Origin of the sequence: Sorangium sp. So ce834, assembly GCF_051521425.1 — a bacterium.
Classification (GTDB): Bacteria; Myxococcota_A; Polyangia; order Polyangiales; family Polyangiaceae; genus Sorangium; species Sorangium cellulosum_D.
In genome coordinates this window covers 5,752,086-5,867,428 of sequence record NZ_CP150351.1, presented here as the reverse complement: position 1 = coordinate 5,867,428, position 115,343 = coordinate 5,752,086, and the positions used below count along the sequence as shown (strand labels likewise).

General features: G+C 74.1%; 77 protein-coding genes and 3 tRNA genes (1 of these 80 only partly in view). 41 read left to right on the top strand and 39 right to left on the bottom strand.

What is annotated here, in order from left to right; genetic code table 11:
• The first annotated feature begins 159 nt into the window (after positions 1–159).
• The gene (locus tag WMF20_RS21095) at positions 160–3,120 is read left to right on the top strand and encodes a response regulator (protein WP_437616257.1); all 2,961 of its coding nucleotides are present in this window, start codon (positions 160–162) and stop codon (positions 3,118–3,120) included.
• 15 nt (positions 3,121–3,135) lie between these two features.
• On the opposite strand, the gene WMF20_RS21090 is transcribed toward WMF20_RS21095, so the two are convergent.
• From WMF20_RS21090 to WMF20_RS21080, 3 genes are read right to left on the bottom strand one after another with little or no spacing between them, the layout of a single operon-like run.
• Positions 3,136–4,239, bottom strand: coding sequence for an ABC transporter permease (locus tag WMF20_RS21090; protein ID WP_437616255.1), 1,104 nt, complete (start codon positions 4,237–4,239; stop codon positions 3,136–3,138).
• Positions 4,236–6,926, bottom strand: a complete 2,691-nt coding sequence (locus tag WMF20_RS21085) for an ABC transporter substrate-binding protein (protein ID WP_437616253.1) — start codon at positions 6,924–6,926, stop codon at positions 4,236–4,238. The genes WMF20_RS21090 and WMF20_RS21085 overlap by 4 nt, the downstream gene beginning before the upstream one ends.
• Positions 6,926–7,819, bottom strand: a complete 894-nt coding sequence (locus WMF20_RS21080; protein ID WP_129576059.1) for an alpha/beta fold hydrolase — start codon at positions 7,817–7,819, stop codon at positions 6,926–6,928. Before WMF20_RS21080 ends, WMF20_RS21085 begins: the two co-directional genes overlap by 1 nt.
• A gap of 374 nt (positions 7,820–8,193) precedes the next feature.
• Here WMF20_RS21080 and WMF20_RS21075 point away from each other — a divergent pair, with 374 nt between their 5' ends.
• Together WMF20_RS21075 and WMF20_RS21070 are read left to right on the top strand one after the other, a co-directional pair.
• A complete protein-coding gene (locus tag WMF20_RS21075) occupies positions 8,194–8,691 on the top strand; it encodes a MerR family transcriptional regulator (RefSeq protein WP_236644707.1) in 498 nt (165 codons plus the stop codon).
• A 236-nt stretch (positions 8,692–8,927) separates the two neighbouring features.
• Positions 8,928–9,689, top strand: a complete 762-nt coding sequence (locus WMF20_RS21070; RefSeq protein WP_437616250.1) for a sigma factor-like helix-turn-helix DNA-binding protein — start codon at positions 8,928–8,930, stop codon at positions 9,687–9,689.
• On the opposite strand, the gene WMF20_RS21065 is transcribed toward WMF20_RS21070, so the two are convergent.
• The 3 genes from WMF20_RS21065 to WMF20_RS21055 form a co-directional block, all read right to left on the bottom strand.
• Complete coding sequence (locus WMF20_RS21065) at positions 9,690–12,197, bottom strand: hypothetical protein (RefSeq protein ID WP_437616248.1); 2,508 nt, start codon at positions 12,195–12,197, stop codon at positions 9,690–9,692.
• The gene (locus WMF20_RS21060; RefSeq protein WP_437616246.1) at positions 12,185–13,063 is read right to left on the bottom strand and encodes a hypothetical protein; all 879 of its coding nucleotides are present in this window, start codon (positions 13,061–13,063) and stop codon (positions 12,185–12,187) included. The genes WMF20_RS21065 and WMF20_RS21060 overlap by 13 nt, the downstream gene beginning before the upstream one ends.
• Before the next feature lie 61 nt (positions 13,064–13,124).
• Positions 13,125–13,790: an RNA polymerase sigma factor gene (locus WMF20_RS21055; RefSeq protein WP_237245532.1), complete on the bottom strand. Its 666-nt coding sequence runs from the start codon at positions 13,788–13,790 to the stop codon at positions 13,125–13,127.
• A gap of 213 nt (positions 13,791–14,003) precedes the next feature.
• On the opposite strand from WMF20_RS21055, the gene WMF20_RS21050 reads away from it, so the two are divergent.
• Together WMF20_RS21050 and WMF20_RS21045 are read left to right on the top strand one after the other, a co-directional pair.
• Entirely contained in the window at positions 14,004–14,543 is a 540-nt protein-coding gene (locus WMF20_RS21050; RefSeq protein ID WP_437616244.1) for a hypothetical protein, read from the top strand.
• Positions 14,544–14,806: 263 nt separating this feature from the next.
• Positions 14,807–15,112 (top strand): septal ring lytic transglycosylase RlpA family protein, encoded by a 306-nt coding sequence (locus WMF20_RS21045; RefSeq protein ID WP_408022435.1) that lies wholly within the window; start codon positions 14,807–14,809, stop codon positions 15,110–15,112.
• A 46-nt stretch (positions 15,113–15,158) separates the two neighbouring features.
• Here the strand turns inward: WMF20_RS21045 and WMF20_RS21040 are convergent, their stop codons facing one another.
• Positions 15,159–17,582 carry a PQQ-binding-like beta-propeller repeat protein gene (locus WMF20_RS21040; RefSeq protein WP_437616242.1) on the bottom strand — a complete coding sequence of 808 codons (2,424 nt, stop codon included), beginning with the start codon at positions 17,580–17,582 and terminating at the stop codon, positions 15,159–15,161.
• A gap of 250 nt (positions 17,583–17,832) precedes the next feature.
• Here WMF20_RS21040 and WMF20_RS21035 point away from each other — a divergent pair, with 250 nt between their 5' ends.
• From WMF20_RS21035 to WMF20_RS21020, 4 genes are all read left to right on the top strand, one after another.
• Positions 17,833–18,459, top strand: a complete 627-nt coding sequence (locus WMF20_RS21035) for a CDP-alcohol phosphatidyltransferase family protein (RefSeq protein WP_129576052.1) — start codon at positions 17,833–17,835, stop codon at positions 18,457–18,459.
• Between the two features lie 196 nt (positions 18,460–18,655).
• Positions 18,656–19,246, top strand: a complete 591-nt coding sequence (locus tag WMF20_RS21030) for a Uma2 family endonuclease (protein ID WP_437616239.1) — start codon at positions 18,656–18,658, stop codon at positions 19,244–19,246.
• 58 nt (positions 19,247–19,304) lie between these two features.
• Positions 19,305–19,895, top strand: a complete 591-nt coding sequence (locus tag WMF20_RS21025; protein ID WP_437616237.1) for a Uma2 family endonuclease — start codon at positions 19,305–19,307, stop codon at positions 19,893–19,895.
• A 197-nt stretch (positions 19,896–20,092) separates the two neighbouring features.
• Positions 20,093–21,130, top strand: a complete 1,038-nt coding sequence (locus tag WMF20_RS21020) for an outer membrane protein assembly factor BamB family protein (protein WP_437616235.1) — start codon at positions 20,093–20,095, stop codon at positions 21,128–21,130.
• A gap of 118 nt (positions 21,131–21,248) precedes the next feature.
• On the opposite strand, the gene WMF20_RS21015 is transcribed toward WMF20_RS21020, so the two are convergent.
• The gene (locus WMF20_RS21015; RefSeq protein ID WP_437616233.1) at positions 21,249–21,983 is read right to left on the bottom strand and encodes a hypothetical protein; all 735 of its coding nucleotides are present in this window, start codon (positions 21,981–21,983) and stop codon (positions 21,249–21,251) included.
• Between the two features lie 382 nt (positions 21,984–22,365).
• Here WMF20_RS21015 and WMF20_RS21010 point away from each other — a divergent pair, with 382 nt between their 5' ends.
• The 4 genes from WMF20_RS21010 to WMF20_RS20995 all read left to right on the top strand — a co-directional run bounded on the left by WMF20_RS21010 (position 22,366) and on the right by WMF20_RS20995 (position 30,164).
• On the top strand, positions 22,366–23,874 hold the full coding sequence (locus tag WMF20_RS21010; RefSeq protein ID WP_437616231.1) for a hypothetical protein: 1,509 nt from the start codon (positions 22,366–22,368) through the stop codon (positions 23,872–23,874).
• A 293-nt stretch (positions 23,875–24,167) separates the two neighbouring features.
• Positions 24,168–27,095, top strand: a complete 2,928-nt coding sequence (locus WMF20_RS21005) for a serine/threonine-protein kinase (RefSeq protein ID WP_437616229.1) — start codon at positions 24,168–24,170, stop codon at positions 27,093–27,095.
• 212 nt (positions 27,096–27,307) lie between these two features.
• A complete protein-coding gene (locus WMF20_RS21000; RefSeq protein ID WP_437616227.1) occupies positions 27,308–28,333 on the top strand; it encodes a hypothetical protein in 1,026 nt (341 codons plus the stop codon).
• Positions 28,334–28,409: 76 nt separating this feature from the next.
• A complete protein-coding gene (locus tag WMF20_RS20995) occupies positions 28,410–30,164 on the top strand; it encodes a hypothetical protein (protein ID WP_437616225.1) in 1,755 nt (584 codons plus the stop codon).
• A gap of 567 nt (positions 30,165–30,731) precedes the next feature.
• On the opposite strand, the gene WMF20_RS20990 is transcribed toward WMF20_RS20995, so the two are convergent.
• The 8 genes from WMF20_RS20990 to WMF20_RS20955 all read right to left on the bottom strand — a co-directional run bounded on the left by WMF20_RS20990 (position 30,732) and on the right by WMF20_RS20955 (position 42,578).
• Complete coding sequence (locus tag WMF20_RS20990; RefSeq protein ID WP_437616223.1) at positions 30,732–31,607, bottom strand: TIR domain-containing protein; 876 nt, start codon at positions 31,605–31,607, stop codon at positions 30,732–30,734.
• A gap of 13 nt (positions 31,608–31,620) precedes the next feature.
• Positions 31,621–32,043 carry a hypothetical protein gene (locus WMF20_RS20985; protein WP_437616221.1) on the bottom strand — a complete coding sequence of 141 codons (423 nt, stop codon included), beginning with the start codon at positions 32,041–32,043 and terminating at the stop codon, positions 31,621–31,623.
• Positions 31,971–32,774 carry an ATP-binding protein gene (locus tag WMF20_RS20980; RefSeq protein ID WP_437616219.1) on the bottom strand — a complete coding sequence of 268 codons (804 nt, stop codon included), beginning with the start codon at positions 32,772–32,774 and terminating at the stop codon, positions 31,971–31,973. The genes WMF20_RS20985 and WMF20_RS20980 overlap by 73 nt, the downstream gene beginning before the upstream one ends.
• 102 nt (positions 32,775–32,876) lie before the next feature.
• Positions 32,877–33,959 (bottom strand): hypothetical protein, encoded by a 1,083-nt coding sequence (locus WMF20_RS20975; RefSeq protein ID WP_437616217.1) that lies wholly within the window; start codon positions 33,957–33,959, stop codon positions 32,877–32,879.
• Positions 33,960–34,477: 518 nt separating this feature from the next.
• Positions 34,478–35,065: a Uma2 family endonuclease gene (locus WMF20_RS20970; RefSeq protein WP_437616215.1), complete on the bottom strand. Its 588-nt coding sequence runs from the start codon at positions 35,063–35,065 to the stop codon at positions 34,478–34,480.
• Between the two features lie 172 nt (positions 35,066–35,237).
• A complete protein-coding gene (locus WMF20_RS20965) occupies positions 35,238–40,427 on the bottom strand; it encodes a pentapeptide repeat-containing protein (protein ID WP_437616213.1) in 5,190 nt (1,729 codons plus the stop codon).
• 148 nt (positions 40,428–40,575) lie between these two features.
• Positions 40,576–41,169 (bottom strand): hypothetical protein, encoded by a 594-nt coding sequence (locus WMF20_RS20960; RefSeq protein WP_437616211.1) that lies wholly within the window; start codon positions 41,167–41,169, stop codon positions 40,576–40,578.
• Positions 41,166–42,578: an AAA family ATPase gene (locus tag WMF20_RS20955; RefSeq protein WP_437616209.1), complete on the bottom strand. Its 1,413-nt coding sequence runs from the start codon at positions 42,576–42,578 to the stop codon at positions 41,166–41,168. Before WMF20_RS20955 ends, WMF20_RS20960 begins: the two co-directional genes overlap by 4 nt.
• 157 nt (positions 42,579–42,735) lie before the next feature.
• On the opposite strand from WMF20_RS20955, the gene WMF20_RS20950 reads away from it, so the two are divergent.
• A complete protein-coding gene (locus WMF20_RS20950; protein WP_437616207.1) occupies positions 42,736–45,393 on the top strand; it encodes a dynamin family protein in 2,658 nt (885 codons plus the stop codon).
• A 90-nt stretch (positions 45,394–45,483) separates the two neighbouring features.
• Here WMF20_RS20950 and WMF20_RS20945 read toward each other — a convergent pair whose 3' ends face one another.
• The 3 genes from WMF20_RS20945 to WMF20_RS20935 form a co-directional block, all read right to left on the bottom strand.
• Entirely contained in the window at positions 45,484–47,040 is a 1,557-nt protein-coding gene (locus WMF20_RS20945; protein ID WP_437616205.1) for a protein kinase domain-containing protein, read from the bottom strand.
• Positions 47,041–47,103: 63 nt separating this feature from the next.
• A complete protein-coding gene (locus tag WMF20_RS20940) occupies positions 47,104–48,699 on the bottom strand; it encodes a 3,4-dehydroadipyl-CoA semialdehyde dehydrogenase (protein ID WP_437616203.1) in 1,596 nt (531 codons plus the stop codon).
• Positions 48,700–48,725: 26 nt separating this feature from the next.
• Positions 48,726–50,222, bottom strand: a complete 1,497-nt coding sequence (locus WMF20_RS20935; protein ID WP_437616201.1) for a TolC family protein — start codon at positions 50,220–50,222, stop codon at positions 48,726–48,728.
• A 265-nt stretch (positions 50,223–50,487) separates the two neighbouring features.
• On the opposite strand from WMF20_RS20935, the gene WMF20_RS20930 reads away from it, so the two are divergent.
• On the top strand, positions 50,488–51,426 hold the full coding sequence (locus WMF20_RS20930; protein ID WP_437616199.1) for a hypothetical protein: 939 nt from the start codon (positions 50,488–50,490) through the stop codon (positions 51,424–51,426).
• Between the two features lie 10 nt (positions 51,427–51,436).
• Here the strand turns inward: WMF20_RS20930 and WMF20_RS20925 are convergent, their stop codons facing one another.
• Complete coding sequence (locus WMF20_RS20925) at positions 51,437–52,921, bottom strand: hypothetical protein (protein ID WP_437616197.1); 1,485 nt, start codon at positions 52,919–52,921, stop codon at positions 51,437–51,439.
• Between the two features lie 225 nt (positions 52,922–53,146).
• On the opposite strand from WMF20_RS20925, the gene WMF20_RS20920 reads away from it, so the two are divergent.
• The 8 genes from WMF20_RS20920 to WMF20_RS20885 all read left to right on the top strand — a co-directional run bounded on the left by WMF20_RS20920 (position 53,147) and on the right by WMF20_RS20885 (position 61,183).
• Positions 53,147–53,680 (top strand): hypothetical protein, encoded by a 534-nt coding sequence (locus WMF20_RS20920; protein WP_020736304.1) that lies wholly within the window; start codon positions 53,147–53,149, stop codon positions 53,678–53,680.
• A gap of 39 nt (positions 53,681–53,719) precedes the next feature.
• A complete protein-coding gene (locus WMF20_RS20915; RefSeq protein WP_437616195.1) occupies positions 53,720–56,158 on the top strand; it encodes a DEAD/DEAH box helicase in 2,439 nt (812 codons plus the stop codon).
• 195 nt (positions 56,159–56,353) lie between these two features.
• Positions 56,354–57,043 (top strand): tetratricopeptide repeat protein, encoded by a 690-nt coding sequence (locus WMF20_RS20910; protein ID WP_129576036.1) that lies wholly within the window; start codon positions 56,354–56,356, stop codon positions 57,041–57,043.
• A 548-nt stretch (positions 57,044–57,591) separates the two neighbouring features.
• A complete protein-coding gene (locus WMF20_RS20905) occupies positions 57,592–58,941 on the top strand; it encodes an STAS domain-containing protein (protein ID WP_437616192.1) in 1,350 nt (449 codons plus the stop codon).
• Between the two features lie 23 nt (positions 58,942–58,964).
• The gene (locus tag WMF20_RS20900) at positions 58,965–59,360 is read left to right on the top strand and encodes an STAS domain-containing protein (RefSeq protein ID WP_020736301.1); all 396 of its coding nucleotides are present in this window, start codon (positions 58,965–58,967) and stop codon (positions 59,358–59,360) included.
• A complete protein-coding gene (locus WMF20_RS20895) occupies positions 59,341–60,126 on the top strand; it encodes an anti-sigma regulatory factor (protein ID WP_049949574.1) in 786 nt (261 codons plus the stop codon). Before WMF20_RS20900 ends, WMF20_RS20895 begins: the two co-directional genes overlap by 20 nt.
• Positions 60,123–60,707 carry a SpoIIE family protein phosphatase gene (locus WMF20_RS20890; RefSeq protein WP_437616190.1) on the top strand — a complete coding sequence of 195 codons (585 nt, stop codon included), beginning with the start codon at positions 60,123–60,125 and terminating at the stop codon, positions 60,705–60,707. The genes WMF20_RS20895 and WMF20_RS20890 overlap by 4 nt, the downstream gene beginning before the upstream one ends.
• On the top strand, positions 60,704–61,183 hold the full coding sequence (locus WMF20_RS20885; protein ID WP_129576032.1) for an ATP-binding protein: 480 nt from the start codon (positions 60,704–60,706) through the stop codon (positions 61,181–61,183). The genes WMF20_RS20890 and WMF20_RS20885 overlap by 4 nt, the downstream gene beginning before the upstream one ends.
• A gap of 137 nt (positions 61,184–61,320) precedes the next feature.
• Here WMF20_RS20885 and WMF20_RS20880 read toward each other — a convergent pair whose 3' ends face one another.
• Positions 61,321–62,346, bottom strand: coding sequence for a tetratricopeptide repeat protein (locus WMF20_RS20880; protein WP_129576031.1), 1,026 nt, complete (start codon positions 62,344–62,346; stop codon positions 61,321–61,323).
• 184 nt (positions 62,347–62,530) lie between these two features.
• The gene (locus tag WMF20_RS20875) at positions 62,531–64,453 is read right to left on the bottom strand and encodes a L,D-transpeptidase (protein ID WP_437616187.1); all 1,923 of its coding nucleotides are present in this window, start codon (positions 64,451–64,453) and stop codon (positions 62,531–62,533) included.
• 295 nt (positions 64,454–64,748) lie between these two features.
• On the opposite strand from WMF20_RS20875, the gene WMF20_RS20870 reads away from it, so the two are divergent.
• The 3 genes from WMF20_RS20870 (at position 64,749) to WMF20_RS20860 (ending at position 67,832) form a co-directional block, all read left to right on the top strand.
• Positions 64,749–66,116 carry a hypothetical protein gene (locus tag WMF20_RS20870; protein WP_437616185.1) on the top strand — a complete coding sequence of 456 codons (1,368 nt, stop codon included), beginning with the start codon at positions 64,749–64,751 and terminating at the stop codon, positions 66,114–66,116.
• Between the two features lie 139 nt (positions 66,117–66,255).
• Positions 66,256–67,536: a hypothetical protein gene (locus WMF20_RS20865; RefSeq protein WP_437616183.1), complete on the top strand. Its 1,281-nt coding sequence runs from the start codon at positions 66,256–66,258 to the stop codon at positions 67,534–67,536.
• Between the two features lie 53 nt (positions 67,537–67,589).
• Positions 67,590–67,832, top strand: coding sequence for a hypothetical protein (locus WMF20_RS20860; protein ID WP_237245524.1), 243 nt, complete (start codon positions 67,590–67,592; stop codon positions 67,830–67,832).
• 147 nt (positions 67,833–67,979) lie between these two features.
• On the opposite strand, the gene WMF20_RS20855 is transcribed toward WMF20_RS20860, so the two are convergent.
• The 5 genes from WMF20_RS20855 to WMF20_RS20835 all read right to left on the bottom strand — a co-directional run bounded on the left by WMF20_RS20855 (position 67,980) and on the right by WMF20_RS20835 (position 77,539).
• On the bottom strand, positions 67,980–69,695 hold the full coding sequence (locus WMF20_RS20855; RefSeq protein WP_437616181.1) for a hypothetical protein: 1,716 nt from the start codon (positions 69,693–69,695) through the stop codon (positions 67,980–67,982).
• 198 nt (positions 69,696–69,893) lie between these two features.
• Positions 69,894–73,967 (bottom strand): hypothetical protein, encoded by a 4,074-nt coding sequence (locus WMF20_RS20850; protein ID WP_437616179.1) that lies wholly within the window; start codon positions 73,965–73,967, stop codon positions 69,894–69,896.
• Positions 73,968–74,164: 197 nt separating this feature from the next.
• Positions 74,165–75,139 (bottom strand): hypothetical protein, encoded by a 975-nt coding sequence (locus WMF20_RS20845; protein ID WP_437616177.1) that lies wholly within the window; start codon positions 75,137–75,139, stop codon positions 74,165–74,167.
• Between the two features lie 183 nt (positions 75,140–75,322).
• Positions 75,323–76,849, bottom strand: a complete 1,527-nt coding sequence (locus tag WMF20_RS20840; RefSeq protein WP_437616175.1) for a methyltransferase domain-containing protein — start codon at positions 76,847–76,849, stop codon at positions 75,323–75,325.
• Positions 76,850–76,888: 39 nt separating this feature from the next.
• Positions 76,889–77,539 (bottom strand): transaldolase family protein, encoded by a 651-nt coding sequence (locus tag WMF20_RS20835; RefSeq protein WP_437616173.1) that lies wholly within the window; start codon positions 77,537–77,539, stop codon positions 76,889–76,891.
• Between the two features lie 224 nt (positions 77,540–77,763).
• Here WMF20_RS20835 and WMF20_RS20830 point away from each other — a divergent pair, with 224 nt between their 5' ends.
• A complete protein-coding gene (locus WMF20_RS20830) occupies positions 77,764–79,314 on the top strand; it encodes an ATP-binding protein (protein ID WP_437616171.1) in 1,551 nt (516 codons plus the stop codon).
• A 19-nt stretch (positions 79,315–79,333) separates the two neighbouring features.
• Here the strand turns inward: WMF20_RS20830 and WMF20_RS20825 are convergent, their stop codons facing one another.
• Positions 79,334–80,854 (bottom strand): sigma-54-dependent transcriptional regulator, encoded by a 1,521-nt coding sequence (locus tag WMF20_RS20825; protein WP_437616169.1) that lies wholly within the window; start codon positions 80,852–80,854, stop codon positions 79,334–79,336.
• 117 nt (positions 80,855–80,971) lie between these two features.
• Here WMF20_RS20825 and WMF20_RS20820 point away from each other — a divergent pair, with 117 nt between their 5' ends.
• The 6 genes from WMF20_RS20820 (at position 80,972) to WMF20_RS20795 (ending at position 88,848) form a co-directional block, all read left to right on the top strand.
• Positions 80,972–81,832: an outer membrane protein assembly factor BamD gene (locus tag WMF20_RS20820; RefSeq protein WP_437616167.1), complete on the top strand. Its 861-nt coding sequence runs from the start codon at positions 80,972–80,974 to the stop codon at positions 81,830–81,832.
• Positions 81,829–82,143 (top strand): hypothetical protein, encoded by a 315-nt coding sequence (locus tag WMF20_RS20815; protein ID WP_129576022.1) that lies wholly within the window; start codon positions 81,829–81,831, stop codon positions 82,141–82,143. Before WMF20_RS20820 ends, WMF20_RS20815 begins: the two co-directional genes overlap by 4 nt.
• Positions 82,144–82,256: 113 nt before the next feature.
• On the top strand, positions 82,257–82,733 hold the full coding sequence (gene greA / locus WMF20_RS20810) for a transcription elongation factor GreA (protein WP_129576021.1): 477 nt from the start codon (positions 82,257–82,259) through the stop codon (positions 82,731–82,733).
• A gap of 71 nt (positions 82,734–82,804) precedes the next feature.
• Complete coding sequence (locus WMF20_RS20805) at positions 82,805–86,263, top strand: sulfatase-like hydrolase/transferase (protein WP_437616164.1); 3,459 nt, start codon at positions 82,805–82,807, stop codon at positions 86,261–86,263.
• Positions 86,232–87,590 carry a tetratricopeptide repeat protein gene (locus tag WMF20_RS20800; RefSeq protein WP_437616162.1) on the top strand — a complete coding sequence of 453 codons (1,359 nt, stop codon included), beginning with the start codon at positions 86,232–86,234 and terminating at the stop codon, positions 87,588–87,590. The genes WMF20_RS20805 and WMF20_RS20800 overlap by 32 nt, the downstream gene beginning before the upstream one ends.
• Positions 87,577–88,848, top strand: coding sequence for an outer membrane protein assembly factor BamB family protein (locus tag WMF20_RS20795; RefSeq protein ID WP_129576018.1), 1,272 nt, complete (start codon positions 87,577–87,579; stop codon positions 88,846–88,848). Before WMF20_RS20800 ends, WMF20_RS20795 begins: the two co-directional genes overlap by 14 nt.
• An 821-nt stretch (positions 88,849–89,669) precedes the next feature.
• Here WMF20_RS20795 and WMF20_RS20790 read toward each other — a convergent pair.
• Both WMF20_RS20790 and WMF20_RS20785 read right to left on the bottom strand, forming a co-directional pair.
• Entirely contained in the window at positions 89,670–90,221 is a 552-nt protein-coding gene (locus WMF20_RS20790; RefSeq protein ID WP_437616160.1) for a GNAT family N-acetyltransferase, read from the bottom strand.
• A gap of 121 nt (positions 90,222–90,342) precedes the next feature.
• The gene (locus tag WMF20_RS20785; RefSeq protein ID WP_437616158.1) at positions 90,343–91,986 is read right to left on the bottom strand and encodes a hypothetical protein; all 1,644 of its coding nucleotides are present in this window, start codon (positions 91,984–91,986) and stop codon (positions 90,343–90,345) included.
• 511 nt (positions 91,987–92,497) lie between these two features.
• Between WMF20_RS20785 and WMF20_RS20780 the strand changes: the two genes are divergently transcribed.
• On the top strand, positions 92,498–93,922 hold the full coding sequence (locus tag WMF20_RS20780; protein WP_437616156.1) for a serine/threonine protein kinase: 1,425 nt from the start codon (positions 92,498–92,500) through the stop codon (positions 93,920–93,922).
• 76 nt (positions 93,923–93,998) lie between these two features.
• Here WMF20_RS20780 and WMF20_RS20775 read toward each other — a convergent pair whose 3' ends face one another.
• The 3 genes from WMF20_RS20775 to WMF20_RS20765 all read right to left on the bottom strand — a co-directional run bounded on the left by WMF20_RS20775 (position 93,999) and on the right by WMF20_RS20765 (position 97,209).
• A complete protein-coding gene (locus tag WMF20_RS20775; RefSeq protein ID WP_129576014.1) occupies positions 93,999–94,763 on the bottom strand; it encodes a hypothetical protein in 765 nt (254 codons plus the stop codon).
• Between the two features lie 338 nt (positions 94,764–95,101).
• Entirely contained in the window at positions 95,102–96,229 is a 1,128-nt protein-coding gene (locus WMF20_RS20770; RefSeq protein WP_129576013.1) for a carboxylate-amine ligase, read from the bottom strand.
• On the bottom strand, positions 96,226–97,209 hold the full coding sequence (locus WMF20_RS20765) for an ATP-grasp domain-containing protein (RefSeq protein ID WP_129576012.1): 984 nt from the start codon (positions 97,207–97,209) through the stop codon (positions 96,226–96,228). The genes WMF20_RS20770 and WMF20_RS20765 overlap by 4 nt, the downstream gene beginning before the upstream one ends.
• A gap of 374 nt (positions 97,210–97,583) precedes the next feature.
• Here WMF20_RS20765 and WMF20_RS20760 point away from each other — a divergent pair.
• From WMF20_RS20760 to WMF20_RS20750, 3 genes are all read left to right on the top strand, one after another.
• Positions 97,584–97,655, top strand: a tRNA-Val gene (locus WMF20_RS20760).
• Between the two features lie 43 nt (positions 97,656–97,698).
• Positions 97,699–97,775: transfer RNA gene (locus tag WMF20_RS20755), tRNA-Asp, on the top strand.
• A gap of 138 nt (positions 97,776–97,913) precedes the next feature.
• Positions 97,914–97,990: transfer RNA gene (locus WMF20_RS20750), tRNA-Asp, on the top strand.
• Positions 97,991–98,249: 259 nt separating this feature from the next.
• Here the strand turns inward: WMF20_RS20750 and WMF20_RS20745 are convergent.
• Positions 98,250–102,599 (bottom strand): CheR family methyltransferase, encoded by a 4,350-nt coding sequence (locus tag WMF20_RS20745; RefSeq protein ID WP_437616153.1) that lies wholly within the window; start codon positions 102,597–102,599, stop codon positions 98,250–98,252.
• Positions 102,600–102,915: 316 nt separating this feature from the next.
• On the opposite strand from WMF20_RS20745, the gene WMF20_RS20740 reads away from it, so the two are divergent.
• Positions 102,916–103,626 (top strand): PA14 domain-containing protein, encoded by a 711-nt coding sequence (locus WMF20_RS20740; RefSeq protein ID WP_129576010.1) that lies wholly within the window; start codon positions 102,916–102,918, stop codon positions 103,624–103,626.
• A 27-nt stretch (positions 103,627–103,653) separates the two neighbouring features.
• Here WMF20_RS20740 and WMF20_RS20735 read toward each other — a convergent pair whose 3' ends face one another.
• The 3 genes from WMF20_RS20735 to WMF20_RS20725 form a co-directional block, all read right to left on the bottom strand.
• Positions 103,654–105,192 carry a hypothetical protein gene (locus tag WMF20_RS20735; RefSeq protein WP_437616151.1) on the bottom strand — a complete coding sequence of 513 codons (1,539 nt, stop codon included), beginning with the start codon at positions 105,190–105,192 and terminating at the stop codon, positions 103,654–103,656.
• A 117-nt stretch (positions 105,193–105,309) separates the two neighbouring features.
• On the bottom strand, positions 105,310–106,671 hold the full coding sequence (locus WMF20_RS20730) for a TIGR03013 family XrtA/PEP-CTERM system glycosyltransferase (RefSeq protein ID WP_129576008.1): 1,362 nt from the start codon (positions 106,669–106,671) through the stop codon (positions 105,310–105,312).
• A gap of 403 nt (positions 106,672–107,074) precedes the next feature.
• Complete coding sequence (locus tag WMF20_RS20725; protein ID WP_437616149.1) at positions 107,075–108,556, bottom strand: hypothetical protein; 1,482 nt, start codon at positions 108,554–108,556, stop codon at positions 107,075–107,077.
• Positions 108,557–108,862: 306 nt separating this feature from the next.
• On the opposite strand from WMF20_RS20725, the gene WMF20_RS20720 reads away from it, so the two are divergent.
• Positions 108,863–110,161, top strand: a complete 1,299-nt coding sequence (locus WMF20_RS20720; RefSeq protein WP_437616147.1) for a glycosyltransferase family 4 protein — start codon at positions 108,863–108,865, stop codon at positions 110,159–110,161.
• Positions 110,162–110,430: 269 nt separating this feature from the next.
• Here the strand turns inward: WMF20_RS20720 and WMF20_RS20715 are convergent, their stop codons facing one another.
• Positions 110,431–111,042: a hypothetical protein gene (locus WMF20_RS20715; protein ID WP_437616145.1), complete on the bottom strand. Its 612-nt coding sequence runs from the start codon at positions 111,040–111,042 to the stop codon at positions 110,431–110,433.
• 446 nt (positions 111,043–111,488) lie between these two features.
• Between WMF20_RS20715 and WMF20_RS20710 the strand changes: the two genes are divergently transcribed.
• Complete coding sequence (locus tag WMF20_RS20710) at positions 111,489–114,005, top strand: hypothetical protein (protein ID WP_437616143.1); 2,517 nt, start codon at positions 111,489–111,491, stop codon at positions 114,003–114,005.
• Between the two features lie 39 nt (positions 114,006–114,044).
• On the opposite strand, the gene WMF20_RS20705 is transcribed toward WMF20_RS20710, so the two are convergent.
• Positions 114,045–114,353 (bottom strand): YciI family protein, encoded by a 309-nt coding sequence (locus WMF20_RS20705; protein WP_437616141.1) that lies wholly within the window; start codon positions 114,351–114,353, stop codon positions 114,045–114,047.
• Between the two features lie 352 nt (positions 114,354–114,705).
• Between WMF20_RS20705 and WMF20_RS20700 the strand changes: the two genes are divergently transcribed.
• Positions 114,706–115,343: the 5' portion of a hypothetical protein gene (locus WMF20_RS20700; protein WP_129576002.1), read on the top strand. It continues 280 nt past the right edge of the window; the window shows 638 of its 918 coding nt (coding positions 1–638); the start codon lies at positions 114,706–114,708; its stop codon lies off the right edge, out of view.

The following is a 115,343-nucleotide window of genomic DNA, read 5'->3' as shown; positions in this document are numbered from 1 at the left end:
AACCTGGCCTTCCCCGGCGTCCTGTGCTCACGATGGGCGCCGGCGATCACCGGGCCCACGGCGGCGGGACGAGCGATCGACGGCAGCGGCGACGCTCGGGGCAGAGCGCTTGACAGCGTCCGCTCGGGCTCGCCATCCTTCGCGAGGCGGAAACCTCTAGTGGCCAAGCAACAGCTCCTCCTGGTCGACGCGGATCCACGCAGCGTTCGGGTCCTCGAGGTCAGCCTGAAGAAGGCCGGTTACAGCGTGACCACCGCGACGGACGGAGCGGACGCCCTCGCGAAGCTCGAGGTCTCCACGCCGGACCTCGTCCTCAGCGACACCCGCCTGCCCCACGTGGACGGCTACGCGCTCGTCCGCAAGATGAAGGAGCACGCCGACTGGGCGTCGATCCCGGTCGTCTTCCTCACGAGCCAGCGGTCGATCGAGGACAAGATCCGCGGTCTCGAGCTCGGGGTCGAGGACTACCTGACCAAGCCGATCTTCGTGCGGGAGCTCATCGCGCGGGTGACGCTGCTGCTCGCGCGGCGGACGCGCGAGGGGATCACGACGCGGCATTTCGCGACCACCGGGCGGACGAGGTTCTCCGGGTCGATCCTCGACATGAACGTCGTCGATCTCCTGCAGACGTTCGAGGTGAGCCGGAAGAGCGGGATCGTCCACCTGTCGCACGCGGACAACGAGGCGCAGGTCTATTTCCGCGAGGGCAAGGTCGTCGACGCGACGCTCGGCCGGCTCTGCGGGGAGGAGGCCGTCTACCGCGCGCTCCTGTGGAACGAGGGGACGTTCGAGGTCGAGTTCTGCAAGGTCGACAACCCCGACGTGATCGAGACGTCGACCCAGGGGCTGCTCATGGAGGGCATGCGCCGGGTCGACGAGTGGGGCCGGCTCCTCGAGGCGCTGCCGTCGCTCGCCACCGTCTTCGAGGTCGACAGCGAGGAGCTCCTGGAGCGGCTGAACGAGATCCCCGACGAGCTGAACGGCATCCTGCGCCTGTTCGACGGCAAGCGGACGCTGATGCAGGTGGTCGACGCGTCGCCGTTCGAGGATCTGTCGACGCTCTCCACCATCTCGAAGCTCTACTTCGAGGGGCTCTTGGTCCCCGCCGCGGCGCTCCCGCCCGACGACGTTGTGCCGAGCGAGCCCGAGGCGGCGTTCCACGACGAGTTCTCGCCGCTCTCGTCGCCGTCGGGGCTGCGGCGCTCCAACTACCCGGACGGCGGCGGGAACGCCGGCGCCGACGATCTCGAGGACGCCGCGGTGGTCCCCGCGCCGCTCTCGAACCGCCTCTCGCCGGCGATGCTCCCGCGTTCGCGGCCCGGGCACGAGCTGCCCGCGCCGGCCGCGGATCCCGACGCGGAGTCCGCCGGGCGCCCGGTGACGGCCCGCAGCGCGGTCCACGGGGCCGTGGCGGTCGGCCGGCCGGCCGGCGCGGGCGCGGCGGGGCGGGCGCCGTCGGAGCCGCCGAAGAGCGCCGCGGCGACGGGCGCGGGGCGCGCGGGCGCGCCGGGGCGGGTGCCGTCGGAGCCGCCGAAGAGCGTCGCGGCGACGGGCGCGGGGCGCGCGGGCGCGCCGGGGCGGGCGCCGTCGGAGCCGCCGCGCGCGGGGCGGGTGCCGTCGGAGCCGCCGAAGAGCGTCGCGGCGACGGGCGCGGGGCGCGCGGGCGCGGCGGGGCGGCCGTCGTCGGAGCCGCCGCGCGCGGGGCGGCCGTCGTCGGAGCCGCCGCGGAGCGCTGCAGCGGCCGTCGAGGCCCGAGCTGCGCGCGCGCACGCAGAGATCGACATCGACAAGGACACCACGCTCGCCAGCAGCGATGAGGCCCCGCTCACGCGACCGCTGGTGACGCCGCGCAGCTTCGCGCAGAAGCACCGCGCGTCGAGGAGCGACCGTCCCGCGGCCGCGGGCCCTCCCGCCGAGCAGCGCGCCCGATCCGAGGCGCCGGCGCCCGAGCCCGCGCCGCCGCTCCCGCCCGCGCCGCCGCCCGACCCTGCGCCGACGGCAGAGCCGGCCGCCGCGCCGCCGCCCGCCGGTGACGAGCGCGCCGCCGCGGTGCCCGCGTCGACGGTCCCCACGCTGCGGCCCCGCCCGCCGAGCGACGCGCCGCCGGCCATCGCCGGCCCGCGCGAGGCGCAGCAGGCGCAGGCGTCGCTGCGCGGCGAGGCGGGGGGCGGGGAGGCGCGCCCGCTCGAGGCGGCCGCTCCGCCGCCGGCCGGCGCAGCCGCGGCCCCGGGGGCGAGCCTTTCGGCGGCGCCGGACGACGGGCCGCCGAGCGATCCCGAGCCCATCACCGAGAGCGAGCGCTTCTTCCTCGGCGGCGGGGTGAACGCGCCGGCGCGGCTCGCGGCGCAGGGGCGCTCCTCCGCCGACGACACCGATACGACCGCTGGCGCCGTCGAGGCCACGCTCTTTCGCCCCCGCCAGGAGGAGCGCAGGGCGCGCGTCGCGCGGCTCGCGGTCGGTCTGGTCACGGCGCTCGCGATCGGGGGCGCCGGCGTATGGCTGATCGGCCAGGCGCGGCACCCCGTGCCCCCGGCGCCGATCGACGACGCGCCCCGGCAGGCGGAGGAGCAGAGCTCCGGCGCCGCGATCGAGGCGGCTCCGGCCGCGCCGGAAGGCGAGCCGACCGCCGCCGCCGGGCTCTCCACGGCGACCCCCTCCGACGCCCCGGCCGACCCGCCGTCCGATCGCGCGGCGGCCGCCACCACGGCCTCGGCGAGCCCCGCCACGACCACCGCCCACCACGGCTCGCCCGCGCCTGCGGCCCCCGCGGCGCCGCCGGGCGCTCCGACGCACGCGGGTCAGGCCGCCGCGCCGACGCGGGCGCCCGCGCCGCCGCCGAGCGCCCCGGCGACCGCGCCCGCCGCGCCGGACGAGGAGGGCGGGTCCCTGTCGGCCCGCGTGATGCGCGCCCTGGAGTCGGGGCAGACCGGCAAGGCGGTGCAGCTCGCGCAGCAGCTCACGGCCGCCTCGCCGGGGAGCGCCGCGGCGTGGCACCTGCGCGGCGCCGCGGAGCAGGCCGCGGGGCGCGGCGGTCGGGCCTCGTTCCGCAAGTGCGCCGAGCTCTCCTCGCCCGACTCCTCGCTCGGCGCCGAGTGCCGAGCGCTCGCCGGCGTGCCCTGAACGCGCGCGACGCGCTCAACGCGACCGCGACCTGAGCCGCGGATCGAGCGCCAGCGCCGCGAGGTCGAGCGCCACGGTGGCGAGCACGATCGCGGCCGCGGCGAAGAGCACCGTCCCGACGAGGAGCGGGCCGTCGCGGTTCTGCAGCGCCTCGACGGCCATGCTCCCGACGCCGGGCCAGCGGAAGAGCCGCTCCGTGACGATCGCGCCGCCCGCCAGCGCGCCGAGGTCGAGCGCGGCCAGCGTGGCGAGCGGCAGCAGCGCGTTGCGCAGCGCGTGGACGACGAACGCGCGCAGGCGGGAGGCGCCCTTCGCCCGCGCGGTCCGGATGAAGTCCTGGCGGAGCAGCGCCCGGAGCTCCTCGCGCACGACGCGCGCGTAGAGCGCGCTGCCGAAGAGGCCGAGGGTCAGCGCCGGCAGGACGAGCGAGCGCAGGTGCTCGGCCGCGGTGACCCCGTACCCGTCGTAGGGCAGGAGGCGGAGCTTGTAGGCGAGCACGTACTGCAGCGCGGGGCCGATCACGATGGTCGGCGCGCTGGCGACGAGCAGGGTGACGCCGAGCGCCGCGTGGTCCCAGGCCGTCCCGCGGCGGGCCGCCGCGACGAGCCCGAGCGCGAGCCCGAGCAGGAGCTGCACCGAGAGGGCGGCCACCGCGAGCTCCAGCGAGCGCGGCGCCTTCGCCTCCAGCAGATCCACGACCGGCTTTCGGTAGTGGAAGCTGTAGCCGAGATCGAGGTGCAGGCCGAAGGGCCCGGCCGCGCAGCTCCGGTGCTCCGGGTCGCCGCGCGCGCCCGCGTGCGGCGACCCGGGATAGGGGCCGATGTGGACGAGCCGGCGCACGAACCGCGCGAACTGCACCGGGACCGGCCGATCCAGCGCGTAGACCGTCCGGACGCGGTCGACGTCGGCGGCGGACGCCTGCGGCCCGACGAGCATCCGCGCCGGGTCCCCCGGCAGGAGGTGCGCGATCGCGAACGAGACGGCGGTGACCCCGGCGATCACGATCGCCGCCCACCCGAGGCGCCGGAGCAGGTGCGCGATCGCGGCGCCCGCCGCGGCGGCGCGGCCCGCGCGAGCGGCGCTCGTCGCGGCGGTGCGGCGTGAGGGCGCGGCGCTCATCGCGGGGGCACGGCGCGCGCGGGCAGCGCGCGGAGCGGCGAGGCGCGCGGCGGCGCGGCCGCGCGGGCCCGGGCGGCGGGCGCGCCTCGCGCGGCCGGGTCGAGCCAGACGCCGTCGAAGCGCGACGGCACCGCGGCGGAGCCCTCGTAGCCGCGCAGGTACGGCTGCCAGAGCTCGAGCATGCCCATCGTGTACGTGGGCACCCAGGGCGCGCGATCGCGGACGATCCGCTCGGCGCGGGCGTAGAGATCGAGGCGCCGCGCGCGGTCCTGCTCCGCGTGGGCGGCGTCGAGCGTGCGATCGAGCTCCTCGTCGCTGAAGAAGGCGAAGTTCAGCGAGCCCTCGTCGCGGATGGCGCGCGTCGAGAGCGTCGGCTCGAAGAAGCTCGCGGGATCGGGGAAATCGGCCTGCCACCCGGCCCAGCCCATCTGGACCGCGCGGCGCCGCGACGCCTCGGCGAGGTAGGTCGCCCAGCTGACGAGCCGCAGGCGGACGCGGAGGCCCACCTTCGCGAGCTGCTGCTGGAGGATCTCGCCGACCGCCTGCTCGAAGGTGTCCGGGATCGCGATGTACTCGACGACCCCCGGGTAGCCGCCTCTCCCGGTCGCCGGGTCGAACGCGTACCCGGCCGCGGCCATCTGCGCGAGCGCGCGCGGGAGATCGTGCTCTCGCATCGGCTCGTCGCGCGGAGGGCCCGGGATCGACGGCGGCAGCACCCGGTCGAGGGCGAACAGATCGGGGCGCACCTTCTCGAGCACGGAGGGGTCGACGGCGAAGGAGACCGCGCGCCGCACGGCGAGCTGGTCGAACGGCGCGAGCTCGGTGTTGAGGAAGACGGCGTTGGTCCTGCTCCGCGTCACCCAGCGCGTATACCCCTTCCACGCGGGGTCGGCGCGGTAGGTCGCCGCGTCGACCCCCGTCAGATCGCGCAGGTAGTCGAGCTCGCCCTCCTCGAACTTGTAGCGCTGGGTCGTCGCGCGCACCCCGGTCTGCCACTCGATCGCGTCGAGGTACGGCCGGCCCGGCCGGAAGTACCCCTCGTGCCGCGCGAGCCGGACGCCGGCGTCCTGGTCCCACCGCTCGACGCGGAACGGGCCGGCGCCGCACGGCGGGGGAGGGCTCGCCGCGTCGACCACGGCGCCGGACGAGGGGCACACCGGCGCCATGAAGCCGAGCGTCATCCGCGCAAGGAAGGTCGCGTCCGGCGCGCTCAGATCGATCGCGACGGCGTGGTCGCCGAGCACCCGCACGCCGGCGAGGTGCGGCGCCGCGCCCGCGCGGTACTCGGCGAACCCCTCGATCATCTCGTACTGGCTGGCCCCCGGGCTCGGCGTCCGCGGGTGCAGCGTCCGCTCGATCGAGCGCTTCACGTCCGCGGCGCGGAGCTCCGCGCCGTCGTGGAAGCGCGCGCCCTCGCGGAGCGTGAACACGTACGTCCGCCCGCCCCGCTCGACCGCGACCTCGCGCGCGAGCTCGGGCGCGACGTGGCCGCCCTGGTCCCACGCGACGAGGCGGGCGAAGACGAGCTCCGTGACCATGCCCGAGACCTCGTCGTAGGCGATCGCGGGATCGAGCGTGCGGATGTGGCCCGTGGTCGCGAGGCGCAGGGTCCCGCCGCGCACGGGCGCGCCGGGCGGCGCCTCGCCGCCGCCGAGCGGCGGCCGCGCGCGGCTCGGCGAGACGCCCGAGAGGAGGAGGAGCACCGCGCCGGCGAGGAGCAGATCGACCGGCAGGCGCCGCCCGCGCGGGAGCTCGTCGCCGGCGGGATCGAGCGCGTCGCGGAGCCCCTCGCTCGCGCGGTGGAAGCCGAGCACGGCGAGCACGATGAGGAAGCCCGGCGCCGCGAGGAGCATCGGCTTCACGCCGAGGTAGGGCTCCGCCTCGTGCAGCATCCGGCCCCAGGTCGCGGTCGGCGGCTGCACGCCGACGCCCAGGTAGCTGAGCGTGCCCTCGGCGAGGATCATCTGGCCGGCGAGGATCGTCGCGAGCGCGAGCAGCGTCCCGCCGACGTTCGGCAGGACGTGCCGCCGGACGACGTGCAGCGTCCCGGCGCCGAGCGCGCGCGCCGAGGCCACGAACTCGCGCTGGGTGAGCTCCAGCGTCTTGGCCCGGACGACGCGCGCCACCCAGGTCCACCCGGTGAGGCCGAGCACGAGCAGGATCGTCCCCACGTCCGCCCGCCCCACGGCGACGCCGATCGCGGTCACGAGCAGGAGGTACGGCAGGGCGAGGATCACGTCGATGAGCCGCATGAGCGCGCCGTCGAGCGCGCCGGCCCGCGTGCCGCTGGCCATGCCGGCGGCGACGCCGACGACCGCGCCGAGCGCCGTGGCGAGCGCCGTGGACGCGAGCGCGATGCCGAGCGAGAGCCGCGCGCCGTGCGCGAGGCGCGCGAGGAGGTCGCGGAAGAGCGGGTCCGTCCCGAGCCAGTGGGCGGCCGACGGCCCCGGCGGCGCGCCGAAGGCGTCGCGGGACAGGCTGAAGTCGCTCGCGTTCGGGTCGTGGCCGACGACGGCCGGCCCCAGGGCGGCGAACAGCGCGAGCAGCGCCACGATCGCGAGGCCGAGCAGCGCCGACCGGTCCGCGAGCAGGCGCGCCGCCGCGTCGTCGCCGAGGAGGGCCCGCGCCGCGCGCCGGCCCGCCCGCGCCGCCCAGCGCGCGGGCGCGAGCCGGGCAGGGCGCGTCATCACCGCTTCCCTTCGAGGAACTGCGTCACGAGCGCGACGAACTCCTCCGGCCGCTCCTCGTGGGGCGAGTGCCCGGCGTCCATGATCTCGAGCATCGCGCCGGAGATCTCGCGGGCGAGCCGCTGCGCGCCCGCGGCCGGGAAGATGCGGTCGTCGCGCCCCCACACGACGAGCGTCGGCGCCGTGATCCGCGTGAGGCGCGCGACGACGGGGCGCGCGTCGAGCACCGCGCGCATGATCGCGTGGGCGCTCTCGCGCGCCGAGGGGGCGTTGAAGAGGTCGTAGTGTCGGTCGATACGCGACAGCGGCACCGCCGCGTCCGCCCGGAACACGTCGTCGCGGAAGTACGACCGGAACATCCTGCGGCCGTGGAGCTGCTTGAAGACGATGCCGCCCACGACCGGCAGGAGCGGGAGCTTCATCCGGAAGCTCATCGGGAACGGGTAACAGAGCGCGTCCTCCAGGACGAGGCGCTGCACGAGCTCCGGGTGCTCGGCCGCGAGCGTGATCGCGACGGCGGCGCCCATGGCGTGGCCGACGAGGTGCGCCCGGCCCACGCCGAAGGCGGCGATGAGGTCGGCCACCGCCTCGGCGAACGTCTCGATCCCGTAGGCGTACCGCGCCGGGCTCGGCTTCTCGCTCTCCCCGAACCCCGGGAGGTCCGGGGCGATGACGTGGAAGCGCTGGGCCAGCGCGTCGATCACGTCGTCGAACTCCAGGTGGCTGACGAGGAAGTTGTGGATGAGGAGGAGCGCCGGGCCGTTGCCCGCCCCGGCGACCAGGACCCGCATCCTGACACCCCGGGCGGTGACGTCCCTGATGACGCGCTCGACGGGTCGGGGGGCGGCGGGCGAGGCCGCGCCTCGACCCTCGCTGGCAGGGGCCTTGGCCATGGTGGCGACGAGACTATCAGCCCTTTTGTCTGAAAGGACCGATGTGTGTCAGGGTACGGACCATGTCGCTCCCCGAGCCCCGCCGCCCGACGGGCGCCCCCCCGCTCCCACCCATTGCGCCCGGCATCCAGCTTTTCCCTCCTCGACCCAGGGACCCCGACGTGCGGAGCGGATCGAGGCTCGGCTTCGACGGACGAAAAATGTCCGAGGTGTGTCAAGAACCCCTGGAAAGCACCGCGTCTCGCGACAGCCACACAATAATCGTAGTCGGGTCAATTGACTGTATTCCATTCAGTGGAATAGAGTCGCCCGCGTCGGTTGGGTAGGGCCTCCGGCAATCGATGGGAGGACCGGTGCAGAGGATCCCCGAGGACGTGCTTGAGCGCATCGAGCGGGAGCACGCCCAGGGGATTACCTCGAGCGATATTCTCGAGTTGTTCGCAGCGCATGGCATCAAGTTCAGCGAGGCGACGCTCCGGAAGTACGTGCAGCTCGGCCTGCTCCCGCGAAGCGTGCGGGTGGGGCGCAAGGGCAAGCATCAGGGCTCGCAGGGGATGTATCCGGCCACGGTAGTCCGCCAGGTTCAGCGCATCAAAGAGATGATGGCCCAGGACTACACCATCGAAGAGATCCAGCGTGAATTCCTGTTCGTGAGAGGTGATATCGAGGAGCTCGAGCGCACGATGACCAAGGTCTTCAATGCGCTCAGGGACGCCGCCAAGGAGAGGCGGAGCGAGACGAGCGGCAGGGCGATCGCCCAGGACCTCGCGAGCGCGGAGACGCTCGCGCGGGAGCTCGTCGCGAAGCTGTCGTTGATAGAAGAACGCCTGATGGCGCAGGCGCGGCTCACGAAGCAGGCGGCATCCTCTTGAGGTGCCGAGTCGCAGGGTCTTCGATTCCGTGAAGCGAAGGGGCCGCATCGCGGCCCCGCCTGGTTTGACGCGATCGACGGGACGGGCATCGGCTCGTTTCGTCGCGATTTTTTAGGGACGGCATCCGGCGTTACGTCGGGCAAGGAGCGGGATCTCTTTGCGCTCGAGCTGGGACTCGGGCGCGTGGGGAAACGCGCGCGCTTGAGAGCGGAGACGCTACCAAACGGAGGCAGCGCATGGCGACGGTGTCTGAGAGCGAGCTCGAGATCTTCGGCCTAGACGGAGCGGATTCGGCGGGGAGTGACTGCGAATCGGCGGGCTCCAGCGAGCCGGTCGTGGAGGGCGCGCTCGCGCTCCAGGCAGACCCCGCGGCGTCGGGGAACGCCATCACGCGCGAGCAGCGCAGGTCACGGAGGAAGCGCGAGATCCGGGCGCGGACGATCAGCGTCAAGCGCATGACCAAGCGCGAGCTCGAGATCGGCCGGATGCTCTATCCGGAGACCGATTATTACAAGCCGCGGACCCGCGCCGAGTGCGTCGACGGCCCGAGGCCGTGCCCGTACGTCTCGTGCCAGCACCACCTCTATCTCGACGTGTCGGCCAGGACGGGCGCCATCAAGCTGAACTTCCCCGATCTCGAGGTCTGGGACATGAACGAGACGTGCGCGCTCGACGTCGCCGATCGCGGCGGCACCACGCTCGAGGACGTGGGGGCGATCATGAACCTGACGCGCGAGCGGATCCGCCAGGTCGAGGTCAAGGCGCTCGCCAAGCTCGAGGCGCTGAAGGACATGATGGCGCTGCGCGACTACGTCGACGAGGGTCCGGTCGGCAAGCGCCGGCTCCCGGTGCTGACCCAGCCCGAGGACGACGAGGACGAGGACGAGGTCGCGCTCGACGAGGACGAGAGCGACGCGGAGGACGAGGGCCTCGAGGCGACGCCCGCCGGGCGGACCTCGGAGATCGAGGACGCGGGCGACTTCGACAGCGGGGAGTGATCAGTCGGGCCGGGCCTCGACGGTCACGATCGCGTCCGCGCCGAGCGCGCTCGCCAGGAAGGCGCGCCACGCCGCCAGCGTGGCCTTCGCCGGCGGCGTGCGGGGGGCGCGGCCGCTCCACAGGTGGATGAGCCGGCGCCGGGGCTCCGCGAGCGCGTCGCGCTCGCGCCGGGCGACGTGCGCCTCGGCGCGGTCGAGGTCGGCGTCGGTCACCCGCTGCGCGAGGCCGGCGAGGAGCTCCTTCACGCGGGCCGTGGCCTCGTCGAGCTCCGCGCTCGGCGCCCGGATCTCGACCGCGAGCGCGGCCGCGCGCGCCCCGCCGAGGACGCGGGCGCTCGCGCGGGCCGCGAGCTTTCGCCGCGCGGGCGCGGCGTCCGCCGCGGGAGGGGCCGCCGCGCCGAGGGCGGCCGCGAGCAGGCCGCCTTCGCCGCTCAGGCCTTCGCCGTTGAGGGCGGCGACCGTGAGCTCCGCCAGCTCGCGCGTCGCGCTCGCGGCCTCGCGCGCGGCCGGGAGCCGCGCGCCGACGACCGCCTGCGAGAGCGGCGTCCCGGCCGGGAGGCGGGCGTCGTGGTGACCGACCCGGGGCACCACCGCGCCGTCGGGTGAGGCGCACCCGCGCGGCGCGAGCCGCGGCGCGAGCCAGCGCTCGGCGGCCTCCGCCGCGGCGGCCGCCTGCGAGGCGTCGGCGTTCGCGAGGACGGCGAGCCGGAGCGGGCCGGTCGCGAGCGCCTGCCAGCGGAGCTGCACGGTCTCCAGCGCGCCGCTCGCCACCCGGTCCCAGACGCCGAACGGCTCGATCCAGGACGGGTGGTCGGGCGCGAGCGCCGAGGCGAAGGCCTCGAGCGCCGCGGCCCGCCCGCCGGAGAGGCGCTCCAGGTGCTCGAGCGCCGCGGCGCGCGCCAGCGTGAGCGCCTCGGGGCCCAGCGTCGTCGCCGCGACCGTGCGCGCGGCGGCGCTCGCGACGCGGCGCCCGAGCTCGGCCGGGGTCTCGCGATCGTCGCGGAACGGCGCGTGCGCGATGACCCCGACGGCGTCCGCCGTGACCCACGGCTCGATCGTCACGTCGAGCTCGCGCCGCCGGGTCTGCACGGCGGCGAGCGCGGCGAGCGCCGTCGCGCCCGCGTCGTACACCCCCTCCTCCGCGACGCCGCACGGGCTCGCGAGCAGGACCCAGATCTCGCCCTGCCCGCGCTCGATCAGGGTGCGCCGCTCCAGCGCGGGCTGGGCCCCCGCCGCGAGCGCGCGGCCGAGCTCCGCCTCGAAGAGCCGCTCGCCGGCCTCTCCCGGCGCGACGGGCCGCGGCGGATCGGCGCTCGGGGGGAGGCCGAGGGCCGTCGCCCAGCGCTCGGGCGGCGCGTTCGGGGCGCTGCCCGAGAGCGCCCACCAGGCGGCGCGCGCGCCGGCGTCGCGCGGGTCCTGCGCGGTGAGGACCTGCCGCGTGGCGGTGGCGGGGCTCGCGGGGGCCGCGAGGCCGCGGCGGATCTCCTGCCGCGCCACCGCGGCGGCGAGCGCCGCCGAGGCCTCGACGGGCGGGGCCGCGGGCAGGTCGGAGGCCTCGATGGTCACGCTGACGCAGCCGCCGCGCGGGCGGGCGACCCCGAGCACCTCGACGGTGCGGAACGGCGACGGGAGCGCCGAGAGCCGCCCGCGGAGCGGCGACCCCGGCGCGCCGAGCCGCTCGGCCGCGGCGACCGCCGCCTGCGGGCTCGCGACGCGCACGGCCACGGTGACGCGGGCGGCCCGCCGCTCGAGCTGGTTCGTCGCGTACACGCCGACCGTGTCCGCCGCCGGCCACGGGTCCGCGGGCGGGCTGCCCGCGGGCCAGCCGCCTTGGCCCTCCGCGGCGCGCGCCGCCTCCGCGCAGAACGCGGCCGGGCCGACCGCGGCGATCGAGGTGCGCCCGGCGTGCAGCGCCGCGGTCCGCCACCCCTCGAGCTCCCGCACGCCCGCGGGCGTCGTCAGGTCGACCACGGGCTCGGCGCCCGCGAGGCCCAGCCGGCCGGTGCACGCCGCGATCGGCGAGAGCTCCGGCGCGTCGAGCGGGCTCGCCCTGAGCGCCTGCACCCGCTCGATGGCGCGGGCGACCTCGGGGCTGCCGGCCGCGATGGGCTGCGCGAACGCCGCCGAGAGCGCGCGCAGGAACGGCGCGACGCGCGCCGCGTCCCGCACGAGCAGGCGCACGCGGAAGGAGCCGCGGTCGATGCGCGCGTCCACGTCGAAGCCGGCGGCGACGAGCCGCGCCTCGACCACGCTGGCGAGCGCCGTCGTGGCGACCGAGCCGAGATCGGTGGCGACCGAGGCGACGAGCGCGGGCGCGGGGTCGCCGTCGCGGGAGACGAGCGTGAGCCGCGGGCGGGCCTCGAGGTTGCGCACCTCGATGCGCCCGACGCTGCCCTCGGGCGTCGAGACGAGCGCGTGCCCCGGCGCGGTCGGGCCGCCGGGCGCGGCGCCGCTGCAGGCCGCGATCAGGACGAGCGGCAGCGGGAGCGCGGGCGTCAGGGAGCGCATGCGTCGTCGGCCGGCAGGGGGGCGCCTTCCGGCTGGAAGTCGGCCGGGCATCGCGGGGCGATCTTGAAGCCGTAGAAGTAGGTGAGCACGCCCGTGACCGAGGCGAACGCCGCGCCGTCCGCGAGGCGCGGCCCCTCGGCTTCGAGGTCGTAGAGCTCGTTCGAGAGGCTCGGCACGTCGTCGGCGGGCACGCCGGCGCCGACGTTGATCCGCGCCGTGTACCGGCCGCCGCTCCTCGCGGGGCCGCCGACGGTCGTCACCCCCTCGACCCGCACGAGCATGCCGAGGTAGCTGCGCGCGGTCGCGTAGCGCGTCAGCTCGCGGAGCGGCACGCGGATCGGCTTCGCGGGGCGGTCCTCGAAGCGGAAGCTCATGGTCCCGCCGATCTCGGGCAGGGTGCGGCAGCCGCGGAACCGGCCGGACGAGGGGCCGCGGAACTCGGTGAGCACGCCGAGCAGATCGACCACGTCGCCGGGGAAGAGCCGCAGGTCCGGGGGGCTGAACGCCGGCTGGAAGACCGTCATGCCGGAGTACGGGACCGGCTCGTCGGCGCTGTCTTGCACGTAGTGGTTGCCGTGCGCCCCCTCGCCGGTCTCGTCGAACCGGTCGATCGCGACGAGCGTCGCGCCGGTGACGTGGACGCGGCGATCGACGGGCACGCCGTCGCAGTCCTCGCTGTCCTGCGCCGCGGGATCGGCGTTGAACCACGCGGCCTCGCCGACGAGATCCGCGATGCGGGCGCCGCTGCCGCGCTCGTCGGCGAGGGGGATCGAGGGGGCGTCTCCGTTGCCGCCGCCGCACGCGGCGAGCGGCGGGGCGGCGGCGACGGCGAGGAGGGTGGTCGTGATGCGGAGCGGGGCGGCCATCCTCTCCGGCTCATACCACAGGGCCGACGGACGCCGAGCCCCCTTCGGGGGGCGGGGCGGCTCAGGCCGCGAGGCTCGCGCCGGACAGCATCGCCTCGAGGCGGCTCTGGATCTTGTGCCGCTTCGAGTAGACCGTCTTCACGCTGATGCGCATCCGCTCCGCGATCTGCTCCGGGGGCAGGCCCTCGCCGAAGTAGAGCGCGACGAACTCGCGGTCCTTGTCGGAGAAATCGTGCAGCACCTGCCCCACGATCGCGGCGCGCTCGCGGCGCTCGGCGTGGTCCTGCGGGGAGGGGCGCTCGCAGGGGAGCTCGACCGCCGCGTCGTCGAGCGGGGCGCAGCGCGGCGCGCGGCGGGCGCCGCGCAGGTGGTCGTAGGCGCAGTGGACGGCCAGCGTGCCGATCCAGGAGCCGAGCCGCGTGCCGCGCTCGGCGTCGAAGCTCCTCAGCTTGCGCATGTCGTTCGAGATCAGCTGCATCAGCAGCGTCGCGTGGATGTCGCGGATGTCGTCCTGCGCCACCACGGCGGAGAAGCGGGCGATCACGCCGCTGATACACCGGTGGACCAGCCGATCGTACCGGGCGTGGAAGGCGCGCCAGGCGCGCTCGTTCCCCGCGATCATCTCCTTCACCAGCACCCCTTCGGCGACGTCGCCGAGGTCTTCCGAGCATCCCTTACCGCAGAGAGCCAAGCCGTTGGACATGCCGGGGGCCAGTGCACCCGACATGCCAGCGTCTCCAGGGCCGGATCGACGGGCGGCGCGGCGGCGGCGTGCCGCGGTGGGCCAGCGGCCGTACCTCGGGAGCTGTTAACGAGGGTTCACTGCGCGCGACCGCCATCGAGGTGGAAAGATCCAGCCACGCGCCCCGGCCCGGGCCGCGCCGGCGGCGCCGGGCGCATCGGGTCTGCGCGCGGCCCTGTTTCGGGTTATGGACCGAGGGTGCTTTCCGGCCGTGCTCTAGCCCTTGCGGTCCTCGCGTGGTCGCTCCTCAAGGTCGTGGTGCGCCGTCTGTTCGACGGGCCGAGCGGGCTTGCGCTCTTCCACGAGAACTACGACGCCGACGGCCTGCCGCCGCTCTCGCCCGCCGAGCGCGCGGCGCTGCCCGGCTTCTCCCGCTGCATCGCGTGCGGGCGCTGCGATCTCGGCGAGGCCGAGCGCATCGCCGCCTCGAGGGGGGCTTACCCCGGGCTCATGACCGTGGTGCTCGCGTCCTCGCGGAGCATGCCGGACTTCGACGCCGCGGCGCTCGCGCTCTCGCACGTGCCCGAGGCGGTGCTCGCCGAGAAGGAGCAGACCTGCCCGACCGGCGTGCCGTTCCGCGAGCTGGCCAGGTTCGTGCGGTCCAAGGCCAGCGCGGCGCTGGCCTTGGACGGGGAGGGGAGCGCGCCGGCCGACCTGGCCCTCGCCGCCGCGGCGGCCCCGCCCGTGGCCGCCCTCGACCCCTCGTCGGCCGAGCGCGCCGCGCCCGAGGCGACGTGATGACGCCGGCGGGACGCCGCGGCGCGGCGAGGGCGCTCGCGTTCCTCTTCCTCCTCGGTACCCCGGCCTGCGCCGCGCACCAGCCGATCCCGGCCCGCAGGGGCGGCGCCGCGCCCCTGTCCGCCGAGGTCTCCCGCCCGCCGGGCCCCCGCGCGGCGCTCCCGCCGGGCCGGGCCGGGGACGACGACGCGGGCGAGGACGACGGCCGCATCTCCACGCCCGTCGCGCCCGCGAGCGCCCGGGGCGCGGCGAAGGGGGTCCCGATCCAGCGCGGGCGCGCCACCTACTACGCCGACAAGTTCAAGGGCCGCGCCACCGCGAGCGGCGAGCCCTACAACCCCCGCGCGCTCACGGCGGCGCACCGGACGCTCCCCTTCGGCGCGCTCGTCGACGTCGTCCGCCGGGACGGCCGCCGCGTGCGCGTGCGCATCAACGACCGCGGCCCGTTCAAGCGCGGCCGGATCATCGACGTGTCGCGCCGGGCCGCCGAGCGGCTCGGGCTCATCCAGGACGGCGTGATCGACGTGACGCTCGAGCTCATCTGGAAGCCCGCCCGGCGGGGGCGCTGATCGCGCCGCGGCGCCGGGCGGCCGGGGGCCGCCGATCCGCGGGCTGCTACTGGACCAGGCTGAGCCGCGGCGCCGCGGCGAAGGCGGCCAGGTGGCCGCTCTCCTCGGCGACGTAGACGTCGCACCGCTCGTCGACCCGGAGGAGATCCGGGATGAGGTCGGTCGGCACCTTGCCGAGCAGCGCGCCGTCGCGCGGCCGCACCACGTGCACCTCGCTCTGCGGCACGAACAGCGCCCCCGAGCGGAGCACCGGCTCGAGGCGCCGCGGCCGGTCCCCCTCGACGCCGCCCGCGAGCACGTGCCGGTACCGGATCGCGCCGTCGTGCGCGCCGACCCCGACGATCTCGCCCGCCTCGCTGTTCACCACGACCACGTCGTCGACCATGAGGCACGAGGCCGTCGCCGCGCACGCGGTGAGGTCGAAGCGCGTCGCCCCGGTGCGGCGATCGAGCCCCACGAGCCCGGTGCCGCGCCGCCCGTGGGTCACCACGCACACGGTCTCGGGCCCGAGCAGCGGCGCGCCGACCGGCGCCACGTGCTTCGGCAGGTCGACGGTCCACCGCGCCTCGCCCGACCACGGGTCGAGGTGGTGCAGCCGCGCCCCGCCGCGGCCGACGAACGCCCCGTCGCCGGCGAGGGCGAAGAGCGCGTCGTGATCGACCGCCACCGGCGACGCGAACGGCAGCCGGTCGCAGAAGCGCCAGACCACCTCGCCGCTCAGCACGTCGAGCGCCGCGAGCGCCGGCTCGCCGCTGCCGACCACGACGAGCTTGCCCGCGCGGCGCAGCCGGAAGTTCTCGCCGCGCCGCGCGGCGTAGCGCCAGCGCACCTCGCCGGAGTAGAGGTCGACGGCCGCGAGGTGGCGCGTCCCCTCGCTCACGATGAGCATCCGGGGCAGCCCGGGGGCGCTCACCACCGCGCCCGAGGCGTTCGCGCCGACGCGCGGCGACAGCCGCGTCGACCAGGCCACCTCGCCGGTCGAAAGCTCGTGCAGCTGCAGCGTGCCGTCGGGCAGGAGCCGCCCGAGGCCGACCGGCGTCATCACCGAGACCGCGCGCGGCGCCTGCTTGCGCCACAGGCACTCGCCGGTGCGCCGATCGATGCAGGTGAGCTCGCGCGTCGAGCCCACGACGAGCACGTCGCCGCAGAGGAAGGTGGCGCGGAGGTCGAGCGAGGGGATCGCCGCGACCCACCGGGCGGTGAAGCGCAGCCGCGTCCGCCCGAACGTGTCCTCGGCCGCGGCCTGCGGGCGCGCCGCCGCGGCGAAGGCGCGGTACGTCTCCGGGGCCACGTTGATCTTCGCGTCGTTGCGCGTGAGCTCGCGGAGCCGCTCGGCGAGCTCGCGCACGCGCGCCCGGAACTCGAACAGGCGCAGGTTCGAGGTCTGCGCGCGGTCGCGGCGCACGAGGCTGCGCGCGAGCGCGCGCCCGAACGCGACGACGCCCTGGGCGAGCGCGGCCACGTCGACGGCCGGGAAGGTCCAGGTCTGCGCCCGCTCCTCGGCGGCCGCGAACGGCGAGCCGCGGCCCGGGCCGAGCGCGCGCGGATCGCCGGGCGGGACGCGGCCCACGCGGGGCACGCCGAGCGTGAGCGAGAGCGCCCCCTCGCTGTGCAGCCGCACGCCGAGGATCGCGCCGCCGACGGTCAGCCGCCGGTGGTAGGGCTGCCGCCGCGCCCACGCGTCGAGCGACTCGAGCGACAGCGACGTGAGCTGCTCGGCGAACGGGAAGATGAAGACGTCGGGCAGCTCCCGCGCCTCCTCGCCCACGAGCACGCGGATCTTGCCCCGGAAGAGGAGCGAGAAGAGGTCGGCGCGGAGCACGGCCGGCTGCGCGAGCGCGGCGCCCTGGGACGTGCGCAGGAGCGCCTCGGCCGCGATGGCGATCGGGATCTCGCCGGTCGGCTCGACGCCCACGATGGCGGGCTCGCCGCCCGGATCGTCGGGCGAGAACGGCAGGGCGGCGGCGAGGCACCGCCGCGCGGCCGGGAGGCGGTGCTCGCCGAGGCCGCCGCCTGCGTCGTTGTCGGAGAAGGCGGCGTCGCGGCGGGCGCTCGGGCTCCGGTGCGTGGCGAACCGATCGATGGCCGCGAGCACGCGCGCGCAGAGCGCTTCGCCATCGAAGCGCCGCTCGTGCAGGGCGACCTCGGGCACGTCGCCGCCGTGGAAGACGGTGACGAGCAGATCGCGGCCCACGCGCTCGAGGCCGAGCTCCCAGGGATCGGGCTCGAGGCACAGCCGCACGACGGCGCGCGCGCGGCGTCCGGAGGCGAGCTCCGCCGCGGCCTCGGCGAGATCGCAGAGGAGCGGCAGCGCCTCGGCCTCGGCGCGCAGCGGCAGCGCCGCCTCATCGAGCGGAGGAGGCGCGTTGCGCACCCCCTCCAGGACGAAGTCGAGCACCTCGTGCAGCGACGTGCGCTCGGGCTCCGGTGAGCATCGGGTGTTGTCGGCGACAAGAGACAGTCCGGGCATCCGTCGAGGGATGCTAGGCAGCGTGGGGCCGGGTCCTAAGTTTTGTGCGCGGATAGCCGCGGAGTGGACAAGCCCGTGCCACCTGACTAGACAGCGCCGGGCGCGCGTCGCGGCTGCCGCCGCCGCTGCCGCCGCGGGGCGGGCCCTCTGGCGCGAGGACGGCGCGAGGTCGGCGACGCGCGCGGCGCGCGCCACGTAGAATGGTTGGCAATCCAACCGGACGTGCAACACACTCCGCACCCCGAGCGCCATGCCTTCCGAAAGACCGCCCCACTTCTCGATGCTCCGGTCGTTCGCGCTGGCGGATTTCGTCACGCTGGCGAACGCGGCGAGCGGCACCTTGAGCATCTTGCTCTGCCTGAACTACGTGGCCGAGCGCGAGCGCGTCTACATCTGGGTGGTCTTCGGGCTCTTGCCGTTCGCGCTCGCGTGCGACGTCCTCGACGGCACGATCGCGCGGTGGCGTCGCCGGCACTCGCCGCTCGGGGCCGATCTCGATTCGCTGGCCGACGTGGTCTCGTTCGGCGTCGCGCCCGCGGTGCTCGGCTACGCGCTCGGCCTGCGCGGCCCGTGGGACGCCGCCGCGCTCGTCTACTTCGTCGCCTGCGGGATCAGCCGCCTCGCGCGGTACAACGTGACCGCGGCCGAGCTGTCGGACGAGCGCGGGAAGGTGCGTTACTACGAGGGCACGCCGATTCCCACGAGCCTGCTCATCGTGCTGCTCTTCGGGGTGCTCTTCGCGCAGGAGCGCGTGCACGAGCAGATCTGGCTCGGGTCGATCGCGCTCGGCCCCTGGGCGTTCCACCCGCTCAGCCTGGTCTACGTCGTGAGCGGCAGCGCGATGGTGAGCGGCACGCTGCGGATCCCGAAGCCGTAGCGGCGAGGGGGCGGGCGGCGCGGGCGCCGAACAGCAACTTCCGTTGAAGTTACAGTGACTTGCGGTCCGAACGGGCAGGCGGCGCAGAGGGGGCTCCGCGGCGCTTCCGCCTTTGCTCCGCCCTTTCGGGCGCCGGCCGCGGGCGCTTGCTCCGCACCGCATTGCCTGCCATCGGGGCACCGGGCAGGCTTCGTCCATGGGCCAGCCCGCCGAGAAGCAGCGCCGCGCCACGTACGCCGACCTCGAAGCCGTCCCGCCGAACAAGGTGGCGGAGCTCATCGCAGGTGTGCTCCACGTCATGCCCCGGCCGGCACCACCTCACGCACGGGCATCGTCCAGGCTCGGGATCAAGCTGGGCGGACCGTTCGACCTGGGCGACGGAGGGCCCGGCGGCTGGCACATCATCGACGAGCCCGAGCTGCACTTCCCCGACCCACACGCGCCTGGCGAGATCGACGCGCTCGTGCCCGACCTCGCCGGCTGGCGCCGTGAGCGTATGCCCGAGCTCCCGGAGACGGCCTTCTTCCCGCTCGCCCCGGATTGGGTCTGCGAGGTCCTGAGCCCGTCGACCGCGGAAGTTGACCGCACTGTGAAGATGCCGGTGTACGCGCGCGAGGGCGTGCGACACGCGTTGCTGGTTGACCCGCTCGCCCGCACGCTCGAGGTCTACGTGCTCGGCCAGGATCGCCGCTGGGATTCCGCGGTAGTCCACCGCGATGCCGCGCGCGTCCGGGTCGAGCCCTTCGACGCCATCGAGCTCGACCTCTCGGTGCTCTGGCTGAAGTAGGTTGGTGCCGCGCGGGTCGCCCTTGTGCGGCCGCACGCCTCCGGGCAGGCTCCGAATCATGGGTAAGCCCGCCGAGACGCAGCGGCGTGCCACGTACGCCGACCTCGAGGTCGTCCCACCGCACAAGGTCGCCGAGCTTGTCCGCGGCACCCTGCACGTGTTTCCCCGGCCGGCGCCTCGGCACACGCGCGCGAGCTCGGGCCTGGGTGCCGAGCTCACCGGTCCATTTGACCACGGCAAGGGCGGTCCGGGCGGCTGGTGGATCCTGGACGAGCCAGAGATCCATTTCCCCGATCCAGAGGCGCCCGGCGAGATCGACGCCCTCGTGTCCGACCTGGCCGGCTGGCGTCGTGAGCGAATGCCCGAGCTGCCCAAGACGGCCTATTTCCCGCTCGCCCCGGACTGGATCTGCGAGGTGCTGAGCCCGTCGACCGCCGCCTTCGACCGCGACGAGAAGATGCCCGTCTACGCGCGCGAGGGCGTGCGGCACGCGTGGCTGGTCGATCCGATCGCGCGCACGCTCGAGGCCTTCTCGCCCGCGTCCGTGCGCACATGGACCCCCGTCGCGACCCACCGCGACGCCGCGCGGGTCCGCGTCGAGCCGTTCGACGCCATCGAGCTCGATCTCTCCCTCCTGTGGGCAAAATAGAAGCGGCGGGTCAGGGCCCCGGCCGAGGACGCTGCCCGGCCCCGCGCTCGCCGGCGCGCCGCGCGCCGTCGCCCTCGATCGCGGGCGCCCCGCGGCGATAGACTGGCGCGATGCGGCCCTGCAGGAGCTGTGGTGCCTCGCTGGAGGCAAGCCGTCATGGGATCACGTGTCCGCGCTGCGGCGCCGAGAACCCCGGCGTGGCGGGCGCGGCGGCCGCACTGCCGGACACCCCCGCCCCCGCGTCGGCGTCGGGGCCGCCCCGGGCGGTGAAGGCGCTCCTCGCCGTGGCGATGGCGGCGGTGGGGGTCGGCTTCGCGGTGATGTTCTTCGCGCGCGTCGAGCCGCCGCGGGAGCCCGCCCCGCGCGCGCGCCAGCTCACGACGCAGCTCGACGCGCTCTGCTTCGTGGACGCGAACGGCGACGACGCGCCCGACCCGGTGCTGTGGCAGGACGGCAAGACGCGCGGGCGGGTGGTCGCCGTCGACGGACGCAGCGGGCAGGGGATCTGGTCCTCGTCGGAGCTCGACCGGCCCGACGCGCTCGCCTGCCCCGATCAGAACACCGTGCTCGCCGGCGGGGAGAGCGCCACGCTGCACGCGCTCGACGCCCGCACGGGCAAGCCGCGCTGGGCGGCGAGCCTGCCCGGGGCCCCCGACGAGGTCGCGGCCGGCGAGGGCTGCGCGACGGTCGTGTTGAAGGACGGTACCGCGACCGGGATCAAGCTCGGCGGGGGCGAGGTGGCCGACTGCCCGACCGCACCCCCGCCGTCGGCGATCACGGGGCAGTTCTGGGAGCGCAAGAAGAACCCCCAGGTGGTCCACGTCGGCGACGTGGAGGTCGCGCTCACGGCGCCGACCGAGGGGCCGCCGCGGCTCTCGGCCGAGGGGCGCCGCGGCGGCGCGTCGCTCTGGAAGAACGATCTCCCGGTGCGCGCGCCGCTGTCCGGCGGGCGGCCGGACCTCTTCCTCGTCGCGAGCGGCGGCGCCGCCATCGTCGTCGGCGTCGATGTCGTCGGGGGCATGGAGCTGCGGATCATCGCCCTCGATCCCGCGACCGGGGCCAGCCGGTACGAGCGCGCGGCGGGCTACCTCGGCGACCGGATCGTGGCGGCGAAGGCCGCGGGCCCCTACGTGTACGTCGTGAGCGGCGCCGCGGTGAGCGGCGCCGCGCTGCGCGCGATCGACCCGGCGACCGGCGGCACCGTGTGGCGCGCGACCGCGCCGCTGTCCCCGTGACCGGGCCAGGCGGCCGCGCCGCTGTCCCCGTGACCGGGCCAGGCGGCCGCGCCGCTGTCCCCGTGACCGGGCCAGGCGGCCGCGCCGCTGTCCCCGTGACCGGGCCAGGCGGCCGCGCTCAGCAGAGGCAGCCGACAAAGGTGCCCGAGAACAGCGGCCGCTCCATGACCGCGGCGCCGCACGTCGGGCACGTGTCGCCGAGCTTGAGCTCGCGGGGCGGAGGCGCCGGCTTCGCCGGTTGCGCGCCCGCGGCGACGCCGACCGCGGCGAGCGGCTGGAACTCCACGATCGACACGCGCGAGAACCCCTGCCTCGGCGTGGCGCTGCGCTGCGGGGAGGCCAGGAGATCCTGCTTGCTGCGGACCGGCAGGATGGGCCGCGACATGTTGATGTAGGCGAGCTCGGTCGTGTAGAGCGCCGGGTCGAGCATGCGCGGGTCCTCGGGCTGGACGATGCCGTGCTGGAACGCCTCGATCAGCATGTCGACGTCGGTCCGCGCGTTGCGGTTGCGCGCGGCGTCGACGAGGAAGAGCCCGTTGCCGTAGTAGGCGGCGTTGAGCCAGAAGCCGGTGCCCGCGGTGTGGTAACCGCCCGTCGCCCACTTGTACCCGCGCAGCGAGCGGACGTGGGCCGTCAGCGCGTTCGCCAGCGCGTACGACGTCATGCCGAGCGGCAGGAGGCTCACGAGCGCCGCCGGGTGGAAGTTCAGGCAATCGCTGCAACAGACAGGCACCGTCGGCACGAGCGCCTGCGCCGGATCGATGCAGACCTGGACTTCCGATTCGCTGCGATAGCAGCCGGTGAAACAGGAATGCCGCTCGACGGCGGCCAGGAGCGCGGCGGGAAGTGCCATGCGAGCAACTATACCGTCCACGAGGGCGCATGGCTGCCATGAGGCGCAGCGTCACCGCCGCTGTCCGCGGCGCGAGACGCGCGGCGCGCACGGGCGTTCTCGACGTCCGCGCATGCACGCGCCCGTACGTCCGCGCGTGCATGCGCCCGTACGTCCGCGCTCTCGCATGCGCGTTTGCGCGGCTGCGGACAGGCGAGCGCAATTGCGTCCTTCGTGCGCCTGTCCCAGGATCGCCGGCCGTGATGACGGCCGCGCAACCCGAGCATCAGCGCCTCCGGCGATGCGTCCTCGATGGAGCGCGCGCGGCCGAGCTCGAACGCCGATCCAGGACGGGCGCGCGGTCCTCCTGCCCGCTCCAGCGCGGCGCGGACGCGCGGGCCGCGTGACCGGGCGGAGGCGTTCGCTGCTCGTCGCGCTCGCCGGTTCCCTCGCGGCGCTGCTCCCGGCGCTCGCGCTCTCGGGGTTCACGGTCGACGACGCGCTGATCACGGCGCGCTACGCGCACCACCTCGCGCGCGGGCTGGGCTACCGCTTCAACGCGGCCGGGCCGGTGACCGACGGGGTGACGCCGCTCGGGTGGGCGTTCGCGCTCTCGCCGTTCGCGGCCGGAGGCCCGCTCGCCGCGCTCGCGGCCGCGAAGGCGATCGGCGTCGCCGCGTGGACGCTCGCCGCCGGAGCGCTGGCGCTCGCGGTCGATCGCGCGTCCGGCAGGCCGGCGCGGTTCGCGGCGCTCGCGCTCGTGCCGGCGTCGGCGCCGCTCGGGGCCTGGGCCGCGGCGGGCATGGAGACGGGCGTCGTGGCCGCGCTCGGCGCCCTCGCGGTCGCGCTGCCGGCGCTCGGCTGGGCGCTCGCCGGCGCGGCGTGCGCCGGGGCGGCGGCGGCGCTCCGGCCGGAGCTCCTGCCGTTCGCGCTCGTCGTCTCGCTCGCGGCCCTGGCGGCCCCGCGCTCCGGCGGCGCAGGCGGCGCAGGCGCCGCGCCGCCTGCGCCGCCTGCGCCGCCTGCGCCCGCGGAGCGGCCCGCGTGGGCCCGCGCGCTCGCCGCGCTCGCGCTCGCGGGCCTGCCCTTCGTCGCGGTGGCCGCGGCGCGGCTCGCGATCTTCGGCCGCGCGGCGCCGCTCGCCGCGCTCGCCAAGGCGCCGGACGCGGCGCTCGGGGCCCGGTACGCGCTCGCGTGCTTCCTCCTGACCGGGCCGGTGGCGCTGGTCGCGCCGGTCGCGTGGCGCGCCCTCCCGGCGTGGCCGCGCGGGCTGCTCGCGGCGGTCGCCGTGCACTTCCTCGCGGTCGCGGCGGCGGGCGGCGACTGGATGCCGCTGTCGCGGCTCGTCGTGCCGGCGCTGCCCGCGGCCGTGCTCGCGGCCGCCCACGTCGCCTCGGCCGCGGGCGCGCGCGCCACGGCGCTCCGGATCGCGCTCGCGCTCGCGGGGCAGCTCTTCGTGATGATCCGCGTCGGGCCGACCGCCGCGCGCGTCGGCGGCGACCGGCTGCGCGTGATCGAGGAGCTCCGCGGCGCGCTCGCCGGGGCCGAGGTCGTCGCGGCGCTCGACATCGGCTGGCTCGGCGCCGCGACGGGCGCGACGCTCGTGGATCTCGCGGGCGTCACGGATCCGGCCATCGCGGCGCTGCCCGGCGGGCACACCACGAAGCGGATCCCCGGCGCGCTGCTCGACGCGCGCGGGGTGGACGCGCTCGTGCTGCTGCTCGCCGAGGGCCAGGCGCTCGCCTCGCCGTGGACCGCCTCGCGGTTCGCGCGCGGGGTGGAGCAGCACCTCGCGCGCCTGCCCGGCGCCGGCGAGGCGTTCGCGCCCGCGGCGGTGAGCGGCGTGCCGCACCTCCGGTACGTGGTGCTGCGGCGCCGCGCCGGGGGCGAGGCCGCGGCCGTCGCGCCGCGCTGACGCGGTCGCCGCGGGGGCGCCGGCGCGCGTGCGGCGCCCTCGCGTTCGCGCCGCGGGGGTGCGCCGGCTCGCATGCGGCGCCGCGCCGCGCGGCCGCCGCGGAGGTGCGCCATCGTGCACGCGGCACCGACGCGGGCGCCGCCCCCCACGTGACGTATGCCGCGATGGTGTGCCGGCACGCGCGCCGCGCCGCGCCGCGCGGCGTCGCGGCAGGTGACAGTGGACGCCGGACGCGCGCAGCTGGCACGCTGCATGGAAGCGCGCCGTGCGCCCGAGAGGAGCGCGTCAGCTCGATGCGGTCAGGTGAGGTCGTCGACGACCGGTTCGAGGTCGAGGAGCACGCCGCCTCGGGCGCGACGGCGCGCGTGTACCGCGCGCGCGACCTCCGGTCCGGCGCGAAGGTGGCGCTCAAGCTCCTGCTGACGGCCGCGACCCCGGCGCTCGGCGCCCTCGCGCGGGAGGCGCTCGCCCTCGCGACGCTCGCGATCCCCGGCGTCGCCCGCTACGTCGCGCACGGCGCGACCGCGGGCGGTCGGCTCTACCTCGCGGTGGAGTGGATCGAGGGCGAGACCCTCTCGGAGCGGCTCGATCGCGCGCCGCTCACGATCGCCGAGGTCCTGACGCTCGCCGCGCGCGTCGCCGAGACGCTCGCCGCCGTCCACCGCCTCGGCTTCGTGCACTGCGACGTGAAGCCGGGCAACCTCCTCCTCGAGGGCGGCGACCTCGAGCGCGCCCGGCTCATCGACTTCGGCGCCGCGCGCTTCTCCGGGGACGAGGAGGAGTTCCCGACGCTCGGCGAGATCCGCGGCACGCCGCAGTACATGGCCCCGGAGCAGGCCCGCGGCGAGCCCCAGATCGACGCGCGCGCCGACGTCTTCGCGCTCGGCAGCGTGCTCTTCGAGTGCCTGACCGGGCGCGCCGCCTTCGCCGGCGGCGACCCGCTCTCGGTGCTCATGAAGGTCCTCCTCGAGGAGCCGCCGCGGCTCAGGGAGCTCCGCGCCGACGTCCCGGCCGGCCTCGACCGGCTCGTCGCGCGGATGCTCTCCAAGGCCCGCGAGGCCCGCCCGCGCGACGGCGGCGCGGTCGCGGCGGCGCTCGCCTCGGAGGCGCTCGACAGGCGCCCTGGCGGCGGCCCGCCGCCGTGGTCGCACCCCTCGTCGTCCCACCCGCCGCCCCGCGCCCGCGAGATCACGGCCAGCGAGCGGCGGGTCATGTGCCTCATCCTCGCCCGCGAGGACGAGGACGAGGCCGACGCCGAGGCGACCCTCTCGGAGACCGCGGACGAGGGCCGGTCGCGCGCCATCCGGGAGATCGTCGAGCGCCACCGCGGCCGGATCGAGCTCCTGGAGGCGCGGTGGCTGCTCGTCACGCTCTCGGGGCCCGCCGCGCCCGCCGACCTCGCGGCCCAGGCGGCGTGCTGCGCGCTCGCGCTCCGGGAGCTGCTCGGCGGCGCGCGGCTCTCGCTCGTCACCGGCCGGGCCGAGGTCGCGGCGCGGCTGCCGGTCGGCGCGGTGATCGATCGCCTGGTGCAGCTCGTCCAGGGCTCTCGCGATCCGCACCGCCCGGCGGCCATCCGCATCGACGACATGACCGCGGGCCTGCTCGGCGCGCGGTTCGGCGCGACCCGGGACGCGTCGGGGTGCTGGCTGTACGGCGCCCGCGAGGAGGCGCTCGACGCGCCGCCCGCGCTCCTCGGCCGGCCGACGCCGTACGTCGGCCGCGAGCGCGAGCTCGGGCTGGTCGAGGCCGAGATCGACGCCTGCCTTCGCGGCAAGGCCCCGGGCGCGGTGCTCGTGACGGGTGCGGCCGGGGCGGGCAAATCGCGGCTCGCCTACGAGCTCGTCCGCGCGCTCCGGGCGCGCGGCGAGCCCCTCGAGGTGTGGATCGGCCAGGCTGACCCGATGAGCGCGGGCTCCGCCTTCGGCCTGCTCCAGCGCGCGCTCCGCAGCGGGCTCGGCCTTCGGGACGGCGAGCCGATCGCCGCCAGGCGGCGCAAGCTCCGCGCGCGCGCCGCGCGCCGCGGCGGCGCCGGCGCGCGCATCTCGCCCTTGCTCGGCGAGCTCGCGGGCGCCCCGCTGCCGGACGGCGGCGACGCGCGGCTCGATCCGGCGCGGCGCCCGCTCTTCTCGAGCGACGAGCTCCGCCTCGCCTGGGAGGGCTTCCTCGACGCCGAGTGCGCCGCGCGCCCGGTGCTCCTCGTGCTCGACGACCTGCACTGGGCCGATCCGCCGACCGTGGCGCTGGTCGACGCGGCGCTGCGCCGCCTGCGGGGCCGGCCGTTCGCGGTGCTCGCGCTCGCGCGGCCCGGCGTGCGCGAGATCTTCCCGGGGCTCTGGCACCCGCACCTGCGCACGGAGGTCTGTCTCCCGCCGCTCGCGCCGGTGGGCGGCGAGCGGCTCGTGCGGGAGGCGCTCGGCGCCCGTGCGAGCGCGGACCTCGTGCGGGCGATCGTCGAGCGCGCCGACGGCAACGCGTTCTGCCTGGAGGAGCAGATCCGCGCCGCTGCCCGCGGGAGGATCTCGGCGCCGCCGGAGACGGTGCTCGCGATGGCGCAGGCGGATCTCGACGCGCTCGATCCGGAGGCTCGCCGGGCGCTCCGTGCCGCGAGCGTCTTCGGCGAGGCGTTCTCCGAGGCGGCGGTCGCCGCGCTCGTGGGCGGCGCCGACGTTCCGCGCGCGCTCGACGAGCTCGTGCGGCGCGGGGTGATCGTGCGGCTCGGCGCGGGCGGCGCGGGAGGCGCGGGCGGCGCGGGAGGCGCGGGAGGCGCGGGCGGCGCGGGAGGCGCGGGCGGCGCGGGAGGCGCGGGAGGCGGCGCCGCGTACCGCTTCCGCCACGCGCTCCTCCGGGAGGCCGCGTACGCCATGTTGACCGAGGGCGACCGGCGGCTCGGCCACGCGCTCGCGGGCGGCTTCCTCGCGGAGCGCGGCGAGGCCGATCCCATGGCGCTGGCCGAGCACTTCGAGCGCGGCGGCGAGCCTGCGCGCGCGGCCGCGGCGCACCTCGAGGCGGCGCGGCAGGCGCTCTCGGTCGGCGACCCCGGCGCGGCGCTCGCGCGGGCGGCGCGCGGCGTCGCCTGCGACCCGCCGCCCGCCCTCGCGGACGAGCTCCGCCGCGTCGAGGGCGAGGCGCGCTTCCGCGAGCGCTCGGCTGGCGCCCGTGCAGAGGGCGACGCCCACGCGCTCGAGCTCGCGCCGGAGCGGCTGAGCGAGGCGGCCGAGTAGGAGAGCTCACGCGCCTCTCTCGGCGAGGCGCGGCGCGCTGCTGACGAGGCGCGCCGCGCCCTTCGCGGAGCGCCGCTGTCGCGCCGAGAGGGGCCGCTCGATATCTCTCGATATCTGCTGTCGCTTGGTAAACGGACTCCTGTCGACGCAATGCCATCGGCCTTGCGTCGCTCGAGGTAGGGTCGGGTGCCTGCGCGGAGCCCGATCTCGAGATGCGACAGCTCTCTCTCTTCGAAGGCCGCACGCTCCCGGCGGAGCCTGGCCTGCTCGACGGCGCCGCCGGCCCGCCGCCTGGCGACGGCGCGCCCGCGGGGCAGCTCGACCTGTTCGCGCAGCGCACGCTGCGGCTCTCGCGCGCGGCCGGGGCGGTCGCCGCGGGGGAGCTCGGCGAGGCGCGGCGGACGCTCGCGGAGCTCGCGGCGCTCCGCCCGGCCGACGCCGACGTCCGCCGCCAGTCCGACCGGATCGCCGCGCTCGAGCGGGAGCTCGCGCGGGCCGCGGCCTCCGCCGCGCCGGCGGCCGCGCTGCTCGAGATCGCGCGCGGCCTCGATCTCGAGAGCGGCGCCTTTGCGTCGCTGCGCCGCGTGCTCCTCGGCCGCGTGGCGGCGGCGCTCCGCGCGGCGGAGGGCGACGACGGGCGGCTCGAGGGGCAGCCTCCCGGGTACTACTGGCTCGCGGCGGGCGAGGTGGCCGAGGCGCACGCCTCGCTGCTGCGCGCGGTGGAGGCCCGGCGGAGCGCGCGCGCGCTGTTCCTGCTCGGCGACGCCGCCACGTCGCTCGGCGAGCCCGCGGCGCGGCGGTTCTACCTGGAGGCGCTCCTCTGCGATCCGTTCGACGCGGCGCTCGCGTCGGCGCGCGACGAGGCGGTGCGCGGCCTGCCCGACGTCGCGCGCTACGAGCTCGAGATCGAGGATGAGCCTGCGGCTTGGTCGGCGCCCGTCGGGATCGTGACCGGCGTGCTGCCACCGCCCTTGGGGATCGCGATCGCGCTCGGCGACGCGGGCTCCGGGGGCGCTGCCGCGTCCGGAGGAGCGCCGGATCGGCCGTGGTCGCCTGCGCAAGATGAGGCGCTCTCGATGGCGCGGCGCTTCGTCGCGGCGCTCGCGGCGGCGTCGTCGCGGGAGGCGCGGCGGTCCGGCGAGGCGGTGATCGAGGCGCGGCGCGCGATGAAGCGGCTCGCGCCGGCGCTGTTCGCGGCGTACATGGCGCGGGGCGGGGGGGCGCTGCAGGGCGGGTAGGGCCCGCCGCGTCGCCGCCTGTCGGACGGAGGGGGGCGCCCCGCCGGGTCGCGGTCGTTTACGCTCGAAGGCGGCCATGAGGAGTCGCCCTGTCATCACGCTCCGCGTGCCCAGGGTCGTGCACGCGGGCGACACGTTCGACGTCGGGATCTCGCTCGACTGCGCCGCGGCGACGCCGATCGACTTCGTGCGCGTGACGCTGGAGTTCACGCTGGCCGTGCAGAGCAACACCGACGAGGACCGGAATTTCTCCGGGTCTCGCGATCTGCTCGCCCTCAGCGTGGATGTGGCCGGGAAGGGGCGGCTCGGCGCGGGGATTCATCGCTACCGGGTCTCGTTCACGCTGCCGGGCGACGTACCGCCGTCGCACGCCGGCGCCATCGCATCCCTCTGCTGCAAGGTCGGCGCGCTCGTCTCCATCCCGTGGTGGATCGACGCCGCGGAGAGCAAGGAGATCCTCGTCCGGCCTTCGATCGCGGAGGCGCCGAGGGACGAGCCGTTCACCGGCGCGAGCGGGCCGGAGAGCGGCGCATTCCTCGAAGTGTCGCTGCCGGGCCGGACGTTCGCCCCGGGCGAGATCCTGGCCGGGGCCGTCGCCTTCCGCGGTCTCGCCGGGAGTCGTCCGATCGCGCTCGACGTCGCGCTGGTCAGCGTCGAGCGCCATCGGGCGAGGGACCGGTCGAGCCAGCGCCGCCGGCTCTCGTTCATCCAGGATCTCACGACGATCGCCGAGGGGCAGGAGGTGCCCTTCCACATCGCGCTGCCGCGCGGTCTCGCGCCGTCCTTCAGCTTCGGCGACGTCTCCCTGGAGTACGTGCTGGAGATGGCGCTCAAGCACATGGAGGGCCGGCTGCTGCACCGCGTGCCGGTGTTCGTCGACATGTTCGAGCCGCGCGCCGGGCTCGAGGGGCAGCGGCCGCGCATCGGCGCGGATCGCTGGCGCGCGCTCTGGTCGCGGGTGGGGCAGCGGATCGATCTGTCGCTCGCGGAGCGGGAGCTGGCGCTCCGCGGGGTGTGCGCGGGGTGCGCCGTGGAGGTGGTCCCGGCCGAGAGGGAGTCGTGGGGCGGCCTGGGCGCGACGGTGCGGTTCGCGGAGCCGTGGGGGCTGCGTCTCGACGTGCGGCCGCGTGCCTTGCTGGAGCTCGGCGGGGTGGCGACCGGGGACAGCGGCTTCGATCGGCGTTTCCGGGTGCGGGGGCGGGAGGAGGCGCAGGTGCTGGCGGCGCTCACGCCCGCGCTGCGGCGCGCGCTGAGCGCGTTCGGCCGGGCCGAGGTCGACGACGCGGAGGCGCGGGTGTGGAGCGCCGCCGGGGCGTTGGACGAGCCCGAGCTCGCGGCGTTCCTGGCGCCGGTCGACGCGCTCGCGCGGGCGCTCGCGGAGGCCGGCGCGGCGCTTCCGCCGCCGGCGGCGATGGCCGCGTGGCTGCCCGCGTGGCGCCGCTTCGCGGAGGAGAGGGACGGGGTGCTCCGGGTCGGATCGATGCGGCTTTCGGGGACGTTCGAGGGGGCGGGGTTCGAGGTGGAGACGCTGTTCAAGGGGGCTGCGCCGACGGGGGCGCGGCTCGCGCTGCGGCTGGATCCGCCGATCGCGGGCGCGGGCAGGCCCAGGAGGGCGGCGGAGCAGCGGATCGCGGGGGCGATCCTGGAGCAGGCGGCGCGCCTCGGGGGCGTTGCGGGCGCGGAGGAGGGGGTCGCGGTGGCGCCGGGGGAGATCGCGGTGGTGATGGCGGGGCCGCTCGCGGATCCGGCGGCGGCGCGGGAGGTGCTGCGGCCGATGCTGGCGCTGGCGCGCGAGATGCGGGGGGAGCGGCGGGGAGGGCCGTACCGGTGAGGGGCGGCGAGGGGCGGGGCGGGCGGGGGGATGGGAGATGGGGGAGGGCTGGTCGGCGGGGTGGGCGGGCAGGTCGCGATATGACTATCTACCTGGATACGCTCGTCTGCGATCCGTTCGACGCGTCGCTCGCGTCGGCGCGCGACGAGGCGGTGCGCGGCATGCCCTACGTCGCGAGTCGCCGCGCCTGTCTCCGCTTTGTACCGTTAACAACAGATATTGGTTTCAGTGCGATAGCAGAATGGGTCTTGGCCGGCGAAGCATTCGTATCGTACGCCGCGCCCATAGCCTCCGCAGCTCGTTCCCTCGCACGCCCAGTACGTCGTGCTCGCTGGCTGCACATCTGGCGTCTCCAAGATCTCGACTTCGCTCGTCTCTCCGAGCTCGTCGTCCCCTTCATCCGGACTCGCGGCCACACAGCCAGCGGTCGACGATCCAACGATCATTCCGGCGAACAAGTTGGCGAACAGCCTCTTCATAAGCACCTCCGACGCGTTGTAGGCTCACACACAGGGTCACCGAACGCAAGCGGGACGACGGACGCCGAGCCGAAGACCTGGCCGGGAGCTACCCGGAGCTCCTCCGGAGCGACTCGACCGCGCGCCGGTTGCCCTTCGCCACGTCGGTCCAAGCTGCGTCGCGGTCCGGCCAGAGCGTGATCGGTCTGGCATCCTTCGGCAGCGCCTGGAGCCTGGCGAACGGCGCGCTTTGCCAGTCGGTCTCCCGTAGAAAGATCGGGATGACGCGGGCCTGGCCGGCGTCGTGGCGCGCCATGGCGCGCTTCATCTCCTTGTCGAAGCAGTAGTCGGATGCGAGGAAGTCGGCGCTGACGAGGAGGAGGATCACCTCGGCCTCGTCGAGATTCCTGTCGATCTGGCCTGCCCATCCATCGCCGGCGGCGATGCGGCGGTCATGCCAGCTCTGGAGGAGGCCCTCGCGTTCGAGGAGGGAGAGATGGGTCTCCAGCTCGTCACGGAGCGCCTCGTCCTTGTGGGAGTAGCTGAAAAAGAGACGGACGGGCCTGGGCGCTGCGACGGCGCTCTCGACCGGCGCGGGCTCGGCGAGATCGAGCAGCCAGAGGTTGCCGTTCGCATCTCCGGCGCAGAGGAGCTGGTGCGACACGGCCACGCAATGAAAAGGGCTGATCCCGTGGGCCGTGTCCAGGCATTCGCCTGTCGTCGTGTCCCAGATTTTGAGCGTCCTGTCCAACGAAGCACAGACGATGCGGCGGCTGTCCGATCGGATCGCGCACGCCCGAAACCCATCGGCGTGGCCCCCAAGGGTGGAGAGGAGCTTGCCCGTCGCGAGGTCCCATACCTTGATCGCCCTGTCCAGCGAGGTGGAGACGACACGCTGGCCATCAGGGCTTATGGCGCAAGAGCTGACCCAGCCGGACTCGCCCTCCATCGTGGAGAGGAGCTTCCCGGTGGCGAGGTCCCACACCCTGAGCGTCCTGTCATCGGAGGCAGAGACGACGCGCTACCGGCCACCGCGCCGTCGTCTCCAAGAGCCGCCGGTGCAGCTCGGCCATGCGCTTCGGCCCGAGCTTCTCCGCGAGGAACGCGAGGAACGCCTCGTGGTAAGGCCGGTAGGCCCGCGCGCCGCGCCACGAAGCCGGCTCCTCGAGGAGCAGCGCCCGCGCTGCGCGAAGGAGATCCTCCCCGACCTCCACGTCGTTCCACCCCCACGCCGCCTCGATCTCCTCGAGCGGCAGCGCCTCGCGCGCCGCGCAGACCAGCCCGAGGCCGTTAGCGACCAGCCCGAACTGCTCCCGCGGCAGGCTCCGGAGCTGCTGCCAGATCTGCTTCAGGAACCCGCTCTCAGCCCTCGGGGCAGGCGCTCCACGCGCCGCTGCTCGACCGGCTGCTCCTCGAGCCATTCCCGCAGCTTCACCGCATAGAGCAGGTTCCCCTCCGCCCGCGCGACCGCCTCCTCGACGAGCTTCGGGTCGAGCCGCGGCGTGAACCGCGGCGCCTGATCGGCCCAGAACGCGCGGCAGGCCTGCGCGTTCGAGCCCGTCCATTCGGCCGCATCGAGATCGATGCGCCGCACGTTCCCGCGGCTCTCCAGCCACCCGAGGTGCGGGTACTGCGGGCGCGAGGCGCAGAGCGCATGCACACCCGGCGGCAGCGCGTACGGCAGGAACCCCGGCAGCGGGTTCTGCCCGGCGCCATCGCTCCGCGCCTCGTCGAGGCCGTCCACGACGAGCACCAGGCGCTCTCCGCGCGGAACGAGCTCGCGCTTCGACACCCTGGCGAGGAGCTCGATCAGCCGGCTCTCCGGCCGCGCCTCCGGGTCCTTCTGCGCCGGGTAGAGCGCCTCGATCTGCGCCGACAGGGAGCGCGCGACCGCCTCGGGGCGATCCCAGTCCATGACGTCGCGCCGGAGAAAGTGGTGCGGCGCCCTGTGGCCGCGCTGCTCTTCCACGTCGAGCCATCGCGAGAGGATCGCGCTCTTGCCCATGCCGGGCCCGCCCGTGACGAGGACCCAGCGGCCCGACGACCCCGCGCCGTCGAGGTGGCGATCGATGGCGGCGAGCACGTCCTCTCGACCGAAGAAGTGCTCGTGGCGGCTGCGCTCGATGCCGAAGTCGATGAGGTCTGCCGCCACGGCGCCAGTCTAACAGACGACCTTCTCGGGTCGCCGCAGGGCTTGCTGAAGACGGGGAGGGGGCGCAGCGCAGCGCGCGGCGCGCCCCCATCGTTCACACGGTCATCCGTCCGTCATCTCGGCCGACGCGCCTCCCGGCGCCTCCGCCGTCGCGCCCTCCGGCGCATCCTCCGGCGCCGCGGCCGCCCCGTTGCTGCCGAGCGCGACCGCGGCGCGGAGCGCCGGCAGCAGCTCGTCGGCCTTGCGTTTGCCGAGCGCGACGGCCGCGAGCACCTGGAGGTGGTCGTAGCGTTCGGCGACGAGCGCCGCGAGCTGGTCGCGCAGGATCGACTCTCCGGTGCGCTTCGGCACCGCGGCGAGGGCGTTGCCTGGGCGCACCTGCTGCACCAGCGCGCCGCCCAGCGTCGCGAGCAGGTCGAGCTTGTCGGCAGGGAACGGGTGCTTTCCGGCGAGCGCGCCGGCGAACTCGGCGAAGAGCCCCGGGAGGGCGACGAAGTCGCGCGCCTTGTCGAGCTTGCCCGCGCCCGCGCGCACGGCCGCGACCCGCTCGCGCGGCAAGAGGCCGAGCAGCGGGTGCGACGCCACCTCGAGGTAGGTCAGCATCAGCTCGCGCCACGGCGCGCCTTCGGCCAGCATCCTGTCGATCTCGCCCGCGCTGAGCGTCGCGACCGGCACGCGCGCCGCGCTGAAATCGAGCGCCATGACCAGGGCCGGCAGCTCGAAGACCTCCTTGAGCCTTGGCTCGCGCAGCGCGCTCACGGCGGCGGGCAGGTGCGGCTCGAGCGCGTCGAGCGCGGCCCTGACGTTCGCGCGCATGAGCAGCGGCTGGCCGGTGAAGACGGGCAGATCCGCCGCCGGCACGCGCTCCGCGAGCGGCCGGAAGTGCGCGAATGCGCGCTCGGGGGCCTCGTCGGTGAACGCGTCCGCCCGCGCCTCCGCGATGAGCGCCGCCGGATCGACGCCGGCCCGATCCCTCTTGCGCGCGCTCCGAGCCTCCTTCTTGCCGGCCTTCGCGGCCTTCGCGCCGTCTCGCTTGCCGGCCTTCGCGTCCTTCGCGCCGTCTCGCTTGCCGGCTTTGGCGGCCTTCGCGCCATCCCTCTTGCCGGCCTTCGTGTCGTTCGCACCATCCCGCTTGCCGGCCTTCGCGTCCTTCGCGCCAGACTTCCTGTCCTTGTTTCCGCCCATGGGTCTCCCTCCGTGTGAGCGCGGTTCGTTCAGCCGGCGACCGTGCCACAGCGCCGGCGGCCTGTTCAATCCGACCGCACTGACGGCGCACCGCGAGCGGCGGCGAAATCGTGCCCGCGCCGCGGCCCGGTGCCGGAGGCGCGACCTGCGTCCTCCCGCCGCAGCGACCCGGGCAGCGCTGCTGCGCTCTCAGCGCTGCGTCCCGTTCAACGGTGGAAGAGTAATCTGGCTTACAAATCTGTGTCCTGGGCGACGGGTAACCCGTGGTTTGGCTTGGAGGGCCGTGTCCCATCCGGCGGGCAGGCCGTTCCTGAAGCGACGCGACGCGCTCCTACGTCCGCTTCCGCGCATGGCCGCCGATCGCCACGGCGACCGTCGCGGCGAGGAACACGATCTGGATCAGCGTCCGCGGCACGAGCGGCGCCTCGAGATTACCTCGGCGGGCGGCGATCCACGCGCGACCACGGCGCGCGAGACAACGGGCGCTCGCGGCCCAGCGGTCGATCGGCCGTGGTGCGTCAATCGCCTTCGAGATCGAGATCCTCCCACCAGATGGCGAGATCGATCTCCACCTCTTCGAACGGCTCGGCGCGCACCCGCTCCGTCGGACCGTGAACGCCGAGCTCGAGCCAGCGGCCGTCGACGAGGCGGCTGACCGCGAGCGATCTCGCCTCGGGATCCACGTACCAGAGGTGGCCCACGCCGATCTCGGCGTAGAAGCGTCGCTTGACGATGAGATCGTAAGCGCGCGTCCGGGGAGACAGGACCTCGCAGACCCAGTCCGGCACGACGCGGATGGGCTCCTTCACGGGCAGGCGAGGCAGCCGCTCGCGCCGCCACCCGGCGACGTCCGGCGAGATCTCCGGGGCCCGGGGGAGCTCGACGCCGGGCTCGATGAGGAGCCAAAAGCCGCCGGGGCCGTTGCGCCGCTTCTGGAAGGGGCCGTGGAGGTCGGCGGCGATGCTGGTCTCGAGGCTCCCATACGGGGCGCGCGGGCGGGGAAAGGCGTAGAGGTCGCCGTCGATGATCTCGCCGCGCATCGTATCGGACAGCGCTTCGAGGTCCGCCCTCGTCGCGGGGCGATCCAGCTTCCGGGCAAGGCTCATCGGGGGGCTCCCAGCTCCCACGGAGCTTACCTCACCCGGGGCGCGCCGCGCGAACGCGACCGCGGCGGCGGGCAGCCAAGAGGCGACGCCCCTGGTCGCCGAGCAAGCCGGGCGGCGTACGCGGCTCGATCGGAATGGGTCGAGAGCGGCTGATCTCTCGACCCCTCTGCGCTCAATCCGCGCGACGCGAAGGCCGCTCGGGGAGCAGCGCCTGGTCGTCCGGAATGCGCAGGCCGGGGATGAGCGCGTCGAGCTCGCCTGGCTCGAAGCGGCAGAGGTTGGCGGCGTGCCAGAAGCCGCCAGCGACGTCGCGGCCGAGCTTGTAGCGGCCGTCGGGGCGGAAGGCGACCCAGCCCTCGCCGAGCTTGAGGAGCACGGCGAGGCACGCGCCGGTATGCACGTCCCAGAGACGAACCGTGCTGTCGGTGGAGCTGGAGATGAGCGTGGCGCCGTCAGGGGTGAAGGCCACGCTCAGGACCGCACCAGCATGCCCTCGCAGGACACGCTCGAGCTCACCGTTCACCTCCCAGATGTGGATGGTGCTGTCGTTCGACCCCGAGGCGATGAGAGCGCCCCCGGGGCCAAAGCACACGCTGTTCACTGGACCCGAGTGAGCGTTCAGCCTGTATATCGACTCGCCGGCAGCGATGTCCCAGACGCGAACACTGCTGTCTTGCGAGCCCGACGCGAGCAGAGCCCCGTCGGGGCTGAACGCCACGCTCGCGATCGTATGCTCGTGGCCTTGGAGCACGCGCGCCGCGTCCCCTCTCTCCAGGTGCCACAGCCAGATGGTCCGGTCTTGTGAAGCGGAGGCCAGCGTCGCGCCATCAGGGCTGAAAGCCACGCCCGTCACGCCGCGGTCGTGGCCCTGGAGCACCCGCAACGCAGCGCCGGTCGCCGTATGCCAGAGCCGTACGGTCCCGTCGAACGAGCTGGACGCCAGTCGCTGACCATCAGGGCTGAACGCGACGCCCACCACGTAGCTGGAGTGACCATCGAGCCTCCGCACCAGGCGACCCGTCGCGACATGCCAGAGCTCGACGGACAGATCCCGCGCACCTACGGCCAGGATCGAGCCGTCAGGGCTCAGCGCGAGCTTCGAGAAGACGGCCACGGCATTTCGAAGCGTGGGCAGCATCTCTCCCGTGAAGAGCTGCCAGAATTGAATGCCAAACTCGTCGGACTTGAAGGCGACCGTCGTGCCGTCGCGGCTGAGGGCGAACTGTGAAATGGGGCTCCTCGGTTGCCCAAGCGCGCGTTGCATGCTGCCGGTCGGCACGTGCCATAGCCGTACGGTCTCGTCGAGAGAGCCCGAGGCGAGCGTCGCGCCGTCGGGCGCGAACGCCACGCTCATCACGGCGAACAGGTGGCCCTGGAGCACGTGCAGGGTATCCCCGGTAGAGAGGCGCCACAGCCGTACCGTCTTGTCGAAAGAACCCGAGGCGAGCGTCGCGCCGTCGGGCGCGAACGCCACGCTCATCACGGCGTAGGAGTGGCCCTGCAGCATCTGCAAGACTTCTCCGGTCGACGTCTGCCAGAGGCCGACGCTGCGGTCCATGGATCCGGAAGCGAGGATCGCGCCGTCGGGGCTGAACGCCACGCTCAGCACGCTGCCCTGGTGCCCGCTGAATACGCGGATCGTATGCCCTGTCGATACGTCCCATAGCCGGACCGTGGTATCGTACGAGCCGGAGGCGATTGTCCTGCCTGTGGCGCCAAACGTCAACGTCGTCACCGTTTGCGAGTGACCCTGGAGCAGGCGAACCTCTCTGCAGGTGGACACCTGCCACAGCCGGATGGAGCAGTCGCGCGATCCGGAGGCCAGCAGCTCTCCGGCAGGGCAGAACGCCACGCTCGTCACGTGATCGGAGTGCCCCTTGAACGCGCAGATCGCGCTGGCCGTCGACACGTCCCACAGCCGGACGGTGCAATCCTCGGAGCCAGAAGCGAGCGTGTATCCGTCAGGGCTGAAGGCGAGGCTGGTGACCGTGCCGGAGTGGCTATCCAGCACGCGCAGCGCGCTGCCGGTCTGCACATCCCACAGCGTGATCCTCCCAGAATGTCCGGTGGCGAGCAGCGCGCCGTCCGAGCTGAAGGCTACCGCGGTGCATTTCCCACCGTCGTGCCAGGTCGGCTCGAACATGGCCGCCTCCGGCATCGCCGCGCCGAACGTGTCGCACCCGTCGAACCGCGCCCCCCGCGCGCCCACCAGCTTCGCCCCGCGCAGCTTGACCGCGGCGAGCCTCGCCCCCGTCAGGTCCGCGCCCACGAGCCGCGCCCGCACGGCCGTCGCCGCCGTCAGATCCGCCGCGCAGAGCGCCGCCCTCGAGAGGTCCGCCCCGTCGAGCAGCGCCCCCGCCATCAGCGCCCCGCGGAGGTCGGCCCCCACGAGCTTCGCCTCCCGCAGATCCGCCCCCCGCAGGTCGCACCCGCGCAGGTCCTTGCCCGAGAGATCCTGCCCCCGCAGGTCCGCCCCCGCGAGGTTCATCCGCTCGGGCACCCCGAGCCCCATCCGCCCGTCGATCCGCAGCGCGTTCGCCGCGGCCACCGCCCCCCACGCCCCGCCGAGCGCCGCCCGCACCCACGCCGCCGCCGCGTCGCGCCCGGCGAGCGCCCCGAAGAAATCGGCCATCAGGTCGCTCACCTCGCGCTGCGCGAGCGCCGGCGCCTCCCCGGCGCGCTGCACCTCCTCGGCCGCCTCCCGCGCCACGAGCCACTCGAGCACCGACTGGTGGATGAAGCGGAAGTTCTCCTGGTCGTCCCACACGAGCAGCGTGCCCGACCCGATCTCGTGCGTCGCTACCGCCACGTCGAGCTCGTGCCGCCCCAGCGCCTGCAGCGCCGCGATGAGCTCCGCCGGCAGCTCGCGGATGTTCACGCTCTGCTCCGTGCGCTGCCACAGCCGCGTCGCGAGCTCCGTCACCGCGCGCCACCGCTGCGCCACCGACAGCCCCGGCTGCGCGCCCTTCGGGTGCGCGCGCTCGTACTCCCAGACGAGCCACCGGTCGAGCAACAGCCGGTACAGCCCCGCCGACGTGATCTCCCCGTCGCCCGCCTTCGCCTGCCGGAGCTGCGCCTCCTCGATCTCCGCGATGAACCCCAGCATCCGCGGGTTCGCCGACAGGCCGAGCAGATCCTTCACGTCCGCGAGCAGCCGCACGCGCGCGTCGGCCGCCTCGTCGCTGCCGAGCCGGTTCACGAGGAACCTGCCGATCTGCGCCCCGGTGAACGGCATGAGGCGCGCGAGCCGGTAGCCGGGCAGCAAGGCGGCCCGCTCCGCGAGCGCCGACCTCACCTGCTGCTCCGAGATGAAGTGCTGGCTCCGGCTCGTGACCACCACCTTCGCCGCCTTGCCCTGCGCCGCCTGGATCAGCGTGTCGAAATGCTCGACCGCGCGGTCGTACGTCACGCGGAACGCGAGCTCGTCGAAGCCGTCGAACAGGAGCGCGATCCGCCCCTCGGCGAGCATGTGCCGGAACGCGGGCAGGTCGATCTTGCCGAGCCCCGCGAGCGCGAGGTGCTGCGCGATGAGCGCGTTCAGGTCGCGCGCCTTCTCGATCGCCCGCATCTCGATGAGCACCGGCGTCAGCGGGCCGCCCGCCTTGCCCATCCGCCGCGCGAGCTCGTGCAGGAGGAACGTCTTGCCCGTGCCGAAATCGCCGAGCACCAGCACGAACCGGCTGTGCTCCGCGTCGAGCAGCTCGGCGAACGCGTCGAGCGCGCGCTCGTGCAGCACCTCCTCCTGGCCCACCGTGAGCGCGATGCGCTGGTCGACGTAGAGCGCCGGCGGATAGGTGGGGTCCCGCTCGAGCTTCGCGTTCTGCCACGCGAGGTAGCCGCGGAAGTCGATGAGCCCCTGGTACTCGAGGAACCGCACGAGGCGCACGCGCCGCGCGCTCGCGTAACGGACGAGCTCCTCCGGGGCGGGCTCGCCGCCGTAGACGAGCGTGGACACGAGGCCGGGATCCTCGCGCCGGTACGAGGCGTCGATGCTCTCCAGGAACGCGGAGACCGCCTCGGTCGAGATGCCGGTCTCGAGCGCCGCGAGCGGCGCGATGCGGACGATGCCGCCCTCGTTGACCGAGACGCGCAGGTAGACGCCGAAGGGGAGGGGCGCGTCGAACCACTCGATCTTCACGCCCTCGGGCTCGCGGAGCCTGCACACGCGCTCGACCCGCGAGAGGAAGTCGTCGCTGCGCCCCTCGCCCGGCAAGAGGATGTCGTCGTGGTGCTCGGCGTGGCCGCTCCCCGCGCGCGCCGAGAAGCGGCGCAGCCGGCGGCCTCGCCCGGTGTCCTCGGCGCGCTCGGCGCGCGCGGGCTCCAGGGTGCGCCGCAGGAACGCGAGGAGGAACTCCGCCGACGCGCGGCACGCGAACGCGCGGAAGCTGTCGTCCTTGTCGTGGTCGCCGTGATCCGAGACCGCCTTCGCGATGATCGACCGCCGCCCGAGGCGCTCCGCGACGTAGCCGATCGCCGCGGCCTCCATCTCGACGCCGAGCACCTTCCGGCCGATCGACTTCAGGCGCTCGAACAGCCCGGCGTCCTCCTGCACCGCCTTGCCCGTGGCGATCGGGCCGATGTGCACGCGGAACGGCCGGGCCTCGGGCGGGCCGTCCGGGTAGATGAGGCGCTCCCGGCGGACCTGCGCCAGGCCCGCCTCGGTGAGCTCGAGGCCGCCGTCGCCGATGCGGAGCGCACCCGCCGCCTCCAGCTCGCCGATGCGCTCGGCCCAGCCCGGGCACCGCTCGGCGCGATCCGGCCGCGCGACGGGCGACGGCCCCGCCTCGACCTGGCTCGCGTAGAGCGCGTGCCGGAGCCACCACGCCTGCGACGCCCTCGACGGCGGGCGCGCGGCCGCGAGCGGCGTCTGCCGCTCGAACTCGCGCGCGAAGAGCGCGGCGTCCATGTTCCACGTCCGCTCGAGGTTGTACGTCTCGATGTCGTGGAAGAACGCGCCGCCCCCGCCGGGCGCGGCGACGCGCTTGCCCTCGTCGTAGCTGTAGACCCGATCCGCGACGATGACGTCGCCGAGCGCCACCTCGCCGCGCCTGCCGGCGCAGATGCCGCACATCGCGAGGCACCCCGGATCGAGCTCGTCGATGAGCCCCTGCGCCCGCGCCGCCGCGGCGCTCTCGCCCATCCGCCCGGACCACGCGGCGGCGACGCGGAGCGGCGCTCCGCGGTCGTTCGGGACCTCGCGGACGTAGTACGGAAAGCCGGCCGGATCCCGCGCCTCCCGCCAGCCGTCCCGGCCGCCCTCGCCGAGCGCGAGCACCGCCTCGAGCTCGTCCTGCAGCGCGGTCACGACCAGCGCGTCGACGCGCGCTGGGTCGACGCGCCGTGTGGGGATGTCCAGCGACACTTAGTCAGTCTAACAAACAAGCGCGCGCGCCATCGCGCAAGCTGTCGGCGTCCGAGGCGCCAGCCGGGGCCCTCGCGGGCGGCGCGGCATGCAGCGCGCGCACGCGCCCCGCGTGCCCTGCTGATCCTTCGACAGCTCCGGCCCGCGCTCAGACGCTGCCGTCGCCTGCGCGCACGAGCGTGACGAGCGCCTTCACGATCTCGAGGATCGCCTCCACGCGCTGTCGGATGCAGTCGCGCACGGCGCGGTCCGATTGCCACGAGATCCTGTTGAAGATCGCGTCCCGGGCGTTGACGTCCTTCTGGAGCGCCTGCGTCACGAGCGATCGCGCGAGGTCTTTGTCGCAATGCTCGGCGGCCTCGATGACCGTCTCCGTGTTCTCCTTCAGCAGGAACACGTGAAGCCTCTCCGGAGCGTCGCACTTGTCCTTGATCGCGCGTACCACGGCGGCGTCGTCCGCGCTCTCCGTGATGCCCTCGTGCTTGAGCTGGTGACGTATGGCGTCATCATCGACGAGCGCAAAGACCTGCTGACCCTTCGAGCTCAACCGGCGGATGTCTCTGCGGCAGCTCCGGAGCAGGTTCTGCACGCCCTTCATCGGCCGGCCGTCGAGCTTTCTTCGGAGCGCGAATCGGTCTTCTCCGGCATCGTCGGCGACGCATGCGACAAGGAGGTTGTGGAGGCCGAACTCCTTCTCCGGACCTCGCTGATCTTCGTACAGGATCACGGCGAGCGGGGTCACTCGCCCTCCCGCCGCGTCAGGATGGAGGCGGCGTGGCCGGCCCCGCGCACGTCGCCGAGCCCACGGTACTCCGTGAGCCAGTCCCGCAGGGCGTCCGGGTCGGGACGGGCGAGCGTCGTCGCGCGGCGCTCGTCGAGCTCGCAGAGGACGACCGAGCGGGCAGGGTCGGACAGGCCGTCGAGCAGCCGATCGGAGTGCGTCGCGAGCAGCACGGGCCGCTCCTTCGCCATGGCCTCGAAGAACCCGAGCACGCGCTGGAGCAGCTCGGGGTGGAGGTGGGTCTCGGGCTCGTCGAAGGCGATGAGGCTCTTCTTGGTGTTGAGCCGGTAGAGGGCCACGAACGCGAGGTACGCGAGCGTGCCGTCAGAGATCGCGAACGAGGGGATCTGCTCGTCGAGGCCGGCGTACTTGAGCCGCAGGGCGATCGAGCCGCCGCCCGGATCGGCGCGCACGTTGACGGACTCGACATCGGGCCCGAGTCCCAGACGGACGTAGTCCATCGTCTCCCGCCAGTGTGCGTCGGAGAAATCGTTCTTGAGAGCGCTCCAGGCGTTGGGGAGGTTGGCTCCGAAGCGCGAGAGCGCCTCCGCCGGCTCGATCGTCGCTGCGCCGCGCAGGGGTGAGGGTTGGCCACGCGAGCGCTGCACCCAGCGCGCCGTGGTGTCGAACGGCAGGTGGACGTCGATGGCGCGGAGCGCGGCCAGCGCCTCACGGATGAGCCAATGCGGTGGGAACTCCCCGAACGAAGAGAGCGCCAGCCGCTTCGGATCGATGGTCCTTTCTACGGGTGGAACGTCCTTCTCATCTATCAGAAACCTGAACGAGCTACTCCTGTAGAGCCCTCCCTCTCGCGAGATGATGCCGACACGTTGTTCCATGACGGCGTCGCCGTCATCGAGCTCACCGCGGACCCAATCGAGGAGCTCGCGCAGGATGACGCCGCTCCTGTCGAGCGCGAAGGAGTACTCGAACCTTTCATGGAAGCCGCCTTCCAGCGCGATGACCAGGCCGAGCTCCAGGTGCTCGGCGCCGGCGCGGAGCAAGCTCCCGACGCCGCCGTGAATCCTGATCATGTCCTCGGCGAAGCTCTCGCTAGCCGCGCGCTGCAGCAGCTCGCATGCCTCGATCAGGCTGCTCTTGCCGCTGCCGTTGTCGCCGATGAGGACGGTGAGCCCGTCAAGCCGGAGCCGCACATCGGCGAGGGAGCGCAGCCCCTTCACGTGAATCTCAGTGATCCGGTTGCTTGGCATGACGGTCGCTACCGAGCTCCGCGGTGCGATCCGCGGCACCTTCGTAGTACCCCAGGCGTGTGGGGTCGGCGTACCTTTTGTCGCGGCTCGCCCGCCCGTCGTCGCCGTGCATCGGACGCAGAGCGCCCGGCCGGGGCCAACGCGCAGCGCCGCCGTCACCCGAGCAGCTCCGCTGCGGGGTTGTCCAGAGCGCACCTCGCTCCCTCCGGCACACCGGGTACCCCTCCTCCGGCTTGATCCCTCGCCGATCGCCGGCCGCCCCCCGCCTTCGTTTTTTCTTGGACGACCGCCCTCCCGCAAGGCTTTCATCCCGCCCATGGCGAGGCTCGTCGAGGCGCTGAATCGATTCTTCGGGCGGGTCGAGATCCTCGCGCTCGGCCTCGAGAACGAGCGCAGCGCCGCCGAGGCCGCGCTCGCGAAGGGCATGCCCCTCGAGGCCCGCGAGCACGCCCGCACCATCCTCTCCGTCCTGCCCGACTCGGCCGTCGGGCTCGCGCTCTGGGCCGACGCCGCGGAGGACGCGTGGCTCGATCAGGAGGTCGTCACCGCGCTCGCCGACCTCGCGAAGCGCGTGCCCTGGCGCGCCGACGTGTGGCTCCGCCTCGGGCGCGCGGGGCAGCGCGTCGGCTGGGACGGCGCGCGCGACGCGCTCGAGCGCGCCACCGCGGCGCCCGAGGAGCGCGACGCGGCGCGGCTCGCGCTCCTCGACCTCTGCGACCTCGACCTCGCCGCCGGCGACCCGGCCCGCGCGCAGCGCTGGCTCGACCGCATCCCGGCGCCGCTCTCGACCGTGCCCGACCGCGACGTCGCCCTCCGCCGCGCCGAGTGCGCGCTCGCCCACGGCGACCTCGACGGCGCGCGCGCCGCCGCGGCGATCCTGGGCGAGCCCACCGCCATCGAGGGGCGCGCCGCCCTCGTGCTCGCCCGGCTCGCGCTCGCCGAGGCGGGCGCCGCGGCGGGCGCCTCGGCCGCGGCGCTGCCGCCGGCCGACGTGGGGCGGGCGCTCGACCTCGGGCTGCGGGCGCTCGTGCTCGACGTCCCCGGCGCGGCGGAGCTCTGCGCGTCGCTCGTCGCCGCCTCCCGCGACGTGCTCGTCGTCGACCGCGTGCGCCGCGTGGTCCGCGCCGCGGGCGCGCTCGACGAGCCGACCTGGGCCGCCGCGTTCGCCTTCGCCGAGGGGCGGCGCGACGACGCGCGGCAGGCGCTCGCGCGCGGGCTCTCCGCCGGCGATCGCGCGGCCGCGGCGGCGCTGCTCCGCATGGCCGTCGAGACCCGCGACCTCGGCGCGCTCGACGCGCTCGCGGCACGGGCGGCGGGCGCGGACCCGCGCGGCGACGCGGCGCCGCCGCTCACGCCCGACCTCGCCCGGCTGCGCGACGCCGCCAGGATGGCGTCCGAGGGGCAGGGGAGCGAGGCGCTCGACGCGCTCGACGCGGTGACCGGCGAGGGCGCGGCGTGGGCCGACGACATGCGCCGCGCGATCGCGCGCGCGTGGATCCCCGCCGCGCCGCGGGCGGCCGCGTGGGGCGACGCGCTGCGCGAGCTCGCGCGCACGGCCAAGCTCCTCGACCGGCTCGACCTGCTGGCGGCGACCGAGGCCCTCGCGGTGGAGCGGGAGCGCCCGCTGCGCGCCGCCGTGGTCGGCGAGTTCAACGCGGGCAAGAGCACGTTCCTGAACGCGCTGCTCGGCGAGGACGTGGCGCCGACCGGCGTCCTGCCGACGACCGCGACGCTCCACTGGGTCGCCTGGGCGCCCGATCCGTTCGCGCGCATCGTCGTGCGCGGCGGCCAGGACCGCGTCGTGCCGCACGCGGCGCTCAAGGACACGCTGCGCGCGCTCGCCGCGGCCGGGGCGAAGGTCGCGCGGGTCTTCATCTACGCGCCGATCGAGCGGCTCAAGCGCGTCGAGATCCTCGACACGCCCGGCTTCAACGCGCCGGACCCGGACCACATCGCGGAGGCGCGGCGCGCGTTCGACGAGGCCCACGTCGCCATCTGGCTGCTCGACGCGCCCCAGGCGATGAAGGAGTCGGAGCGGCGGGTGCTCTCCGAGATCAGCGCGCTCGGCGTGCCCGTGCAGATCCTCGCGAACAAGGCCGACCGGCTCAAGCCCGACGCGCTGGAGACGGTGCTCGCGCACGTGCGCGACAGCCTCGCGGCGAGCGCCATCACCTCGCTCACGCCGCCGATCGCCTTCTCGGCGCGGCTCTCGCTGAAGGGGCGGCTCGGCGACGAGGCGGCGCTCGCGGCCTCGGGGTGGGCCGAGGTCGAGGCGCTCTTCGCCGAGCAGATCGTCGACGCGAGCGACGCGCTCCGCGAGCGCGCGCTCCGGCGCAAGGCGGGCCGCATCGCGGCCGAGCTCGCGCAGGCGGCCGCGGCGCGCGCGGCGGAGGACCGCGAGGCCGGGCGGAGGGCGCGCGCCGAGGCCGACCGGCTCCGCGCGAGCGCGGCGTACCTGCGCCGCGAGCGGCGCACGATCGCCGCGGCGATCGACAAGGCGCTCGAGCCCGCGCGGCGGGAGCTCGCGGCCGACCTGCGGCCGATCGCGGCGCTGCCCGAGGAGCGCAAGCGCGCGGACGCCGGCGTCCGCGCCTACGTGCAGGAGCGGCTCGTCACGCGGCTGAGCTGGCCGCTGTCGGCGGAGATCGCGCGGGCGGCCCGCGCGGGCGCGGAGCCGGGGGCGCGCGCCGCGAGCGGCGTCGAGGAAGCAAGCGCCGCCGCGCCGTCGCCGCGGGCGGCGGCCCACGTGCGCGCGGTCCTGATGGGCATGGTGGCGGTGCACGACGCCCCCGACGAGCTCGCGGCGCGCTCGATCGAGGGCGTGGTCGAGGCCGCGATCGACGCCTTCGCCATGGCGCTGTCGGCCGAGGCGGAGGCGCCCGTGCCGCCGGCGGCCTCGGCGGCGATCGAGCTGCGCGCGCAGGCGCTCCGGGCGGCGTTCGAGGCGCCCGAGGCGCCGCCGGCCGGCGCCTGAGCGCGGCCGGGCTCGCGGTGGCGGTGCGTCGGCGGGCACGCAGCGCCAGCGGTTCGGTGGCGTCGCGTCGGCGACTCGGTCTGCGCCGCGTCAGCGGCTCAGGAAGAACGCGAGCACCCCGAGCGCCAGCCCGATCACGAGCGCCAGCGGCACCACGAGCCGGACCATCCACAGATCGGTCGGGCGCTGGGGCGGCCGGCGATCCCGATGGACCGGGGGCGGCGTGATCTCGATGACCTGCTCGGCCGCGGGCCGCGCCGGATGCCGCGGCAGCGCCGCGGCGCCGGCCGGCCCGGCGCCTCGCGGCGCCTCGTGCCGGGGGGACGGCGCGCGGGCGCCCGCGGCGGAGAAGAGCGGCGCGAAGTCCTTGCGATCGTGGATCACGAGGTCGCTCGACGGCGGATCGCTCGAGGGGCTGCTGAGCCGCGCCTGCGGGAGCGTGCGCGAGAAATCCTCGGACGTCGGCCCGGCGAGCGGGTCGTGCCGCAGGGCGACGGCGGCCGGCAGCGCCGCGGCGCGCGACGAGATCGCGCTCGACGCCGGCCCCTCCGTGAGCGCGCCCTCGCGGAACATCGCCTTCGCCAGCATCTCGCCCCGCTGCGCCGGCGGCGGCGGGTCGACGTCGCGCAGCGGCGGCGCGGCCGTCATCGTGCTCCGGATCGACACCGGCACCGCCGACTCCACGGTCGGCGCGTCCTCGAGCGCGCTCGCCGTGGCGGCCGGGAGCAGCGCGTCGGACAGGTGGGGCAGGAGCCGCTCGAGCTCCTCGCGCAGCTCGCGCGCGCTCTGCTGGCGCTGGCCCGGCATCTTCGCGAGCGCCGTGAGGATGATCGCCTCCAGCGCGGGGTGGATCTGCGGCAGGAACAGGCTCGGCGGGGGCGGCCGCTTGCGGATGTGATCCATGGCCACCTCCCACACGACCGCCGTGGGCGGGAAGGGGAGGCGGCCCGTGACGAGCAGGAACAGCAGGACCCCGCACGCGTACACGTCGCTGCGCCCGTCGATGACGTCGCCCCGGCACTGCTCCGGGGACATGTACGCCGGCGTGCCGACGACCACGCCGACCGTGGTGACCGAGCCCCAGACGCTGATCGGCGCGCTGTTCGGCCCGTCGTCGCCGGCGCGGGTGCCGCCCTCGACCATCTTCGCGATCCCGAAGTCGAGCACCTTCACGCGCTCGACCGACGGGTCCGCCGGATCCCGCAGGATCATCACGTTCTCGGGCTTGAGGTCGCGGTGCACGATGCCCCGCGCGTGCGCGGCGTCGAGGGCGTCGGCGATGCCGATCAGGATCCGCGCGGCGCGGGCCTCCGAGAGGCGGCGCTCGGCGAGCAGGAGCTCGAAGAGGTCCTGCCCCGAGACGAGCTCCATCACGATGTACGGCAGGTGCCCTTCGACCCCGGAGTCGAGGATCTGCACCGTGTTCGGGTGGTGGAGGCGCGACGCGGCCTTCGCCTCGCGGTAGAAGCGGGTCACGAAGGTCTCGTCGCCGAGGAGCTGCGGGTGCATGATCTTGATGGCGACGTCGCGCGGCTCCGCGTCCTGGACGCCGCGGTAGACCGCCGCCATCGCGCCCTCGCCGATGAACCCGGTGACGAGGAAGCGCCCCGCGATCGTTCGGCCGATGAGTTCCGGGCCCGCGCTCATGAGCGAGACTTCACCATAGGGTCCTCTGCGTCCTTCTAGAAGGGCTACCCCGGCGGTTGCGCGCTACGGCTTCGCGGGCGCGGGCGCGGGCCGGGGCTCGCCCTTCGTCCCGAGGATCGCCTCGAGGATCGGCCGCGACCCCTGCACCGCGGTGCGCTGCGAGTAGAGGTGGAGCCCGCGCAGGCCGCCGAGCTCCTCGCCGCCGCCGGCGCGCCCCGGGCCGCCGTGGATCGTCTGCGGGAGGACGGTGCCGGGGCCCGGCGCCTGGTCGGCGATCCGCTCGCTGCCGAGCAGGACGCGGCCGTGGTACGGCGCGACGCCGAGCAGCACCTCCGCCGCGAAGCCGCGGTCGTCGCTGTAGATCGAGCAGACGAGGCTCCCGCGGCCCCGGCGCAGGAGGGCGACGGCGTGCGCCGCGCCGCCGTCGTAAGGGAAGAGCGTCGCCACCGGGCCGAAGACCTCGTGCTCGTGCGCGGCGGGCGCGCCGTCCGGGCCGCTCGCGACGAGCAGCGTCGGCGGCACGAAGTACCCCTTTCCCTCGGGCACGCCGATCTTCTCGAACGGCCCGTCGCCGCCGAGCGCCACCTCCGCCCCCGCCGCGAGCCGCTCGATGCCGGCGCGCACGCCGCGGAGCTGATCGGCCGTGGTGAGCGGACCCACGGTGACCCCGTCCTGCGCGGGGTCGCCGACGCGCGCGTCGCGGAGGCGGTCGACGAGGTCGGCGCGCACCGTGGCGATGACGGAGGCGGGCGCGAAGATGCGCCGGATCGCCGTGCACTTCTGGCCGGCCTTCTGGGTCATGTCGCGCACGACGTCGCGGAGGAACATCGCGTAGGTCTCGGAGCCGGGCTCGACGTCGGGGCCGAGGACCGCGCCGTTCAGGCTGTCGGCCTCCACGTTCACGCGGACGCTCTCCCGCGCGAGGCCCGGCAGGAGCCGGAGCGCCGCGCCGGTGGCGCTCGATCCGGTGAACGCGAGGACGTCCTCGCCGCCGAGGTGCGCGAGGAGGTCGCCCGGCGGGCCCGCGACGAAGGAGAGGGCGCCGCGTGGCAGCGGGGCGCGCTCGGTGAAGATCTTCATCAGCCGGAACGCGACGAGGGCCGTGCTCGTCGCGGGCTTCGTGATGACGGGCATGCCGGCGAGGAGGGCGCAGGCGGCCTTCTCCGCGAGCCCCCACGCGGGGAAGTTGAAGGCGTTGATGTGCACCGCGACGCCGGGGCGCGGCACGAGGATGTGCTGCCCGAAGAACCGCGGCGAGCGCCCGAGCTGCGCGCCCTCGCCGTCCGCGAGCAGCCGCGCGTCGCCGAGCTGGGCGCCGAGGTCGGCGTAGTAGGCGAGCGTCCCGATCGCGCCGTCGATGTCGAACTTGGCGTCGCCGCGGGTGTTGCCGCCGTTCTGGATGGCGATGTCGATGAGCGCGTCGCGGTGCGCGTGCGCGGCGCGCGACATGGCGCGGAGCAGCTCGCCGCGCTCCGCGAACGTCAGCGCGCGCAGGGAGGGCCCGCCCACCGCCCGGGCGAACGCCACCGCGGCCGCGAGGTCGAGCCCGTCCGTGCTCGTCTCGGCGAGCGGCTCCTCGGTCGCGGGGTTGACGAGCGGGTACGGCGCCCCCTGACCGGCGATCCACTGACCTTCGACGTAGCTATCGAGCCGCTCCATGGGGCGCGTAGCCTACTCGCTCCACGTCACTTGCACGAGGCGGACGCGAGCAGCGCCGAGATCTTCGCCTTCACCACCTCGAACTCCCGCACCGCGAGGTCGATCTCGGCCTGGCGCTGCCTGCGGCCGGACTCGACGAGATCGAAGCTCGTCACGGTGCCGGCCTCGTACGCGACCTGCGTGAGGCGCGCGGTCTCGCGCGCGAGGTCGCGCGACTGCTCGGCGACCGCGCGCGCCTGCTCGGCGACCTCGACGCTCCGGACCGCCTGCGTCGACTCGAGCTCGGCCGAGCGCTCCGCCGCGCCGAGGCGGGCCCGCTGCTGCTCCACGGCCGCCCGGTTGATCCGGAGATCGCCGTAGCGCGCCCCGCCGTCCCAGATGGGGACGGTGAGCACCGCGCGGATCGACCACGACCAGCCGGGCCGCGCGGCGCCGCCGGCGTCCCCAACGCCGCCGCCGCCGACGCCGCTGGTGGTGCCGCCGAAGTAGGTCTCGGTCCCCAGCGTGCTCGACACCTCGGCATACGGAGCGAACGCGAGCTTCGCGTCGGTGAGGCCGCGCTCGGCGAGCTCCAGCTCGGCGCGCGCCGCGCGGACGTCGGCGCGCTGATCCGTCCGCGTCTGGGTGCACTGGGACCCGAGCTCCGCCGCGATCCCGTTCAGCGAGAACTCCTGCGGCACGCCGACCTCGCCCTTCAGGCCGAGCGCGGCCCCGAGCGCCTCGCGCGCCCTGCGCAGCGACTCGTCGCCGGACACGAGCGTCGCGCGGGCGAGCGCGACGTCCTGCTCCGCGCGGACGACGTCGAGCTTGGTGCCGGTGCCGAGGCGCTCCCGCCGCCGCGTGAGCTCGAGCAGCTCGAGCGCGCTGCGCAGCCCGACGCGGTTGACCTCGCTGAGCCGCTCGGTCGTGACGATGGACACGACGGCGTCGGCGACCGCGACGAGCGTGAAGCGGCGCCGGTCCTCGAGGCTCAGCTTGGCGACCTCGACCGCGAGGTCGGCGGTGCCGATGCCGTACCAGGCGCGCGGCGCGAGGATGGGCTGCCGGAGCGTGATCGACGCCCCCGCCCGCGTCGGCGCGTCCGCGCCCCCGGGCGCCAGGAGGCGGCTCAGCTCGCCGCTCGCGTCGAGGTTCGGCAGCGCCTGGGCGAGCGCCCGCCGCGCGCTCCCCTCGGCGCGGGCGACCTCCTGCACGGCGACGACGAGATCGACCGACCGCTGCTCGATGATCGCGCGCGCCTCGTTCCAGCTCGCGAGCGTGCGCGCCGCCGGTGGGACGGGCGCGAGCGCGGGGTCGTTCACCTCGATGCGCTGCGGCGTCACCGCGGGCGCCCCCGCCGGCGCCGGCGCCGCGGCCGGGGGGGGCGCGGCGGCGCCCGCGGGCGCCTGCTGGCCCGGCCGACCCTGAGGCAGCTGGCCCGGCCGCGCCGGCGGAGGCGCCGGCTGCGCGAGGGCGACGCCTTGATGCAGGGCGAGGGAGGCGAGGGTGAGGACAGCGACCATGCGGAGCCGGCGACGGGGCATGCGCGACTCGATGCGCTGTCCGGCGCGCGACGACAAGCCCGAAGCGGACGGGCGCGCGGTCTCGGCCTGCGCGTGTGTGCGAAACCGTGGGCGGGGGCCGCGCGGCGGCCCAAGTGATGGCGGCGGAGCGCGGATGCGCCACTATTCTGGATCACCGATGCCAAGCCGGTTGCCCCCGAACGACATCTGCCTCGGCTGCGGAAAGCGACGGCGATGCGGCGCCGCCGACCCTTGCGCCCGCTGCGGCGAGCCCCCACATCGCGCCGTGTGGCGACGTTGCGAGAAGCGCGGCGCGTCGCCGAGGATCGAGCTGTTCCTGAGCGCCATCACGAGCGGCCTCTTGCTCGCTTACTCGGCGCTCTACGCGCTGCTCCTGACCGGCCTCGCCGAGTCCGCGGACAGCTCCCTCGCCTCGGCGGCGCTGTTCGTCGCGATCCTGTGGCTCGGCGTGAGGCTCGCGCGGTGGATCGTGCGCTCGCTCTTCGAGCTCTGGGGCACCACGTGGTCGTACTGCTCCGCCGACGGCGCGCGCTGGGGCACCGTGAGCACGCTCTTCGGGTGGTACGGCGCCGGCGAGGGCGTGAGCCTGACGGAGTTCCGCCCCACGAGCGCGGGCTCGACGCTCTTCTGCTCCTCGGACGCGATCGACGCGGGGCTCCCGGTCGTGGCCGCGAACCTCTCGCGCCTCGTCGGAGCGCAGGGCCACGAGGCGTTCTCGCCGTTCGAGGTGCTGATGCTCAGCGCCTTCACGGGCCTCGTCGCGCGCGGCGAGGCGATCATCAGCCGGGCCACGGCGGTGCGCTGGCGCAAGGACTGGCTCGGCGCCGCGCGGCGCGGCGCGGCCCACGCGATCTTCACGATCGAGCGCGCCGGCGATCGCGAGGAGGGCAGCGCGATCGAGCGCGAGATCCTCGCGGCCATGCAGGCCAAGGCGGACGGCCTCGCGTCGGCCGCGGAGCCCCCGCCGCCCGGGGGCTACCGCGACGCCGTGTGGCGGCCGCCCCCCGTGCGGCTCTGCATCGACGAGGTGCTGCGCCCGCGCGCGCTCGCGCTGGCGGCGCGGGCGCTCCGCAAGGAGCCGCGCGGCGGCGCGCCGGTCGCGGTCGCCGCGGCGCTCGACGAGTTCGGCAGGCGCGACCCCGCCCGGATGAGCCACCTCCGCGTGCTCCTCGCCGAGCACCGCCGCCGCGCGCTGTCGGCGTGAGCCGCGGCGCTCAGTGCCACACGCCGACGCCGGCGCTCACGCTCTCGTAACGAGGCGCGACGTCCATGGACGCCTGCAGCGTGTAGGCGGCCTCGGAGATCAGCCCCCAGAAGGTCGTCGTCAGCACGCGGATGTCCGCGCCGAAGGTGAAGTGCTGCCGCCCCACGCCGCCGTAGCGGTTCGGCTCGTAGTAGCTCCCGAACCGCGTGTGCACGCGGCCCGGGATCGGCTCCGTCTCGATCCCGAACCGCGGCGAGAAGCTCACGTGCGCGCCCGACGTGCCCACCGCCGAGTCGTCGCCGGCCCTCTCCGGCAGGTTCTGCGCCAGAAAGCTCTCGAGGCTCACCCCGTTCGACACCGCGCCCGTGACGAGGAGCTCCGCGGTGATGAGCAGGTGCTCGCGCGGCCAGTTCCAGTAGCGGGCGCGCCGCTCCTTCTCGAGCAGGTCCGGCCCGGCGGCGAGCGCGCGCTCGTCGGCCTCGCGCTCGCGCGCTCTCTCCAGCGCGAAGATCCGCGCCCGCCGGGCGCGCTCCTCGGGGTCGGCGATCTCGGCGAGCTCGCGCTCCCGCCGCGCCTCCCGCTCGGCCCGCCTGCGCGCGATCGCCTGGCGGAGCTCCCGCTCCTGCTCGCGCGGGTTGATCCACGCCGGGTTGAGCGGGCGCGGCCCCACCTGGACGGCGAGCCCGAGCTCGAGCTCCCAGGGGAGGACGACCTCGTTCGGCAGGATCAGCCCGCCGGCGCGGCGGACGTTCCCGTCCGTGACCACCCCCTCGCCGAGCAGCCGGCCCCCGTTCACGGGGAAGCGGAACGTCGCGCCGATCCGGTAGGACGCCCAGTCGGGGCGGACGAGCACCCCGAGCTCCGGGGAGATGCCCGCGATCGTGAGGTTGGTCTGCTCCGCGCCGAGGCCGAGCGTCACGGCGCGGGCGCCGGCGCCCAGCACGACCGCGTCGCCGAGCAGGCGGGCTCCGCCGAGGAAGTGGTACTTGCCGGTCACGACCGTGGTCTCGGCGCCGCCGTCGTCCACGAGCGAGTACCGCTGCAGCTCGGCGTTGACCCCGAGGCCGAAATCGCCCACCTGGAGCTGGGCGCCGAGGGTCAGGTACACGAAGTTCGAGTAGTCGAGGTCGATGTCGCCGCTGTTGTCGAAGTCGTTGTTGTCGAAATCGTTGTCCCCGAAGAGCTCGATGGGCAGCGAGATCGACGCGGCGACGTCCCACTCGAGCCATTTCACGCTGAAGGGCTCCCGGACCGCGGGCGCGGCGGCGTTGGCCACCATGCCGGCGATCCCCTCGGCGTAGGCGGCGTACGCGCCGGCGATCCCGGTCACGCGCAGCGGCGCCAGGATCGGCCCCTGGAAGAGGTCGATGGTGTACGCGTTGTCCTGGAGCGGCTGGGCCGGCGCGGCCCGCGGCGGGCCGAGGGCGAGGGCCAGCGCGGCGAGCGCCGCGGCGGGGCGGCGGGCGGCGCGGCGCGGCGCGGTCGTCTCGGTCACCTCGCGCTGCCCCTCCGGTCCAACAGCATCTCGTCGCGCCCGCGTCGAGGTGATAGCACTGGCCCGCACGGAAGGGACCGCGGAAGCGGAGCCCGACCCGCGGTGGCCGGGCCCGGCGACGAGGCTCCCCGGCCAGCGAACCACGACGAATTGAGACGAGGAGCGGCCGCCCGCCGCCGCGCGAGCGCCCGCGCACCCCATCCCGCCCAAGGAACCGCTGCTCTCATGCCCGCCCAAGCTCCCGCGCCCATCGCTCCCGCCCCGGCCGTGCCTGGGACCGAGGCGCGATCGCCCGGCGGGCGGCGGCGCCCCGGCGGGCCTCGCGCCCGCGGCCGGCGCGTCGCCCTGGTCGCCTACTACAGCTTCGCCGCGCTCATCATCGTCTCGTGCACCCTCCAGGTGATCCGGCAGGTCTTCTTCCTGCCGGCCGCGCCGTCGCCCTACGGGAGCTGCGAGGAGGGCCTCCTGGCGCTCGTCCGGGCCGTCGAGCGCGCCAGGGAGGCCGCCCCGGGGACCGACGGGGAGGACGCCGCCCTCGCCCGGTTCCGGAGCACGCTCGCTCCGGCGTGGGGCTACCGGGACGGAGTCGCCGCCTCGTGCCGGGGCTCCGCCGAGAACGAGCGCGCTCTCGACGCCATCGAGCGGCTCCGCTATGCGGAGGAGCACGCAGCGCGGCGCGAGGCAGGCGATCTGGCTCCGCTACGGCGCCGGGTCCGGGCGATCGTCGATGGCCAGCTTGGGCCCGTGTCCCCGAGATAATACCCCGACGCGGCGATCACGCAGGACGATATGACCGATATGACCGTTCCTTCTCCCCCTGCCGCAGTGGCGGGTGAAGCGCAGACCGGCGAAAAGCCCCAGCCGCCGCCCACCTTCGATGTGCTGCCCCTGTCGTCCGAGCTGCGCGAGACGCTCGCGGAGATTGGCTACGTCCACCCGACGCCGGTGCAGCTCGCCGTCTGGGAGCCGGTCACGCGCGGGCGCGACGCGGTCGTGCAGGCGCGCACCGGCACCGGCAAGACGGCGGCCTTCGGGCTCCCGATCGTCGACCACGCCGTGAAGCGCTCGCTCGCGCAGGCGCAGGTGCTCGCGCTCTGCCCGACGCGAGAGCTCGCGCTCCAGGTCTCCGCCGAGGTCGAGCGCCTCGGCAAGCGCAAGGGCGTCAAGGTGGTCGCCGTGTACGGCGGCGCGCCGATGCAGCGGCAGATCGACGCGCTCGCCGCCGGCGCGCAGGTCATCGTCGGCACGCCGGGCCGCGTGCTCGACCACCTGCGCCGCGGGACGATCGTCGCCAAGCACATCCGGCTGCTGGTGCTCGACGAGTGCGACGAGATGCTCTCGATGGGCTTCGAGCGCGAGCTCACCGCGATCCTCGCCGAGCTGCCGCCGGAGCGGCAGACGCTGCTGTTCTCGGCGACGCTCCCGCCCGACATCGAGCGCATCGCGCGCAGCAAGCTGCGCTCGCCCGAGTTCATCACCCTCTCCGGCGACGCGGTCGGCGCGCTCCAGATCCAGCACTACGTCTACCTCGTCACGGGCGACAAGCTGACGTCGCTGATCCGGATCCTCGAGGTCGAGAACCCGGAGAACGCGGTCGTCTTCTGCAACACCAAGGACGAGACGGAGACGGTCGCCGCGGCGCTGAAGCGCCAGGGCTACGACGCCGACTGGCTGAACGGCGATCTGCCGCAGTCCGATCGGGAGAAGGTGATGAGCGCGACGCGCGAGGGGCGCCTGCGCTTCCTCGTCGCCACCGACGTGGCGGCCCGCGGCATCGACATCTCGCACCTCACGCACGTCATCAACTACGACTTCCCGCAGGACGCCGAGGCGTACGTGCACCGCACCGGCCGCACCGGCCGCGCGGGGCGCACCGGCACGGCGATCGCGCTGATCACGCCGCAGGACGTCGGGCCGCTCTACATCCTCCGGCTGACGTACAAGATCCGGCCGCTCGAGAAGCAGCTCCCCACGGAGGGCGAGCTCAAGACGCGCGCCGAGGCCGACCTCGTCGCGCTGCTCGCCGAGGCGTTCCTGCCGAAGGGCACGCACCCGGACGACCTCTCGCTCGCGCGCCGGCTGCTCACGCACGACCAGGCCGAGGCGATCGTGGCGGGCCTCCTGCGCGATCACCTCGGCGCGCGGCCGACGGCGCAGGAGGAGGCGAGCGCCGCGCGGCGCGCCCAGCAGCCGCGCGCGGCGGCGCGCGAGGGCGCCGAGCCCTCGACCCGGCCCGAGCCCGCGACGCGCGGCGCGAGCGCGCGGGGCGAGGGGCGCGCGGCGCAGGGCGCGATCCCGCGCGCGGCCGACTCGGTCGATCCGCGCTCGCCGGAGACGGAGCGCAGCAGCGAGCGCGAGGGCGCGCGCGAGGGCGATCGGGACCGCGGGCGGGATCGCGATCGCAGGTCGCTGCGGCTGCGGCGGGACGAGGGGCGGCGCGGGCCCCGCGGCGCGGACGCGCCGGCCGGGGACGACGCGCGGAGCGAGCCGCGCCGGCCGGAGGTGGCGAGGGCGCGCGACGAGGGGCCCGTCTCGGTCGAGCCGCTCACGCGGCCGGAGCCGCTGATGCGGATCGAGCCGCCGCGCGGCGAGGGCGCGCCCGGCCGCGGCCCGGCGGAGCGCCTGCGCGAGCGGCCCGGCACCGCGACGCTGCTGTCGGCGCGCCGCGGCCCCGCCGCGGCCGGCGTCGCCGCCGCGCCCGGCCGCGGCGGCGCGCAGGGCCAGCCGTTCTCCCGCCACGCCGACTTCACCATGTGGCAGCCGCCGGAGGAGGAGGGCGACGACGAGCCGATCCTCGGCGAGCCGCCCTCCCCGCCGCCCGGCTCGCCCGCGTCGCGCGGCGGCGATCGCGAGCGCGCGAGCGGCGCTTCGCCCGCGCTCGTCGGCGAGCCCGCGGTCGAGATCGAGAGCGGCGAGCCCGGCGAGCCGCCGCGCGCCGAGCCCTCGCGCGACGAGGCGGACAGCGAGTTCGTCGAGGTCTTCATCAACCTCGGCCGCCGCGACGGCGCGCGCGCGGCAGATTTCCAGCGCGCGCTCATCGAGCGGGCGGGGATGGCCAAGGGTGACATCCGGCGCATCCGCGTGCGCGAGCGCAACGCGTTCGTCAGCGTCCCGAAGGCCGAGCTCGCGCGGGTCGTGGCGGCGCTGAACGGCGCGACGATCGCGGGCAAGGAGGCGCGCGCGGAGCAGGCTCGCGAGCGCACGTCAAGCGCCGAAGAGGTGACGGAAGACGCCTGAGCGCGGGGCACGCCGGTCCGCCGAGTCGAGGCGGCGGACCGGGCTCCGCGCTGGCGTTTCGCGATGCCGCCGCGCGTGCCAGACACCGCCCGCCGGCGTACGTCGGTGGGCGCTCGCGTGCGACGCCGTCCAGGCGGCACTGCCCGGCGCGCAACGCGCTAGCCAAGCTCGCCCACTGGTCGTATCACGGAAGGGATGGCGCGCAGTGGAGCGGAGGATATCGACCGGCTTCGACGGGACATCGATCGAGCGCTTGCTGACAAGCTCGACGCGGACAGGGTTCTCCCGCTGCTCGCGCGTCTGGCCCGCGCGACGGCGCCCGGCAGCGAGCCGTGGCTCTATGCGCACCGCCACCTCGCGGAGATGGGCGTCGAGCACGACCCGTGGCGCGCCGCGCTCTTCGCGCGCCGCGTGCTGCAGTTCCACGGGGAGGACGACGGCGCGTGGGCGGTGCTCGGCCTCGCGCAGTCGCTGCTCGGCAACTACCGCTACGCCGCGCGCGCCTACGAGCGCGCCCTGGCCATCGCGCCCGACAACCCGTGGTACGCCCACAACCTGGGCCACCTGTACGACGTCGCCCTGAACCGTCCCCACGACGCCTTGCCGCTCCTGGCGCAAGCCACCGAGGCGCAGACGGGCGAGGCCGACATCGCCGCGAGCTACGCCCACGCGCTCGCCCGGTGCGGCAAGCTGGTGCTCGCGAAGAAGATCTTGAAGCGCGCCATCCGCCACGGGGCGACGGCCGACCAGATGGCGCTGTGGCGCTGGCTCGACGCCGGCGCGCCGACCGCGGGCGAGAGCGGGCCCGACCCTCAGCGCCCGGCCGACTCGAAGCGCAAGACCAAGCGGCGGCGCGCGCGCGAGCGCCAGAGCCTCGGCGACTGAGCCGCCCGCCCGCCCGCTCCCGTGCGCACCGCCGCAGAGCGCCCCACGCGAGGAACCTCACGTGTGCTCGGGCCCTTCATCCGCACCTCCGAGCAGGGGAGCCGCCGGTCGTCGGCGGCCGGGCTCGGCTGCGCTGCGGCGCGGCAGGCGCCGTCCGTCGTGACGCAGGGCACAGCGAGGTTGTACGGGCACGGGCTACCTCGTCTGGGCGACTGCGGATGCCGTCGCCACAAGCGACACGCACCGCCGACGCGAAGCTTGACGGTGGGTTGCCCGGTTGGCGATAAGCTGTGTTTCTCGACTGGTGCTGGACACGGTCCCCGTTCGGGAGAGGGCACCCTGCGAGGAGAAGACATGAGCGTCACGAGCGTGCAAAGGACGGACAGGACGACGGAGCGCCAGGCGCCCTCCGCGGCCCCCTCGTCCGGCCTGCGCGTCTCCTCCTCCCGGCGCGCAGACGTCGGGCGAGCCTGCGACGCGGCTCGCCGCGCCGCGCACCGGAGGGACGCGCTACACGGCGGGCGCGGGCTCACGACGGAGAACTCGCGATGAGCGAAGAAGCTCTGCGGCAAGAGATAGCGAGGCTCACGGAGCGCATCGCGACGCTCGAGCAGCAGATCGAGGAGCGCGAGCGCGCGGCGAAGGAGCAGGCCGCGCAGCTCGACCAGGCGAGGGGCGAGGCGCGCGAGCGCGGCGAGCAGCTGGCCCGCTCGGAGGACGAGCTGCGGCGGCAAGCGGGCATCTTCAAGCTCGTGCTCGACAGCATGGCCGACGGCGTCGCCGTCGTGGACCACGAGGGCGAGCTCCTGATGCGCAACCCGGCCGCGGAGCACATGCTCGGCCGCGCGTCCCTCGACGTCGCCTCGAACGGCGAGCCGGAGCCCGGCGAGGCCACGCTGTTCTTCCCCGACCAGGCGACGCCCTGGCCCACGTCCGAGCACCCGCTCGTGCGCGCCCTGCGCGGCGAGACGGTCGATCAGGTCGAGCTCTTCGTGAGGAAGCCCGCGGAGCAGGACGCGCGGCTCGCGCGCCTGCCGCAGGGCGCGCCGGGCAGCGCCATGGCGACCCTCGCCCCGGCTTCGGGGCCGCAGGCGGACGACGGCGAGCCGCGCTCGGTCCGCTTGCCGCCGACGTTCGCCGACGCGCGCCTCGATCCCGGCCCGTCGGCGGGGCTGTTCCTGACGGTCAGCGCGAGCCCGATGCGGGGCAAGGACGGCTCGATCTCCGGCGCCGTCGCCGTCTTCCGCGACGCGACCGAGAAGAAGCGCCTCATCGAGGATCTCGAGGCGAAGAACCGCGACCTGGTCGAGAGCGAGAGCGCCAAGAGCGAGCTCGTCGAGCGGCTCCGCTACGCCATCGACGAGATCTCGACGCCCATCCTCGAGCTCTGGGACGACGTCCTCGCGCTGCCGATCATCGGCGTCGTCGACTCGCGGAGGAGCGCGCAGATCATGGAGCGGCTGCTCGACGAGATCGTCCGCCGCCAGTCGCGCTACGTCATCATCGACGTGACGGGCGTCGAGGTGATCGACACGCGGACGGCCGACCATTTCATGAAGCTGATGAAGGCGGTCGAGCTGCTCGGCGCGCGGTGCCGCATCACCGGGGTCAGGCCCGCGGTCGCGCAGACGATGGTGGAGCTCGGCATCAACCTCGGCTCCGTGCGCGCCGCGCGCAACCTCAAGCACGCGCTGCGCGAGAGCCTGGCGCTCGCCGGCCAGAAGCCGACGCTCTCGTCCCTCATGGGCGGCCGCCGCGCCGCGGCCAAGGGCGACGAGAAGCAGGCAGGACAGCCTTTCACCCCTGGCGGCCAAGGGGCCGCGTTCGATCCGTCGGGCAGCGGTCCCATGACCACGTCACAGCTGCAGCTCAGCGCGAGGAAGGAGACGTCCACTTGATGCAAGCGGGTAGGGTCCCCATCGTGGGCCTCTTCGGGAATTTAATCGTCTCGGTGCAGGGCGGGCTAACCGACGGGCAGGTCGAGCAGCTGCGCGACGACGTGACGGGGTCGATCGAATCGCGCTCGCCCCGCGGCCTCATCGTCGACCTCTCCGGTGTCGAGATTCTCGACAGCTATCTCACCCGCGCCATCCGTGACATCGCGCTCACGGCTCGGCTGATGGGCGTCCGGACGGCGGTGTGCGGCCTGCGCCCCGCGGTCGCGATCGCCCTGGTCGAGATGGATCTGGAGATCCCTGGCGTCGTGACGGCGCTCAACCTGGAGCGCGCCGTCGAGATGCTCGCGCCGTCCGCGGAGGACGACCTGATGCCGCCCGAGCTCACGAACGAGGTGACGCATGAAGATCCCTCCTCGTGACGGACCGCCCTCCAGCGGCGGCGCCACGGGGCCGCCGTCGAGCCGGTCCGGTGGACCGGTGTCGACGCGCATGCCGAGCTCGCCGCAATCGGCGCGCGGCCCTGTGCCGTCGTCTCCGCAGATCGTCGGCCGCTCGATCACGGATCAGATCGAGACGGTGCTGGCGCAGTTCCTCTCGCCCGCGGTGAGGAAGAGCGTCATCGACTGCGGCATTCGGCAGGCGAAGGTCGACCCGCTCTACGCGCGCGAGGGCGATCTCAGGCGCCTGCTCGTCGAGGTCAAGCGCGGGGTGAAGCTGTTCGTCCGCGACCAGGCGCAGCTCGATCGGTGCATCACCGAGCTCGGCGAGCTCGATCACGCCGCCCCTGCGCCGCGCGAGATCACCATCGACGTGCGCAACGAGGAGGACGTGCTGCGCGCGCGGTCTGCGGGCCGCGAGCTCTGCATCGAGCACCTCGTCAGCGACGTCCTGCAGACGAAGATCGTCACGGCGATCTCCGAGCTCGGGCGCAACATCGTGAGGTACGCGGGCAACGGGCAGATCGTCGTCCGCTCGCTCACCTCGCCGATGCGCGCGATCGAGATCATCGCGCAGGACCACGGGCCCGGGATCTCGAACCTGCAGGAGATCCTGAGCGGCAAGTACCGCTCGCGCCACGGCATGGGCGCGGGGCTCCGCGGCACGAAGGCGCTCATGGATGCGTTCGATGTCAAGACGGCGCCCGGCGCGGGGACGACCGTGACGGTCAGGAAGTACCTCGGATGACAATTGCGATCGGGACCGCGTGCTGCGTCGCGGCCGGCGAGGAGGTCGCCGGCGACGAGGTGGTGGTGGTCCGGCAGTCATCCTGGGCGCTGATCGGCCTCGCGGACGGGCTCGGCCATGGTCCCCACGCAGCGCAGGCGGCCTCCGCCTTCTGTCGCTACGTGGAGGACCACGCGTCGATGCCGCTCGAGGACCTCTTGACCGGGGCAGGGGAGCAGCTCGCGTCGACGCGCGGGGCGGCCGCGGCGCTCCTGCGCATCGACGAGGGCGCCGGCGAGCTCGAGTTCTCGGGCGTCGGCAACATCGCGATGAAGGCGATCACGCGCACGGCGATGCCGATCTTCTGCTCCGCGGGGATCCTCGGGCGGCGCGTGCGGCGGCTCCGCAGCTTTCGCTTCCCCGTGGCGCCGGGCGACGTCGTCCTCTTGCACTCGGACGGCATCTCCAGCGGCTTCGATCTCGGCGCGTTCCGCGACCTCGATCCGGAGGAGATGGCGCGCCGGATCGTCGAGGTCCACAAGAAGTCGTTCGACGACGCGACGTGCGTGGTCGCGATGCTCCGCGACAGGGTCCCTTCGTGACGCAGCGCAGCCCGCCGGTCTTCAGCATCCCCGTCACGCGCGAGGAGGATCGCTTCGCCTGCGCGGCCGAGGGCGCGCAGATCGCGCGCTGGGCTGGGCTCTCGGAGCGCGCGCAGCACGAGCTCGCGATCGCGATCGCCGAGCTCGTGTCGAACGCCGTGCGCCACGGCGGCGGCGGCAGCATCAGCATCCGCGCGATCCGCGAGGACGCGCAGGCGGGCAGCGGCCGCTGGGGCGTCGAGGTGATCGTGCGCGACTCCGGCCCCGGCATCGACCCGAAGCTCGCGATCCTGGAGGATGTGGGGCCGAAGAGCGATCGCAGCCCGTCCTCGTCGAGCTCCGCGCGGCTCGCGCCGAGGATGCCCGGCCAGGGCCTCGGCGTCGGGCTCGGCGCCGTGCACCGGCTGATGAGCTCCGTGGTCATCCGCTCCTCGCCCGGCATCAGCACCGAGGTGATCGCCGTCAAGTGGAAGTAGGCGCCGCGCGCCCGTTGCCGCGCGCGAGCCTCCGAAGCGCCGAGCGGCAGCGGCTCGTCGCGCCCGCGGACACCGATCACCGATCGCGGCCGATCACGCGCGCAGGCGTCGGCTGACGACCGCGGCGACGGCGGACGTCAGTTGAGCTCTTTCTCGGTCCGCTCGTTCTGCTCGGCTTCGAGGAACGTCGCGGTGATCTCGCGCTCGAGCGCGAGGTTGATCTCGCGGTCGAGCGCCTCGATGCTGCCCGCGAGGCGCGCGACGTTGAGGGCGTAGACGAAGACCCGCGCGCACGGGTGGACCTCGGCGCTGCCGCGCAGGCCCCGCTCGCGCTCGTCGGCGTTGAGGCCGTCGAGGAGCACCAGCGCGCGCGGATCGACCCCCTCGGCCACGAGCTCCATCCCGGGCACGTCGGAGATGTAGAGCTCCGCGCCCTCGACGTACCGGCGGAGCACGGGGTTGAGCGCGGCGATCGTCTTCTGGGCGAGCGTCATGAAGCCGTCGCGGCTCGGCGCCCAGGGGGGCATGCCGAGCTCGACGTCGAGCTCGCGCGAGCGCAGGAACGCCTGCGTCGCCCCGCGGACATCGCCCCGCTCGTCGCGGATGAGCCCGAGGTAGTAGTGGGCCTCGGCGTGCCGCGGGTCCTTGAGCGCCGCCTCCTCGATGAGCGCGGCGGCCTTGTCGGCCTGGCCGATCTCGTAGAAGGCGCGGCCCACGAGGAACGTGTGGTTCGGGTTGTCGTACGGGCCGTCGGGGATCCTGGCGGCGACCTGCGCGGCCTCGTCGAGATCGCCCTTGCCGAGCAGCGCGTCGAACTTGAGGAGGAGCGCGTCGATGATCTCCTCGTCGACCTCGGCCAGGTCGAGCGCCTGGTCGCACATCTCGATCGCCTGATCGAAATCGCCGAGCGGGTGGATGTACACCTCGGCGGCGTTGAGCATCGCCTCCAGGTACGTGTCGTCGAGGGCGATCGCCTGGCGATACGCCTCGATGGCCTCCTCGCCCTCGCCCTCCAGGGCGGCGACGAAGCCGAGCAGGTTGTGAGCTTCCGGCGAGTTCGGATCGAGCTCGAGCGCCCGCCGGGCCGACGCCTCTGCTCCGCGCGTGTCCCCGCGCTGGACGAGATCCCACCCGCGATCGAGGTGCGCCGAGAACTGGTCCATGGCGGCTCCACAAGTGTGCGAAGGGGGCTCCAGAGTCAAGAGGGAGCCCTGTCAAAGCGACCGTTCAAGCTGTTCCGAACACGACCTGCCCGGATTTCTAGCGCCGAGCTCGGCCGCCGGCCAGGCGCCCGCGGGAGCGGCCGGCGGCGCCCCGTCTCCAGGGTCGGGCCCGATCGCGTCGCGCTCACTCGTGGATGGAGATGAGCGTCCCGCGGTTCTCCGGCGTGGACCAGACCCCGTGCCAGCCGCGGGGCAGCCTGGGCTCGCTCCAGAAGAAGACCTTCTTCGCGTCGAGCGGCGAGAGGTTCACGCAGCCGTGGCTCATCTCCCGGCCGAAGTTGGAGTGCCAGAAGGCGCCGTGGAGCGCGTACGACCCGTCGTAGTACGCGACGAACGGCACGTCCTCGATGCTGTACGGCAGGTCGCCCGCGACCGTGCCGTCGCCGTCCATCGTGGTCGCGATGTGCTTCTCGCGGATGCGGAACACCCCCGTCAGCGTCGGGTGGTCCTTCTTCTTCTCCTTCGAGCGCCTGCCCGGGGAGATGAGCGCCGCGAAGACGGGCCTGTCGCCCTCGACGGCGACCAGCGTCTTGCGCGACAGGTTCACGTCGATCCACTTCTCGCCCGGCGCGAGGTCCTGCGGCGGGGTGCCGAGCTCGGTGTACGTCCCGTCGGCGCCCTTCATCCACCAGCCCTCGGTGGTCTTCCGGTAGACGACCGACTTGTGCTTGTGGACGTCGCCCGTGAGGCCGAACGCGGCGAAGCGCTCGAGCGAGCCGGCCACGGAGACGGACTTCATCTCGGCGTCGAACTGGTACTTGCTCGCCGTCTTCGCGAGGATGAAGCCGACCGACTTCGCGCCCTCGGGGAAGTCGATGCCCTGCGAGGACGGCGGCTTGATGATGTACATGCGGTCGCTCGGCGCGACGAGCCCCGCGGTCGTCTTGTACCAGGTGCGGCCGTTCCACCCGAAGGTCTTGTCGACCGCGACGAAGAAGCCCTTCACCATCCGCTTCGCGACCGTCGCGTCGGCGTCCTTGTCGAGATCGGCGAGCGTGACGTTGCGCGGCTTGCCCTTGTCGTCGACGTTCTCCCACCAGGGCTTCTCGGGCTCCTCCTCGACCGGTGCCGGGGCCACGATGCCGAGCGACGCCGCCGCGGCGACGGCCGCCGCCTTGTTCTCCGCCGCAGACGCCTCCGTGGTGACGGCGGCCACCGGGGTCGCCTCGGGCGGGCTCGCCGAAGGGCGCGCGGCGGCGGCCGCCGCCGCGGCGGCGACCTCCTTCTCGGTCTCCTCGTAGAGCTCCTCGGCGCGCTGCCGCTCCTCTTCCCTCTTCTTGCGCTTCGACGACTCGAGGTACGGCTCGTAGCGCGCCATCTCGTCCTTCGAGGGGACGGAGCGGTAGAGCGGCGTGCCGTGCGTCGTGTTGAACGCGTACTTGTACGGGAGGACGTCGTCGAGGTTCGGCGCCGTGATGCCGAGGCGCACCTGCGGGTTCGACAGGTCGGTCGTGGCCGACCTCCCGCAGACGTAGCCGCCGTCGAGGAGGCGGTACCAGCCCTTGGCGCAGCTGCCGCCCTTGATCGGCTTCGGATCGACCGGCACCTTGCTGCCGAGCCGGATGTAGCCGAGCCGCTGCTTCGAGAACTCCATCGTCGGGTAGACCGCCGCCTGCGGCACGATCGAGCCGAGCAGCGGACCCGTGTAGGGCTTGTCGGGCGCGGGCGGCTCCGGGGCGGCCGAGGGCGCGGCGCTCGGCGCCTCCTTGGGGGCGTCGGCCGACGCGATCGCTCGCGCCGACGAGGTGGGCGACGGGCGGGGGAGCGACGACGTCCGCTCGGGCGGCGACTTGCCCTCGGTGGAGGGGCCGGGGGGCGCCTCGCCCTGGCAGCCGCTCGCCCACGCCGCGGTGCCGGCGAAGGCGGCCGCGGCGATGAACCCGAGCGCGCTGGAGACGAGCGAGGAGCGCGCGGCGCCGCCCGCGGAGCGGCCGGCGTCCGGCGCAGGTTGCGGCTTCCGCGCGCCGCCGGTGCGGACGTTGCCGCTGCCGTGCGATCGTGCGGGGTCGTTCTGCCCGCGGGGGCGGGGCGCCTGAGAGCGGTTCATCGCATCCACAGCGTTGGGCGAGGACCGGCCATCCCGGGCCTCGCGGTCGTTTGATCGACCCGTAGGGTCGGGTCGGCTCGGCGGTCTTAGTACCTGGTCACTCACGTGTCGATCCACTTCTCTGCGGAGCGCGCGTCCCTCGGTTTCGCCGCGGCGGGCGCCGGGGCATGCGGCGTCGCATGAGCGTCGCCGGAGCGAACGACATGCCACGCAGCCCCGACGGAGGGCGCACGCACGGCGCGCGCGCCGTCCGCGGTGCGGATGCCGTTCGGACGGCGGCTGCTAGGGTACCGCCGTGGCGGAACGGACCCCGGGGCGTGGCTCGAACAACACGACTTCGGCCCGGCGTGCGGGCCTGGGCGCCGGGGTCGTCCCGCTCGTCCGCGCCGCCTCGCGGCGCGCGCTGGCGACCGCGGCGGCCGTCGCGCTGCTCCTGCACCTGCCCCTCTTGCCGACCCCGCTGTTCTCGTGGCTCGAGGCGATGTTCGCGCTGCGGGGCGAGCTGACCGACTACGACGCCGGCGAGACCATCGTCCCGATCGATCTCGATCTGCTCGCGGACGATCCCAGCGCGGTCGCGGCGGCGCCCTCCGCGACCGGCGTCGAGGCGACGCCCGGCGGCGAGGGCGCCGCCGCGACCGCGACGCCGCCGCCCACGCCGCCCCCTCCCGCGGCGTCGGCCAGCGCCGCGCCCGAGGCGCCGGACGCGGGCGCGCCCACGCCGCCGCGCCGCCGGCCGCCGGGCGACGCGGGCCCGGACGCGGCCGGGGACGGGGGCACGGGCGATGACAGCGATCACCCGAACCTCCGCACCCCGCTGAGCGTCGCGGGCGCGCCGGGCAAGCTCGCGTCGAAGGACCCGAACGTGCAGGTGCTCATCGCCGGCGATCGGCTGCGCAGCCACGAGCTCGGCGAGTGGTTCGGCCGGATCCTGACGACCATCCCCCAGTGGCAGTCCTTCTTCCAGGACACCGCCGTCGACCCGATCCGGGACATCGACCACCTCCTCATCGCCGGGCCGCAGCTCCGCGACTCCAGCAAGGTCGTCGCCGTCATGGACTACCGGGCGCCCGAGGAGGCCATGCGCGCGGCGGTCGACGTCGTCGTCCGGCGCTCCAACGGATCGTGGATCGAGGACGCCCCCGTCCCCGCCGCCCGGGCCACCGCCGACCGCAGCGAGCGCATCTTCGCGCTGGTCCCGGACCGGCGGCTGCTGGTGGTCCTTCCCGCTGAAGAAGAAGGTCAATTATACAAGTTGAAGTCCATGAAAGGCTTCAACAAATCGTCGGCGGCGGGCATCGTCATCTCCATGCTCACGCCGGCGAACGCCTTCCGCGGGGTCCAGGCGCTCCCGAAGAGCATCGCGTGGATGCGGCTCACGGTCACGCCGACCAAGGACGGGGGCGCCGACCTGACCCTCACGGCGGCCGACGAATCCGCTGAAGATGCGCTGGCTCACGCGCAGGAGCTCACGAGGACCTTGAACGCGATCCGGACCATCAACTTGGGGATCACGCGCATCGACGTGGTGGATGAGGTCACCTTCAACACCGACGGGAAGGTCATCTGGTCGAAGCTCCACGTCACGAACCGGCAGCTCAAGCTGATCATGGGGTTCGTGGAGCAGGCGCTGCGGGATCAGGCCGCCGCGCGGAGGAAGTAGCGCGCGCGGCGCGGAAAAGAGGCGGCGCGCGGGGCGAAGGACGGTCGCGCGCGCCTCGGGGGGACGCGATGCCCCACCGGGGCCGCTCGGAACACTAGCCAAAGGGGCGGCGTTCAGTTAATCCGACCAGCCCGCGACGATGACGCCCGATCACTCTCCGCACGCCGTGCTCGATGAGCTTGCCGGACACCCCCATGGCGACGACCTCGCGCGGGTCGTCCACACGGCGGCCTTCGCCGCCGCGGACGAGCGGCGGACCACCCTGGAGGGCGGCCTCGCGGAGCTCGTGGACCGCGCGGGCCTGTCGGTCGCCGACGCGGAGACCCGCTTCGGCAACGTGATCCGGGCGCTCGAGCGCGGCACCAGCGAGGGCGCGGGGAGCGCGACCCGGGTGCTCCTCGCCACGCTGCTCGCCCGCGGGGTCGCCCTCTCGCCGCCCGAGGGGCCGGACGCGGAGGGGCGCGTGGCCGAGGCGCTCGTCTGGCTGGCGACGTACACCTCGGTCGACGCGCTGACCGCCCTGGACGCCGCGCTGGGCGAGCGCGCCGCGGGGCTCTGGCGGGCGGTCGCCGCGCTGGTGCGGCGCGCCGACCAGGGCGCGCTGCCGCAGCTCGGCCGGGCGGGCGCGATCATCGCCGCGGCCGCGCTGCGGGGGAGCGCCTCGCCGGACGCGCGCGCCGAGGCCGGGTCGCTGGTGGACGAGGTGCGCGACCCGATCGTGCGGTCGCTGCTGCGCGACGCGGTGTCGCCCGGCCGGCGGCCGAGCCGCGCGCCGGGCGCGTCGACCGCGGGCGGCGACGCCGCGCAGGGCGGCGCGGGGGCGAGCGGGGACGAGGGCTGGGCGGAGGGCGACGGCCGGGCGCCGGGGCGGCTCGCGGGCGAGCTGTCGCCGCCGCCGCGCGGGCCGGTGGCGCTCGTGCTGCTGGCGGCGACCGGGATCCTGCTGGCGATGCACGTCGTCCGGCTCGCGGGGCGGTTCCTCCTGCGGTACCGCCGGCCGGCCGCGGTGGAGATCAGCCCGAGGGGCGTGACCGTCCGGAGCCGGACCGAGCTGTTCGGCCGGACGCTGCGAGAGCAGGAGACGTACATCCCGGTCGAGTCGCTCCTCCGGGCGACGCGCGAGGTGCGCTACCCGCGGCTCGGGCTCTACGCGGGGCTCGTGGCGCTGGGGCTGGGGACGTATCTCGGCGTGTCGCTGCTCGTCGACGGCGCGCGGGCGGGCTCCCCCGAGCTGCTCGGCATGGGCGCGCTGGTGTTCGCGTTCGGCGCGGCGCTCGACTTCGGGCTGTCGCACGTGGAGACGGCGGCCCGCGGCCGCTGCCGCGTGGTCCTCGTCCCGCGGAAGGGCCCGGGGGTCGCGCTCGCGGGGATCGAGCGCGCGGCCGCGGACGCCGCGCTGAGCAGGCTGCCGCGCGCCTGAAACTTGGCCGGAGCGCGCCGCCTCCGCTAGGCCGATCGGGCGAGGTGATGGCGATGCGCTCGAAGACCGAGGCGATGGCGGGGCTCAGGCGGATGCTGCACGACATGCTGATCGCGCGGGAGGGCGGGGAGAGCGCTCCCCGCCTGGCGCGCGCGAAGGGTTACGTGGACGGCGCGATGCGCGAGCTGCTCGAGAGCGGCCAGGCGACCCGGCAGGAGCTCCTGGAGCTCGTGGCCGCCGAGCGCGCGCGCGTGAGCGGCCCCGCGATCGCGGAGATCGGCGCGGCGTCGCTGTGAGCGCGTGACGGCGCCGCGCTGCGGCTCGCTGGGAGCGGTCGTGAGCGCGTGACGGCGCCGCGCTGCGGCTCGCTGGGAGCGGTCGTGAGCGCGTGACGGCGCCGCGCTGCGGCTCGCTGTGAGCGCGTGACGGCGCCGCGCTGCGGCTCACTGCGGCGCGCAGGTCGTGTTCGTGGCGAAGTCCCAGCAGGCGCCGCTCACCCCGGGCGCGCCGGCGTTCGCATCCGCGCCTCCGACCCCGGGGCGGCCGCCCTCGCCGGCCGTGCCTGCGGCGAACTGCACCGTCGCCGGCGCGCTCGGCGCGACCGCGTAGGCGATGCCCACCGCGTGGCCTCCCCGGCCGCCGCCGCCGGCGCCGCCGTCGCCCCCGGGACCGCCGGGGCCGCCGTCGCAGCCCTTCCGGGCGCCCGGACCTATATCGTCATCCACCGAGCCACCGACGGCGCCGCTGCCGCCGTTGCCGCCGCGCCTTCCGTCGCCGCCCGTGCCTCCGTGGCCCGCTGCGCCGACCGTGATGTTCACCTCGGTCAGCGCCAGCCTGGTCCCCAGGCTGAGGATCCCGATGCTCGACCCGCCGGCCTTGCCGCCGCCCCCTCCTTTGCCCCCGCAGCCGCCGGCCCCACCGCCGCCGCCGCTGGCCCCGGCGCCGTCGCTCCATTCGCCGCTGCCGGCCGCGCAGAACCTCCCCGCCTTCGCGCCGCCGCCGCCCCCTCCGCCCTGACCGCGCGCACCGTTCGTGCCGCCCTTGCCGTCGCCTCCGCTGACACCGGCCAGCGTCAGCAGGGTGCCGCTGCCAGGGGCGCCGGTCTGGCCGTTGTCGCCCGGCGCGCCTTCTCCTCCGCGCGTGCAGTTGGTCAGCGCATCCGGCTGTCCATATCCGACGCCGCCGACGCCGGCCCCCGCGGGGTTCTCTCCCGGCGGCGGCGTGCCGGCGGTGCCGTCCTGCCCGCGCCCATCGTCTTCCCCGGTCTTTCCACCGAGCCCCCCGACGCCGCCGCGCGTCTCTCCATCGTCGCAGACCGTCACGCCGGGCACGCCGCCGTAGACCGTTCCGTCGCACGTATCCGAGACGTCGTCCGGCGCGCTCGCTCCGCTCTGCGGGCTCGTCGGCGTCTCGCCCCGCGCGCCGTTCATCCCGTCGCCCGCGATCACGTCGACGCGCACGAGCTCGGCCTCGATGTCCGCGACCGCCACGCCGACCGACGACCCGCCCGGCTTCGTCGCGTCGGCCGCGCGGATCGTGAAGTTCTGGACCTTCACCCCGCCCGCGTCCGCCGCCAGCGCGAGCGCCGCCTCGTCGGCGGGGCCCTCGATCGCGCTCCGCGCCTGCTCGCTCCACGTCCAGTCCGCGGCGCAGTCGAAGCCGCCGATCACCTCGACCGGCGCCTTGACCGTGACGCTCTCCTCGAACACGCCGCTCGAGCACGCCAGCACCCGCTTGCCGTTCGCGTTCGCGATCGCGTCCGCGAGCGACGCGTACGGCCGCGCCTTGGTCCCGTCGCCGCCGGACGCCGCGTCCGCGCTCGCGAACACCGCGCACCGCTCCGTCACCGTGCTCGCGTCCTGGGTCGGATCCGGGGCGCACGTCGGGTCGGGTTGAGCGCCGCCGGTCCCCGTCCCTGCGGGGGGGCAGTACCTGGCGTCGTCCTCGCAATCCTCGGAGTAGGACAGCGGCCAGCACCCGACGAGCTGCAACGCCACGACCGCCGACGCGGCGGGGAGCATCCACAGGAAGGGGATGCCGAGCCTCCGCCGGCGCGCGGCGCGCCGCGACGGCGCGCCGATCTCGGCCTGCGCTCCGCCGGAGGGGGGAGGGGATGCGTTGCTCACCGCCGTGCTGCTCGTCCGTTCCGTCGCTCTCATCGTCCAAGCCTTTCCTGTGGCGCTTCGCTGTGCCTGCACATCGTTGCAGAGGACGCACCGCGCCCCGGTCGCGCCGACCGGAGCATAGCCAGTCGGCGGATCGCCGGATCAAGGGCGATCCGCCGGCCGCATGCTCCCGCCGGAGACCCGCGCGGCGCCCCGCGCCTCGCCGGGCCGGGCGCCGCGCCTGGCGGGGGCTCAGGGGGCGACGAGCGCCACGTCGCCCTTCGTGGTCTGGCCGCCGACGCGCCACCAGTTCGCGATGAGCAGCTTCCCGTCCACCTCGATGATCCGGGAGAAGGCGCCCGCGAACCCCTCCTGCTCGATCTCCTGCACGAGCCAGCTGTGGCCGTCGCCGCTCTTCGTCCCGATCGCGAGCCGCAGGGTCCCGCTCGTCGCGTCCTGGTAGCTGATGCGCACCTCCCCGGCCGCCGTCACGAACACGCTCGCGTCGTCGCCGACGAGGTGCTGCCCGTCCGCGAAGGGGACGCCCTCGATCCCGAGCCCGTCGTCCGCCACCTCGGGCGCCTCGACCTCCTCGCCGCCCTTCACCCGCGCGTACCGCAGCCCCTCGGAGCGGCCGTCCGCGTAGGCGAGGTGCCAGTCGCCGGCGCGATCGATGAACAGCGACGCGCCCATGCCGACGTCGCCCGTGTCGGTCCCGTCCGGCGCCGCGCCGTCCACGATCCGGGTCTCCCACGCCCCCGCCGATCGCGACGCGATCACCACGTCGCCGCGGATGCGATCGTAGAACGCCAGGCCGAACCCGCCCGCGTTGTCCGGGGCCATCGCGATGTAGTCGCCGATCGCCTCGGGGTACGTCTCGGTCCGGTTCCCGTCGGAGATCGCGGCGCACGCCGGCGAGCCGTCGTCGTCGATGCACGCCTGTCCCGAGGCGCACACCGGCGCGCAGTCGCCGCTCGCGAGCGGCTTCACGCAGCGCCCCGTGGACCGGACGCACTTCGTCCCCGCGCCGCAGAGGAACTCGCGGCACGGCGTCGCCTCGTCCGTCGCCACGTCCTCGAACCGCCACGCGCCCTCCCCGGGCGTGGAGCTCTCCCCGGTCGCGAGCCGGACGCTCGACGTGACCGCGCCGCCCTCGCCGGGCTCCATCGCGAGGTAGGCGATGACGGGCAGCCCCTTCACGAAGAGGAGCTTCGCGTAGCGGCCGATGTCGCTGTTCGGCGCCTGCTGCACGGAGCTCACGGCCCACGCGTCGCCCTGCTTCTGCGCGAACTTCAGCCCGCGGTTGGTCCGGTCGTAGTAGGCCACCGCCGGCTCGCCTTCCGGGTCGATCGCGATCGAGGTCCAGAGGCCGACGTCGTCGCCCGGCTCGGTCTGGCCCCCGCGGAACCCGCTCGCGTCGAACCGGGTCGGGTCGACCGGGGGCTCGGCGGGCACGCCGTCGATCGCCTCCCACGCGACGGCCTCGCCGTCCCACGTGCCGACCACGAGGTCGCCCCACTGGAACGCGTTGCGCCAGTCGGCCTCCGCGTAGCCAGCGACCCAGACGGTGCGCTTGTCGGCGGCGACCGCGACCGACGTGTAGGCCCCGATGAGCCCGTGCTCCAGCGTCATGCAGTCGGGCGCGACGCATTTCTGGTCCTCCACGACCGGCTCGTCGCTGCACGAGCAGCCCGCGTGCGAGCCGAGGAGCGCGGTCACGGCGACGGCGGCCAGCGCGCCGCGTACGCCGCGCCGGGCCGCGCGCGTCGGCGCCTCGCCGCGAGCAGGCGCCTCGCCGCGGGCAGGCGCCTCGCCGCGCCGGGCGCCGCCGCGCCGCGCGAGCCGCACGATCGCCGCGGCGGCCGCGAGGCCGAGCCAGAGGCCGCCCGACGGGCCGTCGCCCGGGCCGCCGGCCACGACGCAGCCGCAGCCGGCCGACGGGTCGACGGGGAAGCGGCCGCGGAGGATTGGCTGCCGCGCCGTGCCGAGGTTCCCCTCCTCGTCCACGGCCTCGACCTCGATGTCGGCGGCGCCGCCGACGTCCACCGACCGCATCTCCGCCGCCGTCGACCACGCCGACCACGGCCCGCCGTCGAGCCGCACGCGCACCTTCGCGCGCTCGGCGTCCGACACCCGGTCGCGCACCTCGAGAGGCGCCCACCCGTCCACCGCCGCGCCGACCGAGATGACCGGCGGATCGACGTCGACCACCATCTCCACGGTCGCCGGCGTGGGATCGAGCGACAGCGGGTCGCCCGCGACGCGCGATCGCACCGAGATCAGGTGGCGCCCCGGGAGCCGCAGCCAGTCGTCGCGCAGGTCGACGATGCGCTCGCGCGTGAACGGGCGCCACGCGCCGCCGTCGACGCGGTACGAGTACTCGACGACCCGGGTGCCGTCGTCGAGCGGCGAGCTCATGACGAGCCGCGCCGTGGGCCCGTTGTCGCGGGTCATCGTCGGCAGGCGGAGCCCCTCGGCCCGCACCTCCTTGCGGCTCAGCTCGGCCCGCGTCTCGCTCTGCATCGAGCGCTGCTGCGCCGCCGTGGCGAACGACGCGAAGATGCCGAGGTAGTTGTCCTGGCCCTTCGTGAGCTTCCGCAGGCCGGGGGAGCCCGCCCCCTCGGCCGACTCCGGGAGGATCAGCGAGAGCCCGAGCGGCGCGAGCGGCCCGTCGAGATCGATCGCCGGCAGGCCGCTGCCGATCAGCTGCCCGACCTGACTGCCGATGAGGCTGCCCAGCGCCTCCGCGATCGACCTGGGGTTCTCCCGGAGGAGCGCGCTGTTCGTCACCTCGCCGTTCGTGACCCCGATCGTCGCGATCACCGGCGTGAGCCCCTCGGGGGTGACCGCGAGGTTCATGGGCACATCGAGATCGAACGTCGCGGTCATGAACCGGATGAACCGGTCGAGCGACCAGATGTAGAAATCGAAGCTCGCCCGCTCGAGCTGGATGCGGATCAGCGGATCGTCGACGGCGTCCGTGCCGTTGCCGAAGGTGACCCGCGGCGGCGCCTGCGGGCGGATGACGAGCGCGACCTGCTGCGACTCGTGCTGGAGCGTGAGGTCCTTGGCCGACGCCGCGAGCAGCCCCAGCGTGCCGGAGTTGAGGAGAGGCACCGTCTCCGTGGAGATCCCGAGGCAGAGCAGTCCGCTGTTGTAGAGGCCGTTCATGGCGTAATTCGCGAACCGCTCGGAGATCGCGAGACCGACGTGCGGGCCGGGGAGATCGCCGGGCCAGCCGGAGACGGTGTTGGCGACGAGCTCATCCGGAATCGGAATGCCCGTGGGCAGCGCGATGTCCGACAGCGGCACACACTTCGAGATCGGCAGCGGCTCGGCGCCGCCGTAGAGGCCGAGGGTGACCCCGTTGCCGACGGGGTTGAGGTCGCCCCACGCGAGATCCGAGCCGTCGTCGCGCTCGCCCATGCCGCCGCCGGCGAGCAGGAGGTCGAACCCGCCCTGGGTGCCGGGGGAGAAGCTCGCGAGCAGCCGGCCGAGGTCGAGGTGGCCCTCGACGCCGAGCAGGACCGAGGCGCACTCGTCGGTCGCGTGCGTGCCGTAGCGGCAGACGCCGCCGATGTCGTTCGTGCCGTCGGGGCAGGCCGGATCCAGCGCCGGATCGGCCTTCTGACAGAGCTGCTGGTCGAGCTGAGCCTTCAGCGCGTTGGACATGGATCCCATGAAGATCGTGAGGATCGGCTTCACGAAATCGAGGGCATCGCCCACCCACGTGCCCCCGCAGTCGAGGTGCAGGCTCGATTTGAGCTGATCCTCGTCGATCGAGAGCCGGTTCACCTTGACGCGCGAGTAGCCCTGCCGCGAGTGCTGCGGGTTCACGTCGATCTCGATCGAGAGGTCGACCTCGACATCGATGTTCGTGAAGGTCTGCTCGTCGGGCGGGCACGCGTCGTTGCCGTTGAGGGTGACGTACTGGGTGCTCTCGCCCAGGAAGCCGCCGTCGAGGAAGATGGGCAGGCGCTGCATCCGCACCGGCAGAGGCCCCCGGATGACCAGGTTGTGCGGCGTCTTGGGCTGGATCTGCAGCGCCGCGCGCCCCGCGTCGATCTCGGCCACGCACGCCGGGGGGGTCGCCGCCGGATCGGCCCCGCCGGGACAGAGGGTGTAATCGACGATGCCGGCGGCCACGGAGCCCGAGGACTTCGGGATGGAGAAGGTGATCACGCCGCTGTCCCCGCCGCCCAGCAGCGCGCGCCCGAGCACGCCCAGGTTCTGCTCGAGGAACTCGACGCCCGACTGCGTGAGCCGCGCCGAGCCGGCGTTTTCGATGCGGTCCGCGGGCTTGAAGCCGGCGGGGAGGGGGGTCATTCCACAGCCGGAGCACCCGCCGCCCGATGCGGCACATCCGGCGATGACAAGGAGCACAAGGATGGAGGAGAAATGCTTGATGACGCGGGGCATAAGGAACCCTCCGAGGAGCGCGACCCGCAGCGCCGGGCCCGCTGGGCGCGGGCGTCAGGACGCCACGACAAAGCGTACGCTCCCCGGAGAGCCGCCCGCAAGCGCTACTGCTGGCAGAGACCGTTGATCTTGACGGCGCTCGCCGCGAACTCGCCGCCGAGCGCATAGGCGTCTGCGCAGTCTTCCGTCGCAGGCGAGTTCGTCGCGCTGCACCAGTCGCCCTTCAGCACGATCTGGCCGCTCTCGTCGCGCTTGCAGGTATTGGGCTCCCCACCGGCTCCGTATTTTACGATATCGCCCGAGAGCACGAGACAGAGGCTCATCTGGTTGATGTTGGACACGATCACCCGGTCGACCTCCTCCAGCGTGATGAACGCGGCGAGCTTGCCGCCGTTGATGAACGCCGGGGGGTCGCCGTCCTGGCCGGGGAGGCAGGCGTTCATCGGGTCGAGCCCCTCGACGTTGTACCGGCCGACGCAGTTGTTGTCCGCGGACAGCGTCGCGTCGGTGAGCCGCACCTGGTGCAGGGGTAGGATGATCGGATCCGGGCTCGTTTCCAGGAAGATCGGGACGTTGAGGGTCTCGGCCTCGCCGCTCCACGCGCCGTCGTCGCCCAGGGGGGCGTCGATCTCGGTCGGCGCGATCTCGAACTCGCCCACGGACATGTTCGCGAAGCAGTACCCCTCGAGCGGGTCGTCCGCGATCTTCGCGCCGCCGGTGCGCAGCTTGCCGTTCGCCTTGTCGAACTCGAGCAGCCAGGAGAAGGTGCCCGTGCCGTTCAGATTACACTGGGGCAGATTGATCGTCAGGCCCTGGGCGACGAGGCGGGCGACATAGCCGATCGCGAGCACGTCGGGCTTCGTGATCGTGAGCTGCGCCATGCGCAGCCCGAACGTGGTCGCGTCCCGATTGTCTTGGACGGCGACGCAGTCCGAGGCGACCGCCGTGCAGACCGGGTGTTTCTGCGAGCAGTCCCTTACGGTCGCGCCGCCGGTAGCCCCAGGGGAATTCGAGCTCGCCCCCCCGGCATCGTCGCCACCGCAGCCCGCCGCCGCGGCGGCGCCCGTCAGCGCGGACACACCTAGTACGCAAACTACCTTCTGAAACCGCATCTCTGGCCTCCTCTCGAGTCGAAAGATGCCGAGTATAGGCGCCCGCAATGCGATGACCACGCGGGAGACGGGACGCCGCACCGCGTTGTCACCGCCTCATCGCCGCTGCGCGACGAAGCGGTGACGCCGGGCGGCGCGCTTCTGGGACGCCTAGCGACGCTCGTAGCGATCGCCGAGGCGGTCGCCCACGGGGAGCGCGCGCAGGAGGCGAATCATGGTCCACACGGTGCCAGCCAGCTTGCGCAGCTTCGAGGTGCCGACGCGCTCGTTGTAGTCGATCGGCATCTCCACCACGCGATAGCCGCACTTGGCCGGGAAGAGCAGCGTGTCGATGGGCAGCGCGTCCCCCTCACCGTCGAAATCGAACGCCCGAATCACCGAGCAGCGGTAAGCGCGCATGCCGCTGTGGACGTCCGAGGTGGGGATGCCATGCATCGCGTGCGCCATGGCGGCGAAGGCGCGGTTGGCGAGGTAGTTCGGGACCGGCATGGCCGCGGGCCTCGAGCGCGTGCGCGCGCAGTTCACCACGTCGGCGCCCTCCTCCTCGACGAGCCGCCGGAGCACCGGGATGTTCTCGGCGGGGTAGGTGAAGTCGCAGTCGAGGTAGATGAGCAGCTCGCTCCGGGCCGCGGCGCTGTACATGAGGAGCTCCATCGCCGGGCCGTGGCCGCGGGGCGGCACCTGGCGGAGCACGCGCGCCCCGAGGCTGGCCGCGATCTCGGGGGTCCGGTCCCTCGTGGAGCTGTCGACGCAGAGGATCTCCGCGTCGGGCGCGACCCTCCTGATCTCGCCGATCATGGCGCCGACGCTCTCCTCCTCGTCCATCGTGAGCATGCCGACGGTGAGCCGCATCCGGCGGGGGCGCGGCGGCTTCCTGGCGACGATCACGTGCTGGAACGCGAGGAGGCCGGGCGCGCGGCTCGCCACGACATCCTCCAGCGGGCGGACGAGCGCGTGGTAGGCCTTGTAGGGGAGCGAGCGGGCGAGATCGGTGGGGTCGTCGCCCGCGCCGAGGCCGCTCAGGATGAGCCCCTTGGCGGCGCGGACGAGCATCGGGTTCTGCTCGACGCGGAGCACCTCGAGCCCGGCCCGCTCGACGAGCCGGAGCGCCGACGCGCGGGTGAAGAAGCGGAGGTGCGAGTCGTCGAGGATGCCGCTCGGCGCGTAGTCGAACCGCCCCGCGAGCAGGCCGAGGCGCACCGGCCACGCCGCGACGTTCGGGAGCGAGACGATGACGTGGCCGTCCTCCTCGAGGTGCGGCAGGAAGCGGCAGAGCACGGCGAGCGGATCGGCGGTGTGCTCGAGGACGTCGGCGAACAGGATCAGGTCGAAGCGCCGGTCGCCGAGCGCCTCGCGCACGGCGGTGTCGCTCGTGATGTCGGCGGCGAGGACCTCGTCGAGCGCCTCCCCGGCGCGCGCGAGCGACGCGGGCGCGACCTCGATCCCGGTCACGCGCGCGCCCGTGCGCTTGACGGCGGCGCCGTTGAGCCCGATCCCGCAGCCGACGTCGAGCACCGTCCGGGGCCGGCCGGCGACGGCCACGAGGGCCCGGTTCACCTCCTCGACCGCGTACTTACGGCCGGCGGGGGCCTCCGCCGGGGCGGGGCGCGGCGCGCGCGGGCCGAGGGGGTCCTCGTCTCTCGGGTCTCTGGAAGGGCGCGGCCCTCGAGCTTCCACGTCTCCTCGCGCGCGGCCGGGCTCGGCGTTCACGCGCGGCTACTTAGCACGCTTCTCCCAGGCGGCGTTGAATTCGCGAATCGTCTCCTCGGTCTTCGGGTTGTGGAGCATCTTCCGCAGGATCGCCGGCGGCACGGTCACGATGTGCGCGCCGGCGTCGAGCGCCTCGTTCACGTCCATGAGGTGGCGGATCGAGCCCACGATGATCTCGGCGCGCAGCCGCTCGCGCTCGAGCCGCGCGCGCGTGCGCTCGATGACCGGGGCCGCCGGGTAGCCCATGTCGCGGATGCGCCCGCTGAAGATCGAGACGTACGCGCCGCCGGCGAGGGCCGCGAGGTACGCCTGGTTGAAGCTCATCACGCACGTGACGTTGGTGCGCACGCCGCGCTTCGCGAGGGCGTGCGTCACCTTCAGGCCGACGTCGCTGAACGGCACCTTGACGCAGATCCGCTCGGGCGCCCACGCGTGGTAGCCGCGGGCCTCCTCGAGCATCGCCTCCTCGGTCTCGCTCGTCAGCTCGACCGACACCGGGCCGGCCGACGCCGAGAGCACCTCGCGGATGCGCCGCTCGAGATCGACGCAGCCCGCGTCGCGCGAGAGGATGAGGGGGTTCGTGGTCACGCCCGCGAGCACGCCCCAGGAGAACATCTCCTTGATCTCGTCCGGGTTCGAGCTGTCGAGGAAGAACATGCCGCGCTCCTGAGGGCTCGGCCGAGCCCCGGCGGGGTCTAGGCCAGTTCGGCGGGACGGAGAAGGAGAAACCGTCCGCGCTGCGCGGCGGGGCTGCCCGGTCCGCCCGCCGCGCGCGCACGTTGCCGGCGTGAACGGCGTTGCAGTCGAGAGGAGTCCGCGCTTCATTTCGGGGAGTCGGGGATCTCCCTCCGACTGAACGTTTCCGCACGGACAGCACGTCGATGAGCAGCGGACGATCGTCGTCGAGAGACCCGGTGGAGCACAGCCCGCTCCTGCACAGCTCGCTGCTCGCGTCCTGCTCGCCGGCCGGGCTCTACGTGGCCTCGCTCGACGGCCGCCTCCTCGACTGCAACGAGGCGCTCGCCCGGCTGCTCGGCTACGGCTCGCGGCAGGAGGCGCTCGCGGCGGCGGATCTCGTCCTCGGCGGGTGCGTGGCGGGCGGCGCGGGCGGGAAGCCGCCGGCGGCGAGCGCGATCGAGACGTGCCTCACGCGCCGCGACGGCTCGACGGTCCGCGTGATGCGGACCGAGTCGCTCGCGGACGGGCGCGGGGAGCGGCTCGTGACCGGGGTGATCGTCGACCTGTCGTCCTCGCGCTCCACCGAGGAGCGCCGGCGCGAGCTCTCCGAGGAGCTGCGCCAGGCGCAGAAGATGGAGGCGGTCGGGCGCCTCGCCGGCGGGATCGCCCACGATTACAACAACCTGCTCGCGATCATCCTGAACTACACGAGCCTCGTCATGGAGGAGCTCGACGAGCAGAGCCCGGTGCAGAAGGATCTCGCCGAGATCAAGGGCGCCGCGCAGCGGGCGGCGTCGCTCACGCGGCAGCTGCTCACGGTGAGCCGGCGCGGGCTCGCGCAGCCGGTCGTGCTGGATCTGCGGGACGTCGTGCGCGGCATGGAGGGCGCGCTCCGCGCCGCCGTCGGGGGCGGCGTCGAGCTCGCGATCGCGCTCGGCCCCTCGGGGTGCCGGGTGCTCGCGGACGCGGGGCAGCTCGAGCAGGTGGTCATGAACCTCGCGCTGAACGCGCGCGACGCGATGCAGGACGGCGGCCGGCTGTCGATCGAGGCGCGCGCGGTCCGCGTCGGCGCCGCGGGGGGCCTGCACGAGGCGCACCCGGCGATCCCGCCCGGCAGGTACGCGCGCCTCGTCGTCAGCGACACCGGCAGCGGGATGAGCGACGACGTGCGGACGCGCGCCTTCGAGCCGTTCTTCACGACGAAGCCGAGGGGGAAGGGGGCCGGCCTCGGGCTCGCCACCGTGTACGGGATCGTCAAGCAGTGGCGCGGCTTCATCGAGCTCGCGTCCCAGCCCGGGGAGGGCACGCGCGTCGAGATCTACCTGCCGCTCTCGGCGCGGCCGTCGGCCTCGCGGCGCGGGCGCGCGCCCCACGCCGCGCCGCGCCGGGGCGACGGCGGGACGGTGCTCGTCACCGACGACGAGGACGCGGTGGTCGCGCTCGCGAGCCGGATCCTCGCGCAGCACGGCTACACCACGCTGACGGCGCGCGGCCCGCGCGAGGCGCTGCGCGTCTGCGAGGCGCAGCGCGGGCGGGTCGATCTGTTGCTCACCGACGTGCTGATGCCGGAGATGTCCGGCGGCGAGCTCGCCGAGCGCCTCGTGAAGCAGAGGCCGGACATGCGGGTGCTCTTCATGTCCGGCTACACGGGCGACGCGCTCGCCGCCCGGCCGGACGCCGCGGTGCTGGGCAAGCCGTTCACGGCCGAGTCGCTCCTCCGCGCCGTCCGCAGGGCGCTCGGCGGGGCCGCGTAGCGGGAGGCAGGGCCGCGCGCTACGGCGCCTCGCCCCGCTTGATGCCGTACGCGCGGATCTTCTTGTGGAGGTTCGTGCGCTCGACGCCGAGCAGCACGGCCGCGCGCGAGATGTTCCAGTCGAGGCTGGCCAGCACCTCGACGATGTAGCGGCGCTCGGCCCGATCGCGGAACTCGCGCAGCGTGAGGCGGGGGCGCTCCGGCTCGCTCCGGGCCGCGCCCGCGGGCGGCTCCGCCGCGCCGGGGGCGGGCGGCGCGATCGACCCCTCCCCGGCGGCGCCCTGCGCGTCGTCCTCGAACGGGTTCTCGTGCGGATCCTCCGGCAGATCGGCGATGGTGACGACGTCGCCCGAGAGGATCGCGGCGCGCTCGATGACGTTCTTGAGCTCACGCACGTTGCCCGGCCAGCTCCGGCGCTCGAGCGCGGCGTAGACCACCGGATCGATCGCCTTCTGCTTCAGGCCGTTCTCGTTGCAGAACGCCGCCATGAACGCGTCGGCGAGGGCGCGCAGGTCCTCCATGCGGTCGCGCAGCGCCGGGCTCTTGATCGGGAACACCGCGAGGCGGAAGAAGAGGTCCTCGCGGAAGCGCAGCGCGGCGACCTCCCGCGAGAGGTCCTTGTTCGTCGCGGCGAGCACGCGGACGTCGACGTGCCGGCTGTGCTCGCCGCCGACGCGGCAGATCTCGCCCGACTGCAGCGCGCGCAGCACCTTGGCCTGGGCGGCGAGGTCCATGTCGCCGATCTCGTCGAGGAACAGCGTGCCGCCGTGGGCCTGCTCGAAGAAGCCCCGCTTCGGCCCGCTCGCCCCGGTGAACGCGCCGCGCTCGTGGCCGAAGAGCTCGCTCTCGATGAGCTCGCGCGGGATCGCGGCGCAGTTGACCCGGACGAAGGGGCCCCGCGCCCGCGGCGAGAGCCGGTGGATGGCCCGGCTGATGAGCTCCTTGCCGGTGCCGCTCTCGCCGGTGATGAGCACGCTCGCCTTCGTGGGCGCGACGCGGTCGATCTCCTTGAACAGCCGCTGCATCGCGGCGCTCTGGCCGATCATCTCGTAGCGCGACTGCACCTGGGCCTTCAGGTCCTCGACCTCCCGCGCGAGCCGCGAGTTCTGCAGCGCGTTCTTGACGCCCACGAGGACGCGCTCGCGGTTGAGCGGCTTCTCGAAGAAGTCGCAGGCGCCGAGCTTGACGGCCTTCACCGCGTCGTTGACGGTCGCGTGCCCGCTGATCACGATGACCGGCAGCTCGCGGGTGCCGTCGTCCTGGCGCACGCGCTGGAGGAGGTCGAGGCCGTTCATGCCGGGCAGGAGCAGGTCGACCAGGGCGAGGTCGACGGGGGTGTCGCCGTGCGCGAGCAGCTCCAGCGCCGCCTCGGCGCTCGGGGCCTCGGCGACCTGGTAGCCCTCGCCCTGCAGGACGAGCGCGAGGGTGCGGCGGATGTTGCGCTCGTCGTCCACGATGAGGACCGTGGGCGAGGCGGCGCCGCCCGGGTGCAGCGTCGGGGTGGGGGCCGCTGGTGCAGGCGCTGGAGGGGAAGCGGGCATGGGCCGACCATACCCCAGCTCTCCCGGGCGCCACGACGCGGGAGCAAGAGCGCGCGGGCCCGGCCCGCGGCGGAAGCCCTGGCGCGCCGGCGCCGGATTGGGTACGAGGCGTGCACGATGAGACCCACCGCCGCTGTCCTCGCCCTCGCCGGGTGCCTCGCTGCCCTGGGCGGGCTCGTGGGCTGCGACTTCGAGCTCAACGACGGCCGCACCGCCACCCTCACGTACACCGAGGACGCGCGCGCCGCGTACAACGAGGCCATGGCCGCCTTCGAGGCCAAGGACTGGGAGGACGCGCGCGCCCTCTTCTCCGAGGTGAAGCGGCGCTTCGCGTACAGCCGCTACGCCCGGCTCGCCGACCTCAGGATCGCCGACCTCGAGTTCGAGCAGGGCAAGTACCCCGAGGCGATCTCGGCGTACCGCGCGTTCATCCAGGAGCACCGGACGGATCGGAACGTCGAGTACGCGAAGTACCGGATGGCGAAGTCGCTCTTCCTGGACATCGACGACACGGTGTTCCTGCCGCCGGCCGAGGAGCGCGATCAGGCGACCACGATCGAGGCCCACCGGGAGATCCGCACCTTCCTCCGGCAGTTTCCGCGCAGCCGTTACCGCGACGACGCGGCCTACATGCTCGAGGTCGTGACCGGGCGGCTCGTGCGCCACGAGCTCTACGTGGCGCGCTACTACCTCAAGCGGGACGTGTTCGACGCGGCCATCGCGCGGATCGACTACGCGCTGCGGACCTTCCCGGGCTCGGGGCTCGAGCCGGAGGCGCTCGTCCTCAAGGGCGAGACGCTCCTCAAGATGAAGAAGCCGGACGAGGCGCGCGCCGTGTTCGAGTCGGTCATCCGGGACTTCGGCGGCCCGTTCGCGGTGACCGCGCGGCGGTTCCTCGACGACATGGGCCCCGGCGGGCAGCGCCGCGCGCCCGCCAAGGCGGCGTCGGGCCCGGCCCGCTCGGGGCCGCAGCTGTGACGCAGGCGGTCGGGCGGCCGTCCTCCGGCGCTCGCTACGTGCTGGAGCAGGCCGACGCCGGCGGCGCGCCGGGCGAGTTCGTCTACCGCGGCGTCGTGCGGCTCCCGGACGCGGACGTCCCGGTCGAGGTGCGGATCGCCGAGGCGACCGGCGCGGCCACGGCGACGGTGGACGCCGCGGCCGTCCCGCACGGCGGCCCGCGCCCGGAGGAGCTCTCCCGGACCGCGGCGGCCCTCGTCCGGAGCGCGACGAAGTCAGCGGACGCCCATGCGCGGCGGCCTCCGCGGAAGATCGTGCGCTGGCGGGGGTAGTCCAGCGGGGGCAAGGCAGGGCGCGCTGCGTCCGGGCGGCCGGCGCTATCCGCGATCGGCGCGTCTCGCGCCGTCGTCGACCGGGCGGGAGCCATGCTAAAAGCGTCCCCACCATGTCCGAGAAAGTACCCATGACGCCCGAGGGGCAAGCGCGGCTCCGCGAAGAGATGCGACGGCTGAAAGAGATCGACCTGCCGCAGGTCGTCAAGGACATCGGAACGGCCCGGGAGCACGGCGATCTCTCCGAGAACGCCGAGTATCACGCCGCCAAGGAGCGGCAGGGCATGATCGTCGCCCGCATCAGCTACCTCGAGCAGACGCTCTCGCGCGCCGAGGTCATCGATCCGTCCAAGCTGAGCGGCAGCAAGGTCCAGTTCGGCGCCAAGGTCAAGCTCGCCAACGTGGACACGGATGAGGAGCAGAGCTTTCAGATCGTCGGGCCCGAGGAGGCCGATCTCAAGCTCGGGCGCATTTCCATCGCCTCGCCGCTCGCGCGCGCGTTGCTCGGCCACGAGGTCGGCGAGGAGGTCCGCGTGATGATGCCGGCCGGGCCGCGCACCTACGAGATCCTCGAAGTCTCCTACGCATGACCGATCGCAACGGCGCCGCTCCGATGCGCCCGCGGGGCCATGGGGGCGCCGGCCGGCCTCCCGGGGGGTCCGTGCCCCCCGGTCGATTCGCCCACGGGGGCCGGCCTGACCCGGCCGCCGCCGCGGACGGGCTCGCCGGCGCCGCGCCGGGAGCGCTCGGGCACCGGGCGCCGTCGGCGCCGCGGCTGCAGTCCGGGCCGGCGCGCGCGTCCACGCCGGCGCCGGCGCCGAGCCGCGCCACGTTCCCGAGCGGGAGCTCCGACGCCCCGCCGCGCAAGCTCGAGACCGAGATCGGGTGGCGCATGGCGGACGCCTACCTCGCGCTCGCGGCGCTCGCGCTCGCCGAGCTCCTGGTCGTCGGCGCCCTGCGGTGGCGCGAGCTGCTCGGGCTCTACGAGCTCGGCCGCGCCGTGCGCGACCTCCTGCCGCTCGCGCTCGCGGCCGCGGCGCCGTGCGCCGCCGTCCTCGGCGCGGTGCTCGAGATCGCCATGCGCGCCGAGCGCCGGGGGTTCCGCGTCGCGGCGGCGCTGCTCGCCGGGGCGTTCGGCGGCGCGGTGGCCTTCGGGGTCTCGGCCGGGCGCATGTTCGAGGGCGGCCGGCGCGCGCCGTTCATCGCGGCGCTCGCGCTCCTCGGCGCGGGCGCGACCTTCGCGGCGGCGCCGCGCGTGGCGCGCGCCCTCAAGCGGGCGCGCGGCGCGGGGGCCGGCCGGTGGCTCGTCCTCGCGTCGGCCTGCGCGGTCGCACTGCTCGAGGTCGCGAACGTGCGCGTCCTGCCGCGCCTCTACGCCGCCTTCCACCTCGGGCTCGCGGCGCTCACGCTCGCGGCGGCGACCTTCGCGACGCCGGCGCTGCCCACGCGGCCGTCCGGCCAGGGCGACGCGCACGAGCGGCGCTCGCCGAGGCTCGTGCGCGCGGCGCTCGCCCTCGTCCTCTTCGCGTTCGGCGCCGCGCTCGCGCCCGGCGCCGCGGACCGGCTCGCGCTCGCGGACAACATCCGGCTGATCTACGCCACGCACGGCCCGCTGCTCGGGCACGTGGTCGAGCTCGCCGCCGTGCTGTCGCCGCCCGATCCGCTCGACGCCGCGCCGCTCGACGAGCGCGCGAGCGGCAACGCGATCGATCTGCGGGGGCGCGACATCGTGCTGATCAGCATCGACGCCCTGCGCGCCGACCACGTGGGGGCGTACGGCTACGAGAGGAAGATCACGCCGAACCTCGATCGCCTCGCGGCCGAGGGCGTGCGCTTCGAGGCGGCGTACACGCCGACGCCGCACACGTCGTACGCGGTCTCGTCGCTGATGACGGGCAAATACATCCGCCCGCTCGTGCTGCAGGGGCTCGGGGACGACTCCGAGACGTTCGCGCAGCACCTCCGCCGCTACGGCTACAAGACGGCGGGCTTCTACCCGCCTGCGGTGTTCTTCATCGACGGCGAGCGCTTCGGCGCGCTGCGCGATCGGGCGCTCGACTTCGAGTACCAGAAGATCGAGTTCGCGAGCTCCGCGCTCCGGCTGGAGCAGGTGCGGAGCTACCTCTCCGGGCTCGGGTCGGAGCAGCGCGCGTTCATGTGGGTGCACCTCTTCGAGCCGCACGAGCCGTACGAGGCGCACCCGGAGCACCCGCTCGGCGATCGCGACATCGATCGCTACGACGCCGAGATCGCCGTGGCGGACGCGGGCGTGGGCGCGATCGTGGACGAGATCCGCAAGGAGCGGCCGGACGCGGTCGTGATCGTCACGGCCGATCACGGCGAGGAGTTCGGCGAGCACGGCGGGCGCTACCACGGCACGACGGTGTACGAGGAGCAGGCGCGCGTGCCGCTCATCGTGAGCGCACCCGGCCTGCTCTCGCCGCGCGTGGTGAGGGCGCCGGTGCAGCTCGTCGATCTGCTGCCCACGGTGCTCGCGGGGCTCGGCATCCCGCGGCCCGCGCGCGTGCGCGGCGCCGATCTCGGGCCGCTGCTCGCCGCCGGCGACGCGGCGGCCGAGCAGGGCACGGCGGCGCCGCCGGGCGGGCCGCCCTCGCTCCCGGGCTTCGCGTTCGCCGAGACGGACGCGCAGACGCTGCTCGCCAAGGGCACGCTGCGGCTCGTCTGCGCGCGCAAGATCGGCGCGTGCGCGCTCTACGACGTGGCGACCGATCCGCGCCAGCAGCAGGACATCTCCGCGCTGCGCCCCGCGGAGCTCGGCGCGATGCGGTCGGAGCTGCGCGCCGTCGAGGCGTCGCACGGGCGCTACGAGGTCCGCGGCCTGAGGAAGGAGGGCAAGGGCTGGCCCGACGCGCTCCGCCGCGGCATCGCGGGCGACGCCGACGCGGTGGTCGAGGTCGCGGCGCTGCTCGACGACGCCGACGTCGCCATCCGCCGCAAGGCGGGCGAGGTGCTCTTCGATCTGCGCCGCTCCGAGGCGGCGCCGTCGCTGCGGCTCGCGCTCGTGCGCGACGAGGACGACGAGGTGCGGCGGTGGGCGGCGCTCACGCTCACGCGGCTCGGCGAGGGCGCGCCGCTGACGCGCGATCTCGTGGTCGATCGCGATCGCAAGTGGCGACGCCTCGCGGCGCTCGCGCTCGCGGAGGCGGGCGATCGCCGCGGCGACGACGTGCTCGTCGCGTGGCTGCGGCAGGTGGTCCGCGGCCCGGAGCAGGACGGCGGCGAAGGCGCGGGCGAGGCGACGTCGTTCGAGCGGGCGCGCGAGATCGTCGACGCGCTCGCGAAGATCCGGGTGAAGGCCGCGCTGCCGCCGCTCATCGCCGCGCTCGGCGACGTGCGGCTGCGCCCGTACGCCGCTGCCGCGCTCGCGGCGATCGGCGAGGACGCCGCGCGGCCGGCGCTCGCCGAGCGGCTCGGCCAGGAGCCGTACCAGACCGCGCGCGTCGCGATCGCCGAGGCCCTCGTGAAGCTCGGCGCCGGCCCGGAGCTGCGGGCGCCGCTCCTGCGCATGCTCGGCACGCCGGATCCGTTGCCCGGGGGGCTCGGGCTCGCGCTCCGGGCCGACATCCTCGACCTGCTCGGCGGGCCGCGCGAGCGCGATCTCGGCCGCCTGCGCCGCTTCGCGAAGAGCGGGGTGGGGCTCGGCGTCGTGATCCCGAAGGCGGGCAACGGCAAGGGCGTGCGCGTCCTCTGCCGCGCGCGGACCGACGACGGCCGCCCCGGCGAGGTGCGCTTCGGCAGCCCCAGGCGCGGCGCGCGGCCGCCGAAGCGGGACGGCGCGTCGATCGTCCCGGCGAGCGCGCCGGAGCTCGACGCGGAGCGCGCGGTCACGCTCGCGATCCCGCCGGGGAGCGAGCCGACCGAGGCGTTCGCGACGCTGCCGCCCGCGACGGGCGCGCAGCCGGGCGCTTACGCTGATTTCGTGGTCTACGCGACCCAGAACGTCGAGGTGCAGGCGTGCGCCGTGGTCCCGCTGAGCGACGAGATCCCGCCCCCGCCGCCTGCGCCCTGGTCGCCCCGCGACGCTGGCGGCGCCGGCGACGAGGCGGCGGCGCCGCCGCGCTCGGCCGATGGAGCGCCTGCGGCTCACCGGCCAGATTGACGCCGCAGGCGGCAAGACTAGAGTCCGCCGCGTGTCGGACAAGGACCGAGAGCAGACCGAAGAGAAATCCGCGGGGAGTGACAAGGACGAAGCCACGCGGAGCGATGGCGACGAGGGCGGGGCTGCGGAGGCGGCCCCGGCGCGGCCGCCGCGCGGCGCTCCGGTGAGGGAGGCCGGCGCCGACGAGAACGACGACGACTCGGCGCAGCGCGTCGCCGAGGCGCTCGGCGTGGGCGAGTCGGACGAGGCGCCCGCGGCGGAGGCTGCTGGCGACGAGGCGGCCCCGGCGGCGCCGAACCGCGCCGCCCGCCGCCGCGACGAGGCCACCACGCGCCGCCGCAAGAAGAAGGCTACCGGCGAGGAACTGCCCAAGGACAAGAACGCCCGCGCGAAGGAGCTGCTCGCGCGTCGCCGGGAGCAGGCCGCGGGCCGCCGCCCGGTCCAGCTGCTGCCGGGCGAGATGGTCGAGGACGCGCTCAGCCGGATGACGACCGGCGCCGGCCGGTGGATCAAGAAGAACTTCCACGTCGTCCAGTGGGGCGTGCTGGCGGCGCTGGTCGCGACCGGCGGCGTGCTGTTCTACCTGTCGCGCACCGAGAAGAAGGACGCGGTGTCGACGTCGGCGCTCATGTCGGCCGTCGCTGCGGATCGGGGCAGGGTGCTCGCCGAGGACACGCGCAGCGAGGAGGAGAAGGAGTTCGACGTCACGAGGACCTTCAAGTCCGCGGACGAGCGGTCGGACACCGCGCTCGCCGCGTACAACAAGGTCATCGACGAGCACGGCGGCAGCGGCGCCGCGATCCTGGCGAAGCTCGGGCAGGCCGGTGTGTTGCTCGACAAGAAGGACTACGACCGCGCGCTCGAAGCGTACAGCGCCGTGGTCTCGTCGCCGCTCGCGGGGGCCGATCCCGACGTGAAGGGCCGCGCCATCGAGGGCATCGGGTTCGCGCGTGAGGGCAAGGGCGATCTCGACGGCGCGCTCGCGTCGTTCAAGGAGCTCGAGGCGATCGACATGAAGGGCTACAAGGAGCTCGCGCTGTACCATCAGGCGCGGGTCCACCTGGCCAAGGGCGACAGCGAGAAGGCGAAGGAGCTGCTCAAGAGCGCGCACGAGAAGCTCCAGGCTCCCTCGACCGAGGGCCGCTCCTTCCAGTTCCTCGAGGCCGTCGTCGAGGAGATGCTGCGCAAGATCGATCCGGCCGCCGTGCCGCCCCGCGCCGCGTTCGGCGGCCCGAAGGGCCAGACGATGACGCCGGAGGAGCTCGAGCAGCTGATCCGCCGCGCGCGCGAGAACGCGGAGAAGAAGGCGGGCGATGCGCCGCACTAGCCGCGCCGCGGGCGCTGTGCTCCTCGGGCTGGGCCTCGCGTCGCTCGGCGGCTGCGGCAACCTGGGCGTCGCCGCGGCGCCCGACGCGCCGCTCTGGCTGCACCACCCGGGGAGCGCGCTGGGCATCACGAAGCGCCGCGAGCTCACCGCCGAGGCGCGGAAGGTCGGCGAGGCCTACGAGCGTGGCCGCCCCGAGATCGACGCGGCGCACCGGCGCGTCTTCGTCGGGTCGAGCGATCACGGCCTGTACGCGGTGCGCGCCGACACGAGCGACGTCCTCTGGCGGTTCGAGACGCTCGGCCCTGTGCAGAGCGAGCCGCTCTACGACGCCGCGTCGGACGCGGTCTACTTCGGCTCGAACGACGGTGCGCTTTACAAGGTGCGCGCCTCGGACGGCCGGCTGGTCTACCGCTTCATGACCAACGCCAAGGTCGCGCGGCGGCCGGTGCTGCGCGACGGCGTGCTCTACGTGACGAACTCGAACGACACGCTGATCGCGCTCGACGCGGAGACGGGCGCGATGCGCTGGTATCAGCATCGGACGCCGGCGTTCGGGATGGAGATCTCCGGGCACGCCGGCCCGGCGCTCGGGCGGGACAAGGTCTACACCGCGTTCTCCGATGGGGTCGTGATGGCCTACGACCTCAAGAACGGGTCCGAGCAGTGGGCGCTCGTCGACCTGGCGGCCGAGGCCGAGCAGAGCGCGGGCGGCCAGACGCCGAAGTACCTCGACACGGACACCACGCCCGTCTTCGGCCAGATCGCCTCGGGCGATGTAGTCTTCGTGGCGGGCTACGCGGGCGGGGTGTTCGCGCTCGACGCCGAGAACGGGACCCGGGCCTGGGTGAACGAGGCGGCGGTCGGCGTGACCGAGCTCGTGCTGTGGCATCAGCCTGCGCATGCGCCGCGGAGCGGAGGCGGTCCGATCGTACCCGAGCGGAAGGTGCTGCTCGCGTCGTCGGGCTTGACGGGCCTGTGGGCCTTGGACCCGGAGGACGGCCGCACGATCTGGCGGCGGGATTTGCCGGACGGGGGCATCTCGGCTCCGGTGCCGTTCGCGGGGGCGCTGCTGGTGACGACCACGCGCTACGGGATCTTCCTGTTCTCGCCGCTGGACGGCGCGGTGATCGACGGCATCGAGACGGGGGGCGGCATCGCGATGACGCCGGCCGCCTACGGCCGGCGCGCGTTCGTGCTGACGAACGGCGGCGCGCTGCTCAGCCTCGACGTCGAGACGCCGCCGCTTCCCAAAGGCTGAGCGGTCGTTCAGGTCGAGCACGGCGCGGGCAGGGCGCTCGGGTGCTGTAGGGCTGGAGGATGACGCGGTGCGTTGTGGCGCGCGGGTGTCCTGGAGCGCCGACCCGAGTTGAGGTTGGGCGAGGCTGACCCGGGTTGAGGTCGGGGCGACGCGGCGACCCGGGTTGAGGTCGGCGACGGCGACCCGGCGGAGCGAGGCTGACCCGGGTTGAGGTCGGCGGCGAGGCTGACCCGGGTTGAGGTCGGCGACGGCGATCCGGCGGGGCGAGGCTGACCCGGGTTGAGGTCGGCGGCGGCGATCCGGCGGGGCGAGGCTGACCCGGGTTGAGGTCGGCGGCGAGGCCGCCCCGGGCTGAGGTCGGCGGTGGTGACCCGGCGGCGCAAGGCCGACCCGGGTTGAGGTCGGGGTGACCCGGGTTGAGGTGGCGAGACCGACCGGGGTTGAGGTCGTCCGAAGCCGAAATCGACGCCAGGTGCCCGAAATGACCCGCCAAATCGAGTTCCAGCCCCCTGCCCTCGGGATCGACCTCGGATCGCATAAGAAACATTATGTCAACTCGCACCGTCGGACGTCTTGGCCGACCTCCGAACGGTGCCCAACCCGCCCGAACGAGCCTCCGCCGGCGAACTCGCGCCGGTTGACGGCCCCTTGCCGCCGGCGCCCGAGCCCAGGTCCAGGTCAGCCCCCACCGAGCCGACCTCCACCGGCGCACGCCGCTCCGCTCCGCACCGGCGCACCCGGCCGCGAGCGCCCCCACCGCGCTCCCGCCCGCCAGGCGCACCCCGCCTGCGACGGCCCTCCACCGGCCGCCGCCCGCAGGCTCAGCCGTCCCGGACCGCCTCGTCCTCGTCCAGCGCTTCCGTAGCCTTCGGCCGGATGGCCGCCCAGAGCACGACCTCGCCGCTTCGGGTCAGCGGCCTTCCGGCGGCCTCCTGCTCGCTCCGCCACGCGCGGACCTTCGCGGGCGCGTCGTCGCCAAGCGGCGCGAAGCCCGCCTTCTTGAAGAACGCCTGGGCCCAGCTCGCCCGCCCCCTGGCCCTCAGCACGATCTGTTCCATGCCGAGCTCCCGCGCCCGCTCGTGGAGCTCCGCTAGCAACCGCGTCGCGACGCCCCGCCGCTGGTGTTCCGGATGCACCGAGATCTCCTCCAGGTACGCGACCCCGGGCGCCTCGTCGCGCCACGCCAGGTAGCCGGCCGCCTCGCCGTCCGCCTCCGCCACGCGCACGTCGTGCTGCCGCGTCAGCGCGACGATGTCGGCAAGCGTCCGCGCCGGCACCTCCGCCGCGTCGAAGCCGATCTCGTGGTACATCGCCGTGCAGGCCTGCTCCGTCGCGGCGAGCGCTGGCAGCTGGGCCTCCTGCAGTCCTGTCACGCGGATGCGCTTCGGGGCTGTCCGTTCCTCATGCATCCCCGGAGGCTACCGCCATCGCGCGGGATGCCCCACTTCTTGCCGATCTCCCGCACCGCCCGTGGCGCCAACGCGCCGCGGCACCTCAGCTGCGCAGCTGGAGCAGCCGCGCGATCGTCTCGCCATCCCCCGGGCTCAGCGGGACGAGGATCCCGAGCGCCGCCCCCCGCGGCGGCGCGTTCCGCCCGTCCATCGGGACGAGACGGAGCTCCCCCGTGCTGGAGATGCCGATCACCGCGATCCGCAGCGCCGGCAGCGGCTCGATCTGCGACGCGGGCAGCCGCGGCGGCGGCGCCTGCCACTCGCCCTCGTACGGCGGATCGCTCCACGCCGAGTCCACCGCCGCCCCCTCGGACGGCCGCGCCTGCATCGCCCCCGAAGGCCCCCCGGCCAGCGTCGGTTCCCCCTGTTGATCCGCAGAGGCGGCGCCCGCGTCCTCGTCGTCCGGCTCGGCCTCGGTCCAGTCGGCGCGATCCTCCGACGCCTGCGGCGCATCCTCCGGAGCCGCGGCGGACGGCTCGCCGTCGCCCGCCTGCTCCAGGCCGAGCATCGGCGTCTCCTCGTCCAGGTCCTCGATCCGGTGCTCCATGAGCACCCGCTGCTCCTGCGCGGTCAGCGGCCGGCGCGTGGTGCCCTCGTCGTCCGGCCAGAGCCGCGGGCGCCGCTCGGTCGCCTCCTGCGACGAGCTCGCGCCGAGCAGCGGGCTCGCCTGCCGCCGCGCCACCGACGCCACCGCGATGGCCGTCGGCACCGTCTCGCGCTGATCGGGCGGCGCCTCCCCGTCCGCTGCGAGCTGCTCCCCGGTCGCGCTTTGGGGCGCGGCGCCAGAGGCGCCATTCCCCGGCTCCTGGCCCGCCGGCGCGCCCGCGATCGGGAGCTTGACCGCCGGGACCTCCTCGGTCACCGCCGTGGTCGACGATACCCTCGCGTGGGTCGACCCCGCGAAGCTGGCGATCGGCCGCGCCTTGATCGCGGCAGGACGGTCGGCCGCCTGCGGTCCGGCAGCAGGCCGCGCCGGGAGCCCCGCCGCGGCGCCCGCCGCGCGCGCGGCCGGCGACAGCTGCGTGGGGGTCGCCTCGCGCACGGCCACGGACCTCGCCGGCGCGGGGGAGCGCCCCGCCGCGAGCGGCACCGCGCGGCCCAGCCCTCCGACGGGCCTGGGCAGCGGGCCGGCGTCGCGGGACGACACCATCGCCGAGGTCATCGGCCCCGCCGGCGCGTCGCCGGCAGGCGCGCGGACCGACGGCGACCGCTTCGCGGCCGGCGACGCGGCGGCCGGCGGCACGCTCTGGCCGCTGCGCTCGCTCCGGCCTCCCTCCGCGCTCGGCGGTCGCGACGGCGCCGCGTGAGACCCGGCTCCCGATGCGCCCGGCCTCGGCGGCGGCGCGCTCGCCGTGGCAGGAGACGCGTTGAACGCCTGAGGCGGCGCGCTCAAGGGCGTCTTCGGCGCGCTCGCGATCGCCGGCGGTGAGTCCGTGGCCGTGGCCGAGCCCGGATCCTCTTCGGTCACCGAGATCTTCTGCGCCACCTCCGCGGCCGCCTTGAAGAGCTCGAGAGCGCGCAGGTCGGCGTTGGCATCCGAGGCCTGCTCCGCGGCGCGGCGCAGCCACCTCAGCGCTTCCTCACGCTCGCCGCGCCCCCACAGGGCCGTCGCGGTCGACAGCGCCCAGTGCACGTCTTCGTCGTCTTCGTCGTGCGGCGGCGGGATCGGGCGCAAATTGGCTTCCATGAGGCCTCGTCGAGCAGGTCGCTCCCCTGTACCACGACTCTCGCGCCCGCGTCTCCAGCCCGATCTGGCGCACTCTTCGCTACGAATCATTCCTTTTCGCCCGGTCCTGTTCCCATCCAGGCGCCCCATCGATCGCTCCGGCAGCGCTCGCTGCATTCTTCCTGCCCGACCGTGCTCGCGTAGTATCCGCTGCGATGAGCCGACCTCGCGTCGCGCCCTGCAGCCGCCGCTCCGCGCGGCCGCCTCACGCCCGGTCCGCGCCCGCGCTCCTGCACGTCGGGCGCCGCGCGCAGCGCCGCTGCCCACGCGGAGGAGGGCCGCCGTCGCGCCCGAACTTGAGGTCCGTGTCCCCTTCGTGGCACCCTGGCTTCGCGGGACCTCCTTCGTGACGTGCGAGCGCGATGGCGCTGCGTCGCTCCGGCAGACGTCGAGGCTGCGTGCCTCCACGAACGTAACGGCGGCACTCGAGCTCCACCCCTCCTAACTCCGCCTCCCCATCTAGGACCACCGCGTGCAGATCTTGTCGGACCTCAAGCCTGGAGACACGCTGGGCCGCTACGAGATCCTCATGCCGGTCGCCCGTGGAGGGATGGCGGCCGTCTGGGCGGCGCGCCTCGTGGGTTCCCGCGGCTTCCAGAAGATCGTCGCCATCAAGACGATGCTGCCGGAGATCGGCAACGACCCGGCCTTCGAGGCGATGTTCCTCGACGAGGCGCGCCTCGCGTCCCGCATCCGGCACCCCCACGCGGTCGAGATCGTCGAGCTCGGCGACGAGAACGGCGTCCTCTACATCGTGATGGAGTGGGTCGACGGCGACACCATCTCCACGCTCAACAAGCAGGTCCGATCGACCGGCGGCGTCCCCCTGCCGATCCTCCTGCGCATCGCCTCGAGCATCTGCGCCGGCCTCCACGCCGCCCACGAGCTCCGCGACGACGAGGGGAAGCTCGTCGACCTCGTGCACCGCGACATCTCGCCACAGAACGTCATGGTGTCGTACGACGGCATCGTAAAGATCGTCGACTTCGGCGTCGCCAAGGCCACGGGCCGGCTGCACGAGACGCGCGTCGTCGGCCAGCTCAAGGGCAAGATCCCGTACCTGTCTCCGGAGCAGCTCACCTCGGGCAAGGTCGATCGCCGCTCCGACATCTTCTCGCTCGGCGTCCTCCTCTACACGACCCTGAGCGGCTATCACCCGTTCCGCGGCCGGAGCGACGCCAAGACCATGGAGAACATCCTGCGGTTCGCCCCGGTCCCCCTCCGGGAGCTCGTGCCCGACGTCCCGTTCGATCTGGCGGTCGCCATCGAGCGCGCGCTGGCCAAGGATCCGGCGGACCGCTGGAACGACTGCGCGTCGTTCCAGCGCACGCTCGACCAGATCGCGATCTCGATCGGCACCCCGGTCACGGACGGCGACGTCGGCCGCTTCGTCCGCGAGACGCTCGGGGACATCGTGGCCGAGCGCCGGAAGAAGCTCGCGACCGCGATCCAGCTCGCGGACAGCCGCATGTCGGCGCGGGGGGAAGGCCGCACCGCGTCCTCGATCAGGGGTGACCGGCGCAAGCAGGCGCCGGCCGGGAACACGCCCCTCCCCGCCACCTTCGCGGGCATCCTGCCCGTCTCCCTCGAGGACCCTCCCCCGAAGTCCTCGTCGAAGTCGCCGCCCGCGAGCCTCGCGCTGCCGGTCGCGTCCGCGCCTCCGGCCCTGGTCACCCCGGCGCCCCGCGCCCGGCGCCGGTGGCGCCGCCGCGTCTCCCTGGCCCTGCTCCTGGTCCTGCTGCTCCTCACGGGCGCGGCGCTCGCCGCCCGCGCGGGCATCCTGCCCGTTCCCGGCGAGGTGCACGATCTCCTGCGCGACGGGCGCTCGCTCCTGCGCGGCGCGCGCGAGCTGCTCCGCGGCGCCCTCGAGCGGCTGAGCGCCCTCCTCGCCGACTAGCTGCGCCGCGCGGAACTCGCTCAGGCGCTCGGCCGCGGCGGCCTCGCGCCGCGCGGTCAGCGCTGGTCGGCCGCGGTCACTTGATGCCGGCGGACGGCTCCGGCAGGCAGACGCCGAGCGCGCACAGCAGGAGGTTGACGTCGCCGGCCGCGCAGTACACCTGCCGCGCGCAGTAATCGTCGTAGCCGCAGAGCTGATGGCAGGACGCCTCGTTCCCGAGCGCGCCGGTGAACGTCATGCACGACCAGCCGCTCGAGAGCCACAGCCCCTCGGGCCGCTTCGTGTCGAAGAGGCACGCGTCCGCGCGCGTCTCCGGGTCGAACACCTCCGCGGTGCACGCCTCGCCCCCGGACAGCTTGCTCCGCGCGCCAGACATCGTGTTGAGCAGGTAGGTCACGTCGCACGTCTGCCCGGCGGCCGACTCCCTCACCACCCGGGCGCGCAGCTCGTCCTTCCTCGCCGCGTAGGACCGCACGGCGCGGATCGCGCCCGTGACCTGGTTGTTGCCGCCGTCGGGCTTCGTCCCCTCGGCGAGCGCCGCGAGCACCCGCTCGGCCAGCTGCTCCGCCTCGGGATCGGCGCCCGCCGCGCCGTCCTTCGCGTAGCCGAGGCGGATGTACGAGGCGGGCGTGCGCGGCGTGCACGGCTTCGCGTGGGCCCAGAGCTCCTCGCTCACGATGAGCGGCCGCTTCGTCTCCGGCTGCTTGCAGACGCCGACCGAGCCGGGGGGCAGCGTGCCGGAGGCCCGCGGCGTCGGCTGCCCCGGACCTTCGTTGACGTACTCGGTCGACGCGCAGCCCGCGGCGCCCGCGGCGACAGACAGCGCGACAAGGCAGCCCACCGAGAGAGCGAACGCAGAGCGGCGCGGAGCGATTCCCACGGCCGCACGGTAGCAGAGCCGGCGCGCGAGCAGAAATTCTCGCTGGGGCCCCGCCGCGCGCCGCGGCGGCGGCGGTCCGCGCCGCCGCGAGCCGGCCCGACGCGCGAGCCGGCCCGACGCGCGAGCCGGCCCGACGCGCGAGCCGGCCCGACGCGCGAGCCGGCCCGACGCGCGAGCCGGCCCGACGCGCGAGCCGGCCCCGACGCGCGAGGCCGCCCCGAGGCTCCAGAGACCCGACCGAGGGCGCCTCACGGCGCCCCGCCGCGCTGCGGGCGACCCCGCCGCCCGGCGCCCGGGGCCTACAGGCCGAGGCTCGACTGCTCGACCAGGTCGTCGACGACGGCCTCGAAGCTCTGCGTCCGGGCGTAGACCGCGAGCTGGCGATCGGCGCTCGTCCCCTCGTCGAGGATCGCCCGGATCCGCTCGAGCTCGCCCTGCGATCCGAAGATCTCCGCCGACTCCTGCACGAACTCGAGCAGCTCGCCGACGAGGTGGCGGACGGGGACCTGCTCCTGCTTGCCGAAGTCGATGAGCTGCCCGTCGATGCCGTAGCGCACGGCGCGCCACTTGTTCTCCTCGATGAGCTCCTGCCGGTACTCGCGGAACCCGAGGTTGCGCCGGTAGAGCAGGTAGAGCTTGCCCATGACGGCCTGGATGAGCGCCGCCAGCGCCACGGTGTCGTCGAGGCGCGTCGTCATGTCGCAGATCCGGACCTCGACCGTGTCGAAGAACGGGTGGGCGCGCACGTCCCACCAGATCTTCTTCGCGTTGTCGATGCAGCCCGTCTTCACGAGCAGGTCGACGAAGCGCTGGAAGTGGCCGTAAGACTCGAAGAGCCCCGGGATGCCGGTGCGCGGGAAGCGCTTGAAGATCTCGCTGCGCGTGCTCTTCAGGCCCGAGGAGCGGCCGAGCCAGAACGGCGAGCTCGTCGACAGCGCGAGGATGTGCGGGAGGAAGTAGCGGACCTGGTTCGCCAGGGCCATCGCCACCTCGCGGTCCTTGACGCCCACGTGCACGTGCAGCCCGAAGATGAGGTTCGCCCGGGCGACGTCCTGCAGGTCCTCCACGATGCCCCGGTAGCGCTCGCCGTCGGTGATCTCCTGCTTCTTCCAGTCGCTGAACGGGTGCGTCCCCGCTGCGACGATGCGCATCCCGCCCTGCCGCGCGAGCGCCCTGAGGCTGCCGCGCAGCTCGGCCAGCTCTTCCCTCGCCTGCCGGACGTCCCGGCAGATGCCGGTGCCCGTCTCGATGACCGACTGGTGCATCTCCGGGCGGACCCGCTCGCGCAGGAGCTTGTGGCCCTGCCCCCCCTCGAGCAGCTGGCTCACGTACGACCGGAGCTCGCGCGTCTCGGCGTCGACGATCTGGAACTCCTCCTCGACGCCCAGCGTGAACTGGCCGTCGAGCAGCCCCAGGGCCGTGGTCACGACGAGGCCCCGAGCCGGACCTTCTGCACGGAAGGCCGGACGAGCCTCGACCACGCGTAGCCGTCGCGCGTCCGCCGGTCGCCGCGCGCGCACTCCACGGCGAACGCGACCATCCAGTCGACCGCGATGTTGAAGTAGCGCTCCCGCAGGTGCTCGATGTGCATGTCGGGCGCCGGGTTCGTGAAGTCGATCGCGTACGGCACCCCGTCGCGGATCGCGAACTCGACCGAGTTCATGTCGTAGCCGAGCGCCCTGTTGATCTTGGTCGCGTCCTCGACGATGCGATCGTGGAGCGCCTTCGGGAGCCACCGCTCGTCGTCGTGCTGCACGTAGCAGCCGCGGAGCCCGGTGGGGCCGATCGCCTTGGGGTCGTACTGGATCGGGAGGATGCGATCCTTGCCGACGCAGATGCAGCGGACGTAGTCGTCGAAGTCGATGAACTCCTGCAGGGTCATGACGTTCTGCCCGGAGGCGTTGTAGGCGGCGAGCAGCTCCTCCTGGGTGCGCACCACCGACACGTCCTTCCAGCCGCCGCCGTCCGCGGGCTTGAGGATGGCCGGGAAGCGCACGTAGTCGATGATCGCCTCCCAGTTGAGCGGGTACTCGAGGTTGCGGAGGCTGCGCTCCTTGACGATGGCCGGGATGTAGTCGCGCTGGGGCAGCATCACGGTGCGCGGCGTCGCGATCCCGATCTGCGACGCGAGCGAGTAGCCGAAGAACTTGTCGTCCGCGCTCCACCAGAACGGGTCGTTGATCACGAACGCCCCGCCGAGCGCCGCCGCCTTGAGGTAGAAGCGGTAGTGCTTCACCTCCTGGCTGATCCGGTCGATGAGCACCCGGTACGGGCTCTCGAAGCGCTCGGGCGTCCCGCCGATCTTCGCGATCTCCGCCCGGACGCCCGGCACCTTGTTGCACCGCTCGAGAAAGGCCTGCGGGAACGACTGCTCCCAGCCGACGAGGATGCCGATCTTCTCCGCCATACGTTGCTGTCTCCTCCCACCACACGTGGTCGCGACCACCGCCGCTGACGCGGAGCGTAGCGCGGATACCCAGGAATTTTACGCTAGAAGTGTAGCGATGGGGCGGCCGCGTGAGCCCGTTCAACGGCTCTGCCCGCCGGTCCGTCCGGTGCGATCGCGACGTCGCCCGCGCGCGCGACGCGGCACGCAGAGGAGGGCGTCCGCCATCGGCGAGCGTGGTGCGCGCGGCGTGAAGAGCGCGCCACGCGAACGCCGCGCGGTTGACGCGCAGCCCCAGGCGGAAAACCCCGGCCAGATCGGCCATGGACGGAGCCGTCCGAAAATAGATCTTGACGGAACCTGCTCGGCGAGTAGAGTCGCGCACCTCTCCGACGGGGCGGGTAGCTCAGCGGCAGAGCGTCGGCCTTACAAGCCGATGGTCGCAGGTTCGACCCCTGTCCCGCCCACTCCTGGGTCAAGGGCCTGGGCGAGCTGTGATGATGTCAATCTGGGGTGGTAGTTAAGTTGGTTATAACGCCGGCCTGTCACGCCGGAGGCCGCGGGTTCGAGTCCCGTCCACCCCGCCAACTTTCTTCTGTATTTCCGAGTCGCCGCTCACCTGAGCCTCCCTCGGTTGTCCCGCGTCGCTCGATGCGGGGCAGCGAGGAGGTTTGGCTCATGGGAGCAGGGCACTTGCCCGCACGGCGATCGGAGCGCTGACATCTGGGGTGGTAGTTAAGTTGGTTATAACGCCGGCCTGTCACGCCGGAGGCCGCGGGTTCGAGTCCCGTCCACCCCGCCAGCACTGCTCGGAATCTTCGACGCGCGGCCGTCAGGCCGCCTTCGCCGGGCCCTCTCGACAGCCCGTTGAGCCCGTTGGCATGGCCGCGCGCCGTCACGGGCTGCGCCATCGCTGCGCTACAGGCCCTGCGCTCGCCGCGCCGCCTCACCGCGCCACGGGCCCTGCCCTCGCCGCGCCATCACGCGCCGCCTCACCGCGCCACGGGCCCTGCCCTCGCCGCGCCATCACGCGCCGCCTCGCCGCGCCACGGGCCCTGCCCTCACCGCGCCATCACGCGCTGGATGGCCGCGTCGAGGTCGCGGAAGCTCACCGGCTTGATGAGGTGCTCCAGGAAGCCGGCGCGGATCGTCTTGCGGCGATCCTCCTCCATGCCGTAGCCGCTCAGCGCGATGGCCTTGAGCCCGTGGCCGGCGGACCGGATCGACGCGATGAGGTCCGTGCCGCTGCCGTCGGGCAGCCCGAGGTCGCTCACGAGCAGATCGAACGCCTCCGCCCCGACCAGGTCGAGCGCGGCGCGCACGCTCCGGGCGATGCGCACCGTGTGGCCGGTCAGCGTGAGCAGCTCGCTCATCATCTCCGCCGTGTCCTCGTGGTCCTCCACGAGGAGGATGCGCAGCGCGCGCCTCGGCGCCGCCGTCCCGGCGGCCTTCGCCTGCGTCGGCGTGGCGGACGCAGGCGGCCTCGCGGCGGGCAGGAGGACGCGGAAGGTCGCCCCGGCCCCCCGCCCAGGGCTCGACGCCGTGATCGTGCCGCCGTGCAGCTGCACGATCGCGCGCGAGATCGCGAGCCCGAGGCCGAGCCCGCCGAAGTGCCGCGTCGTGTCCGCGTTCCCCTGCTCGAAGGCGTCGAAGATCCGCGGCAGGACCTCGGGCTCGATGCCGACCCCCTGATCCCGCACCTCGATGACCACCTGCGCGGCCTCGTCGTAGCAGCAGAGCTCGATCTGCGACCCGGGATAGCTGAACTTCACCGCGTTCTTCAGGAGGTTCCAGACCACCTGCTCCAGCCGGGCGACGTCCGCCGAGACCCAGTGGTCGCCCGGCGCGACGTCGAGCGTCAGCCGGATGCTCTTCGCGTCGACCTCGTCGGCGCAGATCTCCATCGCGTGCTCCAGCACCGTGCGCGCCGCGACCGTGTGCGTGACGAGCTCGAGCTTGCCTCGCACCACCCGCGTCAGGTCCAGGAGATCGTCGATGAGGCGCGCCTCGAGCTCGGCGTTGCGCTGGATCATCTCCACGCCCCGGCGGACCTCGTCGGGCAGGTCGTCGCGGCGGAGCAGCCGCGACGCGGCGGTGACCACCGGCGTGAGCGGCGTCCTGAGCTCGTGCGACAGGACGGCCAGGAACTGATCCTTCGTGCGGTTCGCGTGCTCCGCGGCCTCGCGCGCCGTGATGAGCTCCGCCTCGGCCTGCTTGCGCCGCGTGATGTCCTGCACCACCGCCATCGTGCGGGTGATGCGGCCGCCCGCGTCCCGCGCCGCCGTCACCGTGGTGCTCGCCCAGAGGCGCCCCGCGTCCCTCGTCACGTAGCGGTTCTCGATCGCGAAGTCGCCGATCTCGCCGCGCAGCAGCCGCTCGTACCGTTCGGCGACGGCGCTCGCGTCCTCCGGGGCCGTGACGTCGAGGAGCGCCTTGCCGAGGAGCTCCGTCGCCTCGTGGCCGAGCATGCCGGCGAACTTCCTGTTCACCCGCACGAAGCGGCCCGTGGCGGGCTCGCACTGGACCTTGCCGACCACGGCGCTCTCGAAGATCATGCGGAAGTCCTCCTCGCTCGCGCGGAGCGCCTCCTCCGCGCGCTTGCGCCGCGTGATGTCGGTCAGCATCGCGGAGGCCCCGATGATCGCGCCGCCGGCGTCGTGGATGGGCGCGACGCTGATCGAGACGTCGACGCGATCGCCGCCGCGCGCGATCCCCACCGTCTCCACGGGCTCCACCCGCTCGCCGCCGAGCACCCGATCGAGGACGGCCCGCATCTCGTCGGCGCGCTCGGGCGCGATGATGAGGTGCGCGGGGCGGCCGGTCACGTCCTTCTCGCCATAGCCGAACATCCGCTCCGCGGCCGCGTTCCAGCTCGTGATCGCCCCGTCGACCGCCGCGCCGAGGATCGCCTGCTCGGCCGAGGCGACGATCGCGGCGAGCCGGCCGCGCTGCGCCTCGGCCTCCTTGACGCTCGTCACGTTCACGAGCGTGACGACCACGCCAGAGATGACGTTCGCCAGCGTGCGGTACGGCAGGACCCGCATCATGTAGCAGCAGCGGCCGTCCTCGAGCTGCACCTCCCGCTCCTTCGGCGCGAGCGTCCGCAGGACGTCGCGCGCGTCCGCGACGAGCGAGGAGGCGTCGAAGCGCGCCGCGATGTCGAGGATGGATCGGCCGATGTCGCCCTCGATCAGCCGGAAGACCTCGGTCGCCGCGGGCGTGAACCGCCGGATCCTGAGCTCGTCGTCGAGGAACACCGTCGGGATCTGGGTGCTGAGCAGGAGGTTCTGGAGATCGTCGTTCGCCGCGTCGAGGGCCTCGATCTTCGACTTGAGCTCGCTGTTCAGCGTCTCGAACTCCTCGTTCAGGCTCTGGAGCTCCTCGTTCATGCTGAGGAGCTCCTCGTTCGAGCTCTTCAGCTCCTCGTTCGAGGTCTCGAGCTCCTCGATCGTCGTCTGGAGGTGCTCCCGCGTGGCCTTGAGCTCGTGCTCGAGCTGGTCGACGAGCGACGCGCTCTCCCTCCGCGGGCCGAGCGGCGGCGCCTCGCCCCGCGCCGCCGGCCGGAGCTCGTCGAACAGGACGACGTACAGGCCGAGGTCGTCCTCGAGGCCGCCGAGCGGCCGCACGACGAGGTTGAGGCGCTGCGTCCCCGCGATGGTCTCGACCGCGATGTTCTCGTGGACCACCTGCTCGCGCATCCTGACGGCGCGGTGCACGGCCGACCGCACCTCGGGGCGCAGCGCCCGCAGCACCATGTTCGAGACGTTGACGTCGAGCGCCCCCGTCGACGGCGCGAGGTACTTCCCCGTCTCGCCCGACAGGTACACGATGTCGCCCTGCTCGTTCACGACGACGCACGGCGGCCCGTAGCGATCGAGGAGGCACCGCTCGATGGTGCGCTCGATGCTCTGCTCGGGCGACCAGGAGCCGCGGCGCGCGAGCTCGCCAGCGCGCCCGTCCGCCGCGGTCCGCTCGCCGAGCGGGAGCCGCGGCAGCGCGTACCCGACGGCGCGCTTCTTCTGGAAGATCCGCCGCTTGCCGTCGATCGGGCGGAACAGGTCGCTCCGCTGCGACACGCTCTCCGAGGGGCCGAGGAGCAGGTAGCCGCCCTCGACGAGCGCGTAGTGGAAGACCCCGAGCACCCGCCGCTGGAGCTCGCCCTCGAGGTAGATGAGGACGTTGCGGCACGAGATCAGATCGAGCCGCGAGAACGGCGGATCCCTGGCGAGATCGTGCCGGGAGAAGACGCAGACGTCGCGGATCGCCTTGGCGATCGAGCGGGTGCCGCCCTCCTCGGCGACGAGGAAGCGCGCGAGCCGGCCCGACGCGATGAGCTGCGTCGCCTCGCTCGGGTAGCGCCCCTGCCGGGCGATCTCGATGGCCTCGTCGTCCACGTCGGTGCCGAAGATCTGCACGCGCGGGGCCGCGGGCAGCTGCTCGACGTGCTCCATGAGGAGCATCGCGATCGTGTAGACCTCCTCGCCGGTGGCGCAGCCCGGCACCCAGACGCGGATCGGGCTGTCCGCCTCGCGCTCCGCGAAGAGCGCCGGCACGATCTCCTCCCGCACCGCCTCGAACGTCTCCGGATCGCGGAAGAACTCGGTCACGCCGATGAGGAGATCGCGGACCAGCTGCGTCGGCTCGTCCGCCTCCCGCCGGAGCAGCGCCATGTAGTCGGCGATCGACGTCGCCCGCAGCACCTGCGCCCGGTGCTGCACCCGCCGGACCAGCGTGGTCCGCTTGTACTGGCGGAAGTCGTGCCCCGTGCGCTCGAGGAGCAGGGCGCAGATCTCCGGCAGCCGCGCGGCGATCTCCTCGACGAGGTCCGCGCGATCCCCCTCCGCGGGCAGGCGCCGCGCGTACTCGAGCAGCGCGGCGGGGATGTCGCGGAGGGCGAGCACGTAGTTGACGAGCCCGGTGTCGATCGCGTGCCGCGGCATGTCCGGGTGAGCGGCGGTCGCGGGGTGCTGCGCGATCGTGAGCCCGCCGTGCTCTCGGACGACCTTGAGCCCGCTCACGCCGTCGTGCCCCGAGCCGGAGAGCACCACCGCCACCGCCCGCTGCTTCGTCTCTTCGGCCAGGGACCGGAGCAGCGCGTCCATCGTCGCGCGATGGCCGCGCGGCTCCGCGAGACGGCTCAGCCGGAAGGCGCCGTCCTGGATCGTCGCCGTGGCGTGCGAGGGGGTGACGTAGACGTGGCTCGGCTGGATCGGCAACCCGTCCGTCGCCTCCAGCACGGGCATGCCCGTGTGGGCCGCGAGCAGCTGCGACATTACGCCCGCGTTGTGCGGCTCGAGGTGCACGAGCACGAAGGCGAACCCGCTGTCGGACGGCATCGCCGAGAGGAAGGCCCTGAAGGCCTCCAGGCCGCCCGCCGACGCTCCGAGCGCGACGATGAGGCTGTCGGCCAACTGCGTTCTCTGGGACGACGGGGCCCCCGTCGCGGCATCGCGGCTCTCACCGTCGCTTCGCATCAAAGCCTCTGACGCTTAGTACACGTCTGGGACAACAGCCAGCGAACGTCGGCGCAAAGCGCGACCGGGAGCGCCATAAGGATCTACCCGACCGCCATCTCCAGGTGCGCCACCTCCTGGAAGCGCCCGTGGCTCGGTCGTCACACGCCGTTTCCGCGGGTGCGAATGCGCCGCTTGCCCTTGACAAATCGCACCATCTCCGCGTGCATAGCCGCCGAGCGGCCGGCCCGGCCGCGGAGCAACGGAGCGCTTCATGAGTCGATTTCTACTCTGGTGGAGGGCGACGTCCGTCACGGTGAAGGCTGCGGCGGCGTGCGCCGTGGTGGTCACCCTGGGCGCCGCGGTGCTCGTCGGGCGCTGCGCCGTGACGACGCGGGCGGAGCCGCCGCGGGCCGGGCCGGTCCTCGTGAGCGGCGCGGTGATCACGATCGACGCGGCGCCCGCCGCGCCGCCGGGGGTCGTCGTGGTCGGGCAGGCGACGGACTTCGGCGGGCCAGAGACCGCGGGGGTGAACGCGCTGCGCGGCCTCGTGTACTTCGTGCCGAACGGCACGTCGCACCTCCTGAATACCGCCTCGCTGAGCCCGGTCGCGGTCCTCTACACGCCGCGGCTCGATATCTCGCCGCGGTCCTGGCAGAGCGGCTTCCCGGGCGTGCCCGGCGGACGCAACGAGTGGTTCCAGATCTCGTACGAGGGAGAGTTCGTGACCTCGCGCAGCGGAGCGCACCAGTTCGAGCTGCTCTCCGACGATGGCTCCAGGCTCTTCATCGACGACCGGCTGGTGGTCGAGAACGACGGCCGGCACGAGCCGCAGAGCGCGCAGGGCGCGGTGATGCTGGAGCCCGGGAAGCACCGGATCCGGATCGGCTATTTCCAGGGGCCGCGCTTCGAGATCGCGCTGCAGCTCTTCGTGACGCCCCCGCAGAGCACCCGGCAGATCCTCGACATCTCCCGGGTGCTCTGAGCGCGGCGCGGGCGGCGGCCGCGCGCCTCAGCCGCCGCGCTGCGAGAGCGTGAGCAGCGCCTTGACCTTCGCGTACGAGACGTAGGGGTTGTCCTCGGTGCCCCCGAGATCGTCGCTGTCCTCGCCGGTCCCCTGGGCGCGGACCGGCATCCACGCGTAGTCGGGGTGGAGCTCCTTGCCGTTGATCCCGTTGACGATCGACGGGTTCTTGATCCACTCCCCCCCGAGGATCGTGAGATCGCTGTCGAGCTCGAGCACGTAGTGCAGCTCCGAGACGGAGAGCGGGACGTCGCGCTGGGCGGGCGGCAGGAGCAGCGTCTCACCGGTGACCGAATCGGAGATCATCCAGAAGCGCGCGGCCACGCGGACGAAGCGCTTCGCGGCCGGGTTCATCCGGTAGTTGTAACAGTCGGCGCCCATGTAGGCGCCGCCGCACAGGAGCCGCGCGGCGTCTTGCGGGCCGATCTCCTCGATGGTGTCGATCGCGAACTGCTTCACGGGGAAGCTCCACACCTCCGCGTCCCAGGTGTGGTCGACGATGAACATGAGCCGCTGCTTCTGGGTCGACTCGCCGGCGAGCGGCTTCGCGCCGACCCCGAGCAGCCCGGTCAAGGCGACGTGCATCGTGGCCGGGTTGAGGTCGCGGCAGGCGGGGTCGATCGGCCTGCCGTAGATGTCGCGCGCCGTCCGATCCGCCCGCGTCTCGCAGCGGCGCCCCGAGAAGGTCACCGAGTCGCTGAAGTAGAGCTCGCTCATGAGCGCCTCGATGTCCGCCATGCGGAACAGGACGCACCCGGTCTCCGCCGCGGCGCACTCGGTCACCGTGGAGCCGACGAGCTTCACCCGGACGTCGCGGCGCGGCCCGGCGCCCTCGGCGGCGACGTACGCCGACCACCCGTTGCAGTGCCCCCACCAGTACTCCGGATAGATCCCCTGGTAGAGCCCGTGATGCTGCAGCTCCCAGCGCGTCGCCGGACCGGCCACGACCACCGCCGGCTGGATGTAGGGAGGGTTGCGCAAGTACGGGGGCCTCCGGAGATCGTCCGTGCTCCACGTGGCGATGCTCGCGAGCGACTCCATCTGTCCCGGGTGGAAGAGAACATCATATTTCTCGACGGGAGAGAGGTTGTCCGGGTCGGAGGTCCGATCGGAGTAGTTCTTGAACGTCGAGTTCCAGCGGTCGGCGATGCCGTTCTGCCGCTGGGGCCACCAGTTCGAGGGGAACGCGCTCGTCTGCGCCTCGCCTTGCAGCAGCGTCGTGTCGAGGCGGAGCCGGGCGCCCTGGAGCTCGGGGTGCAGGTACGAGGGCAGGTTGGCGCCGTCGATCGCCTCGCGGCCGCCGGTCGTGGGGATGAGGAGCTGGTGGCCGCCGCCGAGGATCTGGCCGGTCTCGGGCGAGTAGCCGAGCACGTAGGGCACGGGCCCACCCTCGATGAAGCGGAAGGCGGGGCCGTTCAAGCTGCTCTGCGCGACGTCGACGCGCTCGTCGGGCGCCCGGTCGAGCTCCGCGCAGCCCAGGACCAGAAACACCGAGCTCACGATGCCCGCCTTCATCCGCGTCTTCATCGCTGATCCCCCCGGAGACCGACGCTCGCCGATCCCTCGGGCGCTCTCTGCAGAGGCCGCGCCACCGGGCTCGTCGTCAAAGAGCGCAGCCATTGCACGCGTCGGCAGCCGGAGCATTCACCGTGCGCCGATGCGCCAGAGCACGACCTTCACGGTGTCGATGAGGATGGAGATATCGAACCAGAGCGAGAAGCTCTTCATGTAATAGAGATCGTACTGGAGCTTCTCCAGCGCGTCCTCGGCGGACGCGCCGTAACGGCAGCGCACCTGCGCGTGCCCCGTCACGCCCGGCTTCACGCAGAGCCGCTGCCGGAAGAAGGGGATCTGCTTCTCCAGCGCCTCGATGAACTCGGGGCGCTCGGGCCGCGGCCCCACCAGGCTCATCTCGCCGACGAGCACGTTCCAGAGCTGCGGCAGCTCGTCGAGCCGCGTCTTCCGGATGAACCGCCCGACGCGGGTCACGCGCGGATCGTTCTCGATGGCCCACGCCGCCCCGTTCTTCTCGGCGTCGGTCCGCATCGACCGGAATTTGTGGATCCTGAACGGCTTCCCGAGGGCGCCTGTCCGGATCTGCGAATAGAGCGCAGGTCCCCTGGAGTCGAGCTTCACCGCGATGGCCGTGAGCGCCATCAGCGGCAGCGCGAGCACGAGCCCGGCGCTCGCGCACACGACGTCGAAGAGCCGCTTCGCGACGAGCGTCCGCCGCCGCACGCGGAAGCCGTGAGAGAAGATGATCTGGCTCGGCTTCAGCTCGCGCACGCAGATCTTGCCGGTCACGCGCTCGTAGAAATCCATGCCCTCCTCGATCTGGACGCCGCGGAACTTCAGATCGAGCAGCTCCTCCAGCGGGAAGGCGGCGCGCCGATCGGGGATCGCCACGATCACCACCGCGACGCCGCGCTGCTCGACGAGGCGCCGGAGCTCCCGCGTCCTGCCTGCGATCTCGGGATCGTCGATCGGCTCTTCGTCCCTGACGAGCCGGCCGGCGAGGCGCAGCCCGAGGACGTCTCCGTCCTTCCGGATGAGGGACGCGCACGTGCGGGCGAGCTCGCCCGACCCCAGCACGACCGCCAGCCTGGAGAAGCTCTCGCTGCTCAGCACCCGATTGCACGCCGCGCGCCACGCCGGGAGCACGATCGCCGCCGCCCCGAGCGACGTGAGGAGCACCCGGTCGCCGAGCTCCGCGTCCGGCACGAGCCAGAACGCGAGCCACAGCACGGCCGCCGCCATGCCGAGCGCCCGGAGCATCGTCAGGAACAGCGCGCGCGCCCTGGGCGGCTCGGGCCCGTACAGGCCGTGATAGTAGAGCGACGCCAGCGCGACCAGCGAGATGCTCAGCGTCTGCCCGAAGCGCTCTCCGTCGAGCGCGTGCTCCCAGCCCACGAGCACGCCCGGCGCGCAACACACCAGGAGCGAGAGCAGGCTGGCCTCGACAAACCACACCATGGCCCGGCGCGGCGACCGGAACAGCTCCAGCATCGTCCCTCCCCACTCGTCTAGCCCAGCGCCCCGGGCGGTCGCGCACCACGGCGCATCGCCTCCGGCGGGCACACACGGTTGTAGTTGGACCTACATTAGAGCAGACTGGGGCAGATCGCCAGATGCCTCCGACGAATCTCGTCCATCGGCGGCGGACTGAGCCGCCGCGCGCGAAGCCGGGCGCGGCGCAATCGACGACATCGCGGGCGGTTGCGCCGGGGATGCGCGGTGACGAGGGGAGTCGCGGCGAGAGAACGCTGTCGACGGACTGCGTACGTCGTCTCCAGGGGGCGCGCTCGGGGGCTTTGCGGATCCGCGGCGCGGCGAGCGCGTCGCTCCGGCCGGGAGCGCGCTTTGCTCGGTCGTGCCGAACAGGTGTGTCGAACAGGTGTGTCGACGCGGCTTATCGCGCGTCGCGCGTCGCCGGCGCGCCGACGTCGCCGGCGCGCGCGGTCGGCGTCTCCCGCGGGGTCTCGCCGGCGGCGGCGGTCTCGCCGGGGGCGGCGCTGCGGTCGTCGAGCTCGCGGCCCGGCTCGGGCGGCTGCCAGCGGCCGGACGGCATTCCCTGGATCATCGCGGCGCGTCGCTCGTCGTCCCATGCGCTGTCGGGATCGCGGCGCACGGTCCGGTGGCGGTCCGTCGACAGCGTCCCCGAGATCCCGGCCATCACGATGCTCCTCAGCGAGCCGCCGGCCTCGCCTGCGCTCGGGGCCGGGTCGAGCGCCGCGCGCACGAACTCCAGGTCGACGCCGCCGCGCAGCGCGATCCCGCGCGCCAGGGGATAGGCGATCTCCGCGCCCGCGAGCGCCGTGGTCGTGGACAGCGATCCTTCGCTGGAGGGCGCCGGCGCGCCGGGGGCGAGGTGGAGCGGCGGATTCGCGGCGACGGGGGCGCTGCCGGTCGAGAAGCGGGCGACGCCGGTCACGAGGAGATCGCGGGTCGCGCCGCCCCGCGCGGGCCGAAAGCTCGCTTCGATGGACGCCTCGTGCTCGTGCCCGAATCCGATCCTCGGCCCGAGCGACGTATAGGCGTACGCGTACCCCGCAGTCAGCCGGTAGCGCTCCTGCACGTAGGTGAGACCCACCCGCGCCGTCGGCGCGATCACCGCGTCGCGCGACGACAGCACGGGCGGCGGGCTCGCGACGGTCACGCCGCCCGAGGCGCGCGCCGAGGCGTTGCGCGTGAGCTCGTGAGACGCGGACAGGAGCGCCGCGCCGGCGTGGACGCGGGCCTCGCCGCGCGTGAGCTCGGTGTCGAGCAGCGCGTGATGATACTGGGTGATCTCGTACCGGAGCTCGGGGGTCAGCGTGTCCAGCGCGCCGACGTCGATCGACGTGCTCACCTGGGCCCGCCCCGTGTGCGCGTCGATCCCGACCGCGGCGGGGTCATCGGCCGAGAGCGCGCCCGCCTGCTCGTACCCGAGCTCGAGGCGCGCCGCGGAGCGCCGCGACGTCGTGATCGACAGGGCCGGTCCCCCGGAGAGCGTGTATTGCAGGCGATTGCCGTACAGGAACGGATCGCGCGCGGCGAGCGCGTCGGCCGCGCGAACGCCGAGGCGGGTCGCCAGGTAGCCGGCCGCCGCCATCGAGAGGTCCGCGCGCGGCGAGAGCGTCCAGCCCGCTCCCCCGCCGAGGCGCGCCGAGACGCTGTCGGACGGCGCGGATCGCGCCGCGTGGAGCGAGACCTGAAAGACCCGCTCGTAGCTCCCGTCGACGCTGAAACCGTAGCGCGAGCTCTCGCCGCGCACCGAACCATCGACCGAGCCCCCGAGGCCGGCCATCAGCGCGCCGGAGCCCACGTCCCCGACGTTCGATGCCACGCTCTGCTCCACCGCCGCCTGCGCCGTCACGTCGGACTCCCACATTGGCAAGACGAACGAGAACACGCGCCCCCTTGCTGTCGAGCGGCACGCCGCGCGGCGGGAGCGACCCGAATCGGCCACCCTCCCCTCCCCGGCAGCGCGCCCGGCGCCCGGAGCGTCCCACGTTCGATGATGTTTGCAACATTACAAATATGACCCCGGCATGCCGCCGGCGGGGCGCGGCGGCGGGGCGTGGCGGCGCTCTGAGCGCTCCTCGAGGCTGGCAGCGCGCGCTCTCGCGGCGTGGACGTGCGCAGGCAGGGCGGGACGTACCTCGAGTCCGCCCCTGCCCCGCTGGGCGGAAGGACAGATTGTAACATGAATTGCATCATGAAATCTGGCGTGGGGGCGGGCATGGAGGAGGAAGGCTGGTCGAGGCCGCTGCGCGTTCTCTGGGTGACGCGCATCTTTCCGAACCGGGTCGAGCCGCTGTCGTGCGCGTTCCAGCGGCAGCAGCTCGCGGCGCTGTCGCGGCGCTGCGAGGTGGAGGTGCTGGCCGCGATCCCGTACCACCCGGGCGTATCGCTCCTTGGCGGGCGCACGCGTCCGGGCCGCCTGACGGCGGTGCCCGAGCGCGACGAGATCGACGGCGTTCCGGTGGTGCACCCGCGCGCGCCTTACCTGCCGGGGGCGGGCCGCGTGCTGGCGCCGGTGAACGCGCCGCTCTACCTGGCGGGGCTCCTGCCGTACGTCCCGCGGCTGCGCGGGCGGTTCGACGTCGTGCTGGGGGCGTGGCTGTACCCCGACGCGTGCGCGGCGGCGCTGCTCGCCCGGATGCTCGGCCTCCCCTATGCGGTGAAGGCCCATGGCACGGACGTGAACGTCGTCGCCCGCTGGCGCTCGGTGCGCCCGCTCGTCGGCGGCGCGCTCCGGTCCGCCGCGTACGCGATCGGCGTGAGCCGTCCGATGGTGGAGGCGCTCGCGGCGCTCGGCGCCCCGCGGGATCGCGCGGTCCTCGTCCGCAACGGGGTCGACCGCGCGCTCTTCCGCCCGGCGGACCGGCGCGCCGCCCGGCTCGAGCTCGGGCTCCCGGAGCGCGGCCGCGTCGTGACGTTCGTCGGGAACGTCCTCCGGGAGAAGGGCATTCACGAGCTGCTGCGCGCGTTCGAGGCGATCGACCGTGACGGCGGCGACGGCGGCGAGCCGATCCACCTCGTGGTCGTCGGCGACGGCCCGGAGCGGGCGGCGGTCGAGCAGGCGGCGCTGCGGCGCGATCGCGCGGGCGGGTCGGCCGAGTTGCGGGGCGGGCGCGGCCGGATCATCGCGGTGGGGGCGCGGCCGCTCGCCCAGGTGGCCCGCCACCTCGCGGCGACGGATCTGCTGGCGCTCCCGAGCTGGGCGGAGGGCACCCCGAACGTGGTGCTCGAGGCGCTCGCCGCGGCGCGGCCCGTGGTTGCGACGCGCGTGGGGGGCATTCCGGACGTGGTGACGCCGGGGCGCACCGGGCTGCTCGTCCCGCCGCGCGACGCCGGAGCGCTCGGCCGCGCGCTGCGCGACGCGCTCGCGCGGACCTGGGACGACGGCGCGTTCGCCGAGGCGGCGCCCCCGTCCTGGGAGGAGAGCGCGGAGGCGCTGCGCCGGCTGCTCGCGCGGGCGGCGTTCGGAGAAGGCGGGCGGGCCGCCGCCTGAAGCGCGGGACGTCGCGCGGCCCGGGCTCGGGCGGGCGGCGCCGTCATCGGGACACGAAGGCGGGAGGAGCAATCGCCGTGTCGACCGGGCTCATTCGGGCGATGGAGAGAGATTGAACCACGGAGGCGCAGAGGGCACGGAGGAGAGAAGAAAGAAGAAGTTTTATCTCGCGTTGTCCTCTCTCTTCCCTCTGTGCCCTCTGAGCCTCTGTGGTTTCAATCTCTTCATGAAACCAAGGGCGGACCTGGGCGGCCCCCTCCCCTCGCCGCTCACCCCCACGAGATCGACCAGGTGCACCGCGGCGCCCCGCGGTGCCTGCAGGTCGTGTGCTCGACCGCGATGCGACGGCTGCCCGCGAGCGCCAGGCCCGCCTCGATCCAGCCGGAGATGCCCTGACTGCACAGGTAGAGCGGCAGGCCGCCGCCCGAGAGCGTGACCGTCCCCGCGACCTCGCTGACGACGCGCACGCCGAAGTCGCCGTATTTGAAGTAAGTCCTGTACACGAGGCCGAAGCGCTTGAAGAGCATCGACGGCGAGCTCCCCAGCGCCATCGTCTTGTAGATCGTCGTCAGATCGTTCCGGGCGACGTCCGCGCCGAAATGGCGCATCTTCTCCATCCTGCTGGCGAAGACGCCGTGCAGGAGCGCGCAGTCGATCTCGATGAGCGGCGCCATGTCGTTCCAGGTCGACGGGATCGGCGGATCGCTGAGATAGCGGGCCGCCTGCGGCGACAGCTGGCGGCCGAGATCCGCCACGAACCGCTCGCCATAGCTCTGCCGCAGCGCGTGGGCGCGCGAGCCGATCAGGGTGCCTTTCACGAGATTGCCCTCGCCGACGATCCGTGGATCGCCGAGGAACGGGGCGAAGTCTGGCGCGAGCATACTTCGGAGCGCTCCCATCTTCTCGTAGTATAGCGGCAGATCCGCTCCCATGTGCGACGGATTCGCGTCACCTCCTCCTTTCTGAAAGCGCTGCGCCCGGAGACGGGCAGCGCGGCGGCCTCGCTGGTCGTCATGCGCGTCGTCCCGCGCTCGAGCACCAGCTTTCGACAGCGGCGCGGGTCGAGCGGGATGCCGGTCGCGCGGGTCGCGCGGGTCGCGCCGGTCACGTGGGCCGCGTGGGCCGCGATGTTTCGGTAATGTTTCCTGAATGTTTCGCGGGTACGAGCTTCGCCGCCTTGCGTCGGGCGGCCGTTCGGCAGGAACGCTCTCGGCGCTTTCGGGGTGACGCGGGGCGCGCACGCTTGTACCCGGCATGACGCGTGCTGCTCGGCGTCGATCGACGCTGGCCGGCGCGGCTGTTCGCGCCGAGCAACACCGAGGAGCGCATGCGACCGATTCACCACATCCTCACCGCCGCGGTGCTCTCTCTGGGCCTCGTCGGCGCGGCGGCGCGCGCCGATGCGGCGCCGGCGGCAGGTCACCCGCGACTCTGGCTCACGAAAGACCACCTCCCCAGGCTGCGCGGGTGGGCGGCCGACAGCCGCAACCGCATGTACAAGGAGGCCCTGCTGCCCGCGCTCCAGGGCGCCATCGCCGCGTACGACGGCCGCTTCTACCCGAATGGCCGGCCGAACCCGGCGTGGCCGGACGGCGGCACCAACGCCTACGTGCAGTATCCGACCGAGGCGTATGCGGAGTTCTTCGCGTTCCTGTCGCTCATCGATCCGGACGTCGCGGCCCGCCCGGTCCACGCCGTCAGGGCGCGCAACCTGCTGATGCACGCCATCGAGGAGGCGAGCAAGGGGAGCGCCGACGACAAGCCCTTCCGCGACCCGGGGTTCGCGACCGGCGACCGCTCGCGCTGGTGGGGTGAAGGGTTCCCGCTGACGGTGGACTGGATCTACGGCGCGATCGACGCGAGCGGCCGCCCCGTGCTCTCCGCCGGGGACAAGGCCAAAATACGGCAGGTTTTTCTCAGGTGGGCCGACGACAACCTTCACGCCGCCACGGCGGGCAACGAGCACCCCCACCCGGTCGGCGTCATGAACGATCCGGCGCTGCTCCGCGATCCGCTCCAGCTCCGGTGGACGGCGAACAACTTCTATCTCGGCCACCTGCGCCAGGTCACGCTGATGTCGCTCGCGATGGACGAGGCGGACGATCGCCCGCTCGATCCGAACACCCCGCCGGAGGCGCTCGGCAACACGCTGCGGAGCTACCGCGCGGACGCGACCGGCGCCTGGCTCTACCAGGCCTTCGCCGTCTTCGAGGCCCCCGAGATCGCCGCGAAGCACCTCGGCGTCTCGCCCGACGGCCTCGGCGTGGCCAGCGGCGGCCTGCCCGTGGAGGGCTTCCTCTACGGCGGCGGGCTGGCGAGCCTCCACCAGGCGCTCCTCGCGCTCCACACGGCCGGCTACGGCGCCCGCGCCGTGTCAGGCCCGCAGATCGGCCTCTTGCGCAGCGGGTACTGGGACCGGTTCTCGGACGGGTTCCTGCACTCGATCGCGCCGGGCCCGGTCACGTACCCGTCGATGCCCGACCTCGGGCCGGTCTACGAGGCGGCGAACTACGGCGACACCTTGCGGGTCCGGGTCGAGCCGCGCTTCGCCGAGGTGTTCGGGTCGCTGGGCGTCTACGACCTCCTCACCGGCAACACGGCGCGCTTGCAGAGGTCGCGCTGGATCGTGGCCAACGCGTTCGAGGGCGGCGCGCCCGCGCTCTACGCGCGCACGTCCAAGGTCTGGGGCTCGCCGGTCCCGAGCCGGGCCATCCTGAGCTTCTTGCTCTTCGACCCGGCTGCGCCGCTCCCGCCGGATCCTCGCCCGGCGATGCCCACCGTCTTCTTCGAGCGGGCGCCGGGCCGCGGCGCCGTCCTCGCGCGCTCGGACTGGACGACGAGCGCGACGTGGTTCACGTGGCGGTGCGGCTGGGTCACCATCAACCACCAGCTCGGCGACTGCAATCAGATCGAGCTCTACCGGAAGGGAGAGTGGTTGACCAAGGAGCATACGAGTTACTCCAGCAACCTCATCGGGTCCACGGCCGACTATCACAACACCCTCTCCCTGCAGAACGACCAGCCGTCGCGGCTGCGCTGGTTCGAGAAGGAGCTCGCCGCGCGAGGCGGCCAGTGGCGCGAGGGGCGCGCCGCCGGCGACCCGATCGCGCGCATGAGCCGGGGCGCAGGCTACGTGTTCGCCGAGGGCATCGCGACGGACCTCTACAACACCCGCCCGAACGCCTGGGTCCCGTCGGACGCCGCCCTCGACATCGTCCACGCGAGCCGGTCGGTCGTCTGGCTGGAGCCCGATCACGTGGTGGTCTACGACCGCGCGGCCTCGCGCACCGCCGGTCGGTTCAAGCGGTTCAACCTGATGACGACCGCGGCGCCGCAGATCTCGGGCCGGACGGCCACCGCCGTGACCCCGAGGGGGCAGGCGCTGTTCGTCCAGAGCCTCCTGCCCCGCAGCGCCCGCATGACGGCCGTGCCGGTCGAGGACGTCGACGACGCGGCGGAGATGGAGCCGACGACCCACCGCCTCGTCGTGGAGGACCCCGCCGGCCCCGCGGACGTCCGCTTCCTCCACGTGCTGCAAGGCGCGGACGCGGGCGCGACGATGGACGCAGCCGTGCGGATCGAGGGCGCCCAGGGCTCCGGCGTCGAGGGCGCCCTGGTGGCGGGCCGGGCCGTCCTCTTCCGCTCGGACCTGCAAGCGAGCCCGGGGCCGGTGTCCTATCGGGTGCCCGCCGCGACGCGCAGGCACGTGATCACCGGCCTTTTGCCGAGGGCCGGCTACGACGTGGCCGTCGTGCCGCAAGGGGCGGAGCTCGTGATCCGCGTCACGCCGGGCAGGGCCCACACGACCGACGACGCGGGCGTGCTGGCGTTCGGCGCGCCGTAGCGCGCGGGCCGCGGCGCGCGCTACGGCGCGGCGCTGCCCTCAGGCCTTCGGGGCGAAGACCCGGTCGAGCTCCTCTTTTCCGAACACCGGCGCCCACGGCAGGAGCTCGTACTGCGCCAGCCCCTTCTGCGTGTAGGGATCGCCGTCCCGGATCTGATCCAGCGTGGGCCCGGCCGCGTCGTCCGGCACCCGGAGCAGGAGCGCTCCGCCGTAGCGCGGATCGAGCGGCCCTGACGCGAGCACCAGCCCTTGATCGATGAGCTTCTTGAGATAAGCGCGGTGGTCGTCGACGACCTTCAGCACCTCGTCGAGCGGGCGCCGGTAACGGATGATCGCAATCGCGTACATGATGCCTCGATTCCTCGGGCGGCAATCTATCAGACAAAGCGCGGCGACCGGCGAGCCTGTTCTGGACAGGCCGCCGTCCGGCGGAGATCGCGCGCCCGCGCGGGGCGCGTCCGAAGGGGGCGCGCGCCAGCGGGCCGCCGCGACGGAACGCGAGAAAAACCATTGCATCGCCGGAATGTGCTGCCCTCGCGATCTCCAGGCTTGACTTGGCGGCCCGCCATGTTGCAGCGCGGCGGCGGCGAGGGTGAGCGAGGGCGAGCGAGGGCGAGATGGACGTCGCGTCGTCGCACGCCCCCCTTTCCCTTCGCGCTTCCGTCTGGCAGTGTGCGCGCCCTCCGCTGGAGACATCTGTATGGCGCGACCCCCGAAAGCAGCACCTGCTCCCGTTCTCCCGTCCTCGCCTGCCGCCGCGCTCGCGGCGTACGGCCGCGTTGAGCCGAAGCTCCTCGAGCTCGGCCCCGACGACCTCGTGACCGTCTACGTCGAGGTCCCCAGGGCCGTGAGCTCCGTGCTCTCCGCCCTGCCCCACCTGCGCGAGCTCCGCGACGAGATCGTCCGCGATCTCCCGAACCACCCGATCGAGATGCTGGACGAGCTCGAGGACTACGCCCTCGCGGCGTGGTACGCCGACCTGCTCTACAGCACGCCCGCGAGCGAGCTCGACGCGAAGAAGCTCGCCGACGACGCCGGCACGCTGCGCGAGGGGCTCCTCGTCGCCGCCGAGGCGCTCGCCTACAGGAACCTGCTCGACAAGCAGCGCGTCGCCGACATCCGCAAAGGCAAGGGCCACACGGATCTCGCGAGCGATCTCATCGCCCTCGCCGAGCTGTTCCGCGGCTCCTGGGACAAGGTCCGCGCGAAGACGGCGGTCGAGGACGAGGAGCTCGAGCGCGCCGCGGATCTCGGCGTGCGCCTCCTCGCCGCGCTCGCCGCGAAGCCCGGCAAGGGCTCGTCCGCGGCGCCGAAGATCACCGACGCGAGCGATCGCCG

Excerpts from the sequence above, each read along its gene's own strand:
- WMF20_RS20985 (WP_437616221.1), bottom strand. The coding sequence starts at position 32,043 with ATGGCTCGAGGAGCAGCCGGTCGAGCAGCGGCGCGTGGAGCGCCTGCC.
- WMF20_RS21080 (WP_129576059.1), bottom strand. The coding sequence starts at position 7,819 with ATGGCCAAGGCCCCTGCCAGCGAGGGTCGAGGCGCGGCCTCGCCCGCC.
- WMF20_RS21015 (WP_437616233.1), bottom strand. The coding sequence starts at position 21,983 with ATGGCACTTCCCGCCGCGCTCCTGGCCGCCGTCGAGCGGCATTCCTGT.
- WMF20_RS21040 (WP_437616242.1), bottom strand. The coding sequence starts at position 17,582 with ATGCCCGGACTGTCTCTTGTCGCCGACAACACCCGATGCTCACCGGAG.
- WMF20_RS20825 (WP_437616169.1), bottom strand. The coding sequence starts at position 80,854 with ATGCCCGCTTCCCCTCCAGCGCCTGCACCAGCGGCCCCCACCCCGACG.
- WMF20_RS20705 (WP_437616141.1), bottom strand. The coding sequence starts at position 114,353 with ATGTACGCGATTGCGATCATCCGTTACCGGCGCCCGCTCGACGAGGTG.
- WMF20_RS20715 (WP_437616145.1), bottom strand. The coding sequence starts at position 111,042 with ATGCTCGCGCCAGACTTCGCCCCGTTCCTCGGCGATCCACGGATCGTC.
- WMF20_RS20855 (WP_437616181.1), bottom strand. The coding sequence starts at position 69,695 with ATGAGAGCGACGGAACGGACGAGCAGCACGGCGGTGAGCAACGCATCC.
- WMF20_RS20730 (WP_129576008.1), bottom strand. The coding sequence starts at position 106,671 with ATGCTGGAGCTGTTCCGGTCGCCGCGCCGGGCCATGGTGTGGTTTGTC.
- WMF20_RS20950 (WP_437616207.1), top strand. The coding sequence starts at position 42,736 with ATGGCGAGGCTCGTCGAGGCGCTGAATCGATTCTTCGGGCGGGTCGAG.
- WMF20_RS21035 (WP_129576052.1), top strand. The coding sequence starts at position 17,833 with ATGCCTTCCGAAAGACCGCCCCACTTCTCGATGCTCCGGTCGTTCGCG.
- WMF20_RS20820 (WP_437616167.1), top strand. The coding sequence starts at position 80,972 with ATGAGACCCACCGCCGCTGTCCTCGCCCTCGCCGGGTGCCTCGCTGCC.
- WMF20_RS20835 (WP_437616173.1), bottom strand. The coding sequence starts at position 77,539 with ATGTTCTTCCTCGACAGCTCGAACCCGGACGAGATCAAGGAGATGTTC.
- WMF20_RS20915 (WP_437616195.1), top strand. The coding sequence starts at position 53,720 with ATGACCGTTCCTTCTCCCCCTGCCGCAGTGGCGGGTGAAGCGCAGACC.
- WMF20_RS20975 (WP_437616217.1), bottom strand. The coding sequence starts at position 33,959 with ATGGGCGGAAACAAGGACAGGAAGTCTGGCGCGAAGGACGCGAAGGCC.
- WMF20_RS21085 (WP_437616253.1), bottom strand. The coding sequence starts at position 6,926 with ATGACGCGCCCTGCCCGGCTCGCGCCCGCGCGCTGGGCGGCGCGGGCG.
- WMF20_RS21060 (WP_437616246.1), bottom strand. The coding sequence starts at position 13,063 with ATGGCCGCCCCGCTCCGCATCACGACCACCCTCCTCGCCGTCGCCGCC.
- WMF20_RS21000 (WP_437616227.1), top strand. The coding sequence starts at position 27,308 with ATGCGACAGCTCTCTCTCTTCGAAGGCCGCACGCTCCCGGCGGAGCCT.
- WMF20_RS20920 (WP_020736304.1), top strand. The coding sequence starts at position 53,147 with ATGCCCGCCCAAGCTCCCGCGCCCATCGCTCCCGCCCCGGCCGTGCCT.
- WMF20_RS20860 (WP_237245524.1), top strand. The coding sequence starts at position 67,590 with ATGCGCTCGAAGACCGAGGCGATGGCGGGGCTCAGGCGGATGCTGCAC.
- WMF20_RS20905 (WP_437616192.1), top strand. The coding sequence starts at position 57,592 with ATGAGCGAAGAAGCTCTGCGGCAAGAGATAGCGAGGCTCACGGAGCGC.
- WMF20_RS20865 (WP_437616183.1), top strand. The coding sequence starts at position 66,256 with ATGACGCCCGATCACTCTCCGCACGCCGTGCTCGATGAGCTTGCCGGA.
- WMF20_RS21090 (WP_437616255.1), bottom strand. The coding sequence starts at position 4,239 with ATGAGCGCCGCGCCCTCACGCCGCACCGCCGCGACGAGCGCCGCTCGC.
- WMF20_RS20970 (WP_437616215.1), bottom strand. The coding sequence starts at position 35,065 with ATGAGCCTTGCCCGGAAGCTGGATCGCCCCGCGACGAGGGCGGACCTC.
- WMF20_RS21070 (WP_437616250.1), top strand. The coding sequence starts at position 8,928 with ATGGCGACGGTGTCTGAGAGCGAGCTCGAGATCTTCGGCCTAGACGGA.
- WMF20_RS20850 (WP_437616179.1), bottom strand. The coding sequence starts at position 73,967 with ATGACCCCCCTCCCCGCCGGCTTCAAGCCCGCGGACCGCATCGAAAAC.
- WMF20_RS20935 (WP_437616201.1), bottom strand. The coding sequence starts at position 50,222 with ATGCCCCGTCGCCGGCTCCGCATGGTCGCTGTCCTCACCCTCGCCTCC.
- WMF20_RS20800 (WP_437616162.1), top strand. The coding sequence starts at position 86,232 with ATGGAGCGCCTGCGGCTCACCGGCCAGATTGACGCCGCAGGCGGCAAG.
- WMF20_RS20735 (WP_437616151.1), bottom strand. The coding sequence starts at position 105,192 with ATGAAGACGCGGATGAAGGCGGGCATCGTGAGCTCGGTGTTTCTGGTC.
- WMF20_RS20940 (WP_437616203.1), bottom strand. The coding sequence starts at position 48,699 with ATGGAGCGGCTCGATAGCTACGTCGAAGGTCAGTGGATCGCCGGTCAG.
- WMF20_RS20795 (WP_129576018.1), top strand. The coding sequence starts at position 87,577 with ATGCGCCGCACTAGCCGCGCCGCGGGCGCTGTGCTCCTCGGGCTGGGC.
- WMF20_RS20875 (WP_437616187.1), bottom strand. The coding sequence starts at position 64,453 with ATGAACCGCTCTCAGGCGCCCCGCCCCCGCGGGCAGAACGACCCCGCA.
- WMF20_RS20895 (WP_049949574.1), top strand. The coding sequence starts at position 59,341 with ATGAAGATCCCTCCTCGTGACGGACCGCCCTCCAGCGGCGGCGCCACG.
- WMF20_RS20890 (WP_437616190.1), top strand. The coding sequence starts at position 60,123 with ATGACAATTGCGATCGGGACCGCGTGCTGCGTCGCGGCCGGCGAGGAG.
- WMF20_RS21025 (WP_437616237.1), top strand. The coding sequence starts at position 19,305 with ATGGGTAAGCCCGCCGAGACGCAGCGGCGTGCCACGTACGCCGACCTC.
- WMF20_RS20720 (WP_437616147.1), top strand. The coding sequence starts at position 108,863 with ATGAAATCTGGCGTGGGGGCGGGCATGGAGGAGGAAGGCTGGTCGAGG.
- WMF20_RS20740 (WP_129576010.1), top strand. The coding sequence starts at position 102,916 with ATGAGTCGATTTCTACTCTGGTGGAGGGCGACGTCCGTCACGGTGAAG.
- WMF20_RS21005 (WP_437616229.1), top strand. The coding sequence starts at position 24,168 with ATGCGGTCAGGTGAGGTCGTCGACGACCGGTTCGAGGTCGAGGAGCAC.
- WMF20_RS21065 (WP_437616248.1), bottom strand. The coding sequence starts at position 12,197 with ATGCGCTCCCTGACGCCCGCGCTCCCGCTGCCGCTCGTCCTGATCGCG.
- WMF20_RS20995 (WP_437616225.1), top strand. The coding sequence starts at position 28,410 with ATGAGGAGTCGCCCTGTCATCACGCTCCGCGTGCCCAGGGTCGTGCAC.
- WMF20_RS20710 (WP_437616143.1), top strand. The coding sequence starts at position 111,489 with ATGCGACCGATTCACCACATCCTCACCGCCGCGGTGCTCTCTCTGGGC.
- WMF20_RS21030 (WP_437616239.1), top strand. The coding sequence starts at position 18,656 with ATGGGCCAGCCCGCCGAGAAGCAGCGCCGCGCCACGTACGCCGACCTC.
- WMF20_RS20880 (WP_129576031.1), bottom strand. The coding sequence starts at position 62,346 with ATGGACCAGTTCTCGGCGCACCTCGATCGCGGGTGGGATCTCGTCCAG.
- WMF20_RS20910 (WP_129576036.1), top strand. The coding sequence starts at position 56,354 with ATGGCGCGCAGTGGAGCGGAGGATATCGACCGGCTTCGACGGGACATC.
- WMF20_RS20945 (WP_437616205.1), bottom strand. The coding sequence starts at position 47,040 with ATGAGCGCGGGCCCGGAACTCATCGGCCGAACGATCGCGGGGCGCTTC.
- greA (WP_129576021.1), top strand. The coding sequence starts at position 82,257 with ATGTCCGAGAAAGTACCCATGACGCCCGAGGGGCAAGCGCGGCTCCGC.
- WMF20_RS21055 (WP_237245532.1), bottom strand. The coding sequence starts at position 13,790 with ATGTCGGGTGCACTGGCCCCCGGCATGTCCAACGGCTTGGCTCTCTGC.
- WMF20_RS20785 (WP_437616158.1), bottom strand. The coding sequence starts at position 91,986 with ATGGAAGCCAATTTGCGCCCGATCCCGCCGCCGCACGACGAAGACGAC.
- WMF20_RS20765 (WP_129576012.1), bottom strand. The coding sequence starts at position 97,209 with ATGGCGGAGAAGATCGGCATCCTCGTCGGCTGGGAGCAGTCGTTCCCG.
- WMF20_RS20830 (WP_437616171.1), top strand. The coding sequence starts at position 77,764 with ATGAGCAGCGGACGATCGTCGTCGAGAGACCCGGTGGAGCACAGCCCG.